We start from the raw sequence: 113981 nt of genomic DNA on the forward strand, positions 1-113981 counted from the left end.
AGATGATCTATGTGAAGCTGACTAGGAATCAGAAGGCGAAGATGACGTTCACGGACCCGATCATGGTGACGGGTCAGTTGCATGTGTCGACGGTCGACAGCCCGTATGGGGATGTGTCGTTTTCGATGGACGGCAACACGGTGAAGCCGTACGAACAGTAGGTTCGGGGTTCGATGACGACTGCGGCTGCGATTCATCTTCGGGATGTTCAGTTCGGGTATAAGCCGGGACATCCAATTCTGCAGATTGACGATTTCAGCGTTCCGGCGGGGCGGCGGGTATTTCTGCATGGGCCTTCGGGAAGCGGCAAGACGACGCTGCTTTCGCTGATCTCGGGTGTGCTGGTGGCGCAGCGGGGAAGCGTGACGGTGCTTGGACAGGACCTGACTAAGCTCTCGGCTCCGGCTCGGGATACGCTGCGAGGGTCGCAGATTGGGTACATCTTCCAAGGGTTCAACCTGATTCCTTACCTCACGGTAGCCGAGAATATCGCGCTGCCGTGTGACCTGCACCCGGCCCGGCGGAAGCGGATTGTGGCGGGATCCGTTGTGGATGAGGTGGCGCGGCTGGCGCGGCGGCTGGATATCCACACGCATCTCGATGCCCCGGTGACCCACCTTTCGACGGGGCAACAGCAGAGGGTGGCGATTGCGCGGGCGATCATCGGGGCTCCGGAGCTTGTGATTGCCGATGAGCCGACGTCTTCGCTCGATACAGATCGGCGGGATGCCTTTCTGGCGTTGCTGACCGAGGTGACGAGCGAGGCGAAGGATCCGACGACGCTGCTCTTTGTTTCGCATGACCGGTCGCTTGCTTCTCACTTTGACGAGATGCTTTCTCTTGAAGGGCTGCGGGCGGGGGTGGCGGGCTGATGGTGCTGCTTCGGCTGGCTTTCAAGTCTCTGCGGGCGCGTTCGCTGACAACGGCGTTGACGGTGTTTTCGATTGCGCTTTCGGTGATGCTTCTGGTCGGGGTCGATCGGCTGCGGGACGCTGCGCAGGCAGGCTTTTCGGGGACGCTTTCGAAGACGGACTTGATCGTCGGGGCGAGGGGTGGGGGGCTGCCGCTTCTGCTCTCGACGGTGTTTCATATCGGCAATGCGTCGAACAACATCTCGTGGGACACGTATCAGCACTTCGCGCATCATCCGGCTGTGGGGTGGACGATTCCGATCTCGATGGGAGATTCTTACAAGGGATACCGGGTCGTTTCGACGGACGAGAATTTTTACAAGCACTACCAGTACCGCGGGTCGAAGAGCCTTGTGATGGCCGAGGGGCGGGTGCCGAATGGGATCTTCGACGTTGCGGTCGGAGCTGAGGTCGCGAGCCGGCTTGGATTGAAGCTTGGCCAGCAGATCGTCCTGGCGCATGGGGTGGAGTCGAAGTCGATCCTGAATCATGATGCGACACCGTTCACCGTGGTCGGGATTCTTGGGCAGACGGCTACTCCTGTGGATCGGGCGCTGTATACGACGCTGCTGGGCGACGAGGCGATGCACATCGGGTGGACGGATGGGACGCCTCCAGCAATCGGGGAGGCGGTTCCGAAGCTCGATCCCTCGAAGCTGAAGGTGGATGAGATTACTTCGTTCCTGCTCGGGGCAAAGTCGCGGATCAGTACGCTTTATCTGCAGCGAGAGATCAATACTTACAAGCCGGAGCCGCTTACTTCGATCATTCCGGCTTATACGCTGCAGGAGCTTTGGAGTTTGCTGGACTACGCGGATACGGCGTTGTCGCTTGTGTCGGGTGCGGTGCTTGTGGTGGGTCTGCTGGCGATGCTGATTGCGCTCTATACGGCGTTGAACGAGCGGCGCCGGGAGATTGCGATCCTGCGGGCGGTTGGGCTGCACGCGCGGCAGATCTTTACCCTGTTCCTGCTGGAGTCAACGCTGATTGCGGCTACGGGGACGGTGCTTGGGATTGGTGCCGTCTACGGGTTGCTGTTTGTGCTGCGGAGCACGATCGAGAATCGCTTCGGGTTGCCGATTGCCCTGGTTGGGCTTTCGACGAGGGTGGAGCTTTATGCGGTGGCCACGCTGGTAGCGGGGGCACTGCTTGGCGCGATTCCGGCTTTCCGGGCTTATCGGAATTCGCTGGTGGATGGGTTGAACGCTCGGTAGGTCCCTCGGCTATGACTCCTGGCGGTTGGGTGGGAGTGCCTTCCCGCCTTAGCCGACGATGAGGCTGTCGGCGAAGGTGGGGCACCCGGATTATGTGGTGGGGATGGGAAGACGAAGAAACGCCCATCAGGTTTGGCCTGATGGGCGTTTTGGGCGAAGGCGAAACGCAGATTCCCTTCGGGAATGACAGCCAGAACGGCAACAGCAACCACGTCAGAGCTAGGCTTTGGGGGCCTGGCTGAAGATCTCGACGAGGCGGTCGGCAATGACCTTGTCCTCACCCTCCTTGAGCTGCCAGACGGCGAAGCCGAAGCTGTTGGGGTCAGGAGCGGGGCGGCCGGGACGCGGGGTGCGCGGACGGCGCTCCTGGGGGGCTCCGCCTGCGGGTTCGCCCGGGTTGCGTCCGCGCAAACCGGCGGCGTTGGCGCCGAAGCTGCCGATGCCGACGGGCTTGGTGTCGGCGAGGGCCTGCATGACATCGTTGCCGGTGAGCTTGAGCTTCGCGGGGTCAATCTGCCAGCTATAGCGCGGGGTCACGTTGCCGAGAGCGTTGGGGTTGAACTCGCGCGGCTTCGCCATGACGCCGAACTTCTTGATCGCGTCGGAGATGAGCTGGGCGCGGGCGTCGTACATGCGGAGGGTGGCGTCATAGTCCTGGTTGACGAAGATCTCGAGCGCCTTGAGCAGGCCGAAGATGGTCTCCTTGCCAACCTTGCAGCAACGGCCGATGCGGTCTTCCTGCGGGCTCATGTTCATGAGCGACCAGCGGATGAGCTCTTCCTTGCCGATGAGGATGCCCGAGGCCTGGGGGCCGCAGATGTCCTTGCCGCCGGAGAAAGTGACCATGTCGAAGCCGACGGCGGGATACTCCCAGAGGCGCGAGACGGGCGGGACGTCGGCGGAAGCATCGTTGAAGGTGTAGATGTTGTGCGCGCGGGCGATCTCGACTGTCTCGGGCCCGCTCACCTTGCCGTTGTCGGACTGGATGTTGGTGAAGTGGATGGCGACCGTCTTGGGGTTGATGGCGGCGATCATCTCTTCGCGGGTGACGACCTCGATGAGCTTCGCGCCGGTCTGGCGGATCTGGTGGTCGAAGTTGTAACGGTGGCTCTTCTGGATGATGACTTCGTTGCGGGGGAAGTCGGCAACATCCGGGATCATCTTCATGCGGGGTTCGAGGTCTTCGGTCATCATGCCGGCGTAGCCGACGACCATGGCCGCTGCCGCGCCGCCGGTGACGAGGCCGGTGTAACCCGCGGGGGACTTGCAGAGGTTCGCGATGAACTTGCCGGCGGCGATCTCGAGCTCGTCGATGAGGACGAAGTGCTCGTTGCCGCGGCGAATGAGCTCCATGACCTCGGGCTTCATGACCGATCCGCCGATGACGGTGACGGTGCCGACGGTGTTGATGAGTGGCTTTACGCCGAGCTCGGCGTAGATGTCACCCGTTGAGCCAAGACCTGAGGTGATGGGGACGATGGGGCTGCCATCGACGCCGTGCTTCATGTTGATTTTGTCGTTGGACTTGTCTTTGGACTTGCCGAAGGCAGCCTTCGGAGCGAAGAGGCTTCCGGCAGCGGCGCCAACGGACGAGAGGAACGATCGACGATTCCAACCGGACGTAAAACTCATGGGTGCTTCCTTTCGGGGGTCGTATTATGCGCCAGCGGGCGGGGTGGGTGGGTTGAGGACAGCGGCGCTGCCGACGATTTCGATGAGCGAATCGCCCGGAATCCATTCAAGCGCCATGCAGGCGCGGGATGGAGCCTTGCCGGGGGAGAAGTAGGTTCCATAGATCTTGTTGAGCGCGTCGTACTGTGCCTTGTGGGCGTCGAAGCGCGCCTTGCCGGTGGGCATGGTGTAGCTGTCGGCGTGGGGGAGGCAGAGAAAGACCTCGAGGTGGATGATGCTGTCCATGCTTGCACCGGCGCGTTCGACGGACTTCTTGAGGGCGTCCATGGTGCGGGTGACGTGCTTCTCGAAGGGGTCGGTGACGAGGACGTGGTCTTCCTTGGGGTAGCCGTCATTGGATCCGGTGCCGGAGAAGTAGTAGATGCCGTTGTGGGTGTGATTTCCGCCGCCGCGACGGGGACGGTCACCGCCAGGTCCCGGGGCAGGAACGGGAGGCGCTGTCGGGGCTGCGGGAGGGGCCTGTTGGGCGAACAGTGGGGAGCCGGTGACGAAAGCCGCCATGGCGGCGATGCTTCCGAAAAAGCGGCGGCGGGTGTTGATCTCCATCGAATTTCTCCTTCACAACTTAACGTGCGATTGCAGATTCACGGGTGTGGATAAGAGACGGACTGCGGACGCCAGAGTTTCCGGTCTCGAGAAACTTTGGAGTCGAACAACGTGGAGGAATACGGCGATGCTGGAGGAAATTTCTTGCGATTCTAACGCCGCTGTAAACCGGTGTCATGGGTCGCAAGACCTAGATCATGCCGGCTTTCCTCAGGCGAGGAGGGTGAGGACCTGCTTCATCGTCATGCGGGAGTCGGAGGTGGTTCCGGCGGGGAGACCGGGGCCGATGGCCACTCCTTCGGCGTGGTCTTCGAACCAGACGAGGAAGCGAAGCTGGTCCGAGCCGGTCAGGCGGCGGAGGCTGAGCCAGGTGTAGTAGGCACCTATATCGGCGTCGACGAGGGAGCCCGTTGGGTCGATGCCGGTGATAGGTGCGCCGGTGAGCATGGCATTCATCGTCTGGGCTTGTTGGCGGGGGGCATAGCGGACGAGTATGGTCTCGGGTTGGGCGCGGCGGATGCACTCGCGGGCGGCCCATTGCACGAAGGTGGTGGCGAAGATCTGGGCTCCGGCACCCTCGGTGAGAAGGCTGAGCTGGAAGTGGCTCAGGGCTGCCTGGCCCGGAGGGGTGGCGAGGCCTATGTCGGATGGCTGGATGCGGGTGAGGAGGCTGCGAAGCTCTTCGGGCCCCATGCTGCCGGTGGCGATCGCCTGCTGGATACGGGTGAGGAGCGTGGTGCGGGGCTGATCGAGCCCGGCGTAGGAGACCTGGGTGAGGTGAGGCGCGGAGTGCGAAGAGCCGCCGTCGATGTACCAGTGCTGGTAGCTCGTGGGGTTCGATGCGGCCCGGCTGCTCGCAGCTTCAAGGAGCGTGGGGAGCGCGCCTTCGGGAACGATGCCGGTGAGGTGAACTCCGGATGGCTTGAGCTTGCGGAAGAGCGGGGTGGCGGGCTTGGTAGCGCCGGAGCCGACGATAACGATTCCGAGGCGTGGCATCGACGGCTGGGCCGGTGGAATCGCGGCGTTAACGGCGGAGGTGTAGGCGTCCGCCATGGTGCGGAAGGCGGGCATGCGCTGTGAGCTCCAGAGCCACGCGGTCAGCTTCTCCATGTAGGCGGAGGGGCTGTTGATCCAGTCGACTTCGGCGAGCGAGGGCTCGAGTGGGAGGGTACTGAAGTCTTCGAGGGCCTTGGTGCGCTGGGCGAGAGTGAGGCTGGTGAGCCAGGTGAACTGGTTGTTGAGCTCGCGGCGCTCGGCGGGGAGCTTCCAGTCGTAGGCGATGAGCTCGCGGAGGAGGATCGGCAGGAGGGGCAGGGGGATCTCGCGCAGAAGTGCGAGTTGGGAGGTCGCGAGGGCACGGGCTTCGGGTGGGTAGCCTGAGAAGGATGCGGCGGTGAGCTGGGCAGGCTGCATGACTAGAGGACCTCGACAAGAGGCTTGCCTGCGGCGTAGGTGGGGGAAAAGCCCATGAGCTTGCCGAGCGTGGGGACGAGGTCGAGCGAGTCGACGGGACGGTCGACGACAAAGTTCTGGCGGACGCCGGGGCCGAGGGCGAGCATCCAGGTGGTGCGGGAGAGGGCGTCGCCGGTGCGGTGATGCTGGAAGCCGTTGCCGGCGGGGTTAGTGTCGGAGTCGCGGCCGAAGTCAGGGAGGATGAAGAGGGTTGTGCGGCCCTTGTACTCGGGAAGGCTCTCGATGGTGTTCCAGATGTCGGCGCAGAGACGGTCGGAGCGACGGATGCCGTCTGTGTAGAGGGAATATGCGCCGGAGTGGGCGATGTCGATGTCGTGGAGGGTGATCCAGATGAGGCTTGGGGACACCTGGGTCATGAGCTGGCGTGCGATGTAGACGGAGAGCTCATCGGGGCTGGCAAGGCTGCGGGCGTGCGCGTTGAAGTCGGCTACGGAGAGCTTGAGGAGGTCGGCGGTGCGCTGGAGGTTGACCTCGTCGGAGGCGATGGGCGGGGCGAAGAGGGGCGTCTCGTAGTTGTCGCGGAGGAGGTGGAGATAGTCCGTGCTTGTGCCGCCGGACATGGAGGCGGCCAGGAGCTGCTTGGGCAGGACGACCTCGGCGCTGAAGTTGGGGCCGTAGGCGCGGTGGCTGCTTCCGCCGATGCGGTTGAAGCCGTTGCTCGGAGCGATGACCCAGGCGTCTTCGACGGGGCGCTTCAGGTCGCGGCGGTAGTACTCGAAGATGGTGGGGTTGCCGGGGGGAGTGGAGGCGAAGTTGTTGAGGGTCTCGTAAGAGCCGGTCGCGAGGGAGGCGGTGGCCACGTAGTGGCCGAGGATACCGTGGTTGATGACCTGCGTGTAGAAGGTGCCCTGCGGGATGAGTTCGCCGAGCATGTGCGGGATGTTCTCCTGGCCCTCGGGCGCGAAGGTCTCCTCATCGCGTGCGCCTCCGCCGAAGGTGACGACGACTACTTTCGGCTTGCGCTGGGCCTGCATAGCGCGCAGGGGAGTAAAGCCGCTGAGCGCACCCATGGCGGAGACTCCTGCGGCGGCGCGCAGGAACTCGCGGCGGTCGAAGGACTGCTTGGCGGCGAACTCGCAGAGGCTCGCGTTCAGCTGGGATTTCAGCCTGGATTGAGGACGAATCGCATCACCTCCTGAAGCCTGGCGTCGAGCGAATCCTTGGCTTGCTGCGAGTAGGTCTTGTGCAGGGCAATCTGGGCCTGCGCATCTTCGGAGCGGCCCATGTGCGCGTAGGCGCGGGAGAGGCGGTAGTGGGGCTCGGGAGCGGTTGGGTTCAAGGCAATGGACTGCTCGAGGTAGGGAGCGCTTTCGGCCCAGTGCAGGCGCATCTGCTCGAGAACGCCCATGCGGAGATAGGCTTCGGCGTACTTGGGGTCGTCGGCGATGGCTGTTTTGAGGAGGGCGGCGGCCTTATCGAGGTTCTGCTCGTGCTCCGGAGCATGCAGGATGGCGACGGCGGCGTAGGTGGTCATGACGGCGTTGCCGGGGTGGCGCTGGGCGAAGTCGGCGACGACGGCGCAGCCCGTGTTCTCTCCGTCGGCGAGAGCAGCGCAACTGCGGCCGAGGAGATCGGCGGCGAGGGCGTTGTTGGGGTCGGCTTGCAGGAGGCTCGAGAACGTAACGATGGCTGAGGGGTAGTCACTCTTGGCATAGTGAGCGATGCCGGAGGCCATGCGGAAATGTTCGTTTGATGGATACTGGGTGGCGCCGTAATCGGCTATCTGGATGGCTTCCTCCCAATTCCAGTGGCGGAGGAGTTCGGCGACGACGGCGTAGAGGGTGGCGTCGGACGGGCTTGCCTTGGCGGCTGCTTCGTAGTGGGCGAGTGCCTTGGTGAACTCGCCGGCATGCTCGTCGGCGTCTCCCGCGAGCGAATGCATTTCGGGAGTGAAGGATGCCTGTGGGAGTGCGTCGAGGATGCTTCCGGCTTCGCGTGCGGAGCCACTGTCGTAGAGGGCGAGCGCCTGGTTGTATTTGAGGTCCGCGTCGTCGGGGCTGATTGCGGCGGCCGCGGCGAAGGCCTGGGCGGCGGCCTTTGGCTGCCTGGCGAGCATGAGCGCCTGTCCAAGGTTCGCCTGGGTGGCTCCGTTCGCGGGATCGAGCTTTGCGGCCGCCTGGAGTTCCTGGACGGCTTCGGGAGCTTTCGACATCTTCAGATAGAGAGCGCCGAGGTTGGCGTGGGCGAGAGATTCTTTGGGGGAGATGGTGGAGGCGCGACGGAGATAGATCAGTGCGTGAGGAAGATCGTTCGTCTCTGTGTAGAGACTGCCAAGAGCTTCATTGGATTCGTAGTTTTTCGGGTACCGTGCGGCCAGATCGCGGAGGGTGGGTTCGGCTTGCTGGACCTTCCCTTGATCGTAGGCTTCGAGCGCGGTGCGCATGGAAGCGCGATCGGCGGATGTCATTGGCTTGGCCGGCTGTGTCTGGGGTCTTGCGAGGGGGGTGTGGCAAAGGAGAATGCCTGCGACAAAAGCTGCGCTTCGAGCGGGGGAAAGCGCGGTCTGGAGGAAAGAAGGCATCGCTTAAAGATGTTAGCGGATGCGCTCGTGGTTGCGAGCGCATCCGCCTGGGTTGGTGGAGTTAGAAGGTGTACTTCAACGCGAACTGGAAGAAGCGCGAGTCAGGCGTGTTGGCTTGGAAGGTGCGCGAACCGCTGATCTGGCCGCCTGTGCTGGAGATGTTCACGGTGCTCGGCGCACCGTAAGCAGGGGTGTTAAGGAAGTTGAAGATATCCGCACGGAACTGGAGCGCCTGCTCCCGGAAGGTGTGGAAGGACTTGAAGAGAGACATATCGACACGCTCATACCCCGGGCTGGAAGTCTGCCCACGGTTGCTGCCCACGTATGCGTAGGCGGCCTGGCCGGTGACCGTGTTGGGGATGTGAGTCTTGCCGTCCGGATAGAAGGCAGCGGTGTAGCCGATGTTGTCAGCCTCCGGGTTCTTGAAGGCGCAGGGGTTATACCAGTTCTGGACTGTCCGCACCTTAGTGGGGCAGGTGATTCCAGAATTGGTAGAGTTCGCGCTTCCGCCGGCAGAGAAGGGATCGCCGATCCTGATGGCATTGTATGAAGCGCCGCCCGGGCTGGTGATTCCGTTCGTACCGATGGTGAGAGGCTGTCCTGTTTGCGCGCGGAAGACGAAGCTGCTCGACCATCCACCGACAACATAATCCAGGATGCCGCCGCTGTTCACGTACTTCTGACCCTTACCGAAAGGAAGCTGGTAGTTGCCATTGAGGGTATAGCGGTGACGGACGTCGAAGCCGGACGGACCGTAATCCGCTCCGAGGCCGAGGATGTTAAGGCTGCGGGTTCCCTGGTCATTCGAGCTGCCGAGGGGGGTATCGGCGTTGTCCAGAGAGTGTGCGTAGGTGTAGGTCGTGAGGAAGCTAAGACCCTTGGTGAGTCTCTTCTCCAGGCTTCCCTGTAGCGAGTTGTAGTTCGAAGCCCCATCGTACGCGGTGAACGAGAACCCATTGAAGTGCGGGAAGGGCTGTAGCGGGTTCAGCTTGTCGCCGTTAGCGTCGGTGTAGCCGCTGAATCCGTTCGGGGTGAGCGCAGTCTGGCCATTCGGGTTCGGGAAGAACTGCAGATGGCGAGCGACCGAACCGACATAGCCGATGGACGCCACCATGCTGCTGCTGATTCCGTACTCGACGGTCAGGTTGTACTGCTGGCTGTAAGGGGTGCGCACATTGCCTTCACCACCGCGCAGCGTGGGCTGGCTGGGCGAAGTAATGGCCTGAGGAAGACCAGACTCCAGAGTGTAACCGTTGGTGGGGCAGGCTCCATTGAGGGTGCAGCTTCCGGTCGCAGCGTACGACGAATCGAACTCAAATGGGAAGTTCTCGCCGAAGTTCGGGTAGTAACCGGTACTCTCGAGACCACCGAAGAAGATGCCATAGCCTCCGTGGATTACAGCCTTCTCCGTCGCCTTATAAGCGAAGCCGACACGTGGAGCGAAGTTCGTCTTCTGCGGATTCACGAGGTAGCGATTGTTGGTGTAGGTGAGCGCGATGTGATCTTCCGCAAGAAGCTGCTGGAACTTAGCCGGAATGGCCACGTTCTGCTTGCTCTTAGGAATGTAATAGATGCCCGTGGCGGTGCCGCCAGAGGTGTATGCGCTGGTGGGAACGAAGGCTGCCTGGTTGTCGTGACGCTCGAGATAGGGTGTCGAGTAGTCATAACGGATACCGTAGTTGAGGGTAAGCTTCTGGCTGGCCTTCCAGTCGTCCTGCACGTAACCAGCGCGATTGAAGCGGACGTCATCCGAGGTGAAGACGTTGGAGATGGCCGCGCTGTTCATGTTGCCTGTGATGAAGTCGGCAACGCCGTAACCTGTGTTCGGAGTTCCCACCTGGCTGGTGTAAACGCCGGTGTAGGTGTAGGTTCCACGTGGCTGGGTCGGCTGAGAGGTCGAGAAGCGAATGCGCTGGATGGTAATTCCAGCCTTGAGGGTGTGGTTGCCCAGGACCTTCGTGACGTTATCGAGGATCTGGTAGACGTTCTCGTACTCGTTCGTCGCATAAAACTGAGGCGAACCAAAATTTGACAGACCGGAGACGCTGAAGAAGGGCAGGCCGGCGTTGTTCTGAGACGTCGGGACACCACCTAACCCGAGGCTGGAGGCGAGCGAGGTGTTGTTGGCGTTGTTATGAAGACCCGCATAGTGGCCATAGTTATAGCCAAAGCGAAATTCATTGGTCAGAGTGGGGGTGAAGATGTGCGTTTCGCTACCGGCGAAGTTTTCGCCCAGCTGAACGAGCTGGCCGGTGTCGCCGAATCCGCCGCCGTCAAGGATGGCTCCGAGAGGAGCAGGGTGGGTGGAGGGCTCGTGGTTATAGCTGTAGCGACCGAACATCTGGTCCTTGCTGCTGATGTTCCAGTCCGCGCGGGTATCCCACTGGAAGGTGTTGTCGCGGGTGGCGGTCTGGCTGACGTAGTTGTTGTAGGTCTGGCCGGGGACGCCGACGTTCGGGGAGGGGAACAGGCTGAGCAGCTTGACGGCGACCGGGTCGAGCGTCACGCCTGCTTGCTGATCGAGCCGGTTATTGGCGACAAGGGTCGTGCCGTTCGCGGTCGTACTTGGAGCGTAGAGCTGGATCGTGTTGCCGTTGACGAGTGATTTGTTCAGGAGCTCGCTGAAGTTGCCGGTCCGCATGAGCGCAGTCGGGACAGACTGGGTGGAGTGCGTTTCGCCGAAGACGATACGGTCTGCTTCGACGTCACCGAAGAAGAACAGTTTGTTCTTGATGATGGGAAGGCCGAGTGTAGCGCCGAACTGGTTCTGGCGGTACTTGGCGATGGGCAGGGTGCCTTGGAAGAACTCGCGCACGTCGAAGGCGTCGTTGCGGATGTACTCCCAGAGGGAGCCATGGATGTTATTGGTTCCGGACTTGATGGAGGCGTTCACGACGGCACCGGCGGAGTGGCCGAACTCGGAGCTGTAGGAACCGGTCTGCACCTTGAACTCGGCGAGGGCATCTGGCGGGGGGCGAACGACGTAGCTTGCGCCGTTGAAGAAGTCGACGACGTTTACGTTGTTATCGACACCGTCCATGATGTAGTTGTTCTGCTCAGCGCGCTGACCGTTGGCGTTGAAGTCTCCGCCCTTCTGGCCACGTGCGCCGTTTGCCGGAGCGACGCCGGCTGTGAGCTGCGCGATGAAGACCCAGTTACGGCCGTTGAGAGGCGTCTCGTTGATGGTCTTGGACTCGATGACCTGACCGGTAGAGCCCTCTTCCGTTTGGAGGAGAGCTGGGCCGGTGGTGACGGTCACTTCAGTCGTCTGTGAGCCCGTCTTCAGTTGAAGATTGACTTCGGCGCGATCCTGAACGTGGAGCTGAATACCTTCGGTACGCGATGGCGAGAAACCTGGCGCGGTGGCTTCCACGCTGTAGGTTCCGATTTTGATCGGCGAGAACACGTAGTTTCCGCTCGAATCGCTCTCGACCTTCAGGGTGAGGCCCGTATCCGGGTTGGTGAGGGTCACCTGCGCGTTGGGGATAACAGCGCCGGTGGAATCCTGAATGACTCCGACGATGGCGCCCTGGTCAGCCTGTGCGGTTGCCCTCGTTGCGGCGCCCGTAAGAACCAGGAAGCACAGGAAAGCCTGTGTCACCATTGCCCATAGCGTCGATCTGCGGTTGTGGCCTGAAAATTTCATGTATTCACTCCGTCCTAATAGTTCTTGCTCATCGTGGTTTGCGGTCGACTTGCGCGGCGTTACAAGACCCTGGCGTCGGTGAGAATCCCTGATTCGGTGCCAAGAAAGCCATGTAATGTAAGCGCTTGCAAAACTAGGCACCGTGAACACGTCTGTCAAGGCAAATCGTCCAAAAGGTGGAGAGATGATGTGACCAGAGCAGGGCCGCGTTCCGAAACCGGCAGGTCAAAGGTTTGACCGGGCAGAAGGTTGGGTAAGCGCTTACCCGGAAGTTGTAGCCCTGAAACGCGCGCCGCCAGCAAAGAAACGGCGCAAATCTCACCCGGGTAACGCCGGGATTGATCTGCGCCGTATTTCGACGACGTGAAGATTCAGTGCGGGTGGGGCCTCAGGCCTTTTCTGGCTGGGACGCGGAGAGCTGTAGCTCGATTGTCTGTTTGCCGAGGATGGGATGCGTCGCGGTCAGGCGGACTGTCCCGGGCTCTTCCTTTGCGCGCAGCCAGATGGCTCCCGTGCCTCCGATCAGGCCGAATGGGTTGTCACCGATGAGGTCGGCTGGGCCCTCGAGGTGGAAGGTGATGGCGTCGGCGGCAAAGGGGCGGACGCGACCGAACTCGTCGTTGACGCGGAGGACGACGCGGGTGGTGTCGGCTCCGTCGGCGGTGAGTTCTTTGTCATCGGGCAGGAGGACGAAGGCGTGGTCGACGCCCTTGCCGGAGTAGCTCCTGGAGATGACCTGCTTGCCGGCGATGAAGCCGTCGATGCGGAGGTCGCCCCAGTCGCGGAGGCCTTCGCCAAGGTCGAAGTTGAAGGGGGCGTACTTGAGGTGAGCGAACTGCTTCCGGTCCGGCCCGCCCTCGGCGACCATGCGGGTACCCTTGTCGCCGATGACGAAGAGCTTGAGGTGGTCGCAGTTCGAGCAGATGATGGCGTTGGTGAAGCCGATGGACTCATCGTTGCGCGACCAGTGGAAGGCGGGCTCGACGACGATCTCTTCAGACGGCTCGCACATGGACTTGTAGAAGCCGGCGGCGGGCTTGGGGGTGCGGAAGATGTCGGTGACGCCGTGATAGCAGATGCGGTCGCCGGAGCCGAAGTTGCCGTGGGTGTTGTAGTCGAAGGCGCACCAGCCGATGCCGCCGGAATACTGGGGGTTGGAGGCGATCTGGTCGTGGATGCGGGCGTGGCGGACGGTGTGTTCCTGCAGGCGTTCCTTGGCGTCGATGGTCTTGGTCGGGAAGGTGTGGCCGACGAACTCGGTGTTCAGGTAGAGCGGATGGTTTGGGGCCTGCAGGGGCCAGCCGAAGTCATTGATGGTGAAGACGTCTTCGAGGAGTTCGGATGTGAAGAAGTTGCGGATTCCGCCAGTTTGACGGCCCTTGTCGAGGGAGTGCGCGACGGCGTTGGTGCGGGTGTAGAAGTCGTGGCTGTCCGGAGCCTCGTTGATGCGGACGCCCCAGAGGATGATGGAGGGGTGGTTCCAGTCGCGGCGAACCATGCGGCGGACGTTGTCGACGGCGACGTCCTGCCAGGCTTTGTCGCCGATGTGTTGCCAGCCGGGGATCTCTTCGAGGACGAGCAGGCCGATCTCGTCGCAGCCATCGAGAAAGTGGCGCGACTGCGGGTAGTGCGAGGTGCGGACGATGTTGCAGCGGAGGTCGTAGCGGAGGATCTTGGCGTCCTGGCGCTGGACGCGGCCGGGCATCGCCTGTCCGACCCAGGGGAAGGTCTGGTGGCGATCGAGGCCGTGGAGCTTGATGATCTTGCCGTTAAGCGAGAAGCCCTTGGGGGTGAACATGGCTTCGCGGAAGCCAATGCGGCGTGTGTCCTCGTCGATGACCTTGCCGTTTTCGAGAAGCTGGACGTGGACGGTGTAGAGGTTCGGGTGTTCGAGGTCCCAGAGGTCGAGGCTGCCGAGTTTTTCGAGGGTGAGCGTGAAGGAGTTCGGTACGGGGGTCACGGGCGGGAGAGCGCCGGCGGCCTGGTCGTCATCGGCTGCGTGGTGCTCGGTTGGGGTGGGCGCGGAGAGCTTGTGGGTTGCGGCGGCGATCGCTTTGCCGTCCGGTGTGCGGCGAAGCTCGACAGAGAGGGAGAGGGCTCCGAGGTTTGTGGCGGGGGCGCGGTCGAGGAAGCATTCGACCTCGACCGTGGGGTTGGGGCCGAGGACGTTCATGGGGCGGGCGTGGATGTTTTCGAGGAAGGTCTGTGGGACGATCCGGAGGGCGACCTCGCGGTAGATGCCGCCGAAGGTGAGGTAGTCGACCTCGTTGCCGAAGGGAGGGATGTCGGCGCGTTCGGTCGAGTCGACGTCGATGGAGAGGATGTTCTTGCCGGAGGGGTCGATATGCTTGGTGAGCTCGAAGGAGAACGGCGTGAAGCCGCCGCGATATTCGCCGAGTTTGGTGCCGTTGAGATACACGGTGGAGGCGGTCATGACGCCTTCGAAGTCGACGAAGACGCGGCGGCCCTGGGCTTCGGCAGGGATGTTCAGCGGGCGGCGGTAGACGGAGATGAAGGTGTACGTCTTCTCGTCGAAGCCGTGCCATGGCAAGCGGACGTTGGTATGGGGCACGACGACCTTGTCGAAGGCGGAGTCGTCGAAGGCGACGGCATGGGCTGCTTCGGAGGTCTTGGGGCTGTAGCGCCATCCGCGATTGATGGGTAGGATGGTGCGGCCGCCCGGCGTGGTGACTGGCGCAACGGCCCTTGCAAGAGCGGCGGGGGTGACGGTGCCTGCGGCGGCGAGTGCGCTGCCGGACTTGAGAAAGGATCTACGATTCATGATGCGGGGATTCATGGTGCTCCTGTGCTTTTGTTGTTGAAGGAAATCGATTACTTCGCTGATGTCTTTTCGAGGACTACGGCGGTGCTGTCGTAGTCGCCGCCGAGGCGCAGTTGCAGGCCGACTCCCATCAACTCACTGCCGGTCATCTGGGCAGGAAGTGTGGGAGCCTTGGCTGGATCGAGCGGCTTGATCTGATACATCGCGGCGGGGTCGAGTCCTTGCGCGTGCAGCGTCTGGAAGGGCTGGCCGTAGTGCTGCGAGTGCAGATAGGCGAAAAGAATTGCCTGGTGGCCGTCCTTCGCGACGTACTCGACAGCGGATTGCTCGCTGCCTTCCGGCGCGATCAGACGGTAGAGTGAACCCTCCTGCACGGTTGGACGAATGGTCTTATAGAACGCGACGAGGCGGGTTGCGAGGGCGGTCTCTTCCGCCGTCCACTTGGTGACGTCGCTGCCGATGCCGAGCGCTCCGCCCATCGCCACGAGGAAGCGGAACTGCAGCGGGATGACGCGTTTGTCGAGATAGTTGGGGACGTCGGTAACCCAGGCCACCATCACGCCGGGGGTGTAGGCCTGCGAGAAGCCGTTCTGGATGTCGAGGCGGTCGAGCGCGTCGGTGTTGTCCGACGGCCATACCTCTTCGGTGAGCTTGAGGATGCCGAGATCGACGCGTCCACCGCCGCCTGAGCAGGACTCAATCTCGAGCTTGGGGTGCTTCTTGCGAAGCTCGGTGAGGACCCAGTAGAGGTTGTCCGTGTAGCGGACATAGATTTCCTTCTGCTCGGCCAGCGGCATGGCGTCCCAGCCGGGCTCGGACCAGTTGCGGTTGTAGTCCCACTTGAGGAAGGCGATGTCATTCTCGGTGACTAGCTTGTCGAGAAAACCAAGGACGTACTGCTTCACATCCTCGCGGGCGAGGTTGAGCATGAGCTGGGTACGGGCCTCGGTGCGCGGACGGCCGGGGAAGTTCATCGCCCAATCGGGATGCTTCCGGTAGAGGTCGCTGTCCGGGTTTACCGCCTCAGGCTCGACCCAGATGCCGAAGTCCATGCCAAGCTGGTGGACGCGATCGATGACGGGCTTGAGGCCGTGCGGGAACTTGGTCTGGTTGACATACCAGTCGCCGAGACCGGCGTGATCGGTGGCACGTTGGCCGAACCAGCCGTCATCGATGACCATGCGCTCGACACCGATGCTTGCGGCTTTTTCAGCGAGCGCAAGCTGGCCGGCCTCGTTCACGTTGAACTCGGTGGCCTCCCAGGAGTTGTAGATGATGGGCCTTAGCTTTGGCCTGGGGAAGCCAGGGAGGATCTGTTCGCGTTGGAACTTGTGCAGGATGCGCGAAGCCTCGCCGTTGCCTTTGCTCGTGTATCCGGTGTAGAAGATCGGGGTCGTGAGGGACTGGCCCTGGGCGAGGGGGTAGGCGAAGTCGAATGGGTTGTAGCCTCCGGTGATCTTCACGCGATGGCTTTCGGTCTGCTCGACGTCGATCTGCCAGCTTCCGCTCCAGCCGAGTTCGCCGAACCAGACGGGGCCATCAGCCTCGGTTGTTTCGCCGGTGCGGCCGATGGCGAACCACGGGTTCGTCTGATGCGACGTGCTGCCGCGGCGGCTCTCGAGGACGGTGTGCCCCTGCTGAACTGGCTCAGTTTGAACCTGCCACTCTGCCCCCCAGCGGCCGTGCAGTGATTTCATCTCATAGTGGCTGCTGGGCGGGAGGTTCAGGGTTGCCGAGGCCGCCTGTTCGACGGTGATCGTGGCCTTGGTGCGGTTCTCGATCTGCGACCAGCGGGCGAGGATTCCTTGCGGGTAGACCTTGTAGAAGAGGTGGACGTAGACCTCGGCGAGACGGTCGCGGAGGGTGATCTCCAACTGCTCGCCGTCTGGCCCGGAGGTCTGTTTCGTATCCAGGTAATCAAGGATGAGGGAGCGGTTGCCGTCGGGGAAGCTGATCTTGAGGGCCGGCTGCGTCGGCAGTCCGCCGCCCCAGCCAGCGTACTCGAGCGGGGTCGTCGCGATGGGAGGATCGAATGACGCGGTTTCTGGAAGCGACTTTGGCGCCGGGAGAGCGGCCTTTGGATCGAGGCGCGGTCCCCAGTAGATCGTCTGGAGAGCATGCTGGTCGTTGACGCCGACTGCATAGGTCATCTCACCGGCGGACATCTGCCAGACGTGAGCCGTGGCGTCGTAACGAATGGCCGACTGGGAGAACGCGGGCAGGGAGAGAAAAGCGGCAGAGAGAAGGGAAAAGCAGACCTGGCGATGCACGTGAGCTCCTTCAGGGACTCGTTTGGGGCAGTCAGGCTGCCCGAGCGGCGCCGTGGGAGTTCCTGTTACCCGATGGGGTTCAATGTACGCGTATACATCCACGTCAATCAACTTGCGCCCCGACGAAAGGCTTCATTCGACAGGCCCTGCCGCGAGCGGCTAAGATCACGACGCGTCGGCAGTCATGTGTCGAGCGAGCTTTCCGCAAAAGGGAGTACGACGTTGAAATTCGCCCGTTTTGGCTGTGCCGCAGCGGTTCTGCTTTCGTTCTGGTCGATCGCGGCCGCCTCACAGGAGATGCCGCGGCTGGAAAAACGCGATGGCCGGTATGCGCTTGTCGTCGACGGTAAACCTTTCCTCGTACTCGGCGCGCAGATCAACAATTCAAGCTCCTGGGCGTCCACGCTGCCCGACGTCTGGCCCGCGCTTCACGATCTGCATGTGAACACGGTTGAAGCCCCCGTGTACTGGGAGTTGATGGAACCCGAGCCGGGCAAGTTCGACTTTTCGAACGTCGATCTGCTGGTCAATCAGGCGCGCGAGAACCAGATGCATCTCGTTGTGTTGTGGTTCGGGACGTGGAAGAACGGACAGAATCACTATGTTCCGGAGTGGATCAAGACCGATCCGAAGAAGTATCCGCGCGAGGAAACGGCTTACGGGAAGCTGCTCGATGTCATGTCACCGCACTCGACGACAACCATGGAAGCGGACAAGCACGCCTTCGCAATGCTGATGCGCCACCTGAATGAGATCGATGGGGACCGGCACACGGTCATCATGATCCAGGTCGAGAATGAGTCCGGTTCGGTCGGATCGGTACGCGACTTTTCGCCAGCGGCCCAGAAGCTTTTCGTTGGGAATGTGCCCGCGTCCTTCGCCGGCGCGCTCCATAAGAAGGACGGCACGTGGTCGCAGGTATTCGGTGCGGATGCGGATGAGAGCTTCGCTGCATATGCGGCTGCTCACTACATCGGCGAGATAGCGGCGGCGGGCAAGGCTGAATATCCTTTGCCGATGTATTGCAATGTCTGGGTCACGTATCCGGTTCATGCGCTCGAGAATCGCGACCGCGCGAGTGCAGGGCAGGAGTATCCGAGCGGCGGACCTCAGCAGCAGAATATCGACATCTGGAAAGCTGCCGCGCCCGCGATCGATGTGCTTGCGCCTGACTTTTACTCAGACGATGTCTCCTTCTTTCGGAGCGTAGTCTCGGCCTACCATCGCCCGGACAACCCGCTCTTCGTCCCCGAAACGGGGAGGACAAAGAACTTCGGCCGGTACTTCTTCTATGCGCTCGGACATGGAGCCATCGGCTTCTCGCCCTTTGGCGTGGACTACACGAGTTGGTCTACAACGAAGCACGAGATGCCCGACTATCTCTCCGAGAACTATGCGCTGGTCGGTCCGATCCAGCAGCAGATCGCGCAATGGAACCTTGATGGCAAGCTTCAGACCGCGATCGAAGAGCCGGGCACGCAGCGGCAGACGCTGAAGTTCGGCGACGTCGATGCCATCATCTCGTTCGGCTATCCGCAGCACGATGGCCAGATGCCTCCGGGAACGACGGACACGCATGGGCGCGTGCTGGTCGCGCAGACCGGACCGCTCGAGTTCGTCGTGACGGGCGTTGATGCCAGTGTGAGCTTTCACTTCGCCAGCGATTACAGCACGGCGCACAATGAGCAGCTCGAGATCCTGACTGCGGAAGAGGGTCGATACGAGAACGGGACCTGGACGAGGACGCGCATCTGGAACGGGGATCAGACCGATCGCGGCCTGAACTTCCATTCGGGAACTCATCAACTGGTTCGGATTCGCTTCCATGCGTTACCCTTGACCGACACCGAGATCAAGAAGTAAGGGTGCCGACAAGGCCCAATCCCAGGAACGACAGGTTGACGATGAAACGTTTTCTTAATGCACTCCCTCTGCTTGCCTCTTTCTCGTTCGTTCCGGCTCCGTTTCTCCATGCCCAGGCAGGGAAGCAAGGTACGGCGGCCCAGGTACCCGGATCCATGAACGACGTACTCTACGGGGCGGCGTACTACCACGAGTACATGCCCTACGAGCGGCTCGATAAAGACATCGCGCTGATGAAGGATGCGGGCATCACGGTGGTTCGCATGGGCGAGTCGACCTGGAGCCTGTGGGAGCCTCAGGATGGTCATTTCGAATATGCATGGATGGATCGCGTCGTCGATGCCATGGGGAAGGCCGGCATCAAGGTCATCATGGGGACGCCGACCTATTCCATCCCGACGTGGATGTATCGGGAGCACCCGGAGGTTCTGGCTCGACCGCTCGGCGGCGCGCAGACGTTCTACGGTATGCGCCAGAACATGGACACGGATAACCCGACGTTCCGCTTCTATGCGCAGCGCGTGATCCGCAACATGGTCGAGCATTACAAGAACAATCCGGCGGTAATTGGCTGGCAGATCGATAATGAGACGGCTTCGTATGGGGCGTCGAACCAGGACGTCTTCACCGGGTTCGTCGATCACCTGAAGCAGAAGTTTGGTACGACGGATGCGCTTAACAAGGCGTGGTTCCTGAACTACTGGGGCGAGGACGTGAACGGCTGGGAGAACATGCCGCCGCGCGACGGAACCATCAGCACCGGGTACAAACTGGAGTGGTCGCGCTGGGAGCAGATGCGCGTGACCGACTACCTCGGCTGGCAGGCGAAGCTTGTGCGCGAGTACCGCCGTCCCGACCAGTTCATTACGCAGGACTATGGCGGCGCGATGCGGCGGAACGTCAACGAGCACGAGGTCAGCAAGGTCGTCGACATCGATGCCGTCAATCCGTATCACGGCTCTCAGGATCACTTCGACGGACAGAATCAGGCGATGCAGGGTGACTATACGCGATCGCTCAAACACTCCAACTATCTCGTGACTGAGACGAATGCGCAGACGACCGACTGGACTTCTTCGTATCAGTATCCACCGTACGACGGGCAGCTTCGGCTCGATGTCTATACCCACATGTCGAGCGGGGCCAACATGGTCGAATACTGGCACTGGGCTTCCATCCACTCGGGCCAGGAGACTTACTGGAAGGGCGTGCTCTCGCACGATCTGGAACCGAACCGGGCCTACGCGGAAGTATCCAAGACTGCTCATGAGTTGAAGAAGATCGGACCCCATCTCGTCAATCTTAAGAAGACGAACGACGTGGCGATCCTCTACAGCGTTGACTCCGCGAACGCGATCGACTTTATGCCTTTCGGGCTTGCTCCTGGCACCCAATGGCAGATGGGTAAGCCAGCGGCGGATTACACGACAGTGCTTCACCAACTGCACACCGCCCTCTACAACGCCAACGTGGGCACCGACTTCGTCTTCCCGGAAGATGCCGACTTTTCGCGCTACAAGTTGATCGTGATTCCGCCGCTCTACATCGCGGATGATGCTCTCCTCACCAAGATCTCCGACTACGTCAAAGGCGGAGGACACGTCCTGATGAGCTTCAAGAGCGGCTTCGCCAACGAGAACTCGGCGGTCCGCTGGGTGCGTGCGCCCGGACCGCTCCGTGAGGCGGCAGGGTTCAGCTACCAGGAGTTTTCGAACCTTGAGAAACCGCTCGCGCTCAAAGACGACCCCTTCAAGGTTGGCGATAACAACAAAGTGATGTACTGGGCGGAGTTCCTGAAGCTCGAGCATGCGAAGGCGCTCGCCACCTATGGCCACCCGTTCTTTGGTCAGTGGCCGGCGATTACGCGGAACCAGTTCGGGTCTGGCTCACTCACCTACGAGGGAACTGTTCTTGATGACAAGCTGCAGGAGAAGGTGGTCCTCGATACCCTTGCGGATGCTCATCTTCTGGATGAGAGCGAACCGCTTCCCGCTCCTGTACGCGAGAAGAGCGGCATCAACGGCATGGGCAAGACTCTGCATTACTTCCTCAACTACTCGAGCGACACCCAGCACATGACGTACAAGAGGAAGACGGGCATGGATCTTCTGACCGGTAGGACCATCGCGGCGAACGCGACGGTCGATCTGGCTCCATGGGATCTGATCATTGTCGAAGAGCAGTAGTGGCAGGTGCGGCTGCGTTTCGCTAAGACACCTGGGGTACCGGCCGACTCAGCTTCGGGCTGCGGAGTTTCTTGACCTGAGGTACTGGTCCTGTCGATTTACGCTCCACGAACGTCGGGCTAATGAAGTGCTGCTCCCCGGCTGTAGGCTTCTGTCCCGCCGCCCCCTGCGTCTTGAGGAGCGAATGAATCGCTGCTTCCGCGATGCTGGTATGTGGGAGCCGGACGGTCGTCAGCGCCGGGGTGGTGTAGGCGCTGAGCTGGATATCGTCAAAGCCGATGATGGAGATATCCTGCGGCACGCGCAGCCCTCGCTCGGCGATGGCTCCGAGCGCGCCAATCGCGGTGAGATCGTTTGAGGTCAGCACAGCTGTCGGCATGGTCTTCGAGTCGAGTATCCGGCACATCGCCTTGTAGCCACCGTCCGGGCGATGATTGCCCTCCTGCACCAGATCCGGGTTCGCCTGCAGGTGGTCGCGGGCGCTGCTGTCGGCAAAAGCCCGGTAACGCGTCCGGGCGGATGTGAGGCTGAGCGGCCCGCTGATGAAGGCGATCCGTTTGTGCCCGAGTTTGACCAGATGGCTCATGGCCATCTCGACGCCCGCCGAGTAATCGATATGGACGCAGCTGATGCCCGGAGCAGGCTCGCCGGTGTCGAGGAAGACGACCGGAATGTGCTTCTTCCGGAAGAACTCGATCAGATGATCGTCCATCTCGGAGGTCATGATGGCCACGCCGTCGACCTTGCGTTCGAGCATGCGGGTGACGCACTTCATGGTTCGTTCCGGATCGTAATTCGTGTTGGCGATCAGGATCTCTTTGCCGCTGCCGACGGCGATGTCCTCGAACGCCTTAACCAGTTCGGGGAAAAACGGATTCGTGATCTCGGAGATGATGAGCCCAAGGAGATTGCTTCGGCCCGAACCGAGCGCACGGGCGTTGGTATTTGGAAAGAAGTTCAGAGCACCAATCGCTAAGTGAACGCGGGCCGCTGTCTCGGGGCTGACCTTCGCGGAACCGTTGATCGTGCGGGAGACGGTTGCGGTGGAGACATTCGCCCGGCTCGCGACGGCTTTGATGTTCATGAAGAACCTTCCATCCCAATCGACTTCGTCCGGAAGCGTCCCTTCGTTCCCTGGAGCCAAACCGGACCTGACATTCTTTGACAACCTGAAAGGCAGAGAGCTGTTTCGAGCAGTCAGTATAGCGACGGGAATTTCTTTCGTCACCGAACTTTTTGCGAAAACAGCTCCAAGGTGTGTGAAGTGCCGAGGAACATCAACCATATCCGAGAAGAAAGCGCGCTCGTCCCGCCGCTTTCGAGGCAAGGTGGCCTGATACCCTCATTCTATGAACTCGCGTGTGGCGGAGACCAAATCCGGGATCGAAATCGAGATATCCGTCGCGGGAGTACTGTTTGACATGGACGGGGTTCTCGTAAGCTCAACGCTCGGCGATGAGCGTTGCTGGACTCGCTGGGCGTCACATCATGGTCTGAGCGATACGTTCGATCTGCGCGGGACGCATGGGCGGCGAGCCGTCGATACCATTCTGGAATATCTCCCGAACCTCACCCCCGAAGAAACTGCGAGGCACCTCGCGCAACTCGAGGCGTCTTCCGCGGAAGAGCAGTCCGGAGTGGTCGCATATCCAGGGGCAAGCGCCTTGCTCGCCTCGATACCGCCGGGCCGTTGGACCATCGTCACCTCAGCGTCCGAGAGGACGATGCGCAGCCGCCTTTCGGCCGTTGGCATTACGCCTCCCGCGCAAACGGTGGGGGCGGACAGGATCAGCAAGGGCAAGCCGCATCCAGAGGGATACCTCATGGGAGCCGCGCTTCTCGGCCAACGGCCTGAGGAATGCCTTGTTATCGAGGATGCGCCCGCTGGGATTCGTGCCGGCAAGACGGCAGGATGCCGCGTTCTCGCCGTAGCTTCGTCCCACAGCCTGGACGAACTGCAGGGCGCGGATTGGATCGTCGCTTCGATCGATCAGATCGGACTTGCGGTGAATACCCACACGGACGCTCTGAAGCTGAGATTTCCGGTGCTGAAGAGCAAGACCGAGAGCGCTTAGAGGCTGCTCCGCACCGTTTCATCGGCATCCATTTCTCTTCCTCTTCAATTCGAAGAGCGGCTCAGGATTTAGTTCCGGTGTCCGGGCAGCAGTCATCTGACTCTGCCGGGATGCAGAGGAGGACGAGTGCCGGTGCGATGCTGCAGAGGGACGACGGTGGGAGCGGGAAACACAAATCCGATCGGAAGCAAAGTAGTCGTGATCCCAAGGGCTATATTGCCTCCGCTCTTCAGGAAGCCTGTTGCACCTGAGCTCTTGAAGTCTGTGCTGCCGTCGAAGTTTTTCTTCGCAAATGGCAGCGCCAGGAAAAACTTCGATGACTCCCCTGGCCGAATTGCAGTCTGAAACTCTATCTCAGGATTCTGCCCATTGAAGCTGCTGTAGGGTTCGGGAAGGCCCGAGTCGATTGAGGACGGGGACGCCTGACCGAGCCCGTCCAGACGATAATCCACCTCGACATACGCGCTCATGGGAGGGTAGAGGACGACCGTGAAGACAGTAGCCACACTATTCGAGTCGTTCGTCAGCCGGTAGTAGAAAGAGTAGAGGCCCGTCTCTGTGGACTGGACCACTCTGCGCTGAAGCTCTCCAAAAAGGGTAAGACCTCCCGAGAGGTCGGGATAGTCGATGCTCAGCGACTCGGCGAAGATCGGCTCATCAAAGGTCTCTGCCAATGGAATGACGTCATCGTACACAACGGTCCCATTCAGCTCAGGATGCTTCGCCGACGTGGTCCCTTGTGGGGTGACACTGTTGCCGGCGACGTCGGGGGTGCCGCTTAAGTTGAGGATTGGCATGATCTAGCCTGCTGTCGATTTCGATGTGTCGATGCGGGCAGAAGACTAACAGATCAAATTGTCTTGTAAAGGGTTTTCCTGCGCCGGGCCTGACCTGGGGCGATGACCATACGGACGAATAAGCCTGGCAAATCGCCACGGTTTCCTTATTCCGCACGGAGAGCGACGACTGGATCGATGTGGGCTTCCCGAAGGAAGCGGTCCCCTGGCGAAGACCGTCTTGAGGCGGGACATTCGTGGCGTAAAGCGCGGGCAGCAGGCCGAAGAGGGCGCGGAGACGCACGACGCCGCGAAGTGGGGTGTTTTCGTCTTTGTGACAATGTAGCGCCACTCGGCCGCGTCCAGATCGATGTCTTTCCATTGGCCTTTCCGCAGCTCTCCAGGCCGCACGAAGAGCAAGGGTGCCAAGCGTAGTGCGCAACGGACCGAGGGGGAGTCGTCGTATCCGCCCATGGCTCCAACCCAATTTGGAGAGTTCCGCACAAATCACTCTCGGGCGACCAATTCGAAACTGTTCTGCGCCCGTTCGGATTTTGCGGACTTGGAGGCTTTCCGATTGGCGCTCGGGTCTGACCCGTTTGCTAGCAGCTTGCGAGCATCGTCCCGCCGACTCCGGGCTTCCTTCAACCCCACAGCCGGATAGACCCCTAACGATAGGCGCTTTTCCTTACCAGGGATCCGGTACTTCAGTCGCCACCACTTGCCCCCAGCAGGGGGCAACTTCCAGGTAAAGGCCGCCGCCGTCGAAAGAGTCTCCGCGTCTTATTGGGGAATTCCGGAGTACCCGGACGTTATGGGACATCACGGAATGAAGAAATGGTGGACGCGGTAGGGATCGAACCTACGACCAGTCGATTAAGAGTCGAATGCTCTACCAACTGAGCTACGCGTCCATTTTGGTGTGGGGGATTTGCGCCGGGCATACGATCGCCACACGCCTTTGCCACTGAAGATAAGTCTACCACAGGGCCATCGAGGGAAACCCCCGCCGGCCCTATGATTAGGTCGGTTTAGCCTACAAAATCGACGTGAGCGCGATGCGGGATGATGCCGCGGTCGTAGCCCATATCAAGTAGCTTGCGGATCGCTTCGCGGCCGTCATCGCCATAGTTCAACGTGCGCTCGTTCACATACATGCCGACAAACCGGTTCGCGGTTGCCGTATCGAGTTCGCGAGCGAACTGCATCGCGTATTCGAGTGCCTGGTCGCGATTGTCGAGTGCGTGCTGGATGCTGTCGCGGAGAGCGTTCGTCGTGATCTCCAGCGCCTCCTTGCCCAGAGAGCGCCGGATGGCATTGCCGCCGAGCGGAAGGGGAAGGCCGGTCTGCTCACGCCACCACACGCCGAGGTCCAGGAGCTTTACAAGGCCGTCGTTAGCGTAGGTGAGCTGGCCCTCGTGGATGATGAGGCCGGCATCGAACTCGCCCGAAACAACCGCTGGGATGATCTTGTCGAACGGGACGACAACCGTCTCGAACTCCGGGTAATAAAGCTTCAGCGCGAGGTAGGCGGTGGTCAGGGTTCCGGGAACGGCGATGCGTGTCTTCTTGACATCTTCGAGGGTGAAGCGCCGCGTGGCGACGATCATCGGGCCGTAGGTCTCGCCGACACTTCCGCCGCAGGACATCAGCGTGTAGTTGTCCTGCAAGTAGGGATACGCGTGGAAGGAAATAGCGGTGACATCGTAGAAGGCCTCGTTGATGGCCTTATGGTTGAGGGTTTCGATGTCGGTGAGCACATGAGTGAACTTGTAGCCGGGAACGCGAATCTTGTTGGTGGCGAGTCCGTAAAACATGAAGGCGTCATCGGAGTCGGGGCTGTGAGCAATGCTGATCTCGTGAACGGAGGTACTTGCGGTAGTCATGGTGAAAAGGGTCCTTCGGAAATCGTGAAGACGAGGGGTAACCTGCGGAGAAAAGGTGCAAGCGCCGTATCGGTCTGTTGTTTATAGGAGCTACGAGCGCCTTGGCAGGCGGACGGCTGAGACGATTCCCGCCGCGGCAGCTACTTTGATCACTTCGCCAGGCAGGAACGGAAGTACCGCTGAGTACATCGTCGCGGTAGGGGTGAGGTGGAGGAAATGCGCGAGCCAGGTGGCTCCCATGACGAAGAAGAAGAGGCTGGCGACCGCGCCGGCGAAGCAGGCCGAGGCGAATCGAACGCGCTGCGATCCGGCTGTCCGAACGAGAGCGCCGGCCGTCGCCGCCGCCAGGGGGTAGGAGAAGAGGTATCCGGCCGTCGGCCCGAGAAGCTGTGCGAGTCCGCCGGGACCCTGGGGGCTGAAGACCGGCATGCCTGCCGCGCCTTCCGCAAGGTAGAGAACCATGGCGGAAAATCCTGCGACCGGTCCGAGGGTCAGGCCAACGAGAAGGACGCCAAAGGTGATCAGCGAAAGAGGGACGGGCGTGAAGAACAGAGGAATGGAGACATGGGCACAGATCGCGAGGAACCCGGTCGCCGCGACGACCAGCGCCGCTTTGCCTGCGAGGGTGTCCTGGAACGCCGCGGTGGGTGCCGCGGTGAGGGTCGTGGGAAGAGTCGACTGCATGAGAGATCCTTTCAAAAGATCGATGCGCGGCGCGGTGCGGCGGCTAGAGGTGCTTCGGGGTCGCATTGCCGGTCGGGCTGCCGAGGGCGGAAGACTCTGCCTGTTCCGGGCGATGGCTCTTGCGTACGTGGCGGGCTATCGAAAAGGCAGCCCAGAGAAGTGCGAGGAAGGAAAAGATCGAGATGGCGAAGAGAATACCCATCGGCAAGAGACAGGATATCAACTGCCGGGAGTTCGTGCACCCGAATCGCTGAGGCGGTCCTTTCTTGAAGCCGGATCAATCCGGGACGTACGACTTTTGGGCCGGTAGAAGCTTGGTTCCTCTCGCGAAGTCAGGCGATTTTTCTTGACGCGTCTACCACGCAACGATGTACTTGGAGCATGAGCAGCACAGACAGTTCGTGGGCCCGCGGACGCTTCGCCCAGTCACTGAAGCACGGGGCGCTCAAGGTCTACACTGGCCGTCGCAAGGTCGCTACGGTGACTGCGGCTGTGCTCGCGATCGGGCTCGGGTACCATGTTGTTTTTGGGCATAACGGACTGATCGTCTACAAGCAGAAGCGCGATGAGGCCATCTCGCTCGAGAATCAACTTCAGGCACTTCGCCGTGAGAACGACGGGCTCAAGGATCACACGGAGCGGCTACAGAGCGATCCGAACGCGATCGAGCACCAGGCGCGGGAAGAACTTCATTACACCCGCCCCGGTGAGGTCATTTTCACCCTTCCGTCTCCGCCGCCCGCGGAGAAGCAGGGGACCGGTTCCGCCTCCAATCAGTAATTACGCGCGCGGCGTTCTCGAAAGCATCCGCCGGGTGACCGGACGCGTCTTCCAAGTATGAGCGTGCTGGACAGGACTCCGCCAACAGCGGATCATCGCATTCACTATGGGGCGGGCGAGCTGCAGTTCGGGGATCTCTGGATTCCGGCCGGGGCGATTCACGGCACATTACCGCTCGTTGTCTTCATCCACGGTGGCTGGTGGCGATCAGAGTTCGATCTGGCATACGGCGGTCACCTTTGCGCCGCGTTGAAGGCGGACGGATTCCCGGTCTGGTCGATCGAATACCGTCGTGTCGGGTACACCGGTGGGGGGTGGCCTACGACGTTTCAGGATGTCGCCGCCGGATTTGACTACATCGCGACTCTCGCGAAGAGCTATCCCATCGACCTCCAAAGGGTTGTTGCTACTGGGCACTCGGCCGGGGGACACCTCGCTTTCTGGCTGGCGGGACGCCACCATGTCCCTCATGACAGCCCTCTTGCGCAGCCGCCGCCGCGCGTGATGCCACGTGCCGTGATCGGGCTGGCCGCTGCGGCGGATCTTCGGCTAACAGCAGATCTTGCGGGATACTTTACCTTTGCCCACGATAAGCAGGAGGTTTACCGGCTCATAGGCGGATCGCCCGATCAGGTGCCGGACAGGTACAAGGCTGGAAATCCGGGTGATCTGCTTCCGTTCAACATCCCGCAGACTCTGATCCAGGGAAGCGAAGACGGGCAGATTCCTCCGACTCTTCCCGGGCGCTGGGCAGAGCAGGCGCGACGGCAGGGGGATCCGGTGACCGTTACGATCGTTCAGGGTGCCGACCATTTTGACGTCGTCGACCCGCTGAGCGAGGCGTGGTCATTCGTGCGGAACGCGGTGAAGATGGCATGTGGCTCGTGAGCGCAGAGTCGCTCTTCTTGACAATCGGGATACACTGAAGGGGCTAGAGTCACTGAGCCCGGCCCCGAGCCGGGCTTTTCCTTGTGCGGGACTTGGCACGAAGTCCCCGCTTATCCTTTTTAGTTTGAAGACTTTAGGACTCTTTGGCGAGGTGGGATACCCAACTCGCCAAAGACACGCCGGAGACGCGCTGATGCACATCGATATTGAAAAGGCGACCGCACGCGAAAAATATAATCTGCTGATTGGCCTCGTCGCCCCCCGCCCGATTGCATGGGTCACCAGTATGGACGAGGATGGCGCCCTGAATGCCGCTCCATTCAGCGCCTATAACTATCTCTGCACCGACCCGCCGATCATCGGCATGGGAGTGATGGAGAAGGGTGAGTTTGTGCCCAAGGACACGGCCCGCAACATCCGGCGGACAGGCGAGTTCGTCGTGAATGTTGTGACCGAGGATCTTCTGCATGAGATGAACATCTGTGCGACGGATTTTCCGCCTGGGGTGAACGAGCTGGAGATGGCGGGCCTGACGACGGCCCCTTCGACGATCGTGAAGGTGCCGCGCATTGCTCAGGCGCACGCCGCCCTCGAGTGCCGCGAGTTCACCACCCTTGCGGTGGGTCGCTCACACATCATCCTCGGCCAGGTCGTGGCGATGTATATCGAGGACCGCTTCGTCAACCCGGACGGCCCCTACGTCCTCGCCGAAGAGCTTCACGCGATCGGCCGGATGAATGGCCTTGGATCATACGTAAAGACGAATGGAGCCTTTGTGCAGGAGCCCAGGATTCCGTATTCGGAGTGGCTGAAGGGCAAGCGGTAGCTAGGAAAGGTACTGCTTGAGCCAGGGATCTTCCGAATGGACCAGTTCCTCTGTGCTTCCCTCAAAGACTATCTTGCCCTCGTTCAGCACGAGGAACTTGGTGCTGTCCTCGATGCCGCCGTTCGGAATAGGCTCCATCTTGTCCGCCTCGACGTTAAAGCGGTGCGTGGCCAAAGTGAAGGCATCTTGTAGCCGGTGCGTGATGAGCAGGGATGTCGTGTGCGAGACGTCCCGCTGTTTGACGACTAGTTCTACGATCGTGGTCGAGGTGATCGGGTCCAGACCGCCGGTCGGCGAGTCGTAGAGAATCAGGTCCGGCTTGGTGATAATCGCGCGGGCGATGGAGACGCGGCGGCGCATTCCTCCCGAAAGCTCCGAGGGGAACTTCGAGATAGCGGTCGGAAGGGCCACGAAGTTGAGCACCTCCTCCACTCTCCTGTGGGACTCATCGCGCGGTACGCGCTCTTCGTTCAAGCGATAGGCGACATTGTCTTCGACGGTCAGCGAATCGAAGAGAGCGGACTCCTGGAAGACCATTCCGATGCGGTTCCGCAGCTTGAAGCGGTCGGTCTCGCGCATCCGGGTGATGTTCTCGCCGAAGACGGTGATGGTCCCAGAATCGGGCTCGAGCAGCCCATCGACGAGCTTGAGGAGGACGGATTTGCCCGTTCCCGCTGGTCCGAGGATGATGAGTTGCTGCCCTCGCTCGACCTGGAAGGAGATATTCTCGAGCACGGGCTTGACGTCGAAGCGAATCGAGACGTTGTCGAAGACGACTACGGGACCGGAAGGAATATTCGCCGTATCAGGCGGAGTCTGGGGGTCGGCCATTCCGCTTACCTCCCGAAGATCCCGATCATGGTTCGGCTGATCAGAAAGTCCACGATGATGATGAAGACCGAGGAGAAGACGACAGCCTGGGTCGTGGCGCGGCCTACGCCTTGGGTGCCTCCCTTGGTGTTCATTCCGAAGTAGCACCCGACGCTCGAAATGATGAAACCGAAGAAGAGCGGTTTGGTGAGGCCCTGGGTTACGTCGGCGTAGACAAGCGCGCGGTAGGAGTTGTGGAAGTAGGAACTGGCGTTCAGGCCAAGCAGGAAGACGCTCACCAGGGCCCCGCCTGCGACGCCGACCGCGTCTGAGAGAATCGTCAGGAAGAAGAGCATGAAGACCGTGGCGACGACCCGCGGGGTGACGAGTTTGCGGACCGGGTCGGTGCCGAGAGCACGCATGGCGTCGATCTGCTCGGTGACCTTCATGGAGCCGAGTTCGGAGGCCATCCCGGAGGCGTTGCGGCCCGAGACCATGAGCCCGGTGAGCACGGGACCGAGTTCCTTGACCATCGAAAGGGCGACGAGGTTGCCGGTCATGCTGACGGCACCGAAGGCCTCAAGCGATGTCGCGGATTGCAGGGCGAGTACGCAGCCGGTAAAAAACCCCGTGAGCACGACGATCGGCAGGGACCCAAAGCCGATCGAATCCATCTGGGTGAAGATGTCGGCCCAGTAGCGGGGCGCGGAGAAGAGGTTCGCGAACGACCGTCCAGCCAGAATGGAATAGTCCTGGATGGCGCCAACTCTCTCTTTGACGAAGACCTCTGGGGACACGAATGGCATCAGTTATGTGGCTCAGACTATCAGATGCAGGCAGTTGGCGACGGACTGCAAAAATCCCGGGCCAGCTTAGAACCGCGTTGTGCAAGGAGAACGCCGGGAGGTGAGAAGATAGAAAGGTGACGGCGGAGATGACAGCGGCGGTTCTGTACGGGAAGGAAGATCTGCGGCTGGAGCAGGTTGCGATTCCGGAAGCTTGCAAGGGCGAGATCATTGTCCAGGTGGGCGCGGCCCTCACCTGCGGGACGGACCTGAAGGTCTATCGGCGGGGTTATCACGCCGCGATGGGCAAACCTCCCATGTTGTTCGGGCATGAAGTGGCAGGGACGGTGGTTGAGGTCGGCGATACGGTTTCGAAGTTCCACGTCGGGGATCGCGTGGTACCGTTGAACTCCGCGCCCTGCGACGTGTGCTTCTTCTGCCGGCACGGACAACAGAACCTCTGCGAAGACCTGCTCTTCAACAATGGAGCCTATGCCGAGTACCTCCGCGTTCCGGCGCGAATCGTCGAGAAGAACACGCTCCTGATCCCAGATTGCATCCCGTTCGAACATGCCGCGCTGACCGAGCCGCTTGCCTGTGCGGTGCGTGGGTTCGAGGAGAGCGGGGCCAAGGCGGGCGACACAATGATCGTGATCGGAGCCGGGCCTCTTGGGCTGATGCTGATGCACGTCGCGGAGCTTGCCGGCGTGTCCGTGATCGCGGTGGTTAAGCGGGCGGACCAGGTGGAGGTGGCGAGGATCTTTGGCGCTCGCGACGTCCTGCGGTTGGATCAGGTGGGAGATATCGTTCTTGCCGCTCGTACGCTTACGCCCTCGGCGCGTGGAGCTGATGTTGTGATCGAGGCCGTCGCGGTGCCCGAGACGTGGGAGTGGGCCGTCGATATGGTCCGCAAAGGCGGTGTCGTGAACTTCTTCGGCGGGCCACCGTCGGGAACCAAGGTCCAGTTGGATACCAATCGGCTTCACTACGGCGACATCACGCTGAAGGCGAGTTTTCACCATACGCCTGCGACTTGCCGGACCGCGTTTGATCTCGTGACGAGCGGGCGGTTCAAGTGTGCGGAGTACATCACCGGGCGGGTTGGCCTCGAGGAGATTTCAAAGGTGTTTCCGCGCATGATGGTACGGAGTGGCAGCGTCCGCGATATCAAGACGGCGGTCTTCCCTGGCGGGAGACTGGTATGAGCGAGACGGTGCAGATGTCTGCGAGGGCGCTGGACCACGGCGCGAGTTGGGTTGACCCGTTGCATGACGGGCCAGAAGCTTATCGCACTCCTGAAGAGCGACCTACGCTTGCCGAGGCGCAGGCGTGGTGCAAGCAACTCGCGGGGTCGCACTACGAGAACTTTCACGTGGCGACGTTCTTTCTCCCGCGCGCGGTGCGGCCACACTTCGAGAGCATCTATGCGTACTGCCGTGTCGCCGACGACCTGGGGGACGAGGTTTCGGATGTCCGTGTGGCTTCGCGGCTTCTGGCTGCCTTTGGAGACATGCTGGATGAGTGCTACGACGCTCCAGAGCGGTCGCGTCATCCCGTCTTCGTTGCCCTACGCGAGACGATTGTGGCGTGCGATCTTCCACGTCAGCTCTTCCTCGATCTCCTGATAGCGTTCCAGATGGATCAGATAAAGACCGAGTACGCGACGATGGGTGAGTTGATTGAATACTCCAGGTACTCAGCGAATCCAGTAGGACGGCTCGTGCTGATGGTCTGCGGGTATCGCGAAGAGCCGCTTGGCCTGCTGTCGGATAAGGTGTGCACAGCATTGCAGCTTGCAAACTTCTGGCAGGATGTCGTGGAAGACGCGGAGCGGGGAAGACGTTATCTGCCTGCCGTTGTTATGGAGCGTTGCGGAGTCGACGAGGGGCAGATCCTGGGGCGCGTGTTTACTCCGGAGTTCCGGCTGATGATGGAGAGCCTTGTCGGAGAGACGCGTGCGATGCTGCGCGAAGGCAGCGTGTTGAATGGCCTCGTTGATCGTGAGTTGGCTGTGTCGCTCAATCTCTTCACCAACGGCGGAGAGGCGATCCTCGATGGTATCGAGGCGCAGGGATACGACGTACTTCGCGGACGCCCGGTCGTGACGAAGGCGAAGAAGGTCTTACTTCTCATGGGGGCGTTGGGTGGGAAGATGCGTGCTTCGCTCGGCGGGGGACGCAGGCGTTGAGCTCTGAGTTGACCGTGGACGAAGCGTACGCGGCATGTCGTGTGATCGCCCGTCGTGAAGCGAAGAACTTCTACTACGCGTTCCGTGTGCTTCCGAAGCATAAGAGCGATGCCATGTGCGCGGTGTATGCGTTCATGCGCAAGGCTGATGACTTGTCCGATGACGAGTCGATGAGCCTCGAAGCGAGGAGAGCGGCCATGGCTGGCTGGCTCGAAGACTGGCGTGCGGCACGAGTGGGTGGGCCCACGAACGATCCGGTGTTTCTGGCTGTGTCCGATGCACAGAAGCGGTTCGCTATCTCCGATGAACTGCTGGAGGATCTTGTCCGGGGAACGTGCATGGATCTCGAGGAGACTCAGGCTGGAACGACGGTTTTGGAGGACGCGAGTCTTGGCGCGTCAGGGCCTAAGAGCTTTCAGGTATACGAAGACTTCGATAAGCTGTATCGCTATTGCTACCTGGTCGCGTCGGTCGTTGGCCTGGTCTGCATCAAGGTCTTCGGGTACAGCGATGCTCGTGCGGAGAAGCTGGCCGAAGAGACCGGAGTCGCGTTCCAACTTACGAATATCCTTCGTGACGTGAAGGAAGATGCGGAACGCGGGCGCGTGTATCTGCCGCTTGAGGACATGCGCCGTGCGCAGGTCGGTCTTGGGAGTATCTTGACCTCGGTGATGGGACGCGGGAAGCCTGCGTGCGTCGGGCCTTTGATGGAGCTCGAGGCGGATCGGGCGCGAGCTTACTATGGCTCGGCTGATCGGCTTCTGCCTATGATCGATCGGGACGGCCGTGCGGCGCTTTGGGTGATGGTGACGATCTACCGGGAGCTGCTTGAGAAGATTACGGCGAATGGGTACTCGGTTACGGAACGAACGCGGGTTTCGACGCTGCGGAAGCTCACGATCCTGGTCCAGGGAACGGCAATGGCAGTTTGGTTCCGGGTGACCGCGTGAGTGGGCGGAAGGTCGTCGTTGTTGGGGCTGGCGTTGCGGGGCTGAGTGCGGCGAGTGTACTGGCGAAGGACGGGGCGGATGTAACGGTGTTGGAACGCCGGCCTTACGTTGGTGGGAGAGCTTACTCGTATGCGCATCCTGCGCTGGAGGAGGTTGTCGATTCGCAGCATGTGCTGCTTGGCTGCTGCACGAACTTGCTGGCGTTCTGCGAGGATGCTGGACTTGCGGGGAAGGTTCGCTGGTACGATCGGCAGACGTTTCTGGAGCCTGGCGGACGAGCGAGCACGATTGCGCTCAGTGGATTGCCTGCGCCGCTGCACTATGCGGGAAGCTTCCTCAAGGCTTCGATGCTGAGTGTTGCGGATAAGCTGGCGATCGCGCGTGGGCTGATGGAGTTCACGCATGGTTATCCGCAGGTGGATGACGAGAGCGTGCTTCAGTGGTATCGCAGGACGAGGCAGACAGACGGTGCGATCAGGCACTTCTGGGAGCCGATTGTGCTGGCTACACTAAACGATTGCGCTGCGAACTGCTCGATGAAGTATGCGGGAAAGGTGTTCTATGAGCTGTTTCTCAAGACATCAGTCGGAGGAAAGCTTGGGATTCCTACGGTTCCGCTGAGCGAGTTCTATGGAGCGGGAACGAGGCTCGTTGAGGCGAATGGCGGGAAGGTCGAGCTCCGGTCGAGCGTGGAGTCTATGACACAGCAGGCGGATGGACGATGGCTGCTGACTTCAGGCGAGACAAGCTTCGTCGCGGATGATGTGATCCTTGCGTTGCCGTTCGAGCAGACGCAGAGGCTTGTGGGGGGAATGGCTTTGCAGGGTGCTGACGACGATGAGAGAGCAGATCTGCTTGGGAAGATAGAACGATTTGTCCACTCGCCGTTTATCTCCATTCTGCTTTGGTATGACCGTGAGATTACGGATCTCGATCATGCGTGGCTGCTCGATACGACGATCCAGTGGTTCTTTCATAAGTCGCGGATTCGCGGCTATGCAAAGGATCGCGGGAGTTATGTGGAGTTGGTGATTGCTGGATCGAAGACTGAGTTGCCAATGACGCGAGCGGAGATTCTGGAGCCTGCGCTGGCGGAGTTGGTGAGGTTCTTTCCTGAGGCTGGTCGAGCGAAGCTAGTGAAGAGTGGGATTTTGAAGGAGGCTCGCGCTACATTCTCGGTGACGACTGGACTCGATCAATACAGGCCGTCGCAGAGAACTGGAATTCCGGGACTTTTTTTGGCTGGAGACTGGACGGCTACAGATTGGCCTTCGACGATGGAGGGGGCGGCCCGGAGTGGGCGTCTTGCTGCGGGTGAGGTGGCGGGGGATAGAACCAAGTATCTTGTGCCTGAGCTTCGGGCCGAGGGGCTGATGAGGCTGTTCTAGCGGCTGAGGAGGAAGACTCCGGCCGCGACGAAGAGGATGGCGATCCAGCGGCGGCGATCGACGTTCTCGCGGAGAAAGAGGCGGGCGGCGATGGCGTTGCCGACGTAGTTCAGAGAGCCGATTCCGGGTGCTGCAAGCGAGAGGTCGACGAGCGAGAGGGTGAAGAGCATGGCGAAGAAGTTCAAGGCCATGCAAACAGCTCCGACGAGGAAGGTCGGGGTTGAGAGGACGGCTCGGATTGCTCCGGGAAGACCGGACTTGGCGCGGATGACGTCTAAGTCTCCGACTTCGCGCATCGCGGCTGCGATGAGGACTTCTCCGGCGATGGCGAGGGCCGCGACGACGGCGATGCAGGACCAGGAGACGAGGCGCGAGGTGTGATGCATCAGAGCGCGACTCCGGAATCGCCGAGGTCGGTTCGGGCTGGACTGTTGGCCACGAACCCTACGGCGGAGGTGAGAAGAAGGATGCCGAACCAACGTGAGAGAGACAAGTGCTCGTGAAGCATGAAGCGGCTGATGAGCGCGATGACGACATTTCCGAATGCGGTTGCGGGCATCACGAAGGTGAGATCGGCCCAGGAAAGGGCGGTCATGTAGGAGGCGAAAAAGCCGATCAAGAGGAAGATTCCTACGACGATGTTCGGGTTTGCGAGGGCCGGGATGAGGGCATTCAGATGATGTACATCCATTGGACCGACCTGGGCCATGCCTCGGGAGAGAAGGGCGTCGCCGAAGGAGGCGGTCAGGACTACGGCCAGAAGTATTCCGTATTGTGATGGGGCGAGTTTGTGTTTCATCGTCTCGGAACTCTGTGGCGTTCTCCCACCTTAGCGACGATGGTGCTGTCGCGAAGGTGGGGGAACCGTTGTCTGCTAATTTCTGTTGGTTGAAAAAGATAAGGTCAGCATCTTTCGATGCTGACCTTATCTTTCGGGTGCCATGAGTTAGGCATTCATGCTGACGGATTCCTGTGCCTTGAGCGCGTTCTCTTCCTTGGCCTTGCGCGAAGCCTTGTTGCGCTGGGCGCGAAGCTTCATGAAGGACTTCGCCTCGACGTACAGGCGGGGCACATCGCGGTTGACGATGGCCTTCCAGACGACGCGGGCAGCGGCCTTGGGACGGAAGTAGTATTCGTCGTAGAAGCGGTGGACCATCTCCATGACGTATTCAGCGGGCACGCCGGGGTACTCGATGTGCGCCATCTGGTGTCCGCCAGTGTCGGCCATGACGTCGTTGGTGATGAAGCCGTTCTTCTCGGCGTAGTCGTAGAACTCGGTTCCGGGGAAGGCGTGCGCGACGGAGACCTGGATGGTCTCGCAGTCGAGCTGCTTGGCGAACTCGATCGTGTTGCGGATCGATTCCTTCGTCTCGCCAGGGAGGCCGAGGATGAAGTCGGCGTGGATGATGAGGCCGAGATCGTGGCAATCCTTGACGAAGTCACGCGCGCGCTCGACGGTGGCACCCTTCTTGATGTTCTTGAGGATCTGAGGGTCGCCCGACTCGAAGCCGACGATGAGGAGGCGGCAGCCTGCTTCCTTCATGGCCTTGAGGGTTTCGCGGTCGGTGGTGACGCGCGAGGTGCAGGACCAGGTGATGTTCAGCGGCTTGAGCTTCGCGCAGAGCTCGACGGTGCGTGCCTTCTGGATGTTGAAGGTGTCGTCGTCGAAGAAGAACTCCTTGACGTGGGGGAAGTTCTGCTTCGCCCATGCCATCTCGGCTGCGACGTCATCGGTAGAGCGCTTGCGCCATGCGTGGCCGGAGAGGGTCTGGGGCCAGAGGCAGAAGGTGCACTGCGCAGGGCAGCCGCGAGTGGAGTAAAGCGAGATGAAGGGGTGCAGGAGGAACGGGACGTTGTACTTGGTGACGTCCATGTTCTGTGCATAGACCTTGGTTGCCCAGGGCATCGCGTCGAGGTCTTCGACCTGCGGACGGTCGGCGTTGTGCTGGATGACGCCGGAGGCGTCTTTGTAGCTGACGCCGAGGATCTCGTTCAGCGGCTTTCCGTTGGCATACTCGACGACGGAGAAGTCGAACTCGCGGCGGCAGACGAAGTCGATGACGGGGCACTCGTTGAGCGCGCGATCCGGGTCAGTGGTCACCGGGGGTCCGACAAAGCAGATCTTCATCGTGGGGTTGCCGCGCTTGATGGCTTCGGCAAGACCGTGGTCGCCGTGCCAGCCGACGGTCGAGGTGAAGAGTACGAGGAACTCGTAGCCCTTCGCGATTTCGATGGTCTCGGCGGCGGAGACGTGGTGTGGCGGCGCGTCGAGGAGCTTCGAGCCTTCAAGCATTCCTGCGGGATAGGCGAGCCAGACGGGATACCAGTACGACTCGATTTCGCGTGTAGCGGGCCAGCGGGAGCTGGCTCCACCATCAAAGTTCTCGAAGGAGGGCGGGTTCAGAAAGAGCGTTTTGAGAGGCATCGTAATACACCGATTTTACCATTTGAATACGGCTTGCGCCGGTAGATACATGGGTTGGATGAACCATCTGAAGCTACGGATTGACGAAGTTGATGCCTGATTTGTTCGTCCAGCCAAGGGGTACACCCCCCTCCCCATAGCCGGGGCGTAAAGCTTTTGTTTTGTGCGTGATGCGGGATGGAGTTGCGCGTAAATATATCAAAAGAAAAGAGTTGCGGCTAAATATTAGCAATGATTGCACTTAGCGGTTCCAGGGAAGGCTCTCCGGTTGGAGCTTCGATTGGTTTTTCTTCTCTACATCCATTGTAGAGGATCGACCATAACTAAAAGGACACCGACTTTTCGCTTTGTTATGAGTGAGTTAGGTCGTTTTGGGGCTTGACAAGATTTTGACCGGTTGATCGCAGGCTTTGTTCGCGGCAGCTATGACATCTGCACCTCTCTGTGAGCGTGTGCGCAAAACGAAGGGCACGCCAACCCGGCGTGCCCACTCTCTTCGACGTTGTCGTCATTGTCCTAGCGGTTGACCATGCTCTGCATCTGGGCTGGGTAGCGGTCTCCCTGCACGTCGATTACGGAGATTGCGTCATGGATGGCCGCGAGATCGGCGGAGCTTAGCTCGACTCGTGCGCCGCCGAGGTTCTCTTCGAGGCGATGGAGCTTGGTCGTTCCGGGGATGGGAACGATCCAGGGCTTCTGGGCGAGAAGCCAGGCGAGGGCTACCTGGGCCTTGGTCGCTCCTTTCTGGTCGGCGATCGTTCCGAGTGCGTCCACCAGGGATTGGTTCGCCTTGCGGGCATCGGCGGAGAAGCGAGGGACGATGTTGCGGAAGTCGGTCTTGTCGAACTCGGTCTTGTCGGAGATTGCGCCGGTGAGGAAGCCCTTGCCGAGAGGGCTGAAGGGGACGAAGCCGATGCCGAGTTCCTCGAGGGTGGGCAGGATCTCCTGCTCGGGTTCGCGCCACCAGAGGGAGTATTCGCTTTGGAGGGCGGTGACGGGCTGGACGGCGTGGGCGCGGCGGATGGTGGCGGCACCTGCTTCGGACATGCCGAAGTGCTTGACCTTGCCTTCCTGGATGAGGTCCTTCATTGTTCCGGCGACATCCACGATGGGGACCTTGGGGTCGACGCGGTGCTGGTAGAAGAGGTCGATGACGTCGATGTTCAGCCGCTTGAGGGAGGCCTCGGCGACAGCCCTGATGTTCGCGGGATCGCTGTTGACGCCCTGGCTGGGAACACCGTTCTGGAAGCCGAACTTGGTCGCGATGACGACCTTGTCGCGAAACGGGGCCAGCGCTTCCCCGACGAGCTCTTCGTTGGTGCCTGGACCGTAGGCCTCGGCGGTATCGAAGAAGGTGACGCCGCCCTCGTAGGCGGCGCGGATGACCTTGATGGCTTCCGTCTTCTCGGTTGCGGGGCCAAAACCGAAGCTCAAGCCCATGCATCCGAATCCAAGTGCCGAGACTTCCAGACCGCTTTTTCCTAGTTCTCGCTTCTGCATCGTTCCTCCTGTTTTGCCTGTGTGCCCGATTTGCCGGGGTGCCGTGAGTGGCATTCACAGTACCAAGTGTGATGCTTTGGGTTCTCCGCTGCCCTGCGAGATGCGCCAAACTACATACCAAATGCGCCAATCGCGGGATCGGCTTATGGCGTGTTTCGCGGGAGGATTGGCGTGTTTGGAAGGATGGGATGAGGAGAATTTGGATAGTCTTGAAATGGGGGAACTGGCATGGTGAAGCATTTTCGTGTTCCGGGACGGCTCGCGATCAGGATGGCGGAGCTTGACGTGCCGGTTTCGGCGGTGCTGCGGCGAGCGGGTCTTCCGCGGGATCTGTTTGAGCAGGTGCGGGTGCTGGTGACGACGGATGAGCTTTTTGCGTTGTGGAGGGCGATTGAAGGGGTGAGCGCGGACCCGCTGATCGGGCTGAAGCTGGGGGTTGAGACGAAGACGGGGCGGTTTCATCCGATGGCGATTGCGGCGCTGTCGACGCCGAACTTCAAGGCGGCGGTGGAGCACATGGCCCGCTACAAGAAGCTGACGGCTCCAGAGGAGATTCTTTCGGGGATCAAGGGCGAGGAGTTCAGCGTCGGCTTTCGCTGGCTGCTTGCGGTGGATGGGGAGCCGCAGGCGCTGACGGATTATTGCTTCTCGTGGATGCTGACGATCGCGCGGCATGGGACGGGAACCGGGTTGAAGCCGGTGCGGGCGGAGTATGTTCATGCTCGCCCCCAGCTAAGAGCGATTGGGCGGACGCTGGGCTGTGAGGTGGTGGATGGCGCGGCGCGGAATGTGATCGTCTTTCGGGCTGCCGATGCGACGGCACCGTTTGTGACCAGGAATGCTGAGCTGCTGGATCTGCTGGCTCCGCAGTTTGAGGAGCAGCTAAAGCAGTACAGGGAGGAAGACAGCTTTCTGGAGCTGGTGCGGTCGGCGGTTCAGGATCGGTTAACGGGGCGGCGGCCGTCGATCGATGTGGTGTCGGATGCGCTGCATTTGAGTCCGCGTACGCTGCAACGGCGGTTGCAGGAGTCGGGGTCGAGTTATCAACGGGTACTGGATGAGGCCCGTCACCAGATGGCGCGGTATTATCTCGGCAACTCGGGGCTGGAGTTGAACGAGACGGCTTACCTGCTAGGGTTCGAGGATCCGAACTCGTTTGGGAGAGCGTTCCGGGTGTGGGAGGGAGTTACTCCGAGTAACTGGCGGGAGACGCACCGGGCGGCGACTCCTTGAGTCTCCTGATCGGATTTGGCACCAAGACTGGCGCGGCCTGGGAATAATTCGCAAGGCTCCAATATCCGCCGGACAACACATGAGTAGCTAAGTGTCTCCTATGGACTGGAATGGAACGAAAACTAAAGGAGCATCATGCGTAACTTTATTGCCTCTGCTGTTGTCGCCGTCAGTGTTCTCGCCGCACCTATGGCGCAGGCACAGGCGCCGGAAAAACTGGTTCAACGCATCAACGCGTCACACGCTATTCTGCATGAGCTGATGGCTACACCGGATAAGGGTATCCCGCTCGACATCGCTGCTTCGGCGCAGTGCGTGATCGTGATTCCGAGCTTCAAGAAGGGTGCCTTTATCTTCGGCGGCGAGTATGGCCAGGGCGTGGCGACCTGCCGGACAGGCCATGGTTGGAGCGCTCCGGTATTTGTGCAGATGGCTGGAGCAAGCTTCGGCTTCCAGATCGGCGGGCAGTCGACGGACCTGGTGCTGATCGGGCGGACGCACCAGAGCGTCGAACACCTTCTGAAGGACAAGGTCAAGCTTGGTGGAGATGCTTCGGTGGCGGGCGGTCCGGTTGGGCGCAGCGCGCAGGCTTCGACGACAGAACTGGCGAATGCCGAGTTCCTGACCTACTCGCGGAACAAGGGATTGTTCGCGGGTATCGATCTGCAGGGCGATGAAGTGAACCAGAACGTGAAGGACACGGGCGCGCTTTATGGACATGATGTTTCGTTCGAGAAGGTGCTGAACGGGGGTGAGCCTACTCCCGCGGTCGCGGCGCACTTTGTGCGGACGGTGAATGAGTTGTTCCGTAAGGGACGGGCTCATAAGGCTAAGTAGTTTTCTGGTGAGTTAGACGTAGTGGATGGTCCCCCGATTGGTCCCCTTGTTTGGGATTGGTCGGGGGGTTTTTTGTGGGGGAAGCGAAACGCAGATTCCCTTCGGGAATGACAACCAAAGGGCAACGGCGCGGCTAGTTGACTCTTTACGCTCCCACCCTAGCCGACGGTACTGCTGTCGGCGAAGATGGGGCACCCGGCGATCGTGGCGACCGTTCGGGAAGGATCATGGACGGCTGGTGGGTCAGGGGTGGGTGCGGATGATGTACCAGGCGGCGTCTGGGTCGTTGGTGACGGGGGGGCGGGAGATGTAGAGGCTCTTGTCGAGGAGCTGCCATTGGCCGGTGGCGAGCTTGTTCATGATCATGGTGTCGAGGTCGCGCTGGGCCCAGGGCCTGTCGTGGTTGTAGAGGTGTTCGGATCCCTTCATGATCTTGAGCTGGCGCTGGTAGACGATGTACTGGGGTGGCGCGGTGTCGAGCTCCTGCATCAGGCGCTCGATGGTGGCGCGCGGGCTGGTGTCGAAGAAGGTCTGGACGTAGTTGTGCCAGGGAGGCGTGTTGCAGAAGTAGTTTGGGTAGGGGTAGGGGATGGAGAGGAGTTCGGGGCCGGGTTGGCCGGGGACGGCTCCGATGTCTTTGCAGACCATCTGGGAGAAGTTCAGGAGGTCCGAGTCGATGTAGAGCGTGCCGTAGGTGGGGTGGGTGTACCAGACGCGGCGCTCGAACATGCGGGTGGTGCGGTAGTTCTGCCAGTAGTAAGGAGTTTTGTACTTGGAACTGATGCCGGAGAAGGCGGCCATCGCCATGACGGTGATGATCGAGTAGCGAACCCAGATGGGGAGGCGGCGGAAGGGCTGAATGGTAGGGATGAGGAGAAGCAGGAGCGAGACGGGGGCGTAGTAGTTGGTGACGGGCTCGGCGGCCGCTCCGGCGGAGTAGGAGGCCCACTCGGCGAGGGGGAGAAGGACGATGGCTTCGCGTGGGTCCCAGGGGGTGTGGCTGGCGCGGGCGATGGCGAAGCGTGCGGCGACCAGCGGGGCGAGGAGATACATGAGGGGAGTCAGGTAGAGGACGAGGAGGACGATGAGTTCGCCATCCTGGATGCCCTGCGGGTCGCGGTAAAAGATGAGGGTTGCGAGGGTTAGCTGGATGAGGGTGATGTAGGGGACGGCGGGCTTCCAGAAGCGCTGGATGAGATAGCCGATGACGAACAGGACGGTGATGTCGAAGGTCATGCGGCGGCGGAGATTGTAGGCAAGCTTGATGGTGTTGACGAACATGGCGAAGGGAGCGGCGAGGATGCTTCCGGTGCCTCCCTTACTGCCTGCGGCGTGGATGAGGCTGTTGCTGAGATAGGCGGAGAAGGTGTCGCCGGTGAGGGAGACGATGAAGAGGAGGGTGAGGGCGGCGGCGATGAAGTAGACGGCGAGAGCGGGAAGTTTTTTGCCCCGGGTGAGGAAGGGAATGATGATGGCGGTCGCGACGAGCAGGGCAGCGCCGTCGGTGAGGCGGGTGGTGACGGCTAGACCGGAGAGGATGCCGAGGGCGGCGGAGTCGATGAGCTGGCGGCGGGGTTCGAGCGCCCTGGCCAGGTAGAGCATGAAGAGGAGGGCGAAGAGGATGATCTCTTCGGCGACGACGTGGTAGTCGTCGAAGCGGTAGGAGTGGCCGTCGATGATGATGACGAAGGTGCCGAGGAGAAAGATGGCCTTCTGCCAGTCGGGCCAGGTGCACTCGCGGAGGATGAGGAGGATGCCGATGGCGAGGGCGAGGCAGTGGAGGATGGAGGGGGTCTCGTAGGCGAAGGACTTGACGCCGAAGAGGGTCATCCAGGCGTTGGTCTCGAGCAGATAGAGGGGCTGGAGGACGATGTGGAGGCCGGAGTAGAGCTTTGCGCCGTGATGGAAGACGGTGGCGTACCAGAACCACATGCCCTCGCCGCCCATCTGGGTGTTGAGGATCATGAGGGCGCCGAGGACGAGGCATGCGGCGATTGCGAGGACCTGAAAGCGGAGGGTGTGGCGGGTTCCGGGATGGGTTGGGATGTCTTTGGTTTGTGGCAAAACCGGGGCCTCTGGCGGAAGTCAGTGTGGGTTGCTTGTGCTGGTCGTCTTGGTTGTCCAGAGTATACGGGACGGTGGGTTCTAACCCGGGGGCCGGCCAACCTCCCAGTGGTGGCCGAAGGGGTCGGCGAGGCGGCCGATGCGCCAGCCGTAGGACTCGTCGCGGACGGGACAGATGGAGGTGGCTCCGGCGGCGATGGCGCGGTTGAAGACGGCGTCGGGATCTTCCGTGGTGATGATCATGCGGGTTGTGCTGCCGTTTAGGGTTTCGGGGCTGTAGTTCTGGTATTCGGGTGATTCTTCCGAGAGCCAGAAGGAGGAGTCGCCGAGGGAGAGGTGGGCGATGACTTCGCCTTTGCTTTCGTCATGGAAGGCGAAGATCTCTTCGGCGGCGAAGGCTAGTTTGTAAAAGGCGAGGGCGGCTTCGCTGTTCCGGACGGAGAGGAATGGGGCGAGATGGATGGGCATGGAGGCTCCCGCTTGACGTTGGGACCGATGATATCGGGGACACGACCTAGTTCGTGCTGATGCTGAGACGATTGTCCTGTTCCGATGGCCAGGTCTCAAGGGCGAGACCTGGGCACCCGCGTTCGTTGTTGCTGCTAAATTCCAAGAAAAAAAGCCCCACGCGAAGCAGGGCTCGCGTGGGGTGCTCGGAGACTTGGGTGGCGGCGTTATTCTGCTGCCAAAGATTGAAGGGCGGAGATCGAGGGCTGGAAGAAGTACTCGCCGCCCTCGGTGGTGACGAAGTGGTTGAGCGTTACTGTGTTGGTGGCGGTGCTGCTTTTGCTGTGGAAGGGGCACTTCATCGCACCGGATGTACTTTGTGACATGACGGGGTCAACGCCATCGCCCTTCTGGGGGAAGTTGGGATCGTTGATCCAGAACTTCTGGACGAACTCGAACTGGTCGCTGATGCTCTTCTGGTAGCAGAGGAAGAGCAGACCGCGATCGACGCCGTCGTCGGTGATTGGGTCGCCGGGGTGCTTCGGGCGCTTGAAAGCGGGGCCGAAGGGGATGCCGCGGCGGAGGAGGCGGTGGGTCTGGGTGAAGCTCTCGTGGAGATCGCTGTTAGGGTCGACGGTGCCGTCGGCCTTGAGGAACTGCTCGTCGCGCGGGTAGGCCTTGCGGATGTGGCCGGAGCGCGGGACGCCGGTGCCGCGGAGATCGTCACCGTACTCGAAGTTGTTGATGAGGTTGGCGTCGAGCATCTCGGGGTGAAGGTTGGAGGGATCGCCGGTGCTGGCGTCGAAGTCTGCGGGGAAGCCGTTATCGGAGCCCTCGTAGGCGGTGTGCTGGATGGGGCATCCGCTGGCGTAGCGTCCGACGATCTTGGCTCCGAAGACCTCGGGCGGCATCGAGAGGGCGGTCGCGTTGGCATTGACGCTCTTGATGAAGCCGGCGACGTCCTGGCGGAGCTTGCGGAAGACGAGATAGGAGCCGTTGCGGGTCCAAGCGGGGCCGCTGGCGCTGATGGGTCCCTGAGCGGGGTTGGGGCCGTCGAACGATGGGTCGGGGCGGGTAGGAACCTGGGTGGGGTAGCCGAGGACGAACTCGCCGGGCCAGAGGAGGTCCTGTCCGGGGACGCCCTGGTGGCCGGAGTTCGGGCCGGGGTTGGTGTCGGCGGAGGCGGTGAAGCCCTTGATGCCGGGCTGGGAGACGCCATCCTTGAAGCCGAAGTGCTCGTGGCCGGTGAGTGGGGCGGGGAGGGTCTCGCCAAGCTGGTCGTAGAGGAGCGAGAGGCCGCTGGTGGGGAGGCCGTCCATGACGTTGAGGGTGGCGGCGGTAAGGTCGGTGGCGTCGTCTGCGGCGAGGTGCAGGACGAGATGGAGTTGCTCAGGCTGCTGGAAGGGTGCCTGCCAGTGGTTGGGGTCGCTGTGGTGGAGGTCGCCGATGACGGACTTGCGAGCGGCCATGCCCTGCTTGAACTCGCCGGGGAAGGAACTGATGCCGGAGGCGTTCAGGGCTTTGAGGCCGGCAAAGGTGAAGGCGATGTTGATCCAGGAGGCCTTGGGCATGTTGACTTCGCCGCGATTGCGACGGCGCGCGGCGCGGAAATCGTTGTTGAAGGCGGCGACGTCCGTAGATTTCGAGATCTGCGGGACAAGGGCGCGGAGCCATGCCTTCGCGGTATCGACGTGATCGATGCGGAGGAAGAGGAAGCGTTGATGATCCTTGTTGAAGCCGGCGAGAATGTTGCCTTGAATCTCGTCAAGATCGATCGCGATGGGATCGATGGGATTCTGAACGGTGGGCATGAAGATGCCTTTCGACTGCAAGATGCGAGCCAAGGGACTTACGCGGAGTGCGCGTGGGCACTCGATCTTTCATTGCAGGGATGGTGATGGGAAGGGCTTGAGCGTTTCAGGGTGATGCAGATTTTTTTGAGGGGAGTGTCTCAGCGGCTACGCGCGAGGACGAGGGCGGTCATGTCCTCGGGCTGCGCGTTCTTGCTGAAGAGCCGCTTGGTCCAGGACAGGGCTTCGAAGGCGCGGGCTTTCTCGAGGACGGTTTGGCAGATAGTTGCGGCCGACGACTCCCCGGAGTCTTTGAGGATTTCAATGACGCGCTCGTCGCCGAACTCGGTGCCGTGGTGCATGGTCTGGGTGACGCCCTTGGTCACGATGAGGAGTTTCGCGCCGGGCTCAAGGGCCTGGATGGAGGGCTCGTAGGTAAGGTGGGTGAAGAGGCCGAGGGGCATGGCGACGTTGGGCAGGAGGCGCGTTCCTTCACTGTCGCGGAGAGCGGCGGTCTGGCCGCCGGCGTTGATGTAGGCGAGCAGGCCCAGGTCGAGGTCGTAGCAGCCGATGAAGGTGGGGGCGAAGTGGATCTGCTTACCGGCTGCGGTGAGGGCGAGGTTGAGGGACTGGACGAGGAGGGCGCTGCCGTCCATCAGGTTGGCGTCGGGTGCGCCGAAGAACTCGGTTGCTTTTGCGTGGAACGCGGCTTGCGTTTCGGCGGCGATGGGGTCGGTTTGCTGGCGGGTTCCGGCGATATCGGTGAGGAGGAAGGCTATGCGTTGGCCGATTCGGATGGCGTCAAAGAAATCACCGCCGCTGCTGTCGGCTTGATGCTGCGCGTGGAGGTCGATGCCTTCTACCGTGGGAAGAGTTACGGGCGCTGGTGTCTTGGTCGAGGCACCAGCACCGGATTCGCCGACATGCATCAGAGGCTCCAAAGTGCGTACGCAAGATGAGCCTTCACCTTACAAGGCGGCTTGTTTGAACGCCAGTGAATTGCGGGCTAAACGGCTAACTCCGCGCGGATGGCCTGGGCGATGGCTTCGGCGTGGTGGCGCATGAGCGGCTCGGATTCGGCTTCGATCATGACGCGGGCGAGGGCTTCGGTGCCGGAGTAGCGGATGACGACGCGGCCGGTGTCGGCGAGGGCCTGCTCGGCTTCGGCGATGGCGGCTACCACGGTCGGGATGAGTTCGAGCGGCTTCTTCTCGCGGACCTTCACGTTGATGATGACCTGGGGGAAGACCTTGAGGTCGGTGAGGAGTGCGGCGAGGGATTTGTTGGCTCGGTGGAGGATGTCGAGGAGAAGGAGGGCGGTGAGGAGGCCGTCGCCGGTGGTGGATTTGCCGGAGAAGATGATGTGTCCGGATTGTTCGCCGCCGAGGGAGGCTCCGGTGGAGAGCATTTGTTCGAGGACGTACTTGTCGCCTACGGGAGCGCGGAGCATGCGGATCTGCGAGCGCTTGAGGGCGGCTTCGAGGCCCATGTTCGACATGGTGGTGGCGACTACGGTCGAGTTCGAGAGGAGGCTGCGGGCCTGGAGGTCGCGGGCGGCGAGGAGGAGGACGGCGTCTCCGTTGACGACGTTGCCGTGCTCGTCGGCGAAGAGGGCTCGGTCGGCGTCGCCGTCGAAGGTGATGCCCATCGAGGCTTTTTGGGCGACGACTTCGGCGGCTACGATGTCGGGATGGAGGGCTCCGCAGTGCTCGTTGATGTTGCGGCCGGTGGGGCTGGCGTGGGTGATGATGACCTCACCGCCGAGGCCGGCGAAGAGCTGGGGGGCTACGGCGCTGGCGGCTCCGTTGGCGCAGTCAACGACGATGCGCTTGTTGTCGAGCGAGAGGCCGGGGACGAGGGATAAGAGGAACTGGACGTACTCGGCGCGGTCGGCTTCATTCACCGGGGGTGGGTTCGAGGGCTCGGGGGTCTGGGGGGCGAGGGCCAGTTGCTTGAAGATCTCTTCTTCGATCTTGAGTTCGGTGGCGTCGGGGAGCTTGTAGCCGTCGGGGCCGAAGAGCTTGATGCCGTTGTCTTCCCAGGGATTGTGGGAGGCGGAGATGACGATGCCTGCCGAAAAGCCGTGGGTGTGGGTGAGGAAGGCGACGGCGGGGGTGGTGATGACGCCGGCGCTCTCGACGGTTGCGCCTCCCAAGGTAAGGCCGCTGGTGAGGGTCGCGGCGATCCAGTCGCTGGACTCGCGGGTGTCCTGGCCCATGAGGATGCGGGGATTGGGGCCTAAGGAGTTGGCGAGGGCGAGGCCGATGGCGTGGACGGTGGCAGGATCGAGCGGGGGCTGGCCGGCGACGGCGCGGATGCCGTCGGTGCCGAAGAGTTTCTTCATCTGGGGAGGATCTCCGTGACGGTCGCGCTGATGCTTCCGGTGGCGAGACGGGCGCGGATCGGTTGGCCGGTTTCTGTATCGTGCGCGTTACGCAGGAGCTTGCCTTCTGGCGAGTATACGAGGGCGTAGCCGCGGTTGAGAACGGCGAGAGGCGAGAGGGCTTGGAGGCGGGCTTCTGCTCTTGTGAGGCGGTTCTGGCGGGTGGTGATGAGCTGCGTCGAGATACGGGTGAGGCGGGCGTTGGCGGCGGCGAGACGTCTCTGGGCTTCGGCGAGGCGGAGGCGGATGTCCTGGCGGTGGAGACGGGATTCGAGGGCGGCGAGGCGCTGGTGTTGCTGGCGGAGGCGGCGGGCGGAGGCGGATTCAAGGCGGAAGCGGAGGTCGTCGATGCGCTGATCGCGGCGGGAGACGGCGTCGCGGAGGCGGTTGAGGACGGACTCGGCGGAGAGGCGGGCGTAGCGTTGGCGCCCGTGCATGAGGGTGTAGCGGATGGCGCGGAGGGCGCGGCGCGAGAGGGCTTCGAGGCGGTCCTCGATGCGGTGCTGGGCGGAGGTGATGATCTCGGCGGCGGCGGATGGGGTGGGGGCGCGGAGGTCGGCGACGAAGTCGGCTATGGTGAAGTCGGTTTCGTGGCCGATGGCGGAGACCACGGGAAGCGTTGAGGCGGCGATGGCGCGGGCGAGGGATTCGTCGTTGAAGCCGGCGAGGTCCTCGGCGGAGCCTCCGCCTCGTGCGATGAGGATGAGGTCGGCGCGTTCGGGATGTTTGTTGAACCAGCGGAGGCCGGCGATGACCGTTGGCGGGCAGTTCGGGCCCTGCATGGTGGCGTTGTAGATGAGGAGGTTGACCTTGCCGTGGCGGCGGCGGGCTACCGTCACGATGTCGCGGATGACGGCTCCGCTGGTGGAGGTGATGACACCGATGCACTTGGGGAATGCGGGCAGGGGGCGCTTGCGGGCGGTGTCGAAGAGGCCATCGGCTTTGAGGCGGTCGCGGAGGCGTTCGAAGGCTGCCTGGAGCAGGCCTGCGCCGCGGAGCTCGAGGGTTTCGGCGATGAGCTGGAGCTGGCCTCGGGACTCGTAGATGCTGATGCGGCCGCGGGCGCGGATCTCGTCGCCGTCTTTGGGGCGGAAGCGGAGGAGTTGGGCCTGGCGGCGGAAGAGGACGACGGGGAGTTGGGCTTCGCCGTCCTTGAGGGTGAAGTAGAGGTGGCCGGAGGGGGCGGGGCGGAGGTTTGAGATTTCGCCGGCTACCCAGACGTCGGTGTGGGCGGACTCGACCTGGCGGCGGACCTCGGAGACGAGGGCTCCTACGGTCCAGACGTGGGGGGCTGCGGGCTTGATGGGCTGGGGTGGGGCTGGGGTGGGTTTTGGGGTGGGTGGCGGTGCGGTCGGTTCGGTGAAGAGGAGGCCGAGGGTGGCCTGGGTGGGGCGGGGGCTGCGCTTTCCCCGGAGGCCGAGGCGGAGGCTGGCTAGAGTCGGCGGGGAGTCTTGGTTCTCAGCCATATAGGGGTGAGTTTATCAGGCAGGCCCGTAGGATGTTCGCATGGACGATGCCTCGGTGGATGTGGATTTGAACCTATGGAAGAAGCGGCTTGGGACGGTTCCGGATTGGGTCTGGGAGCGGGTGGAGCTGCGGACGCTGGTGCTGGCGGATAACGATCTGACGGAGGTGTCGGGGAGGATCGGGGGACTTCGGGAGCTAAGGATGCTCGACCTTGGGCATAACCTGCTGGCGGAGGTGCCGGGGGAGATTGGGGAGGTTTCGGGGCTGCGGGACTTTCTTTATCTGCATGACAACCGGTTTACTGGACTTCCGCAGAGTCTGGCAAACCTCAAGGCGCTGCGGTATTTGAATGTCAGTGAGAATTTGATGGAGAGGTTTCCGGAGGCGGTCTGCGGGATGAGTGGGCTGGTGGAGCTACGGATTGCGGACAACCGGATCGCAGAGATTCCGGGGTCGATTGGTGGATTGGGGCGGCTGCGGGAGCTACATCTGCGGAATAACGCGCTGGAGGCACTTCCGGAGGAGATTGGGGACTTAGCGGAGCTGAGGGTAATTGATCTGCGGGGGAATCCGCTTATTTCTTTGCCGAGGACGATGCTGGAGATGCCTCGGCTGGAGAAGGTGGACTTGCGGTGGGTACGGACGATGGAGTGGCCTGGATGGCTGGAGGAATTGGAGGGGCGTGGGTGCCTGGTGTATCGGTGAGGGGGCTTGAGAAGCTACCGCAGGAACTGATGCACCGCGTGAAGGCTATCGCCGAGACGAATGGGGGACTGAGAACTTTCATCTTCCGAAAGCCCTACCGAATCGCTCCGAAGTGCACGTTCTCGGCACGCGATGGACTGTCCAGGAACTGCAGCGTCGTACTTGGTCCTAGATATGGGGCGTCCGCGGAAGAACGAAGCACCCAAACTACCTGCTTCTCCGGAGTCAACTCGATAGCCTGCAGGCTGCCCGGCTGGACCTTCTGGCTCCACTCATTCACCCAATTGTTGACGACCGTATTTCCATTCGGCAGGCGCCATGCCTGTTGCAGACTGTCGACGTGAATTCCGGGTGTATCGCCCGGCTTCCAACTCCACGCCGCATCGCCTCGCCGCGTAATCTCCCGAACACCAAGGCTGTCCGTGACCAGCACGTTCCCATTCTCCAGCGGGGTCACTCCCCAGATGTGTGTCCCGGGAAAGCTCCAAAGCTCATTTCCGTCGACGTCGTACTCCACCACGCGGTCGAGATCCATGTGCGCCACGAGCAGGGTGCCGTTCGCCGTCAGACGCGCATGCCGAAACTGCCCATGCACGCTATCCGGGTTCTTCGTCTTCAGAACCGATTCCTTCTCCATCACGCCGCTGCGAATATTCACCACTCGCAGCAAAGCCGGGTTTCCATTCTGGATATAGAGCACGCGGTCCAGGCCGATCGGCACAACTGTGTGCACCTCATGCCCGGCTGGAACGTCGTACCGCCAGACCGTCTTCTTCTCCTGGGTTATCTCTTCCACCGCGAACTGGTGCGCGAAGAGGATATTCCCATTCGAGAGCATCGTCGCATCGCTGATCTCTCCACGTCCGGAAGGATCGTCGTAGGACCAAACAACCTGGCCTCCACGCACGAGGAAGATCCTGCGCTCCTTCGATTCGCCGGCATACAAAAAGTCGTGCCGCCCAAGCGTCACGTCGGGAGCCTGGCTAAGAGAAACGCAGGGCAATAGAAACAGCGCAGAGGCGAGGAACGAGAGACGCATAAGCAGTCTCCGGATCATATCCGCTCGCGCGCACCTTTTGGGCAAACGGTCTAAAGTCGGCTCATTCCGCCAAGATTGTCCGCGAAACTCTGGACGTCGTCGTCGGCGAATACGAGTTCACCACCCTATCCCGCAAAACCGGCCGCATGATCCACCAGCTTTTCGTCGGCCGCATGGAGATCGAAGACGGTTACATCAAGCTCCTACGGGAGTCGATCAACCTCGTGGAACTCGCCCTCGGCATCGACCCTAACGGCCTGGCCGACTACAAACTCCACAGCGCTCCAATCGCCTGAGCTCCGTGCCCTACATCCTGCTTCCGAGATGTGGGATCCACAGGATCTACGCGATCGGCGAATTGGCCTTTGCCGCCGCAGGAGGCTTCCGGCGGCTGAGCACGGCCGACCTCCGCGTCCGCCGCTTGTCGCTCGCATGATCTATCTTGTTCCAGAACCCGACGAAGTAGTCGATCGCCGAGATGATCGAGACGATCGTCATCCAGTAGATCGCGGTCACGGCAATAAAGTGAACGGCGACGATAAACCCGCCCCAGTTCCAGTAGTCCCAACGATGAGCGAGGATGGCGGCAACCACCGAGACGATCTGAATGACGGTCTTGAGTTTCCCGATCTCGCTCGCCTCGATCGTGAAGCCTTCGGCGGAAGCGATCGAACGCAGCCCGGAGACCAGGAACTCCCTCCCAATCACCACGACAGCAATCCAGGGGGGAACGATCCTCGGGTTATACGCGACGAGAATGATGTACGCCGCCGTCACCATCAGCTTGTCGGCCAGCGGATCGAGCAGCATCCCCATGGTGGTGATCTGCTTCCGCCTCCGCGCCAAATACCCGTCGAGCCCGTCAGTGATGCTCGCGATGATAAAGATGATGGAAGCCGCGATCTCCTGTTCGCCCCCGAGCAGTCCCCCGGGATGCGTCGGCGGAAACAGAGTCTGGAGCGTATGGAGACCAAGTGGAGACATCACCCAGATCAGCAGCGGCACGCTGGCGATGCGGCTCATCGTGATGGAGTTGGGCAGATTCATCGCGGGGCTCGGCGCGCCGGTCAGTCTCAGGCTTCGGGAAAGAGGGCGGTTACCAGCATTCTGTCACACCGGCGTTATGTTTGTTGGGAATGCTGGTGCGCTCAGGCAGGAACAGCACACGTAACACCAAAAAGGGCAGCCCCGCGGCTGCCCCTCCTGCACGAGCGGTGTTACGACGATCAGGCGTAGATGCCGCGTTGTTTGGTTGTATAGGCGACCCGGTCGATCGCCAGCATGTAAGCGGCGATCCGGTTGTTCACCGCGTGGGACTTCGCATAGGAGAGCACATCCTCGAAGCTGTCCATCATGATCCGCTCGAGCCTCTGGTTCACCTCTGCCTCGGTCCAGAAGTAACCCATCCGGTCCTGGACCCACTCGAAGTAGCTCGTCGTCACGCCCCCGGCATTGGCAAGAATGTCGGGAATCACAAAAACGCCCTTCGCCTCGAGAATGTCATCCGCAACGATCGTCGTAGGCCCATTCGCCCCTTCGCAGAGAATCCTGCAGTTCAGCGAACCGGCATTCTGGCTCGTAATCACATTCTCGGTCGCCGCCGGAATCAGGATCTCGCAATTCCAGGTCAGAAGCTCCGCCTTATCGACTGCATCTCCACCAGCAAACCCGTTGATCGTTCCAGCTTTCTGCCGATGCAACAGGAGCGCGTTGATATCCAAGCCATTCTGGTTGGCAACCGCGCCATCGTATTCCGCAATGCCAAGGATCGTGTAACCCTTGTCGAACAGGATCTTCGCCGCGTTCGAGCCCACATTGCCGAAACCCTGAACGATCACCCTGCAACCCTTCACGGGAAGGTCGAAGTGCTTCAGAGCCTGATCGCAGACCACTGCGATTCCACGTCCCGTAGCCTCGCGCCGTCCACGCGAACCGCCGATATTCACCGGCTTTCCGGTCACAACCGAGGTCACCGTCTGCCGCATGTGCATGGAATAGGTGTCCATAATCCACGCCATGGTCTGCTCGTTCGTCCCCATATCAGGAGCAGGAACGTCTTTCTCCGGTCCGATGAACTCCATCAACTCAGCCGTATAGCGCCGCGTCATCCTCTCCAACTCGCCCTGCGACATCGTCTTCGGGTCGCAGATCACGCCGCCCTTCGCCCCGCCGAACGGAATATTGACGACCGCGCATTTCCACGTCATCCACGAAGCCAGCGCACGAACCTCGTCCAGCGACACATCCGGCGAGTAGCGAATCCCACCCTTCGCCGGACCACGCGCGATCGAGTGCTGCACACGATACCCGGTAAACACCTCGATCGAGCCATCATCCATTGCAACCGGAATGTGGACGATGAGTTCACGCGAAGGGTAACGGAGCACCTTCCAGACGCCGGGATCAAGGCTGAGCTTACGGGCGGCGAGGTCGAAACGAGCGGCCTGCGCCTGCCAGGGATTTGTCTCCTCTTCAAGGGAGATCGTGTGGGTTGGAACAGGTGTATCAAGAATTGCGGTCGACATGGGGTCCTCTTTGACTACTTATCAGTGATTCTCCGGCCATCAGGCTCTCCGCGGTGTGAATTACTCCCGGAATTGACACGGGAGTCACAGGGGAAGCGTGCGCGTCGGACCAGACCGGTCTGTGGTCCAACCTGCGGAGTATAGGCCCCGCGCGTTACAGTGGGCAACCGGGAAGGACGGCTATGATGGAGGGATGTGTGCTGCACGCAGTTCGTCTCAGGCTGTTTCGTTTCCGTCAGCGAAGGAGTTTTCGCGGCTCAGCAAGGTGCATTCGCTCGTTCCGGTCTATCGCACGGTCGTCGCCGACCTCGAAACCCCCGTCTCCGCCTTCCTCCGCATCGCGGCCGAAGAGCCGGAAGCCTTTCTCCTCGAGTCCGTCGAAGGCGGCGAACGCGTCGGACGGTACACCTTCATCGGCGTTCAGCCCTATAAGAAGATGGTCTCGCGCGGCCGCAGCATCACCGTTCAGGAAGGCCGGAAGCGGCGCACTTTCGAGGGAGACATCTTCGACGAGCTCAAGAAGGCTCTCGACGGCCACACTCCAGCGCGCCTGCCGGGTTTGCCGCCGTTTACCGCCGGCGCAGTTGGATTCTTCTCCTACGATGTCGTTCGCCAGATCGAGAAGCTTCCGTCGCTAGCGAAGGACGAATTGGGCGTGCCCGATGCGTGCCTGATGTTCTTCGACCAGGTGCTGGCCTTCGACCACGTGAAGAAGGAGATTCACCTGATGGTTACGGCCGACTTTCAGCGGGAAGCGAGCGAAGGCGCTTACGAGCGCTCGGTCAAGAGGCTGAACCGGCTGGAGAAGCGCCTGGCGCAGGAGCTACCGAAGCGCAAGCGGTCAAAGGAGTTAGGCAAGCTGAAGATCGTTCCCCGAACGACCAGGGCTGCGTTCCTCAAGTCAGTGATTGCAGCGAAGGAGTACATCGCTTCGGGAGATGTCTTCCAATGCGTTCTCTCGCAACGGTTCGATCTCGTGCCGGATGTGGACGCGTTCGAGGTCTATCGGGCGTTGCGGATTGTGAATCCATCTCCTTATATGTACTTCCTGCGCTTTGAGATGGATGGAGCGGAGAAGTCCGAGGCTCACATCGTGGGCAGCTCTCCGGAGCTTCTCGTGCGCGTGCACGGACGTCATGTGGAGTACAGGCCGATAGCCGGGACGCGCAAGCGGTCGGAGAATGAGGCCGAAGACCAGGCTCTCGAGGCGGATCTCCGGGCCGACGAGAAGGAGGTTGCCGAGCACATCATGCTTGTCGATCTCGGACGAAACGATGTTGGACGTGTGAGTGAGTTCGGTTCGGTGCGGGTGAAAGACCTGATGTTTGTGGAGCGATACAGTCACGTGATGCACCTCGTCAGCGCGGTCGAGGGGACGCTGAAGAAGGAGCTTGGGCCAGTCGATGCGTTTCGGGCGTGCTTCCCTGCGGGAACATTGAGTGGTGCTCCGAAGATCCGGGCGATGGAGGTCATTGAGGAACTCGAACCGGCTCGTCGAGGTGTTTACGGCGGAAGCATTCTGTATGCGGACTTCAACGGGAATCTGGACTCGTGTATTGCGATTCGTACCTTGTTCATGAACGGCAAACAGGGACACATTCAGGCTGGTGCTGGAATTGTGGCTGACTCGATTCCGGAGAGCGAGTTCGAGGAGTGCGGGAATAAGGCAAAGGCTGTGGTGAGGGCGATCGAGCGGGCAAGGTCCGGCGGGCGTTAGTCAAGGGAGATGGGATGGTTTTTGTTCTAGATAATTACGATTCGTTTACCTATAACCTCGTGCAATACATGGGCGAGCTTGGGGCGGAGATGGTGATCAAGCGGAACGATGAGATGTCTCCCGCGGAGGTTGAAGCATTGCAGCCGGATCGCATCCTGATTTCACCGGGACCATGCACGCCAGAGGACGCGGGGATTTCGATCGACCTCATTAAGCATTTTGCTGCGCTTGGCGAGAACGGTGGGCCGAAGGTTCCGATTCTTGGCGTTTGCCTTGGTCACCAGGCGATCGGTGCGGCGTTCGGAGGCAAGGTGATTCGGGCTCCGAAGCTGATGCATGGAAAGACGAGCGAGATCGAGCATGATGGGGAGACGATCTTCGCGGGGATTCCTTCGGCAATGACATGCACGCGGTACCATTCGCTGATCGTTTCGGAGGAGGGTTTTCCAGAGGAGCTTGAGATCTCGGCTCGCGTCGTTGCCGGAACGGATGGGGCAGGGCAGACCATTATGGCTCTTCGCCACCGCGATCTTCCGATTGAAGGGGTTCAGTTTCATCCGGAGAGCGTGCTGACCACGCATGGGAAGACGATCATCGAGAACTTCCTGAAGATGAAGGGTTGAGGATGGCCTGCACGCTGAGAGTGGCGAAGTGTCGGTTGGCTCTGGCTGGTGGAGTCTTGCTGGTTGGGGGAAACGCCTGGGCGCAGCAGCCGATCGGAAGTGTCGCCATGCAGGACGCGACTGTTGCGGGATCGCTTGAGGTCACGGGTGGGCGAGCGGTGCTGGTGGGAAGCAGCAGCGTGACGGCCAAGGATCATGCAGCGGAAGTGTCGCTCCAGCGTGGTGGGACAGTGAAGGTTTGCCAGACGAGTGGACTGCACCTTTCTTCGGGGGCTTCGAGCTCGGCTGGTGCGCCGCTGATGTTGGCGCTGGATCGTGGAGCGATCGAGGTCAAGATGGCTTCTGTCGCAAACGATGCGGTGCTGACTCCGGATTTGCGGTTCGCGGTGAAGGCAGGAGGTCCGCTCGATCTCTACCTGCGGGTTACGCGAAATGGCGACACGTGCGTGGAGCATCGGGGAGCTTCGGCTCCTACCCTGGTAATCACCGACTCGTTTGGCGAAGCGACGTATGAACTGCACGCCGGACAGCATGTGCTGTTCGAGCATGGAAGTCTGCGGGAGGTCGTGGATCACGAGACCTCGCCATGCGGATGTCCTGCACCAGAACCTCCGAAGACCATGTCGCTTGCGGAGGCTTCGTTGACGCCTTCGGGCGATGGCAAGGTCTCGCAGACGCAGGCCGCGGTGCAGCACCCGTTTCCGGCGGCGCAGAGTGAGGGATTGGCTCCGGGACCGGAGATTCCTCAGGCTCCTGCGGGAGAGGTGCATGCGCAGGTTGCGGCTTCGCTGACGTACGAGGCTCCGGCGACTGGAACTGCGGCGGCTGAGCCTGCTCCGGTGGCGGCTAAGCCTGTTGCAGCTTCCGCTGAGCCGGAGGAGAAGCATGGATTTGGGCATGCGATCGGGCACTTCTTCCGCCGGTTGTTCGGTGGTGGGTCGAAGGACTAGCTTCCGTTGGGCTGCGTTACAATCGTAGGGTTGTGGAGCGGTTCGGCGACTGGCTCGCGGGCACGCCGCAAACTCAATACAAAAAGAGATTAGAGGTTTTTCTATGTCGATTCCCGCAACGCAGATGCGCCCGGGCATGATTATCAAGTACAAGGATGACCTTCACCTGGTGTTTTCGGTGGAGCATCGCACTCCTGGCAACCTTCGCGCGTTCATCCAGGCAAAGCTGCGCAATGTGCGGACTGGGTCCATGTTCACGGAGCGCTTCCGTTCACCGGATCCGATCGATCGGGTCATCGTGGACGAGGTCAAGATGGAGTTCCTCTATAACGATGGGGACGATTACTACTTCATGGATGAGGCTTACGAGCAGACCATGCTGAAGCATGAGGTTCTGGGCGATGCGGTCGAATACCTGACGCCGAATCTCTCGATCAGCGTGAGCTTCCACGATGGAAAAGCTGTCGGTATCGAGCTTCCGACCGCGGTGATCATGACCGTGATGGAGACGGAGCCTGGAATCAAGTCGGCGACTGCTTCTTCGGTCACCAAGCCGGCCAAGACGGAGACTGGTTTGATCGTGCAGGTTCCTCCGTTCATCAACGAGGGCGAGAAGATCCGTGTCGATACGGCTGAAGGCGCTTACATGAGCCGCGCGTAAGCGATGGTTCGTCATTACATGGTTCGCGGCCGGGTGCAGGGAGTCGGTTTCCGCTGGTTTGTGCAGCGGGAGGCGGCTGAGATCGGCCTTCGCGGATGGGTCCGGAACACGGACTCGGGCGAGGTCGAGGTGCTGGCCGCGGGCCTGGCGGACGAACTGGCGGAGCTTGAGGCTTCGCTGCGGAAGGGTTCGCGCGGGAGCCGCGTGGACCATATCGAGCAACATGACCTTGTCGACGCGGAAGGCGCGAAGCTTGGTCCATTCGAGATTGAAGGAGCCTGGTAGGACACGATGACGATGCCGATTAACTGTGAGCCGCTGAAGGAACTGATTCGGACGGTGCCTGACTTCCCGAAGCCGGGAATCCTGTTCTATGACATCACGACGCTTCTGAAGGACAAGAACGGATTCGCGCAGTTGATCGATGCGTTCGCGCAGTATTACATCGGCAAAGAGGTCGACCTGGTGCTTGGGATCGAGGCTCGCGGGTTCATTTTTGGGCCGGCTTTGGCTTATCGGCTGAATGCCGGGTTTGTTCCGGTGCGGAAGCCGAAGAAGCTGCCGGCGCCGGTTGCTCGGGTGAATTACGACCTCGAGTACGGGACCGACGCGCTGGAGATTCACCTGGATGCGATCAAGCCTGGTCAGCGGGTGATCGTGGTCGACGATCTGCTGGCGACTGGGGGGACGATGCAGGCGACGGTTCAGCTCGTTCGGCAGTTGGGCGGAGAGATCGCGGGGCTTGGATTCGCCATCGAACTCGACTTTCTGAAGGGGCGCTCGAAGCTGCAGGAGTACGATGTGTTTTCTTTACTGCATTATGACGAGTAGCCTCCTTGCCCTGACGCTTCTGCTCCACTAAGCTGAAACCATGTATGAAGACTTCACGATAGCCGATCACTGGACGGGCGAATACCTGCGCTGCATGTGGAAGGCAACCATGGTTGCCATTGCCACCCGGCATGCGGATGCGACCGATATTCGCTTCTCGGTCAACGGAAAGCCAGTCTGGATCGCCATGCCGAATCTGGCGTGGGTGGAGCAGAAGCGGCGGACGGGCTACGTCATCACCGATTACCTGGCGGCGCAGACTGCCGGACGGTATCTGAAGGGCATTATCGAGTCGGGTTACGACAACGGTCGCGAGATGTATACGATGACCGTGGATGAGGTGCTCGAGCACGCGGCGGCGGTGGTGAAGGAAGTTGGGCGGACGGATCATCTGCCTTCGCTTCCGGTGATCAACGAGGATGTGCAGCCTGAGACGCAGCTTGGGCGTTTGCCTGCGGATAATGTGGCGGCTCCGATTTCGGCGACGATGCCTTCGCATCCTTCCTCCAATATTCCTACTGCGAACTGACTCACCGCCATGTGGCGGAATTCCCGGGGAGAACTCCGCACGATGACGACTTCGAACGATTCGACCGACTGGATATCTCGCCGCAAGCTTCTCGTTTCGCTTCCAGCCGTGTTTGCGGGCTTTCGATCGATCGCGGAGGCGCAGAGGCTGCAGAAATTTCACCTGCGGAAGAAGAAGCCGGCCCCGGCGGCTCCGTCGCTGGTCTATTTCGGGACCGATACTTACCGCGGAGTCAGCAAGGGCATTTACTCGGCTCGATTCGACGCGACGACGGGGATGTTGACGGCTCCTGTGCTGGCGGTTCCGACGGTACGTCCTGCATACTTTGCGCTTGGTCCGATTCGCAACGGCAGGAGGCTCCTGTACTCGGTCGCGGAAGGCACCGACGCGGCGACTTCGTGCGTCAACAGCTTCCTGATCGATCCCAAGTCCGGTGCGCTCGAGCCTTTGAATCGCGTGTCGGCGGGTGCGCTCGGGCCTTGCTATATTTCGGTCGACTCGACGGATGAGGCGGTGTTCGTCGCGGACTATGCGGGCGGAGCGATCGCTTCGTTCCGGATTCTTCCGGATGGAAAGCTGAGCGACCCGGTGGAGACGCTCGACTTCGAGAAGGAGATTGCGCGTTTTGGGCCGCATGGTCCGAATAGTTCGCGGCAGTCTTCGCCGCATCCTCATTCGACGCTGCTTTCTCCGGATAACCGGTTCCTGGTTGTCAATGACCTGGGCGACGATGCAATCGACATTTTTCCAATCGATCCAGCGACGGCGCACATCGGGCAGATGGAGCCCCATCGGTTTACGAACAATCATCCTGGATCGGGACCGCGGCACACGGTGTTTCATCCGAACAGGCGGTGGGTTTACAGCATCAACGAACTCGATGCGACGATCGACCGGTTTCTGTGGACGATGACGCACAAGGGCGGCGACTCGCAGGCTCTTCTCGTCGATACGCAGAACTCGACGAAGCTGCTCGCGCCGGGATTTCCGGTGGAGAAGAACACGTCGGCGGAGCTGGAGATATCGCCGAACGGGTTCTTCCTCTACGCGAGCAACCGCGGCGAGGACACGCTGGTGGTGTTCTCGATCGACCAGACGAGCGGGGACCTGAAGCTGGTGCAGCGGATCCCATGCGGCGGCAAGGCTCCGCGCCACTTCACGATCGCTCCGAGCGGGAACTGGCTGATCTGCGGCAACCAGGATTCTGGCTCGGTGACGGTGTTCAAGCTGGATGACGGGACGGGGAAGCTGACGGGTCCGACCCAGACGGTGGCGCTCGATTCGCCGATGTTCACCTTGTTCGTTTAGTCGTAGTATTCTTCCTCGTCTCCCTCCTCGAAATCCTCATCCTCCAAGTCCTCTTCGTCCTTTTCTTCCACGGGCTGGAGGGTCGGGAGTTCGTGGGTTTCGGGTTCGGCGAGGATGAGACCTTCGGGCTCCTCGGTAATGCCGCGGACGACCTCGGCGGCGGGTGGCGGGTTGAGCCGGTTGACGTTCATTCCGGCAAGCTGCAGGCCGTAGAGGAGCGCGGTGGCGCGTTTGGTTTCGAGCTGGCCTACGGCTAAGGCGTTGATGACCATGGAGAGGGCAAGCTGGACGGACTCGCGGTCTTCGATGGGCGCGAGCTCAAGATGCTGGCCTGGGATGAGATAGGCGCGTGTGGCTTCGGTGTGGCGGAAACGCTGGTGGCTGGTGTGGAGGCGCTTGTGGAAGAAGCACCACGAGCTCTCGTTGAGGGAGGCTGCGCGGCAGCGGCGTCCGTTGGTGCGAATGTGGCGGCAGAGTGTGTAGACCATGATGATTTCTCCCTTGGGTCGAACTGGTTGAACGACGTTTCGAGGGGCACCCCCCCCTTCCCATTGCCCGCGTATAAGTCGAATGGCTGCAATGACTTACAGGCAGTGATCGCCTGTAAGTCATTGCAGCCATGCGGGTTACGGCTAAATATTAGTAAACAGGAGGGTTAGCGCGTTTGATAGACGCGGCTTCTCTCTCCTGCCTTGCGGCGGAGTGTGTTATGTCTCCTTGGTTTTCTTCTTTGTTTTAATTGTACGCGCGCCACCATAACTTAAAGGACACCGACTTTTCTCTTTATTTTGAATGACTTAGGCCATTCAGGGGCTTGACAAGATTTTCCCGGTCTGCGTCTTGATCCTGGGAACGGTGCTGACTCCGGCCTCTCCCTAGTTCAGCACCTCTTCCGATAGACTGAAGGTTCCTCTGACGGAACGCCGCATGCCAGCCGAGATCATCCTCCAGCAAACCCCGGACGCCGCCGCGCTTTTCGATAAGCGCGAGCAGCTTGCGGCTGTTCGCACGATGCTCGCGGAGCGCGAGGCAGAGCTTGCACAGATACGGGCGCAGCTCAAGACGTTCGAAGGGCGCTATCTCCGGCAGGTGGGGGTGTTGTATGCCGAGCTTGACGAGCTCGAGGCGCGGATCGCGGAACGAGAAGTGGCTTTGTACGACTCGGAATCGGCGCGGCGACGGGCCGAGGAGACGCGGCAGCGAGCGCAGGAGACGCGCGACGCAGCCTTCGGCGAGGCACGCGAGGCCGAGGAGTTCGACCCTCCGCCGAGTCTGAAGACACTGTTTCGTGATGTCGCCAAGCGGATTCACCCGGACTTCGCGCGGGACGAGGAGGAGTTGAAGCACTTTACGCTCTTGATGGCTCGTGCGAACCAAGCTTACAGCCGGGGCGATACGGAGATGCTGCAGCGTCTGCTGGACGATCACCGGGAGATCCATGCGTCGATCGCCGGAGAGGGCGCGGCGGCGGAGGTTCTGCGGATTGGACGGCAGATACGGCATGCTGAACGGGACATTGCGGCGCTCGACGCGGAGCGCGCAGCGCTGCTTTCCGGTGATATTGCCCAGTTGCATCTTGATGCGGAGACGGCGGCACGAGAGCATCGCGATCTTCTTACCGAGCTTGCCACCAGCCTTCTCGAACAGGTCGCGGATGCGCGGCGGCGGTTCGAGCTTATCGACCGGCAGATCAGCGCGCATGGACGATAGGGGGAAGGGCGGGCTGCAGCATATTCCCTCGGGTGCTTCCCTGGCACTCGGCGGCAATCGCTCGAGCATCATTGCGCGGGGACGTCGCGATGCGGCCAATGCGGCTTCGAACCCGCACTACCGGCAGGCTGTGATGGATTACAACGCAGGTCACTTCGCCGAGGCCGCGGCTGGCTTTCGGATGGCTGCGGAACAGGGGCATGCGGAGGCGCAGTATCTGCTCAGCACGATGTATGACGAGGGTAAGGGGCTGCCGCAGGATGGCGCCGAGGCAGCGAGGTGGGAGCGCAGGGCAGCGGAGCAGGGGCATGCGTATGCGCAAGCTAACCTGAGTTTCCGCTCCTACGCGGCAAACGACTTCGCGGAGGCGTTCGCGTGGTGCCAGCGGGCGGCTCATAGCAACCTTGCATGGGCGCAGTACAACCTCGGCCTGATGTACCGGAAGGGCGAAGGGGTTCCGCAAAGTAATGGCGAGGCGGCGCACTGGTATCGGCTGGCCGCGATGCAGGACTTTGCCGAGGCGCAGCAGAAGCTGGCCGATCTGTACTACATGGGGCTGGGGGTTGCGCGGAGTTATGCGCAGGCGGCGTCGTGGTATCGGAAGGCGGCGGAGGGGGGCAATGCCGAGGCGCAGTTTCAGCTTGGGCATCTTTACGCGACGGGGCAGGGCGTGGAGAACGACTACACGCAATCGCGGCACTGGATTCGGCAGGCGGCGCTGCAGGGGCATGAACAGGCGGTGCGCGAGCTCAAGCGGCGGGAGTATCGGGATCCGTAAAGAAGGATGCCGGATGTGGACGATGGGAGGGTGATGAGCTTGTGTGCCCACGCTCACGAGAGCATCGCATTCGCCGTCAGATATGGAACTGCCTTTATCGTTACCGGAACCTGGAAGGACGCATGATGCGCCTCGTACTTCTGCTTGTGTTGTTGAACCCGTTTTGTGTCGGCCTCGGCACCGCGCAGACGGTGAGAGATTTTCAAGTTGCAACGGTGAAGCCAAGCGCACCGGAGACGGAAAGGTACACGCAGATCCGGGGGAACAAGTTCGCCGCTGGTGGGATTACGGTTCAGGAGCTGCTGCTGTATGCGTACAGCGTGCATCCGAGCCAGATTGTCGGCGGTCCGGATTGGCTTCGGAGCGAGAAGTTCGATGTGCTTGCCGATCCTGAGACGGAGAAGCGCCCGTCGTCGGAGGAGATGAAGGCGATGGTCGGGCGGCTGCTCGGCGACCGGTTTCACCTGGTGCTGCGGCGGGAGAAGCGAGAGCTGCCGGTGTACGCTCTCGTACGCACAAGCAAGGAGATCAAGTTCACCAGGGATGACGGGGAAGCGAAGGGCCTTCCCACGGCGACGGGCGGGTTCGAACCTCCGGGGACGCTGGCGGTGCGCAACGGGACGCTGGCGAATCTTGCTGCTTTTCTGCAACGCTTCGCGACGAGTGATATTACCCGCCCGGTGGTCGACCAGACGGGGATAGCCGGACACTTCGATTTCGATCTGCGCTACACGCCGGTGAGCTCTCAGTTCAAAGCCCAGGGTGCGGACGGGGAGGTGGAGGCGGGTTCGCCGCCCGGGTTGTTCACGGCGATCCAGGAGCAACTCGGCTTGAAGCTTGAGGCGACTCGAGCCGATGTGGATGTCTTGCGGGTCGAATCCATCCTGCAGCCTACGGAAAACTGATTCGAGGTGAGGCCGCCGTGCGGTGGGTCGTGCGCGGGATAAAATCGGGATGTGAAGACTCCGATCCTTGCTGCAAATCTCCTGGTGTTGCCGATGTTGCTTGCTTTAACGGGCTGTGAGAAGCCCACGGTGGATGTCCCTTCGTCTGTGACGACGATTGGGCAGGTGACGCCGGTTGCGGTGCATGTGCGGGATCCGCATGGGGTGAGCAAGTTTACGGCTACGCTGACGCAGAATGGCGCGGAGTACAAGGCGTTTGAACTGGCGGCTCCGTCGAAGGCGGCGGATACCGCGGTCAGCTTCGAGATTGGGGCAAAGACGACTCCGCAGTTGAAAGACGGCTCGGCGAAGCTTGTGCTTGAGGCGACTTCGGGCGGGTTGATGCATGAGAAGACGCGGGTGGAGCGTGACGTGAATGTGGTCACGCAGCCGCCGTCGGTGAGCGCGGACTCGGAGCAGCACTATTTGTATTTGGGCATGGCGGACCTGGCTACGTTGAATGTGACGGGTGCGTCCACGTCGGCGGGTGTGCGGGTTGGGGATCAGACGTTCCGGGCGTGGCCCATGCCGGGTGGGAAGCCGGGGATGTTCTCGCTGTTTGCGTTTGCGTGGAATATGCCGCAGGGGACGACGCCTGTGGTGTTTGCTTCGAATGGGGCGAACGAGGTTTCGACACCACTCACGGTCATCTTCCCGAAGAAGGAGCAGCCGGTTTATACGCAGCACGAGATACAGGTCTCGGACCAGTTTATGCAGAAGGTTCTTGGGGAGCTTGATCCGGGTGGTTCGGGCGATCCCGTGGAGCGGTTCGTGAAGGTGAACACGGAGATGCGCAAGTCGAATAACAGGACGCTGGCCGATCTCCGGCTGAAGACTGCGGATAGCTTCCTTTGGCATCAGCCCTTTATTCGGCAGGCGCACTCGCAGGCGGAGGCGACGTTCGCCGATGTGCGGAGCTATATGTATCACGGCAAGAAGATCGATCAGCAGGTCCATCTTGGGTACGATCTTGCGGTGACGCAGCATGTGGGTGTCGAGGCTTCGAATGACGGCAAGGTGGTGTGGGCGGCTCCGCTTGGGATCTATGGAAACTGCGTTGTGCTCGACCATGGGTATGGCCTGCAGACGATCTATGGACACATGAGCCGGATCGATGTGCATGAGGGCGACATGGTGAAGCGGAGCCAGGTGATGGGGTTGAGCGGCATGACCGGAATGGCGGGGGGCGACCACATTCATTTTGCGATGCAGCTGGATGGGGTGCAGATCGATCCGAAGGAGTGGTGGGATGAGCACTGGATCAAGGACCATGTGCTGAAGCGGGTGGATGTGGCTGGGTTCGAGAAGTAGGGACGGCTGAAGGCGAACGGATATCACGCTACATCCTTCGAGTTATTTGCAAGACGGCGTGAACTCGGCACTATGGTCTCCACAGGGAACGCACGGCAGTTCCGCATTTCAAAATGGCAGAGGGTGAAGGCGGGCATCGTGTGCCTGCTGTTCCTCCATGTCAGCGGGGGCACACGATGCACGTGATCGCACCGAATACATGTGGCGCATGCAAGGGCGGGCATGAACAACCTTTCCCATTCAGCATGGCTTTTCAGCCGATCGTCGATGTAAACGCGGAGGAAGTGTTCGCGTATGAAGCGCTCGTCCGGGGACCGGAAGGCCAGTCGGCTGGATCTGTTCTTGGACAGGTCACGGCGGAGAACCGGTATGCCTTCGACCAGGGCTGCCGTGTGCAGGCGATCACACTCGCGGCAAAGCTTGGGCTGGTGGATACGGGCGCGCGTCTCTCGATCAACTTCATGCCGGGCGCTGTGTATAGCGCGTCCGCCTGCATCCAGTTGACGCTGAAGACGGCACGGCAGGTGAACTTTCCCGCAGAGCGGCTGATCTTCGAATTTGTCGAGTCGGAGGAGGTGGTCGATCCTAGTCACCTGCTCGGCATTATCGAGGAGTACCGGCGGCGCGGCTTCCTGGTTGCGCTGGATGACTTCGGCGCGGGCTTCTCGGGGTTGAATCTGCTGGCCGATCTTCCGACGGATGTGATCAAGCTCGATATGGCTCTTACGCGCAACATCGCGCGGCGGCCCGCGGCGCACGCTATCGTTCGGAGCATGGTGGACCTGGCGAAGACGCTTGGGAGCTACCTTGTCGCTGAAGGTGTGGAGACGTTGGAGGAGTACGAGGCGCTTCGCGATTGCGGGATCCACCTGATGCAGGGTTATCTCTTCGCAAAGCCCGCCTTTGAGGCTCTTCCAGAGTTCACGCTTCCACGGGTGCTCAAAACCGAAACGGCCTATCGCATTCCGTCCACACCACGGGAATTGCCGGGGGTGCTTGCCTGAGGCGGCAGGGTTGCCGATGCTCTTCGCCGGGGGCAATCACGTTGAGCCGTTGTGGTAGTTTTGAGCGTCGGAAGAAGACTCTCGAAGGATGCGCTCAACGTGAACTGTAAAGAGAAACTGATGTCCTGCCGCTGGATGATGCTGGCTCTGCTCGCTATTTTGGCTCCGTCGTACTATCTCGGATCGGCACAGGCCGCGGGAAAGGTGACTCAGGAGACGGCTCCGGTTCCGCTGGTTGCCGCGCCGAAGGGGGATCCGGTGGTTGGGGCGGATGGGTCGGCTGTGTTCTCGCTCGATTTGCCGAATGCGAAGGACGTGAAGCTTACCCTTGAGGGTGGCGCGGCTCCGATGCCGATGGTGAAGGATGACGCGGGGCGTTGGACGGTCACCGTTCCACATCTCGATCCGGAGTACTACTCGTATAACTTCGTCGTGGATGGGGTGAGTTTTACCGACCCGCATAACACGATGGTGAAGACGAGCGCGTTCAGCGTGCAGAGCGTCTTCCTGGTGCCGGGGGGCAAGCCGTGGGAGATCGCGGATGTGCCGCATGGCGAGGTGCATCATCATCTGTATCACTCGGCGATCGTGCAGGCGGATAGCGAATACTACGTCTACACACCGCCCGGGTTCGATGCCGGTTCGAAGAAGACGTATCCGGTGCTTTACCTGCTGCACGGGTATAGCGACGATGCGAGTGCGTGGACATCGATGGCGCGGGCGAACCTGATCCTGGATAACCTGATGGCGGCGGGGAAGGCGAAGCCGATGATCGTGGTGATGCCGCTGGGCTACGGCAACATGGAGATGATCACGCGGGGATGGGCGGCGTGGCGGGATCCGGGGCTGCCGCGGGATAACTTCCAGAAGTTTGGCGAGGCGCTGTTTCGCGAGGTGATGCCTCGGGTGCAGAAGGAGTATCCGCTGTCGTCCAAGCGGGAAGAGCATGCGATTGCGGGGCTCTCGATGGGTGGGGCGGAGAGCCTGCTGGTCGGGCTTGGGCACACGGAGGAGTTCGCGTATGTCGGAGGGTTCAGCGCGGGTGGGATTGGGAGCGGGCCGTTCGACGCGGAGTTTCCGGCGATTACTCCGGCGACCGGTGCGGCGGTCAATGGAAAGCTGAAGCTGCTTTGGATATCGTGCGGGACAGACGATGGACTTTATGGGCCGAACCAGAAGCTGGTGGCGTGGCTGAAGGAACGAAATGTAACGCCGAAGGTAACGTATACGCCGGGCCGGCATGTGTGGATGGTCTGGCGGGATAACCTGAGCAACTTTGTGCCGTTGTTGTTCCAGTAGGTGTGAGGCAACGGCAACAGAAGACGCAGATTCCCTTCGGGAATGACAGCCAGAGAGGCAATGGCAGGGGCAGTGAGCGCTAGACGGCGGCGGCTAGTTCCATGTGGCTGCTGTAGATGGCTTCCGTGGGCGAGGCGGCGGTGCTGCCGCGGCTGTATTGTCTCGGGGAGCAGCCCATGCAGCGTTTGAATGCCTTGCCGAAGGCGCTCTCGGACTCGTAGCCGAGGGAGAGAGCGATCTCGGAGATGGAGTCGGGGGAGCTGGTCAGCTTGTCTCCGGCGAGCATCATGCGCCAGCGGGTGAGGTACTCCATGGGGGTCTTGCCGACGGTCTCCTTGAACCTCAACGCGAAGATGGAGCGTGACATGCCGACGCGTTCGGCGAGCTCCTGCAGGGTCCATTGGCGGCCGGGAGCGTCGTGCATGCAGGTGATGGCGATGCTCATCTGCTTGTCGGCGAGAGCGAAGAGCCAGCCGACGCCGCCTCGTGCGCCCTCGGCAAGATGCAGGCGGAGAGCCTGCACGAGCATCATGTAAGCGAGTTGCTGCGCGATGAGCGTGCCTCCGGGCTGCGGGTTTCGCAGCTCTTCGCTCATGCGATCGAGCGACCAGCGCATGGCGGCTTTGTCGGACTCCTTGCGGATATGCACGATGGGTGGGAGGGTTTGCAGAAGCATGCCGGCCTGGCTGCCTTCGAGGAGGAAGTGTCCCCCGGCGATGTAGCGGTCGCCGGGCGCGTTCCGCCGGACCATGCTGCCGCTTTTCAGTGCCTCGAGGATGACGGTGAAATCGACCGGGGTGAGGGAGAGGTCGGTCGTGAGGCAGAACGGGAGACCGCGCGGCAAGAGGAAGCAGTCTCCCGCGGCGAGGAGCACGGGGCCGGGAACGCCTTCCACCACGAGCCAGCACTGGCCGGCGATCATGGCGTAGCACTTGATGCCCTGATGCCTGGGGAAGCGGATCGCGAGGTCGCTCGTCACTTCGAACGCGCCGGAGTTATAGCTGCGGGGTTTCAAGAGCGAGAGGACGTCTGAGAGTGGGTCCATTCTTGTTGTTCTTCCTGGATTAGCCTTCGGACGATCAGACCAATGGTACGGACTTTCAGTATAGATCGTATTGTTTTGTATCCCATCCAGGTTCGGGACGGATAGAAGGCAGTGCGCGATCCCACATCTCAAAATGCGAGATGCGGGGCACCCGCGATTGGAGTGGGCTGGATGCAGGGGCGCGTGTATGCTTTTCGCATGTTCAGGCGCCTTATTTCAAATGCTGCCTTCCTGCTGGCTGTGAGCTTCCCTGGTTTTGACGCCGTGGCGCAGACTCAGAGGTCGATTGCACCTCCCCCGGTGGCCCCGGTGCGGCCGGTGACGGATACATACTTCGGGCAGCAGGTGGTCGATCCCTACCGGTATCTCGAGGACCAGAAGTCCCCTGAGGTCGTGGCTTTCATGAAGGGGCAGGCGGACTATACGCGGGCTGTGCTGGACAGCATTCCAGGACGCAAGGCGTTCGCGGACGAGATGTCGCGCTACATGAATGCCGAAGAGGCGGCGATCACGGACGTCAAGGTGGCCGGACCGTATCTGTTCTATCGGAAACGCAAGCGCGGGGAGAACCAGGCGAGCCTCTATGTGCGCATGGGCGGCGGAACGGAGCGCATGCTCCTGGATCTGCCGAAGCTTTCGACGGCGACGACTCATGTGTCGCTGGACGACTACTCTCCCGCGGATGATGGCAGGCTTGTGAGCGTCGATCTTTCGCCGGGCGGGTCGGAGGAGAAGACGGCTCATCTGTACGAGACGGCGAGCGGGCGGGAGTTGCCGGAGAAGCTTGAGCGTACGGAGGGTGGCGTGTTTTCCGCGGATGACAAGATCTACTTTTACCTTCAGCTTGAGAAGCTTGGTCCGGACGCACCGCCGACGGACAAGTACCGCAGGGTGATGGTGCATCAGCATGTTCTCGGTACGCCGGTCGAGCAGGATGTAACGGTGATCGGGCGGGGAGTCTCGCCGGACATCGATGTTCCGGAGTACTCGTTCCCGTTTGCCGCGACAGTTCCGGGATCGAGGTTCGCCTTCGCGCTGGTGACGCCCGGAGTCGATCCATACGGCTCGGTCTATGTTGGGCCGCCATCCGCGCTGACGACACACACGGGTTGGCGCAAGGTAGCCGATCATGACGACAAGGTGACGGATGAGGCGCTGCATGGGGACGATCTTTACCTGGTCAGTTTCGATGGGACGCTGAACGGCAAGATCCTTCGCGTGGATGCAGGGCATCCGGATCTGAAGAAGGCCGAGGTTGTGCTGCCAGGGAGCGACCTGGTGCTGAGCGGAGGGTTTATCGGCTCGAACGTGCTGCATGCGGCCCAGGACGGGCTCTATATTGAATGCCTGCAGAACGGGATCGGGCGGGTGTTGCGCCTGCCGTATGGCGCGGGGCCGAAGGCGGTGATGCTTCCTCTGCCGCTGAAGGAGCATGCCGACGCCGTGGCGACGGCGTTGTCGGCTCCGGGAGCGGTGATCGACCTGACGAGCTGGACGGAGCCGGGGGATGGGTTTCGGTACGATCCGAAGACAGCCACGCTGACGGCGATGCACCTGAAGGTTCCGAACGGGATCGATCCGACCGACCTGGTGTCGGAAGAGCTGACGATCAAGGGTCTGGACGGGACGCCTCTGCCGCTTTCGATCGTGTACAAGAAGGGGCTCGTGCGGGACGGAAAAGCTCCTCTGGCGATGATCGGGTACGGGGCCTATGGAGATGCGTTTACGCCGGGCTTCAGCCGACGCAACATGGCGTGGCTTGAACGCGGAGGCGTGCTGGCGATCGCGCATGTGCGGGGCGGGGGGGAGCTTGGCGAGGGTTGGCACCTGGCGGGGAAGAAGCTGACCAAGCCGAATACCTGGCGGGATTTTATTGCGTCGGCGCAGTACCTGATCGATGCGAAGTACACGTCGAAGGAGAGGCTTGGGATCTGGAGCCAGTCGGCGGGTGGGGTTTTGATTGGGCGGTCGATTACGGAGCGGCCGGATCTGTTCGCGGCGGCGGTGGACGGGGTTCCTTGCTCGGATATGCTGCGCGAAGAGACGGGGGCTAACGGGCCGGCCAATATTCCCGAGTTTGGCTCGGTGAAGGAAGAGGATGGGTTCAAGGCGCTGCGGGAGATGGCGGCGTATGAGCATGTCTTGCCGGGCACGAAGTATCCGGCGACGCTGGTGACGGCGGGCGCGAACGATCCGCGGGTGGATCCGTGGGAGGGGGCGAAGATGGCCTCGCGTCTGCAGGCCGCGAATGGCGGGACGAAGCCGATTCTGTTCCGAGTGAACTATGACGCGGGGCACGGGATTACGGACACCGTCGCGCAGCAGGTATCGGACTGGACGGATATCTTTACGTTCTTTCTTTGGAACTTCGGGGATGCTGGGTTTCAGCCTATGGTGGTGGCAGGGGCCGAAGGACACGGGCGATGAAGGAAATCCGAGTGGGCGGGCTATAGATTCTTATCGAATTTTCTCTTGTCTTAGGAGACGGGCGAGGCTATATGTCTCGGTATGCGTCGCGTCCTTCTTCTCGCGTTCTTCGTGACTCTGGCGGTGTCCGCGCGGGCGGAGTTCTACGTGCCGGACCGGGAGTATCGCTGTCCGCCGAGTGACCACGGGTGTAAGAGCCCGCATGGGCTCTCCTCGTTCGAGGAGCATACGACGGCGAAAGGGAACCCGTTCACGATCAACTTTGTCGAATACAACGACGCGGGACAGCCCTGGAACCATGTCGAGCTGACGGACGCGCTGGATCAGGTGAAAAAGGCCACCGGTCCAAAGGGCGACCAGTCCGCCATCGTGATGATCTATATCCACGGATGGGAGAACAACGCGGACGAAGTGCCGGGCGATTGCCAGGATGTATGCCACTTCCGGGACACGCTGCTGACACGGCTTGCGGATGAGCAGGGGGCGGCGGCCAGGCCGCTGAAGGTCGTCGGGATCTATCTCGCGTGGAGAGGACTTACGTTTACGGTCGAACCGTTCAAGCATGTCTTTAGCTATTGGCCGCGGCGAGGGGTGGCCCGGCATGTCGGGCAAACCGGAATGTATCAGGCGCTGACGGAGATTGAAGCCGCCGCCAAGCCGCAACGGGATCAGTATGTTCTTGTCGTCGCGGGGCATTCTTTCGGGGCGAGGGTTCTTGAGAATGCGGCGGAGACCAAGGATTCCAAGCATACGGGTTTCATGCGGGTCTATCGAACCAATGTGCAGCGGTACGCCCAGATGCGGAGATCGCAGAGTATGACCGCCCAGGCGGAGGCATTGACCCTGAACAGCGATCTTCCCGTCGACCTGATCTTCTATGTGAATGCGGCAACGGCTTCGACGGTCTCCCGCGAGACGATCAAGGAGACGCAGAGCACCTGCGCGGCGGAGCCTCAGGCCCCGATCTGCGGAGCGAACCCGTTTTACCTCGCTGTGACGTCTCACGCCGACCTGGCAACGGGAATCATTATGCCGATCGCGAATTTTGTCTTTCCGGCGTTGACGTCGGATCATCTTCGCCTGATCTCGGCGGCGAACACGTGGTCGCTGCACACGCATGCGGACCCTGTGCCGGGTTGCGGACAGGACGCCGCCATCTGTTTCTCAGTCGGCAGTGGCACGGCTGCGGTGATGAAATCGGTGCATGCGATCCCGGGGCGGACCCAGATTCCGGGAGACGACAAGAGACCGTTCTGGATCTTCAATGTGGGCAAGGATGTGATCAAGGATCATTGCGATGTCTGGAACGATTCGGTGACGGATCTGGTGACGCACGTGATCGTAGGCAAGGTGCAGCGGAAGGGGCTGTCGAACTAAGTTGCGGCTTCCGCTCAGCGCGGCTACATTGGGTGCGTAAGTCGGAGGGTGTGATGAAGAAGCTTGCGCCGGTGGAGGCTGCAACTGCGCTGATCGATGGGAGGATCAAGGAGCTTGGCGACTGGCGGGGGGAGATGCTGGCCAGGGTGCGGGGCATCATTCGGGCGGCGGACGCTGAGGTCGTGGAAGAGTGGAAGTGGCGGGGGGTTCCGGTGTGGTCGCACGGCGGGATTATCTGCACGGGCGAGACGTACAAACAGGTGGTGAAGCTGACCTTTGCGAAGGGAGCGGCGTTGGCGGATCCTTCGGGGCTCTTCAATTCGAGTCTTGAGGGGAATGTTCGACGGGCTATCGATATTCGTGAGGGGGAAGCGGTGAGCGAGGGGGCTTTGACGGAGCTTGTTCGGGCTGCGGTGGGGCTGAATCTGAAAGGGAAGAGCAAGGCAAAGGTGGGGCGGGCAAAGGCAACGACAGACGCAGATTCCCTTCGGGAATGACAACCAGAGAGGCAACGGCGGCGAGTGGATTGCTTACCCTCCCACCCTAACCGACGATGAGGCTGTCGGTGAGGGTGGGGCACGCGGATGCTGGTGGTCGCGAGTTACTCGGCGTGGTAGTTGGGGGCTTCGCGGGTGATGACGACGTCGTGGACGTGGGATTCGCGGAGGCCGGCGTTCGAGATGCGGATGAAGCGGGCGTTTTGCTGGAGCTCCTCGATGGTGCCGCAGCCGAGGTAACCCATGCCGGAGCGGAGGCCGCCGACGAGCTGGTAGACCATGGCTTCGAGAGGTCCGCGATGGGGGACGCGGCCTTCGATGCCTTCGGGGACGAACTTGGCGAGGCGGTTCTGACTTGTGGTCTCACGGGCGGTCAGGCTTGGACGCTCGCTCATGGCGATCTCGTTCATGTCGTCCTTGCCCTGGAAGTAGCGCTCGCCCGAGCCCTGGGCCATGGCAGAGAGCGAGCCCATGCCGCGGTATGCCTTGAAGGATCGGCCCTGGTAGAGGATGGTCTCGCCCGGGCTCTCGTCGACTCCGGCAAAGAGGGAGCCCATCATGACGACGCTTGCTCCGGCGGCGATGGCCTTGGTGACGTCTCCGGAGTACTTGATGCCGCCGTCGGCGATGATGGGGATGCCGCGTTCCTGCGAGGCGCGGTAAGCCTCGGAGATGGCGGTGATCTGGGGCATGCCGGCGCCGGTGACCATGCGGGTGGTGCAGATGGATCCGGGGCCGATGCCTACCTTGACGGCGTCGGCGCCTGCGTCCATGAGGGCGATGGCGCCTTCATAGGTGGCGATGTTTCCGGCAAGCAGGTCGATGTGGGGGAAGGCCTTCTTGCACTCGGCGACGGCTTCGAGGACGCGCGAGGAGTGGCCATGGGCGGAGTCGATGGCGAGGGCGTCGACGCGGGCCTCGATGAGGGCGGCGGCGCGTTCGAGGAAGTCACCCGTGGCCCCGATGGCCCCGGCGACGCGGAGGCGGCCCTGGGCGTCCTTGCTGGCGTTGGGGTACTTGAGCTTCTTCTGGATGTCCTTGACGGTGATGAGGCCCTTGAGCTCGTACTGGTCGTTGACGACGAGGAGCTTTTCGACGCGGTGCTCGTGGAGGATGGTCTCGGCTTCTTCGAGGGTGGTGCCGACGGGGACGGTGATGAGGTTCTTCTTGGTCATCACGTCGTCGATGAGGATGGTGGTGTCGTTGACGAAGCGGAGGTCGCGGTTGGTGAGGATGCCGACGAGCTTGCGGTCACGCGTGACGGGGATGCCGGAGATCTTGAAGCGGCGCATGACCTCGAGGGCGGCGGCGATGGGGCGGTCGGGGGAGATCGTGACGGGGTCGACGATCATGCCGGACTCGGAGCGCTTGACCTTGTCGATTTCGCCGGCCTGCTGCTCGATGGTGAGGTTGCGGTGCACGACGCCCATGCCGCCCTGCTGGGCCATGGCGATGGCGAGGCGGGATTCGGTGACGGTGTCCATGGCGGCGGACATGAGGGGGGTGGTGAGGGTGATGTTTTTGGTCAGTTGGGTCTGGGTGCTGACCTGGGTCGGGATGACGTCGGAATAGGCGGGAACGAGGAGGACGTCGTCAAAGGTGAGGGCTTCGGGGATGCTGGCGAGGATCATAGGTGGTCTTTTGGACTTCGATTTCTGCGGGCCGGGCTGTTTTGACTGGGTTTAGGCCGTTTGGATTTGTTCGATTGTAGGGACGCGGCCGGTTTGGGGCAACTTTGTGTATCGGATTTTGATGGAGCCTCGCGCCATTTCGATTCAATTCGTGTCCCGGCGGGAGGTGAGCGGCTAGACTTTGCAGATGGCCCAGATGTCTCGACCTGCACAAGTGAAGATGGCGCATGTCGCTATCCTCCTTCTGCTCTTCGTCGTGACGCGTGGATGGGCCATTGCGGCTGGTTTCCATTACCTGGGCAACGAGTCGGTGTGGCTGGTTCAGCTTCTGGACCTGGAGATCCTGCACCATCATCTTCTGCGCGGACTGCTGCACCTGCATGGGCAGCCGCCGCTGTTCAACATGTTGATCGGCGTTGCGGAGAAGATCGGCGGGACTGGGTTCGGGCGCGTGGTGGCGGGGTTTCAGCTTCTTCTGTCGCTGGGGGCGGGAATCGCGGTGTACTTCGCGCTGATTCTGCTGGATCTGCCTCCGATGGCGAGTTTTGCGGTCAGCCTGTTGCTGCTTCTGAATCCCGCGCTTGTGCTGTGGGAGTTCGACGCGCTCTATACGGTGATCGTCTACGCGCTGCACTGCTTCATCGCGCTGGCGCTGGTGTGCTTTGTACGGTGGCGATCGAACCGGGCGCTGCTTTGGCTGATGGCGCTGGCGATTACGCTGACGCTTCTGCGGTCGTCGTACCAGTGGACGTGGGTGGCGGCGGTGTTCGCGCTGCTCTGGTGGCAGATGCCGGAGAACAGGCGGCAGATTCTGCGGGTGGGATTGGTGGGAGTCTTGCTGGCGATGGCCTGGCCGGCGAAGAACTATGTGATGTTCCGGCACTTTACGTCGACGACATGGGGGCCGTACAGCGTGTCGCGCCACTGGCCGGGCCCACCGTATGACGAGCCAGTGGCGGGATGGGTGCGGCAGGGGCTTTTGCCGACGTTCAACAGGCCGGTGATTCAGCAGGAATCGGCGTGGCTTGATCGTACGTGGCCGACGGCTAAGACGGGGTCACCCGAGTTGGATAGTACGCATAAGTCCGATGGGGCTCCGAACTGGAACGGGCTGAGCCGGTTGGAGATGCTGGATCAGCAGGCGAAGGAGGACAGGTTCCTGCTGCGGCACGACCCGCAGGATTACGTGCGCACGATGATGCTGGGGATGCTGTATTACCTGCGGCCGTCGTCGGACTACTTCACGCTCGGGTATCCGTGGTGGTTCTGGGATCCGAGCGTCGAGCAGTACCAGCGGATCGTACGGGTCGACCAGGCGGTGGACGCGGTGTGCTGCGGGATTGTCACGCTGCGACCCGTCACGCGTGCGGGGAAGGCGCAGGCTGCTTATATTCCGGGAGGCGGACGGATCAGCAGCGTGTGCGCCGGGGTGGTGGTGGCGCACCTGCTTGTGTTTGGGTGCCTGCTCTCGTTCTTCTGGGGCAAGAGGATCTGGGCGGGAAGCCGGGAGCAGAGGATTGTGGCGATGGTACTGACGCTGACGGTGACGTACCTGTTTGTGCTGGTGACGGTGGTTGAGGTGGGGGAGAACATGCGGTTCCGATTCGAGACGCATGCGCTCGTGGTGATGGTGGCCGCGGTATTTCTGTGGCAGGTGTGGGAATGGCGGCGAGGGAGGCGGGTGGGTGGTCCTGTTGAAATTGGGTGAAGGCTGGCGTATCATCACAATTGCAGACGAATTTGTTCCGTCAGATAGCCTCTCGTGAACGCACCGTGGGGGACGGAAGGGAGGAGTGGGCTGATGCCCACTTTTTCTTTGCTCCAAAGTTGGTTTGAGAACCACTGCCGCACGTGATTTTCAGGTTACAGAACGGGCTTTCAGCACTCTATGGCGATTCAGTTGGACGAAATTCGGGCAGTAGCTTCGCGGGTCGCGGCATCCCATCATCTGGACGTGGTGGATGTCGAGTTTACCGGCGGCTCGAAGTTCCGCACGTTGCGGGTGTATCTCGAAAAAGACGCTGAGGAGCGGGCCAAGCTGAAGGCCGCCGCCGAGGCGGATGCTGAGTTGGACCTGCCGAAGGGCGTTCCGGTCGAGATGCTCTCCGGCGTGACGCATGAGGATTGCGTGCAGTTCGCGCAGGACTTCGGGACGGTTCTGGATGTCGAGGACCTGATCCCCGGAGCGGAGTACACGCTCGAGGTCTCCTCCCCGGGCCTTGAACGGAAGCTGGTGAAGGCTGAGGATTATCAGCGCTTTACCGGAAGCCTCGTCAAACTACAGACGTTTTCGCCTGTCGTTACTCATGGAAACGGGGCGAACAGGCAGTGGCAAGGGCGGTTGGTGAAGCTCGAAGGCGGGAACCTGACGCTCGATCTTTCGGCCGTGAAACAGAAGGGTAAGGCGAAGAAGGCGACGGCCGAGGCACAGACGGTCGAGATTGCGCTGCTGAATGTTGAGAAAGCGCATCTGGTCGCCGAGATCTAAGTCCGGCGAAACAACGTTTTAGTTTCAGGGTTAGTTTGGAGCGGCGGGTTTCTGGCTTGTCCGCAGTTTTTGATCATGAAGGATGTGTGACGAATGGCAAGTGTTCTGTATCAGTCGATCGAGATGTTGAGCCGCGACAAGGGGATTGATCCCGCGGTCGTGGTGGGTGCTGTCGAAGATGCGATTGCGCTGGCGACGCGCAAGTACTACAAGACCCAGGAGACGATGCGGGCCGAGATGGACAAGGAGACGGGCGAGATCCGGGCTTATGTCTATAAGACGGTCGTCGAGACTCCGGAAGAGGTCGAGGACGAGATGAACCAGATCTCGCTGGAGCAGGCGCGTGAGCTTGCGCCCGAGGTCGAGGTCGGCGGCGAGCTTCGCTTCTACAAGGACACGACTCCGCTTGGGCGCATCGCCGCCCAGATGGCGAAGCAGGTCATCTTCCAGAAGGTGCGCGAGGCCGAGCGCGATACCGTGTTCAACGAGTACAACCACCGCGCGGGCGAGGTTCTGAACGCGACGGTGAAGCGGCTGGAGCCGATGGATGTGATCTTCGACCTGGGTAAGGCCGAAGCGCGGATGCCGAAGCGGGAGCAGAGCCGGCTGGAGCAGTTTGCCGTGGGCGAGCGGGTTCGCGTTGTGCTGTTGCGCGTGGACCGTGCGGCGAAGGGGCCGCAGGTGATTGTGAGCCGTGCCGCTCCGGCGCTGGTGCAGAGCCTCTTCCAGAGCGAAGTGCCTGAGATTTATGATGGAACGGTTTCGATCCGGGCGATCGCGCGTGAGGCGGGCGAACGGACCAAGATCGCCGTCATGAGCCGGGATAAGGATGTCGATCCGGTTGGCGCGTGCGTCGGCATGAAGGGCATGCGGGTTCAGTCGATCATTCGTGAACTGCGCGGCGAGAAGATCGACATCATCGAGTTCTCGGAAGAGATCACGACGTTTGCCGAGAAGGCGCTGCAGCCGGCGAAGGTAAGCCGGGTGTCGATCACGGATCTGGCCGAGAAGCAGATTGAAGTGATCGTCGACGATACGCAGCTTTCGCTGGCGATCGGGAAGAAGGGCCAGAACGTCCGGCTCGCGGCGAAGCTTCTGCAGTGGAAGATCGACATCAAGAGCGAGGAAGAGAAGCGCCAGGAAGTCGAGCAGCAGATGCAGGCGATGAGCGGCGGTCCGACGACGCCGATCGAGCAGGTATCCGAGCTTGGCGAACAGATCCTTGAGAAGCTGATCGCGGCTGGAATAACGACGGTCGAGGAACTGGCGGATATGACGCCGGAGCAGTTGGAAGAGGTTCCGGGAATCGGTGAGAAGACGGTCGAGAAGATCTCGGTCGCGGTGCGGCACTACTTCGGACACTACGATCCGGATGAGACGCGGCCGGTAACAGCAGAGGACGCCAACGCCGCGGAAGGCGCGGAGACGGAGGAGAAGTCGATGGCAAAGACACCGGAAGAGATCCTGGCGGCGCAGGCCGCGGAAGCGGGCGGAGCGGAAGAGGTTGAGACGCTTTCGGCCGAGGATCTGGCTGCGCTCGAAGAGTCCAGGGCAAATGTAGATGGGTTCAGTGATAACGACGATCGGGAGTCCGCGATTGAGACGGACAACGATACGTTGGATGAGCTTGTGGCCGAGAGCCAGGAGGTCTCCGACGAGGGGATCGATACGGACGGGCACGACCGTGGTTAGCGGCCACGCACAACAGGATTGGAGTCGCAAAACCTGCGATTTCGTTGATAATAACGGTAAGGGTACACATTCTTCCATCGATGGAGCTGATATGACCAGCTAGCGCCGCAGGGGAGATGAAAAGGGACGGATGAGCAAAGTTCGCATCAATGATCTTGCACGAGAACTCGAAGTCAAGAGCAGGCCGATTCTGGATGCGCTGGAAGCAATCGGCGTGTCCGGCAAGACGCACTCCTCCTCGATCGAGGAGGATCAGGCCGAGAAGGTTCGCGCCTATTTCAACGGGACGCTGCGCACGAGCAGCGGCAACCGTTCGCATGTCGAGGCAAAGCCCAAGTTCGACTTATCGCACGTCTCGAAGCCGGGTGACGCGCTGAAGGCGATTCTCGAGCGCAAGCAGGCTGCCGAGGCTGCGCGGAATGCTCCGCCACCGCGTCCCCAGGCTGTGGTCGTGGCACCGGCGAATCCTCCGGTCCGTCCCGTGGTTGCGACGCCTTCTTCGTCCGCCCCGGTCGCGGCCCAGACGCTTTCGACGCGGCCCGTGGTGGCTCAGCCTGTTGTCGCTCGCCCTGCCGCTCCTGTGGTGGTGGCTCCTGGCGCGCGTCCCGCAGGGACGATCCCAAGCGGCGCGGCGACTGCTGGAGCGGCTCCGGTTGTGGCTGCGGCACCGCCGGTTACGGCGGCTCCCGTGGTTGCAGCGCCTCCCGTCGCGTCGAGCGCACCTGCTGCGGCTGCTTCTCAAAGTGCGAGCCAGGCTGGTCCGCGCCGGATCGTTCCTCTGCCGAGCCAGGGTGCGCGTATTGTTGCGCCGCCTCCCGCGATTGCCAGCCGTCCGCCGAGCGGAGTTTCGGTTGGGCGTCCTCCGGTTGTGGTTCCGGGGGTAGGGACTATTGTTGCCAAACCGGCTCCGACGGCTCCCATCGTTCCGGGTGCGCGTCCCGCGGGCACGAAGCCCACGACGACGGCCGCCGAAGCGACGGCTGCTTTTTCGTCGGCGGCGGTGGCCAGTTCGGCTCCCGAGCCAGTCGTGGAAGCTCCGGCACCAGTGGTTGAGCCCACGATCGATGCGGTCAGCACGGAGTCTACTCCGGAAGCCACGGCTACCGCCGCTCCGGCTGCTCCTCCGGTGCGTCGTGTGATCATGCCGCAGACCGGGCCTCGTCCGATCTATGCGGCTCCGGCGGTTGTTCCGGGTGCTCCTCCTCGGAACCGTCCTATCTTCGAACGGCCACGGCCGGGCGGACCGGGTGGCCCTGGCGGACCCTCGGGTCCGGGGGGCATGCGTCCTCCGATGGCTCCGGGCGCTCGCCGTCCCATGCATCCGACGCGCAATGCGCCGACGGGTCCTGGCGGTCCGGGTGGCGTACCGGGACGTCCTGGCTTTACGCCGGGTGCGCGTCCGGGCTTCCCGCCACGGCCGGGCTTTCCGCCGAGGCCGGGTGGCGCTCCGGGTGCTCCTGGAGTTGCTCCGGGACCGGGCGAGGGCATGCGCCCTGCCGCACGTCCTGGGCAGCGTCGCGGAGGCCAGCGCTATGAGAAGGTGAAGGAAGGCCCGATGAAGGGCTTCCAGCCGCCACCGCGTTACGGCGGTATGCCCATGTCGCGCGAGCCGATGCCGATCACCAAGACGATCTCGGTGACGGAAGGTATCTCGGTGAAGGATCTGGCCGAGAAGCTCGATGTGCGCGGCAAGGATCTCATCGCTTCATTGCTGATGCGTGGCGTGTTCGTGACCGTGAACCAGTCGCTCGAAGGCGAGCTGGTGAAGGATGTGGCGCGCCAGTTCGGCGCGGATGCAACCGTGATCTCGGTCGAAGAGCAGCTTGAGAACGAGGCGATCGAAGGCTTCCTCGAAGATACGACCGGCATGGTCGAGATCATCCGGGCTCCGGTGGTCACGATCATGGGCCACGTCGATCACGGTAAGACGAGCCTGCTCGATGCGATCCGGCAGACGGATGTGGCGGCGGGTGAGGCCGGCGGGATCACGCAGCACATCGGTGCTTACAAAGTACGTGTGTCGAAGCCGGAATCTCCGGCGTTCGGGCGCGAGATCGTGTTCCTCGATACCCCGGGTCACGAGGCGTTTACCCGCATGCGTGCACGCGGTGCGAAGGTCACGGATATCGTCGTGATCGTAGTGGCCGCGGACGATGGCGTGATGCCGCAGACCTTGGAAGCCATTGATCACGCGAAGGCGGCGAACGTGCCGATCATCGTGGCCATCAACAAGATCGACAAGCCGGGTGCGGATTCGAGCCGTGTGAAGCAGCAGCTTGCCGAGCGCGGATTGCAGCTCCAGGGATGGGGCGGCGATGTCGAGTTCGTCGAGGTGTCGGCGAAGCAGAAGCTGAATCTCGATCTGCTCGAAGAGATGATCTGCCTGGTGGCGGACGTGGCGGCACCGAAGGCTGTGCCGGAGCGTCCCGCTGTCGGAACGGTTATCGAAGCCAAGCTCGATCGCGGTCGCGGCGCGGTTGCCAGCATCCTCGTGCAGAACGGAACCCTGCGGACGGGTGACAGCTACATCGTCGGCAACACGTTCGGTAAGATTCGCGCCATGTTCGACGATCGCGGACGTCCGATTACGGAAGCCGGGCCGTCGACGCCGGTTGAGATTCTCGGACTTGAAGGCATGCCGGATGCCGGGGACACTTTCCTGGTGATGGCGGATCGCGACAAGGCCAAGGGCATTGCGCAGTACCGCAAGATGAAGGAACGCGAGGCGCAGCTTGCCAAGAGCTCGCGGGTCTCGCTCGAAGGACTGGCGGAACAGATCAAGCAGGCTGGCGTCAAGGACCTCAACATCATCGTCAAGGGCGATGTGCAGGGTTCGGTCGAGGTCATTGCCGAGGATCTGGAGCACATGTCGACCGAGAAGGTTCGGATTCGCGTGCTGCACTCGGGTGTCGGTGCCATTACCGAGTCGGACATCCTGCTCGCTTCGGCTTCGAATGCGGTCGTCATCGGCTTCAACGTTCGTCCGGAGCGGAAGGCGCAGGAACTGGCCGATCGCGAGAACGTCGAGGTTCGTCTGCACTCGATCATCTACGAGCTTCGCGACGAGATGGAGAAGGCGATGTACGGCCTGCTCGATCCGGTCTTCAAGGAGAACTACTCGGGACGCGCGGAAGTGCTCAACGTCTTCAAGATCACCAAGGTCGGTCAGATTGCGGGTTGCCGCGTGACCGATGGCCTGATCAAGCGTTCGGCGCAGGCTCGCTTGCTGCGTGACGGAGTCGAGGTCTGGAAGGGTAAGATCTCGTCGCTCAAGCGCTTCAAGGACGACGTCGGCGAGGTTCGCGAGGGTGTCGAGTGCGGTATCGATCTGGCCGGCCACAAGGATATCCGCGTGGGCGATGTGATCGAGACGTTCACGACGGAGAAGATGGCCGACGAGCTTGGGCAGAACACGCTCGTGGTTCGCAAGGCGGAGAAGGCTGAGAAGGATCGCGAGGCGGCTGCTGCAGCCGCGGCCGCTGCGGCGGCTACCCCGGTGAACGCTTAATCGAAAACGCACTTGCTGCATCCAATAAGGGCCGGGACTTCTGTCTCGGCCCTTAGTTTTTGGTCGGGAGGCAGATGTATGGCGGAGTACACGAAGAGCGCGGAGGCCATTGCTAGGCTGACGCCGGAAGAGTTTCACGTGACGCAGCAGAGCGGGACCGAGGCTCCGTTCGAGAACGCTTTCTGGGATCAGGATGAGCCGGGGCTGTATGTCGATATCGTCTCGGGTGAGCCGCTCTTCACGTCGATCGACAAGTTCGACAGCAGTTGCGGATGGCCGAGCTTTGCGAAGCCGGTTGAGCCTGCGCACGTGGAAGAGCGGTTTGATGGGAGCTTCGGGGCAAGGCGGACGGAGGTTCGTTCGACGCATGGCGACAGCCACCTTGGGCACGTCTTTGATGATGGTCCGAAGGAACTGGGCGGGTTGCGCTACTGCATCAACTCGGCTTCGCTGCGGTTCATTCCGCTCGATGAGATGGAGAGCGAAGGGTACGGCGAGTATCTCAAGCTGTTTGAAAAGGAAAAGGAGTAACGATATGGCTACGGAGAAGGCGGTTCTGGCGGGTGGATGTTTCTGGGGAATGCAGGATCTGATCCGGCGCTATCCCGGCGTGATTTCGACGCGGGTAGGGTACACGGGCGGCACGGTGGAGAACGCGACGTACCGCAGGCACGATGGGCATGCGGAGGCGATCGAGGTGGTCTTCGATCCGGCTAAGCTGAGCTTCCGGACGCTGCTGGAGTTCTTCTTCCAGGTGCATGATCCAAGCACGAAGAACCGGCAGGGAAATGATGTCGGGTCGAGCTATCGGTCGGCCATCTTTTACACGTCGGACGAGCAGAAGAGGGTTGCGGAGGAGACGATTCTCGATGTCGATGCTTCGGGGCTCTGGCCGAACAAGGTTGTGACCGAGGTTGTTCCGGCGGCGGCGTTCTGGGAGGCTGAGCCGGAGCATCAGGATTACCTGGAGCGGATTCCGAATGGGTATACGTGCCACTATGTGCGTAAGAACTGGGTGCTGCCGAAGCGGGCTGTTGCGGCTACGGTGTAAGAGACGGTCTGGACACTCATCTGAGCCAGCCGCTCATTCTCACGTTGCAGATTGACGACACGGCGCAGGCCTTCTATGAGGGCCTGCGCCGTCGTTATTTTCCGCCGGAACGGAATGTGATCCCGGCACACCTTACCCTCTTCCATCAGCTTCCCGACGAAGAACGCACGAGGCAGGTGCTTCGCGAAGTGGCCCAGGCTAATTCAAGCTTTCTGCTCACTAACCCCATGCCGCGTCCTATCGGTCGGGGAGTCGCTGTCTTCTTCCAGTCCGAGGCGGCTAGAATGCTCCACGCGACACTCGCTGCTGGCTTTCAGCAACATCTCATCCCGCAGGATCGACAGCGCTTCCAGCCACACATTGTGGTTCAGAACAAGGTAGATGCTGAGACTGCGCGGCGCACGCTTCCGGAGGTGCAGGCTGTTTCGCTCGTCGAGCCGCATGCCGTCGGTTTTACGCTTTGGCGTTATCTGGGTGGGCCGTGGGAGCGCCTCAGTGATTATCCTTTTGATCCCACGCGTCTACGCTAGGCTCCAGTCGAGTTTGCCGAAAACGCTCTGAGGACGCCTACGGGCACTGATCGACAGATCGCCCCTACGTTTTCGCCCCGCGAGCTCTAAACCGGTCAACGGCGGCACCGAGTAAAGCCCCGAGATAGGCCGGCGACGTCAGTAGAGCAATGAACAGAAACTCGATGGGAAACAAGTTGTGATCGGCAGCGCGGGTAATTGAGTCAACCACGATCAGAACGGCATTCGCGGCGAACAGCGTCAACAGTAAGCAAGTCGGAACCCAGAAACGGCGACGCCTTAGGCCGAGACTTAACAGGAAACCACAGATCAGCGCGGCTACTGCAAATGGCCACCAGTTGAGTGACGACTGGCTACGCTGTGAGTACGGCAGAAAAGGTTGGAAGAAATATAGGAATAAGACCGCTCCAGCAATGACGCTAGCGACATATCGGAAACTCATATCGGAAATTGCTACAGAGTTGATTTTGTACATGCTGGAAAGGTCACTCAGTAAGTACACGTTAAATCAAGCAGCATTTTTGCAGTGATCGCCTACGAGCCAGGAGGCATGAGGGAAAATGTCGCGCAGTTCTATCAGGAACTTACTCAGCGTTGAGTACCGTCTCGAACAGCAGCAGGCAGACGATCGTGAAGATGATGTCGTAGCCGGCGAGCATGCGGATCCAGAGGGTTGGGTTGAAGCCCTCGTCGCCGGTGAGGATGCCGGCGCTGGCGTTGATCATCGCCAGCAGCGCGGGGAGCGAGATCGGGAACAGGATCAGCGGGAGAAGAAGTTCGCGGTTGCGGGTGCGGAGGCCGAGGGCGGCGAAGAAGGTTCCGTTGCACAGCAGAGCCCAGGTGCCGAGCGGCATCACGAGGGCGAAGAGCCAGGTCTGGCCCAGCGGGTGCAGGTTGTAGAAGATGGTGAAGAGCGGGGCGAGAACCGCTTCGATGATGCCGACAAAGAGGAGGTTCGCGAGCACCTTGCCGACGAAGAGCGCGGACGCAGGGGCAGGGGCCATGCGCTGGGCCTCGAGGACGGCGTTGCGCTGCTCGCGGGTCCAGGTCTGGTTGAGCGCGGTGGTGGTGGCGAAGAGGATGGCGACCCAGAGGACGCCGCCGGAGATCTGGCGGGCCATGGTGGGGTTCGCGGTGGGGTCGAAGGCGAGGGAGAAGACGACGACGACGAGGAGCGCGAAGAAGAGCATGCCATTGATGGCGTCGCGGGAGCGCCACTCGATGCGGAGGTCTTTTTGCAGGTGCTGCCAGACGTGCTGCCAGTAGCTGGTCATCGGGTGATCGCCGTCCGGGTGAGATCGGCGAGGGTGGCCTTCGTCGCGGCGAGGTAGTCGGCAGGGGAGAGGAGGATCTGGAGGCCGCGCTGGCCGGCGGAGACGGAGATGATGTCGAAGAGTTCGATGGTCTCGTCGGCGTAGGCGGGGAAGGGCTTCTTCGCTCCCATGACGGTGACGCCGCCGCGGATGTATCCGGTGAGGGGTTCTACTTCTTTCAAGCTGGCCAGTTCGATCTTTTTGGCTCCGGAGGCGTGGGCGAGCTTTTTGGGGTCGAGTTCGGCGTCGCCAGGGACGACGGCAAAGATGTGGTCGCCGGACTGCGTGGTGGTGAGGAGGGTCTTGAAGACCTGCTCGGGTGGCAGGCCGATCTTTTTCGCGACGGAGATGGCGGTGAGGTCGTCGGGATCGACCTCGTAGGTACGGAGTTCGTAGTGAAGGTTCAGGCCATCGAGGAGGCGTGCGGCATTGGTCTTGGCTGGGGCTGCGGCCTTCATGCGTGTGCCCCTACTGCGGATTCGACGCTGATAATCTGCCCGGCGGCCATGGTGAGCGTGATGTCGGCTAGTTCGGTGGCGAGCGCGGCCTGGTGGGTGGTGAGGATGATGGTGCGATGGCCTCCACCGGCGACGGGCCAGGTGCGGAAGTCGGCGAGGAGTTCGACCATCTGGCGGGCGCTGGCGACGTCGAGGTTGGAGAAGGGCTCGTCGAGGAGGAGGATCTGGGGGTCGATCTGGAGGACGCGGGCGAGGGAGGTGCGCTGGCGCATGCCCTGGGAGTACTGGCCGACGGGACGCTTGAGAAAGGGGTCGAGGCCGACTGCGCGGAGGGCCATCTCTGGGTTGCCGACGCAGGCGCAGCCACCGGGTCCGCGGTGGAGTCCGGCGAAGTACTGGAGATTCTCGATGGCGGAGAGCTCGTCGTAGAGCATGGGGGCGTGGCTCATGAAGGCCATGCGCTGACGCTGCTGCTGCGGGGTCGAGCCGAAGACCTGGACGCTGCCACGTGTGGGATTGATGAGACCGGCGATCACGCGGAGAAGAGTGGATTTTCCCGCGCCGTTTTCGCCCAGAAGCATGGTGACGGAGCCCTGATTGAACGCTGTCGAGACGTTGCGAAGGGCGGCGAAGGAGCCGTAGATCTTGGAGCAGTCTTTAAGGGCGACGGCCGGGCCGGTAGTCGTGGAAGATGCGGCGGGCGTGGGGTGGAGGGTCGTCTGCATCGCTGATGGGAGTATAGGGCAGAGAACGGCAGAAGCCCCACACACGAGATGGACTCTTAAGCTAGCGGGGCAAAGAGACGGCAGTGGCGGCGGCAGCAGGAGCCTTCGCGGATGGCTTCGGTCCAGCGGGGGTGGCTCCGGGAGCCGCCGGAGCGTACTTGGAGGCGCACTTTGCCTGAAGCTGTGTGGCGTGGAAGACGCCGTCATGGCCGTACATGCCGACGGCGAGCGCCTGGGCATCGTCCTTGAAGGTGTCCGGCGGTGGTTCCGAACCCTGGTAGCTCACCTGCAGCAGCTTGCCCTGCTCCATAAGCTGGAAGCTGGCGTTCGTGCCGACGCGCTTGATGCTTCCGGGAGCCACGTTTCCGGCCACGCGCAGATGCCGGGTATAGGCCTTGCCGCCCATCGCATTCAGCTCGGAGATCGTGACATAGTAGCTTTTCGTGTCGCGAACGCCGGTGAAGGCGAGATAGCCGACCGTCGCGAGGATCACCGCGACGGCAATGATGATCTTGACGGGGCTCTTGGCAGGCGTTTGCATCTCGCCTAAGTGTAGAGTCCCGGATGGCACAGGGTCAACGAGGTCCGGCGTCCGGTCGTCGGAATCAGACATAAATCGGTTTATGTGAAGATGATAGGAAGATAGTGCGGCGACCTCGGAATCGGAAGCTCCTTGAAAAAAAAGGCGGACATCCGAAGAATATGTCCGCCTTTTGCTTGTTTTACTTAACCCGAAGCTACTTTACCGTCAGACTCAGGTTCACCGTTTGTGTCAGGTTACCGGTCCCGGTAACGGTTATCTGCACGGAAGACGTCCCTGCGGGGGTGGTCGTAGACGTTGTCGTTGGCGGGGTTGCACTCCCGCTGCTGCATGCTGTCATGCACGCGAAGCCGCCGAGAGCGAATACCAGAAACAGCAGTCCGCCCCGTGGAAATTTTCCCTTGCGTTTCATCCCGGCAACGGCCGCGAGGCAGCCGGGGACGCCAAAGATTGCCGCCGGAAGGAACGGATGATTGCCCGGCGATAGCGGTTCGAACTCGCGAAGTCCGGCAGATGTGCCTGTGCCGGATTTGATCGTTAGGACCACATCGGATGGCGAATTCGTTCCCGAGAAGGCGATCGTCGAAGGAGAGAAGCCGCAGGTTGCATTCTGCGGCAAACCCGAGCATGCGAACTGCACGGTTCCCTGATAGCCCGGAGCCGGAGCCAAGGTCAAGGTATCGGTGACCGAGGTGCCTGACGTCAGCGTCAGTGCGGTGGAAGCGGAGGCGAGACTCAGGATCGAGGTGGCTGGTGAGTACGATTCTGTGAAATCGGCATCGCCCTGGTATTGCGCGGTGATCGATGTGCTCGCCGAGGGTGTCGTGGAAAGGGTGTATGTCGCCACGCCGCCCGCAAGTGTGGACGTACCGATCAGCGTTTGGCCCCCGAAGAAGCTTACCTTTCCCGATGGCGTTCCGGCTGTGACTGATGTGACGGTTGCGGTCAGAACCTGATTCTGGTTGGACAGAGCGAATGAGGTTGTGGAGCCGGCCTGAGAAATCGTCAATGTTCCATTCGACGCACTGACGGCATAGTTGGCCGCCGCGGCGCCGCTCACCGCGGGAACGATCGGATACGCTCCGACGATGCTCGTCCCGCTGGCGGTGGTCGTGAAGGTCTCCGTCAGAACATCTCCATTGACTGCTCCCGTCAACGCTCCGGCGAAGGTCGGATTCGCTGCGCCATATACCCTTGCCGCATTGGTCACGGTCGCGTTGAGCGGCGCCTGGGTTACCGAGAGTTTCACTGTTTGTGTCGCTGGTGCGTAGTCGGTCGTGTTTGCAGGTGTAAAGGTGACGGACAGAGTTTGGCTGCCTGCTCCGAGCACGGTTCCGACGGCGGGTGTGTAGACGAAGGTTCCTGCCACTACTGAGGAAGCGTTCAGTTGGGTAGTGCTGAGCGGCGTTCCGTAGGTGATCGCGGCCGGTGTGGCCCAGGTAAGCGACGCGGGGGCGATTCCGTCGAGAGTAATGGCTCCCGAGGTGCTGGTGCTGTAGATCGTATCGCCGCTATAGGTCGCCTGGATGACTTGCGTCTCGCCGCCCGGGATCGCGACGGCCGGCACGGTGACGGTCGTGGTTGCGCCAAGATTCAATAAGACTGTTGCACCGACGCTTCCAGTTGTTGCCACCTCGAGTGGAATCACATCCGGCCTGCCATCCCCGTTGAAGTCGGCGACTGTGAGGTTATTGGACGCCCCAAACTGGGTGGTAGCCGGGAAGTACCCACGCTGCGGCTGAAATGTTCCATCGCCGTTTCCGAGGAGGACGAGAAATAGATCCTCGTGGCCGGCTGCATCCGGCGGATCCCCGCCGAGGAAGCTGCTCACCATCAGGTCGGCTTTGCCGTCTCCGTCAAAGTCGGCGATCTGGACAGAATTCGGAAACGCGTCTGCTGGAAGCGCGTAAGCGACAGGTTGCTGAAAGGTTCCGTTCCCGTTTCCGATCAGGACGTAGACCGTGCTCTGAGATTCTGAGCCGTTGCTCGTAGCGATGCTCGTGACCGTCAAATCGGGTTTTCCATCGCCATTGAAGTCGCCGATGGCCACGGAGCCGGACGCTTGCTGAGTCGTATATTCCAGTGGTGTTTGGAATGTTCCGTCCCCGTTGCCAAGCAAGACAGAGACGCTATCGCCTTGGGAGGTCGACTGGGCGGTGCCGTAGTTCGCTGAAGCCACATCGAGCTTGCCGTCTCCGTTGAAGTCGCCAACGGAGACCGCTTCCGGCGTCAACGGCACAGTGCTCAGCCCGCGGTCGAGCCCGGTTAGAGCAGTGGTCTGCGCCGGTTGGAACGTTCCATCCCCGTTGCCCTGCAGGAGAGCAAGGCCATTCGTGACGGCAACGATCAAGTCGAGATTGCCGTCACCAGTAAAGTCGCCCGCTGCCAGTCCCTTCGGGCCATCGCCGGTCGCAAAGGTCGCAGTCTGCGCCTGGAACGTTCCGTCGCCGTTGCCGAGAAGCACGGACACATTGCCCGCACCAATCATAATCAGGTCGAGCTTTCCGTCGTTATTCAGGTCGGCGACCGCTGCCAGCGTCCCTCCGAGGGAAAAGCTCGCCCCAGCCTGGAATGAACCGTCTCCAGCGCCCAGGAAGATCTGCACCGTGTTGTTTGAACCGTTATCCACCGCGACGTCCGGCTTGCCATCGCCGTTGAAATCGCCGGACTTCGTCACAGAGCCAACCCCAGCCACAGGAAGGGCGGTTGATTCCCCGAAGGCCAGTGCTCGCGTGACCATACCACCGCTGAGCGGGATCGGTGCGAGTTGCACAGCAGCATTGCTGGAGTCGATCAGATTGACCGTACCTGTGGGTCCGGCCAGGCTCAGCGGTCCATATCCCGAGACGCTGGCGGTGAGATCATAGACGCCCGTAACGCTCTCAGGAACTGACGCGAGTGTTGTGACCGAACCGTATTTGCCCGTGACTGCCAGGGAACTCACCGCAGAAACACTCCCGGACGAGGTGGTGGTGCCCGTGAAGATCGCTTTGAGAGAGTGGGAACCGCTGCCGGGCCTGAAAGCAAAGCTCGCCGTGCCTTGGCTTGTGAGTTGCGACTCGGTGAGTGCTGCCAATCCGCTGCAGCCCGCGTTAAGGCTTACATCACAGAAGACAATTGAACCTGAGGTGACTGCGGTGCCGGAAGAGCTGACCGTTGCTGTCAGTGTGACGACCGTGCCCTGAGTCACGGAGGAGGCTGATGCGCCCGAGGAGCTGACGGATAACGTTGTTGACGTCGCTGTCGCGGCAAACATGGGTACGCCCGCGACGATCGACAGGAAAGCAGTGATCGAGCACAGGAGGGAAGTGGTCCAATGTAGCTTGATGGAGAACTCAAGTTGAGCGGCGGGGGGTACTGAAAGGGAAGGGATCACCCGAGAAACATATCGGAAGACATCCACCACCGCAAGTCACATCCATCATTCCGAATCGTGAAATCTCGCCCTATCCAAGGCCGGAATGATCGGGAGAAGCCATTCTGCGGGGATCGATCGCTACGCGTGCACAAGCAGCAACTATCACGCAGCTGCCTTGCGTTCTGACCGGCGTCTGTCACGTTCTGACGCGTATACTCGACCCGTGGGTTTAGGCGGGTAAGTCACCGACAAGCAGGGGGTTGAGACGCATGAGCAGTGGCAATGGCAATGGAAGCAACGGCAACGGGGCGCATGGCGCGAGCAATGGCCAAGCCGGCAACGACTATAAAGTCCCGACGGGCCGGGCGGAGTGGATCGTCAAGCGCAAGGCCGAGGCCGCGCGGACGGGCGATACGAACATGTCTCAGATGCACTTTGCGCGCAAGGGCCTCATCACCGAGGAGATGGCCTACATCGCGCAGAAGGAGAAGATTTCGGCGGAGCTGATCCGGTCGGAGGTGGCGAAGGGGACGATGATCATCCCGGCCAACATCAACCACGTCGAGCTTGAGCCGATGGCGATCGGGGTGGAGTCGCTCTGCAAGATCAACGCGAACATTGGCAATTCGGCCCTGGTGTCGAACGTCGATGAAGAGCTTCGCAAGCTGCACACCGCCGTCCACTATGGCGCCGACACCGTGATGGATCTCTCGACCGGCGGCGACATCCCGATGATCCGCGAGCAGATCCTGCGGCACTCGCCCGTGCCCATCGGGACGGTGCCGCTGTACGAGGCGCTGAGCCGGGTGAAGAAGGTCGAAGACCTGAACATCGATCTCTATCTCGAGGTGATCGAGGAACAGGCGCAGCAGGGGGTCGATTACTTCACGATCCATGCCGGTGTGCTGATCGAGTATGTGCCTCTCGTGGCCAAGCGGATTACCGGCATCGTCAGCCGCGGTGGCGCGATCCTGGCGCAGTGGATGACGTCGAACCACAAGCAGAACTTCCTCTACGAGAACTTCGACCGCATCACGAAGATCATGGCGAAGTACGACGTCAGCTACTCGCTCGGTGACGGGCTCCGTCCGGGCTGCCTTGCGGATGCTTCGGACGCGGCGCAGTTTGCCGAGCTGAAGACGCTTGGCGAGTTGACGCGCCATGCGTGGAAGAGCGATGTGCAGGTGATGATCGAGGGCCCGGGACATATTCCGATGGACCAGATCAAGCTGCAGGTCGACAAGGAAGTCGAACTCTGCGATGGTGCGCCGTTCTACGTTCTTGGGCCGCTCGTTACGGATATCGCTCCGGGCTATGACCACATCACCTCGGCGATCGGCGCGGCGATGATTGGGTGGCACGGCGCTGCGATGCTCTGCTATGTGACGCCGAAGGAGCACCTTGGCCTGCCGAACGAGAAGGACGTGAAGGACGGCATCATTGCGTACAAGATCGCGGCGCACGCGGCCGATGTTGCCCGCCACCGGCCGGGCGCGCGGGACCGCGACGATGCGATCTCGCATGCGCGCTACACCTTCGACTGGGACAAGCAGTTCGCGCTCTCGCTCGATCCGGAGACGGCGCGGAGCATGCACGACGAGACGCTTCCCGACGACTACTACAAGGAAGCAGCCTTCTGCAGCATGTGCGGCCCGAAGTTCTGCAGCATGAACTGGTCGAGCAAGGTCGACAAGTTCAACGAGGCGGAGCATGGGCTGAAGAAGCCGGACTTGACCCAGATCATGACCGAACAGATGGCAATGCGCGGGTAGACGCAGGTCGCCAGCCTGGTGCCGGGGAAGCCGCAAGCCCATTCGGGGTCTGCGGCTTTTCCGTTGCGGTTAGAGGATGGCGGCGATGTGTTCCAAGGGATCGGGAGCCGGGCAAGGGGAATCAAGACGCGTTGCGTCTTTTTCGGATGCTGGACTGATTTCGACGAGACTGAAGTTGAAGGCGATGCCGGCGACTCTCCTAAGAATCAGCTGGGGCGCGCATCGACCGCAGTGTTGCCGATCGTTGGCGAGAGAGCGTAGCTCGATCATGAGACTACTCGTGATCTTCGGATTCAACGAGTACGGCGACGATTGCGGGAGCAACAACCATTGCGAGGAAAACAGACGCGAGAAGGAAATTATGGATGACCATTGGTGGACTCCTTGGTTGGGCACTCAAGTGCCTCTGCATGCATCATCGGACCGGCATCCGGATAACTGAATAGCACTCTCAGCCGAACTTTTTCCCCATAAAGTTGTATGGCTGAAGAGGAGCGCTTCTGGCTATTCTGAAGATCCTAGTCGCGGCGGAGGATCCCGTTTTTGAGCTACTGGGAAGGGGCTGCACGGATGTTATTCCGCGCAGCCCCTTTGCTTTTGCCAGGTGTCCCGGTTTACTTTCCCGCGCCTTCGAGGATGGCGGCCGAGCGGCTGAGCGCAGCGGCGAGCGCCACGATCTGGGCTTTCGCCCGCGCCGCGTCGGGCACGTCGATCGCTTCGGTAACGCCTGGGATCACGACGGCGGCGTATCCGGTGAACTCGCCCGGAGCGTAGATCGTGTGGCGATACCACGGGCGATTGGGCAGGCCATCGGGATCGAGCAGCGCCGTCTCAGCCTCGCGCAGAGCATGGTTGAGAGCCGCCTCGTTGCCCGTGGCCGCGACCTGGCGGGTGTGAACCGCAATGCCTGCCTTCGCGAAGCGTTCGGCTGCTGCCTGAGCGGCAGTGAAATCGAGCTGAAGACCAGCCCTGGTGGCTTGCTGACGCGCATCGTCAAGATAGCCCAGGATCTCGCGGCCATAGAGCGAGTAGTCGTAGGGGAGCACGTCGGCGTTGGCCATGTGCAGGATCTCGAGGCCGAAGACGCGGGCCTGCTGCTGCTCGTAGACGAAGGTGGGGTCGGCGTTGCGGATGAACCAGTTGTAGTTATCGAAGACCGAATGATAGACGCCGTAAGGGCCGTCCGAGCCGATGTCGGTCGAGGGGACGCCGGTGTGCTGGATGAACGGCGTGTAGTCCGAGCCGGAGCCGAGCGTGCCGATCTTCACGTCGAGCGCAGCTTCGGGACGAGAGGCATCCGCTGCCGGGCGGCTGCGGCGTGAAGACGTGGCCTGTTCCCTCTGGTCCTTCACCCACTGCTCATGCACGGACCCGCCCTTGGGGCTTGGAACCTCGTAGGTAACTTCGCTGACGAACTGCTTGAGTGAGGGAACCGCCGCCGCATTGAAGCTTGGGCCGGAGACACCGACGTCCGTGTTGAAGTAGGCGACGGCGTGCCTCAGAGGCTCCTGGTGCTGCTCGACCCACTCGGTCGAGCCGATGAGGCCTTCCTCTTCGGCGTCCCAGGAGCAGACGACGATGCGCCGCTTCGGCTTCCAGCCCTGCTTCAAAAGGTCGCCGAGACCGTGGACTGTCTCGAGCATGGCCGCGGTGCCACTGTTTGGATCGACCGCTCCGTAAACCCACGCGTCGCGATGATTACCGGCGACGACCCAGTCGTCCTTCTGCGCGGGGTCGGAGCCTTCGATCGTGCCGACGACGTCCCAGATCGTGCGCAGCGCGATGTCCTGTTCGAGATGCATATGGACGGTGACGGCCTTGTCACCGCCGAGGTGATAGGCGAAGGGTAGCGCCCCTTGCCAGTCGTGTGGAACGCCCGGACCGGCGAGCGCCCGGAGGATCGGGGCGGCGTCCTTGTAGGAGAGCGGGTTAGCCGGAATGCTTGGCTGGTTGTTCTGGAGCTTGTCGGCTGGAATGCGCTGCGAGTCCGGCAGGTCGACTGTTGAGGCGACGCCCGGAGTCTCAGGATCCCCAGGGTAGATGGGCAGGAACTGCGTCGAGCCGCGCTGCACGGCAGACTCAGGTCGGTATGCGCCCTTGGGATAGGCGTCGCCGCGGAAGTAGCCGTCGTCGGCGGGGTCTGAGTAGATGAGCACGCCCTTCGCCCCGCGCTGCTGGGCGATGTAGACCTTCACCCCGCGAAAGTTGTTGCCGTAGCGGACGAGGACGATCTTGCCCTTGACGCTGATGCCGAGTTCATCGAGCTTCTTGAAGTCAGCGAGCGTGCCGTAGTTGGCGTAGACGACCTCGGCGGTGACGTCGCCCGACGGGGATGATCCGTTGAATGCGGGAAGAATGCGTGGGTCATCCTGGAATGGGTCGCCGCCATCGACGGCGGGGTCTACGTGCTCGGGCGTGGGGCCGCTCATGAGCTTCTGGCCGCTTGCGCCGAAGGCCTCGACGACGATCTTGACCGGCTTGTTCAGCAGAACGCGGTAAGGCACGATGTGCGTCTCGAGCCCGGCGGCCTTGAACTTCTCTTCGACATACTGCGCGGTCTTGTAGTCCTCGGGCGAACTGGCCCAGTGCGGGGCGCTGGTGAGGATCTTGAGGTGCTGCCCGGCGAGCTTGGCATCCGGTATGGCGAGGAAGGCTTTATCCCACTTTGCCTGCGCGGCGAAGTCGTGATAGCCGAAGACGTTTGCCGGAGCTGCGGGGGTTGCCTGGGCGATGGCGGCGGAAAAGGGAAGAAGGGACAGGAAGGCCAGGGATGCGGCTCGGATCACGCGAAGAGTCTCCAGGGGGCGTTCGGTCGTGCAGGAATGTGCGAGGAAGCGGCGGACCGGCTCCCCCCGGAGCGCATCGGCGCGTTACGCGGGCTGGGTGCAGAACTTGCAGCGCGTGGCGGCGAGAGGGATCTCGGAAAGGCACTGCGAGCAGGGCTTGGTGGTGACGGCTGCGGGTCCCTTGAGCCTGGCGAGGAAGTAGTTCGTCGGAAGCACGATGCAGAAGTACACGACGCCCGCGATGAGGAGAAACGAGATGACGGAGTTGAGGAAGTCGCCATACTTGACCACGCCGCCATTGACGGAGAACGTCAGGGCAGAGAAGTCAGGCTTGCCGACGACGGCCGCGAGGAAAGGATTGATGATGTTCGTGACGAGCGAGTTGACGATCGCGGTGAAGGCCGCGCCGATGATGACGGCGACGGCGAGGTCGACGACGTTGCCGCGCAGGATGAAATCACGAAATCCCTTGATCATGGTTGTATCTCCCGGGGTCGAACGGATAAATGCATTTGCGGGGGAAGTTTATCATCTGGCCGAACGGCCGCTGCCTCGGGCAAACGGTTCAGACCGAACGCCGGCAGAGACGATAGACTGGAAGGGCGCACGCAAGAGCCCTGTCCGTAAGAAAACAAAAAGGAACAAAGCATGATCGCCCGTTATACCCGCCCCGAGATGGGCCGCGTCTGGTCCGAAGAGAATAAATACCGCTGCTGGCTGACGGTCGAAGTCGCCGCCTCGCAGGCGCTTGCCCAGGCCGGCATCGTCCCGCAGGAAGCCGCCGATGCCATCCGCGACAAGGGCGACTTCACCGTCGCGCGGATCCAGCAGATCGAGGACGAGGTGAAGCACGACGTCATCGCCTTCACCACAACGGTCGCCGAGTACATCGGGCCCGAATCGCGCTGGCTGCACTACGGCCTCACCTCGACCGACGTCGTCGATACCGCGCAGGCGCTGCAGCTAAAGGAAGCCTCGGGGATCATCCGCGCCGGTATCGTCAAGCTGTCCGATGTGCTCGCCCGCCGGGCACTCGAGTTCAAGCACGCGCCCATCATCGGCCGCACCCACGGCGTCCATGCCGAGCCGACCACCTTCGGCCTCAAGCTGCTGCTCTGGTTCTCGGAGATGCAGCGTAACCTTACGCGCTTCAACGCAGCCGCCGAAGACCTTCGCGTCGGCAAGCTCTCGGGAGCGGTCGGCACCTTCGGACACCTCAAGCCCGAGCACGAAGAAGCCATTTGCGATGCGCTCGGTTTGCGGCCCGTCGACATCGCCACGCAGGTTGTGCAGCGAGATCGGCACGCGGCGTATATCTCGTCTCTCGCCATCCTCTGCTCGACGCTCGACAAGATCGCAACCGAGATCCGCCATCTTCAGAGGACGGAGGTTCGTGAGGCGGAGGAGTTCTTCTCCGAGAAGCAGAAGGGCTCGAGCGCGATGCCGCACAAGCGCAATCCAATCGCCAGCGAGCAGATCTCGGGCCTCGCCCGCGTCGTCCGCGCCAATGCGCAGACGGCCTACGAGAACATCGCCCTCTGGCATGAGCGCGACATCTCCCACTCCTCCGCCGAGCGCGTGATCGTGCCCGATTCGACGATCCTCGCCGACTATCTCCTCGCGAAGACCGCGAACCTGATCGACAGGCTGCTCGTCTACCCGGCGCGCATGATGAAGAACCTCGAATCCACCGGCGGCCTCATCTTCTCCGGTCAGCTTCTGCTCGACCTGGCCGAGTCCGGGATGCTTCGCGAAGACGCCTACCGTCTCGTGCAGGGGCACGCCATGCGGGCATGGAAAGAGGACCTCGTCTTCCGGGATGAAGTGGCCCAGGATCCTGCGATTACTGAACGGCTCAGCCCCGAGAAGCTCGCGCATGCCTTCGACTACCGGCGGCAGTTAGCGAACGTGGATGCCATCTTCGAGCGTGTGCGGAAGAGCGCGGAGAGCGCCTAGAAGCGATTCCTAACTCGAAGGCGCGGTGGCCTGGGGCTCCAGGTCACCCGTCTCTTCATCGCCTGTCCCGCGCTGCAACACGACGAAGTCTCTCTCGATCCGTCTTCTGAAATCCTGATCAAGGCCCTGAAGACCCACCAGATCCACCTTGAAGTGAACCGGCGACTCGTCGAGCGAGTCAAGCACGCGACCTTTGTCAGCCCATGACAGCTCCCCGGCAACTGCCAGGTCTAGATCCGAATACTTCTTGAGGTGGCGTCCCGTCGCGCGCGATCCAAAGGCCCAGACGCATCTCCCCGGAAGATATCTGGCCAATGTCTCGGCCACGATCTGCCACTCCGCCTCGGAGATATCAAGCCGGGTTGCCATGTTCGTTAGCGGCATCACTCGCCACTCCGTGCCACAAGCTGTTCCTAACGGTAACTGGCCTCCTCCAGAAAACGAGGAACCTTGCCCATGATCATCTCGGCTACGGGCTCGCTATAGACATGCGCAAGCTGATTCCGGGCATCGCGAAATTCGCTCCACATCGCCCAGTCCGCCCGAAGCACACCACGCTCGTTCGCCGTTGGCACGATCATGCCTAAGCTCATCTCCTGCACCTCCTGGGCATCGACAGCGTCTTCGACCAGAAACCGCTCCATCATCGTCCGGCAAAGCCCATAGGTAAACTGAAAGGAAAGCAACACCGAATCACGCATCGAAATCATCAACTCATCGTCTCGATGCTCCGTAAACAGCAAAAGAGATCTACGCAGCCGTTCGATCGCCTGGCCAAGCGGCTTGTAGCTCACCTCGTTCACGCACCCATTCTATCCCGCTGCTTTTTATGCAAGACACCCTCATCCAGATCGCCGATGCCGCCCTAGCCTCCTCGTCCGAGCGCAGCGGGCACCACCTCGTCTGCCATCCCGGCTGCTCGCAATGCTGTATCGGCGTCTTCCCTATCGCGCACCAGGACGCTGACCGCCTCCACGCCGGCCTGCTTGCTCTAAGCGATCAGGATAAGGCGAACCGCATCCGCGCCCGCGTCCAGCAATCCCTCGCCCGCCTCGACCCGTGGTTTCCTGGCGACCGCGTCACTGGCGTCCTTGGCGAGAACTACGAAGAAGCCATCCTCTTCGAGGAGTTCGCCAACGACGAGCCCTGCCCCGTGCTCGACCCCGTGACCGGCACATGCGATCTGTACGAGTCGCGCCCCGTCCTCTGCCGAACCTTCGGCCCGCCCATGCGCACCGAGGAGGGCAATCTCGCTACCTGCGAGCTTTGCTACATCGAAGCCAGCACGGAGGAGATCGCCGCCTGCGAGCTTGACCCTGAATTCCCGGAGATCGAAGAGCAGAGTAATGCTGCTTACGATGCCGCGACAGGGAAGCACGGCCAGACACTCATCGCTTACGCGCTTCGCGGTGCCTGAGTTACCAGCCTGAGATGTCCGTCCCGTCAAACTGCCGCACAGACCATCGGCGATAATCAAGACCGTGACGCTGTCCACTCCACCACGTAACCTCACCCTTGCCGTCACCGGCGCAAGCGGCTCCATCTACGCCGCCGAAATGCTGCGTGCGCTCGAACGCGAGGAACGCGTTGCCAAGGTCAATCTCATCGTCAGCGAGAACGCTCTGCGCGTCTTCGCCGAGGAGATGCAGATCAGCGGACGCACCAACGTGGTCGAGAAGATTCTCGGACACGGCTCGGCGAAGATCGAGAACCATCCCGTCGCGGACATCGGGGCGAACGTGGCGAGCGGAAGCTATCCCTCGGACGCGATGATCGTTCTCCCATGCTCGATGGGAACCCTTGCGGGCATTGCCAACGGCATGGCCGCAAACCTCATCCAGCGCGCAGCCGACGTTTCGTTGAAGGAGCAGAGGCCGCTGATCCTTTGCGTCCGTGAGACGCCGCTGAACCGCATCCACCTGCGCAATATGCAGCTTGCGTCCGACGCCGGAGCCACGATCTTCCCGGTGATTCCGACGCTCTACAACCTTCCGCGGAGCACAACGGATATGGCTCGGCAGTTCGTCGAGCGTGTGCTCGCACATGTTGGCCTGCCGCAGCCCGGAGCCTTCCAGTGGAAGGCGGACCGCCCGGCCTCCAGCTAGTGACCCGTCTGGTAGGTCCGCTCCCCGCCATGGGGAGCTGGATCCGCCTTCAGGAACTGCACGGTCGCCTGCAGCACTGGCTCCATGCACTCCGCCGGAGCAAGGTGACCGCAGCCTTGCATAATCGCCAGCGTCGATTGCGGAATCCCTTGATGGATCGCTTCGCCCGTTGACAGCGGAATCAGATCGTCATGGCTGCCCCAGACAATCAAGGCCGGCTGCCGGATCAGGTGCAGGCGGAAGTCCATCAGGTCGCGCCCGTTGATCATGGCGGCCACGCTGCGCTTCACGATCCAGCCATTCCGATCGAGCTTGCGCAGTGCGTCCCGCTGAATGAATGGTGCCATGCTGCGTGGATGAGGCGAGATCGCGGCCATCAGCCGATTCAGACCTGCAATGTCTGTTGGCACGAATAAATCCGGCTGGAAGGTCGCGGCAAAGTAGGTTCCGGCGCTGTCGTACAGCAGCAGCCGCGTGACTCGCTCGGGTTGATCGACGGCGAGCTTCATCGCGACCCAACCGCCCATCGACCACCCGGCGACGTCGGCCTTCTCGAGATGCACCGCGTTCAGGAAGTCGACCATCGTTTTCTCTTCAAGTGCGATGGAGTAATCGACATCCGGTCTGGCGGAGCGGCCATAGCCAAGGAGGTCGGGAACGTAGGTGAAATCCCTGGGCCGCGAGTCGCGGGATCAGGGGTGACCAGTCCTCGCCGCGCGAGCCAAGGCCATGGATCAGGACGAGCGGCCGGTCCGGCGATCCGGCTGGAGGCAGCGCCTCGAAGTAGTGAATCTGGTAGGCTCCAGCTTGCACATAGGCGCCACGAACGTGCTGTCGCCAGAGATGGAAGCGGATCGCCTCATCGGCCACCTCCAGAGGATGCTGGTAGAAGAACAGCCCGGCGCAGATCAGACAGAGCACGAGCACGACCGAGGCAGTCTTCAGAAAGAACTTCATCCGGCGCTCTCCTTCGAGCCTTGGATGCTACAGGCGGAAGGGCTTGCCGTATTCTTCCGTGAAGACGGTGTGGCCCATGTCATAGCGGCCCCCATCATATTTGTCCGCTCCCTTGAGCGTGCCGATTGCGAGCAGCGCCACGACGTGGTAACTGAGGGGAAGACGAAGCGTCTCGTGAACTTTGTCCTGCTCGAAGCCTTCCATGGGAGCCGTATCGTAGCCAAGGACTTCGGCCATCAGGAGCATGTGGGTGAAGGCCAGCATCACCTGCTTGTTGAGCCAGCCCTTCATCTCGTCGCTTGAAAAGCTGGTCAAGAAGCTCTGCACGCTTGACTTTGCCTGGGCGGCATAGCTCTCCGGCATGCCTCCCTCGCGCCCCTGCTGCAGCATGAGATCGAGGTCGCGACGCCAGCCATCCGCGTCGCCGCACGCCACGATAACCGCCGAGGCCTCTTCCACCTTCGCCTGGTTGTAGCTGGCAGCGCGAAGACGCCTCTTATGGTCCGGCGTCTGGACGACGATGAAGCGCCAAGGCTGCACGTTGTATCCGCTTGGGGCGGCAAGCCCGGCCTGGAGGATGGTCTTCAGGTCTTCGGGAGGAAGTGGGGCGCCATCAAAGCTCGGCGTTGCCCGCCGGCCATGGATTGCCTCACTCAGCGTTTTCAGGCTCTTGGACATGGGTGCCTCTCTCGTCTCTCATGTGGGACGCATCATTTGTTCCTGGGTGGATCAGAGGATGGTAACGCTCTACCATCCTGTACACAGAAGCCTGTTCCGCTCATCGCAGCATGAAAGCAGGGGCCGGGGAAAGAGTAGCGCTGAAGCGATACCCTAAGGTATCTCAGACATTGCCTGTTCGGTGGCGAAAGGACCCTGGCCGCCGGTGTCGGCGAAGACCCAGACGCCGTGGAAGGGCTTGCGCAACTCGGGATAAACCGTCAGCAGGGCGGTCATCGCCGCCACATTCCGTTTGCGCGCGGCTGCCGGGTCGGCGATAGCCTCTGCCTTAAGGTGGACGGCGATGTCGACCTTGTCCTTCGCGAGCGAATCGTCGGTATCGAGCGAGGTGAACCGGTACTCCGTGCCGTCCGGTCCCTTGACCACAAGCGGCGTGTCCGGACCGATGCCATCGGAGAGTACCGGCGGAGCGGCTTTGCCCTGCTCGGTGCGCAGCTTTTCCAGGTGGGTGCTTTGCACGAAGCCAGCCGGACGGAGAAGGCTTTGCGCCTGCTGATAGTAGAGCCATGCGCTCCAGGGCTGCTTCTCGGCACTCAGATCGCGCGCGCCCTTCCAGTACCAGAGGCCGTCATGGCCCGCTGCCGTCTGCGCCTGGGGATAGAGCCCCGCGAGCAGCCACTGGCCACCCTCCTGACGAAACAGGATCGAGATCCGCCATGGGACCGGATGCGCGGGGAAGTTCACCATCGCGAAGCCGTATTTCCCCGGGGGGAGTCCCGGGATCACAAAATCAGTCTCCATCGGCGAACGGTTCAACGAGCAGAAGAACTGCGCATCCGGAACGCTGCCGTCCGCCTGCTTCTTGATCGCCGAGGCGTCGAGCAGGTAGATCTGGTCGACGGTTGGCGGGGCATTCTTGATCTTTGGCGCGGTATTGGTCACCACATAGGCGATCCCGCTGAAGTCCTTCACATACTCGGGCACCGTCACGGCCTGCACGCCGTTCGCATCGCCCGCCTCCAGCTTGAGCGAGAGACTCCGAGCCGCACCCGCAAGCTGATCACGGTCCGCCGTGGACATCTGCGACTGCGTCGTACACAACTCCGCGCGCGCCGCCCCGGAAAAGAGTGTCATGGCGATCAACCCTGTTCCTGCCTTCACTCCGAAGCTGCGACAACTCGCCATCCGGTTCCTCATCATTTCGTTCGAGCACCCTGGCCCTTGAAACGTTGGCTCCCGCTTCCCCGAAGAAGAAGCGAACCTGAGACAGTCTAGTCGAAAACTGGACGGATTGAGCGTTCGTCAGAAGTGCCAGACGCGCCGGAACGGGACTACACTAAAGTTCACGACGGCGAACGAACCCTTCTGCGTGCCGCGCGTCCTATTCTTAGCCATGCGCCACTTCTTCCCAACGCGTGCCGTTTTCCTGCTCGCCGGACTCCCGCTCTCCGGGCTGGGGATGGGAGCGGCTTGGGCACAGAATGCATCCTCGCTGCCCGTCAATGCGCCAACTGGGGTGCAGATTCTCTCCACTGGAACCGCGGGCCCCGTCGCTGCCCCCACGACCTCGCACAAAGCCGACGTGGACTACACGGGCGGCCTGCTCCACATCAGCGCCAACAACTCCAGCTTGAACCAGATTCTGCGCGAGGTGAGCCGCCTGACCGGCATGAAGATCACGGGCGGAGTGGCCGAGGACCGCGTCTTCGGCACCTACGGGCCCGCACCCGCGTCGGCGGTCCTGACCTCTCTTCTCGACGGAACTTCGAGCAATGTGCTGATCGTTCAGAACGCAGCCGCCGGACCGGCCGAGTTGATTCTCACGCCCCGCAAGGGGGAGCCTACGCCACCGAATCCAAATGGCGTTCCCGGGGATGACGATCCGGCCCGCGATTTACCGCAACAGGCCAATGATGGGCCGCCACAGCATCCGCCGGGAGGAAGAATGGGACAGCCTCGCCGCTCGCTCGCTCCCAGCGGCCTTGGGCCTCTTCCAACTTCGAATGGCGGGCAGACCGGAACCCCGATCGACGGCGGCGCCGATATTGGACAGACTCCCGGAGCCTTTACCCCTGCCGGGGAAACGCCCCCAGACGTCACAGCCCAGCCGGCCACCGATCCTGCGCCGAGCGCGGCTCCTGAGGATCAGCCGGATGCAACGCGCTCACCGGCCGCTGCGACCCCACAACAGATTTATGAGCAGCTTCAGCGGTTGAGATCACAGCAGACTCCGGTCCCGGAATAGGGCGGTCCGCTCAGGCCGTTCAGCTCGGTTAGCTCTCGAGCGCGCGCCTCGTAGCCAGGCTACGGCGCGTTTCAGCAACCTGCATCGCATGAATACGGAATGCCTTGAACATCAGGATGCAAATCCCGTACGCGACCAGCACCCCTGCGGTCAGCGACGCGAGTACAGCACATGCCAGCAAAATCGTAACGCCCACGGACATCTCCTCGAACCACCCTTACCCCTAGATTGATGCAGACTGTGCCTTCTTCAGTCGCCTGACAACATCTCCATTGTCGCAGGAAGCGTTACTTTCGTGATGACCCTTTCGTTGCAGATAGCCCCACAAGCTGTTGCGGATGTGAATACGTCACTTTTTCGATAACGCCATATCTCGTGGGCAGCGTCTGCGGGGCGGGCGGGGAGCGGCTGTCCGCAGCGAACAAATGCCGTATCCTAGAGACTTGGCGTTCTGTTCGGTTCGAACGCCTTGTGAACCCATGGGCATTACACACATCACCGTCCGCGGCGCGCGACAGCATAACCTCAAGAACGTCAGCGTCAGCATTCCACGCAACACCCTCACGGTCATCACCGGCCTCTCGGGCTCCGGAAAATCCTCGCTTGCCTTCGACACCATTTATGCGGAAGGGCAAAGACGCTATGTCGAAACGCTGAGCGCTTACGCCCGCCAGTTTCTCGACCAGATGGAGCGCCCCGACGTCGACGCCATCGACGGCCTCTCGCCCGCCATCTCGATCGAGCAGAAAACCACAAGCCGTTCCCCTCGCTCCACCGTCGGCACCATCACGGAGATCTACGACTACCTCCGGCTCCTCTACGCCAGCGTCGGCCAGCCGCACTGCCCCAACTGCGGACGCCCGATCTCGCGCCAGTCAGCCGACCAGATCGTCGAGCGCATCGTCCAGCTCGCCCCCGGCGAACGCATCACCGTCTTCGCCCCCATCGTCCGTGGACGCAAGGGAGAGTTCCGCGAGGAGCTTGAAGCGCTCGACCAGCAGGGCTTCCGCGCCCGCATCGACGGCGAGATGGTCGAACTGACCGACGGCATGCGCCTGGAAAAGCGCAAGAACCACACCATCGAAGCCATCGTCGACCGCATCATCCTCAAGCCGCTCCCCGACCAGACGCCCGACAACGCCAACTCCGCCCTTGCCACCCCGGACGGCGAGGCTCCCCGGCCGAAGTATGACACCCGCCGCCTCGAGACCTCCGTTGCCAAGGCCCTGCAGATGGCGAACGGCCTGGTCCTCATCGGCATCCAGAACCCGGCCCGCCTGCTCGACGAGACCCTCTACTCATCCTCGATGGCCTGCCCGGACTGCGGCATCAACGTCCCCAAGCTCGAGCCACGCAGCTTCTCCTTCAACTCCAACTACGGTGCCTGCCCCGAGTGCCACGGCCTCGGCTCCATCTACGACTTCGACCCCGCCAAGACCATCGCCGACTGGTCCCGCCCACTCCTCGACGGAGCCATGGGTCCAGGCTCGGCCTCGCAGTACCTCCTGCGCCTTATCAAGCTTGCCGCCGAAAAGTACAAGATCAACCTCAAGCAGCCCTTCGCCGATCTCACCCAGGCCCAGCAGAACATCCTCCTCTACGGCCCACCAAGGAGCGAGGCCGGACGCACCGGCTTCCACGGCATCTTCGCCTACCTCCGCTCGAACCTTGAAGAGACCAAATCCGAGGGCTACCGCGAGTACATGATGCAATTCATGTCGGCGACCACATGCCCCCGCTGCGAGGGTCGCCGCCTGAGGCCGGAGTCGCTCGCCGTTACCATTCCCATCGCCGACGCATCCCCATCGATCGCCGATTTCACCAATCTCTCGCTCGACCGCGCCCTCGAAGGCGCACGCCAGATGAATTTCATCGGTCGCGACCGCATCATCGCCGACCGGCTCCAGCGCGAGATTATCGAACGCCTGGAATTCCTCGTCGATGTCGGCCTCGGCTATCTGTCGCTCAACCGCTCCGCGGCCACCCTCTCCGGCGGCGAAGGCCAGCGCATCCGCCTCGCCACCCAGATCGGCTCCCGCCTGCGCGGCGTCCTCTACGTCCTCGACGAGCCCTCCATCGGGCTCCACCAGCGCGACAACAAGCGCCTCATCACCGCGCTCGAGAGCCTCCGCGACCTCGGCAACACCGTCCTCGTCGTCGAGCACGACGAAGACACCATGCGCAAGGCCGACTACATCCTCGATATCGGCCCCGGGGCAGGGAAGAACGGCGGCGTCATCATGGCTGACGGCACGCCCGCCGAGATCATGGCGAACCCAAAGTCCGTGACGGGCCAGTACCTCGCCGGCAAGATCGAGATCGTCGCCCGCACCGAGCCGCGCCCCCTTACCGGAGCCTGGCTCACGGTAGAAAACGCCGTCTCGCACAACCTCAAGAACGTCACCGCCCATTTCCCACTGGGCGTCATGACGGTCATCACCGGCGTCTCCGGCTCGGGCAAATCCACCCTCGTCAACGACATCCTCTACCGCTCTCTCGCGAAAGAGCTCTACGGCTCCCGCGAAGAGCCCGGCAAGCACGGCCGCGTCATCGGCATCGACCAGCTCGACAAGGTCATCCAGATCGACCAGTCGCCCATCGGACGAACACCACGTTCGAATCCTGCCACGTACACCGGCGTCTTCACTGCCATCCGCGACCTCTTCGCCATGCTGCCCGAGTCACGCGAGCGCGGCTACAAGCCCGGGCGCTTCTCCTTCAACGTCCAGGGCGGACGCTGCGAGGCCTGCCAGGGCGAGGGCCAGCGGCGCATCGAGATGAACTTCCTGCCGGATGTCTACGTCCTGTGCGAAGTCTGCAACGGCCGCCGATACAACCAGGAAACCCTCTCGGTCAAATTCAACGGCTACTCCATCGCCGACCTCCTCGACCTGCCCATCGAAGACGCCGTCCCCATCCTCAAGGACATCCCCGCCGTCCACATCAAGCTGCAAACGCTGGTCGACGTAGGCCTCGGCTACATCCACCTCGGCCAGTCCGCGACGACGCTTTCCGGCGGCGAAGCCCAGCGCATGAAGCTGGCCCGCGAGCTCTCCAAGCGCCAGACCGGACGCACCCTCTACCTGCTCGACGAGCCCACCACGGGCCTCCACTTCGACGACGTCCGCAAGCTTCTTGAGGTACTTCACCGGCTCACCGATCTCGGCAACACCGTCATGATCATCGAGCACAACCTCGACATCATCCGCAACGCTGACTACATCCTCGACATGGGCCCCGAGGGTGGAGAAGGCGGCGGTACGGTCGTCGCTCACGGCACCCCCGAGCAGATTGCCACGGTTGCCGCCTCGTACACGGGCCAGTTCCTCGCCCAGCACTTCAACAGCCGCCCCGGAGCCGCGCGCGTCGTACCCAGCCTCGCAAACGCTGGAGCCCAGCCCTCAGGAATTCTGGCCGCCGCCGACCGGGATAAGAGCCTCAGGCCGAAGTTCGTCGCGCCCGAAAAGAAGACCGGCCGTCCCACCACGAAAGCCGGCGGGACAGTGATGGAAAAACCAGTGTCAAAGTCGCGAACGGCGACAAAGGTGCCGGCGAAGAAAGCCATCGCGACGCCCGCGAAGAAGGCCGCCAAGGCACCGTCGAAACGCGCCGCGAAGTGACGAGAGGCTTCCTTTACTCGAGTACCTTGAAGGTGTAGATCTTTCCGCCACTCGCCGCATTCGCCGAGGTGATCGCGCCCGGAGGCAGGATGCCGTATTGTCCAGCCTTCGAGTCGGCGGGTATACGAATCTGGTACTTTCGCGGCGCAACCTTGGTCGCGGTAAAGTCGATTTCATCGCGGGTCGCGCCGGTAGAGTCGTGAAAGACGCCGCCCGTCTGCGAGCGAAACTCGCGGCTCTTCCCGTTGCTCGGCCTCAGTCTCAGCAGGACGTACTCGTTCGGAGCCGTGCCTTCCGGGACATAAAGCAGGAAATCCACTGGCTTTGCTACTGCAAGCTTCGCCGAATCGCCATTGATGTGGCCGTTTCGATCGCCCTTGACAATGCCGTCGGTCGCGATCCGTTTCAGGACGCCACCTGACTTGTAATTGACGATTTCGGGTTCCATCTCGACCCACTTGCCGCTTTGCGCCTTGTAATACACGCCTACTTCATCCACTGTGGCGAGAGACGACGCATCCGAAGCCGCGGCGGGCGGTGCAGAGGGAGCGGCGACAGCGGCCGACGAGGTGGCCTTCGTGATCATGGCCGCGATCACTTTGCTCGACACGCCTGCCGTCTTCAGCGCCACCATATCGTCTGGCGTCAAGGGAGTCGCGTTCGGCTGAGCGTTGACCGCCGCGATCACAGCGTCATCGTCAAGCCCCGCCTTCGTCAGTTTGATCACGCCATCGGGGGTCAGTGCGGACTGCGCCAGAGCGGCTACGGAGAGGAAGGCAAGAAAGCACAGGGTGAATCGACGCAAGGGAAGCCTCCAGAAAGCTCTATGAGATGTGTCTGAGACCTGTGTCCGGGAATGACGAATGCTAGCACTGATCCGCGCGCGGCGTATGGCAAAGTTGAAGGTTGTAGAGTGGTTGAGGGATGTACCGCCTTCGCGAGGACCACCATCTTCGCGGCGAGGCAAGAGCCCTAAGGCAAGGCATACAGCAGATGAGTTCACTCCCCCCCCTGGTTCCGGTCGAACAGGGTACCTACGAGCCGCCGTCGCCTGTCCCCGTCGAGGGAGAAGCCCCGCCGCGCATCCCGCACATCGGCCACGCCCTCCTGCTCTTTCTCATCGCGTTCGTGGCTCTCGTTCTCTCGCAGGGGCTGCTCTTGGTCATTAGCGGGGCGTATCACAATCCCGAGGTGATGGCCTCGGTCCTGCGCAACCCAAAGTGCATCCTCGCGGTGCAGGCCTCGCTCTACCTCGCTACGCTCCTCGCCGCCTGGATCATCTTCCCCATGTTGTGGCAGCGCGGATTCGCGGAGGGCATCCAGTGGAATGCGCCCAAAGCGAAGAAGCTCGCGTGGAAAATCATCCCCCTTGGCCTAGTCCTATCGTGGGGGGTTCAGGCCATTACGAGCCTCATCACCATGCCCAAGTCCATGCCGATGGACGACTTCTTCAAGACGCGCGCCGATGTCTGGCTCATCACCGCTTTCGGCACCCTCCTCGCCCCGGTGGTCGAAGAGATCTTCTTCCGCGGCTTCCTCTTCCCGGCCTTCGCTATCGCCTACGACTGGCTCAGCCTCCCGCGCACCCCCGAAGCGGTCCTCCTCTGGCGCTCGACGACGACCCTTTCCACGCCCGCCTTCTTCTTCTCCGGCTTCCTCACGAGCATCTTCTTCGCCTGGCTTCACGCGGCCCAGTTAGCGCATACCTGGGCCGCCGTCGCCGTCCTCCTCTGCGTCTCGTTCCTCTTTACCTTCGTGCGCGTCCGGACGCAGTCGGTAGCCTGCTCCGCGTTGCTGCACGCCAGCTACAATTTTTGCGTCTTCCTGACCGCATTCGTCGTCACCGGCGGGTACCAGCATCTGGACAAGATGACCCGGTAGGCGGGGTTATGCACATACTATGCACATGTGCTATTGTACGCACATGGCTACCGCTCCCAAGAGCCCCGCAAGCAACCGCGCCACCTCCCGCACCGTGGTTCTCCTCCGTGCCAGCGACCGCAAGAAGCTCGAAGCCCTGGCCGCTCAGGAAGAGGTCTCGTCTGGCGAGATCATCCGCCGCTCCCTCGACTCCTACGAGAGCCTCGAAGCCCGCATCCGCAAGGAAGAAGAGGAGAAGATGCTGCTATCCGGACTCAGCATCCTGCAGGACGCCCTGAAAACCGTCAACGACTCAATGAACCACACGAACGCGAAGCTCGATAAGCTGCACCTCGAACTGAAAGCGCTGGACCTGCGTTGAGTCTCGCTGAAAACTTCCTGAGCACCGCGAAGCAGCTTCTGCTTGCGACCGAGAACCTCAAACGCCTCGACGAGCGCGTCAGCCGTCTCTCCGACGACGTCCACGGTCTGAATCACCGGCTCATCCGCGTCGAAGCCCTCATCGAATTCAGCAAGAGCGCCGCTCAGGCCGCGAAGCCGCCAGCAAAGCGTCACCGCCTCGCCCCACCCGATCATCATGATTCCGACTAACGGAGCCGTGCAGTTGTGCGTGCGCCTGTTCGAATCCTCCTCGCACGAGGAGCCGGCCGTCCTCACACTTCTTTTGTCCAGCTGAACGGCTCACTCGACAAAACTTTGGAGAAGGTCGAAGCCGACCACACTGAGATCGCCGAAAACCTCGCCCAGATGAGAAATCGGAACTCGGCAAGCCTCCCCGGAAACTAGCCTCGCTTGACAAATTCCCCGCTCCGCCCCCCCTTGAATTTGACCCGAAGCCGCGAAGTCCAGACCTAACCCCATATCCTTGAAGACTTTGCGACTTTTTGCCGGGGGTGGGGGTACATCCACTAGAATCGGTCCAGCGACATGACCCCGACCGAACAGCATCAAGCCAATCGCAAAGCCCTCCTCGACCTCATCGCGACCCACTCCTTCAAGCTCGGCGACTTCACCCTCGCGAGCGGCCAAAAGTCCGACTACTACATCGACTGCCGCATCACCACGCTGCACGCCGAGGGCGGACGCCTCGCTGGCCTCCTCTTCCTCGATCTCATCCAGAAGCACGCGCCCGAGGCCGAAGCTGTCGGCGGCCTCACCATGGGTGCGGACCCGCTCGTCACGGCGACCAGCACCGCAAGCGCCTGGGCCCTCTCCGAGTATAAGGAGATCGCCGCCATCTTCCCCGAGGACGCCCACGAGGACCCCAACGACCCCGACGCCCTCGGCCTGCCGCCCAACCTCATCCACGGCTTCCTCGTCCGCAAGGCCGAGAAGACCCACGGCACCGGCCGCCGCCTCGAGGGCTTCCTCAAGCCCGACGCCCAGGTCGTCATCGTCGACGACGTCTGCACCACCGGCGGATCCACCATCCTCGCCATCGAAGCCACCCGTGCCGCCGGCATGAAGGTAGCCGCCGTCCTCTGCCTGGTCGACCGCGAGCAGGGGGGACGCCTCCACATCGAGCAGGCCCTCGCCGAAATCCCCACCGACGACGACACCGAAATTCCGTTCATCCCCGTCTTCACCGCGTCGGACGTCCGTGCCGCCCATATCGCTCTCAAGGAATCCCGTTGAAGGGCGGCGGCGGCCAGCAGGGAAGCGCTCTCGCCTTCCTCCGCATCACCATCGGCATCCTGTTCCTCTTCTTCGCCGAGTACAAGCTGGTGAACACGCACTTCATCCGCACCGGCATGGCGGGATATATCCGAGGCTTCCTCGCCGGGGGCTCCTACCCGTTCATCCGCCCGTTCCTGCAACACATCATCCTGCCGTGGGCGACGTTCTGGGGAGCCATCGTAGCTGCTACCGAACTCCTCATCGGCCTGAGCCTGGTCTTCGGCGTGATGGTCCGTTGGGCCAGCCTCGGCGGACTGGCGATGATGCTCCTCTTTCTCTTCGCCTCCGACTATCCCGGCCCCCACCCCGCCCCGTGGCAGTACCTCGGAGCTTCCTTGTCCCACCTGCCTCTGGCTCTCTGCTTTCTGACATTTCTCATCGGAAGAGCCGACGAGCGCTGGGCCATCCCCATAGGGCGTCGCTAACTCGCCCGCTGCAGCCGTTCCCTTCTGCGCTGTGCCAATCCATCCATCCAGCGCTGACTCCCGTAGATTCCGGCCCGCAACGAGTCCACCAGAAACCCTTCCATCACTTTCTCGAAATGGATGGCGGTGCCTGGGCCAAGAATTTCGACGTCAGTAAGCTGCGAGGGATCGACATCGCTGATCCCTTGCAGGTCTTCCTGTGGGATTGCGATCCGCTGTCCGGTCTTCAACTCGAGTAGAAGCATCCTTGTCCGCACATCGAAGGTCGCTGAAAGAGCAACCGCTTCATCGTCATGATCCCGCGCATTCGCAAGGGCAGCATCGATCTGTGCCTCCGTCTCTGCATCGAGAGGAGCCTCAAGCTCCGCGTCAGTCATTGGACGATTCATGCGTTCTCCTCCACAGTTCTCGAAGCGCTTCTTCGTTTGCCCGTGCGCAGCGAAGCACCCGACGCACTTCATTCTTCTTAGGGTCTCGCGGCTCCAAAGCATCCGATCGATCCGCAATCCAGACTCCGCCCTCTTCCCGTAGTTCGAGGATCACCGTCAGGTCTCCATAGTAGGCATGCACATGCGGCGGTGCACGATCTCGCGTGAACACGAAGAAGACGATCCCATCGAACCTGACCGACCCCATGCCGAAATCCTACTCCGTTCCCCATCCGCGATAAACTAACAACGACATGATTCCCACCCTCGAATGGCTCCCTACCGGCGTTAATTTCCTCGATCAGACCAAGCTTCCCCTCGAAGAGACGTACGTCCTCGCAACCGACTACAAGCAGGTCGCCACCGTCATTCGCGACATGATCGTCCGCGGAGCTCCCGCCATCGGCGTCTCCGCTGCCATGGGCGTTGCCATCGGCATCCTCCGCAGCGAGGCGACCACGATCCCCGCGCTGAACGCCGAAGTCGTCATCATCTGTGACACCCTCGCCGCCACCCGCCCCACGGCCGTGAACCTCTTCTGGGGCATCGGCAAGATCCGCGACCTCTACAACAATCTCGCCGCCTCCGGGACCTCGATCCCCGAAATCAAGGAAGCCGTCGTCGCCGAGGCTCGCCTCATGTACGACGAGGACATCGCCGCCTGCAAGCAGATGGGCCAGTTCGGCGCAGACCTCCTTCCCAAGGAGGGCACCGTTCTCACCCACTGCAATGCCGGAGCGCTCGCCACCTGCGGTTATGGCTCGGCCCTCGGAGTCATCCGTGCCGCCATCGAGCGCGGCCACAAGATCGACGTCTTCGCCGACGAGACCCGTCCCTTCCTGCAAGGTGCCCGCCTGACCGCATGGGAGCTCATGAAGGACAACATCCCGACCACCGTTCTCTGCGACAACATGTCCGCTCACCTCATGAGCAAGGGCCGCATCCAGGCCGTCATCGTCGGGGCCGACCGCATTGCGGCTAACGGCGATACCGCCAACAAGATCGGCACCTATGGCGTCTCGATCCTGGCGAAGGAGCACGGCATCCCGTTCTACGTCGCGGCACCCTGGGCCACGATCGACCTCGCCACCGCGACCGGCGAAGGCATTCCTATCGAGCAGCGCGCCGCCTCCGAGGTCACCCACTCGAACGGCAAGCAGATGACCCCGCACGGCGTCGCCATCGAGAATCCTGCCTTCGACGTCACCCCCGCAAAGTACATCACCGCGATCATCACCGAGCGCGGTGTCCTGCGCGCGCCGTTCCACGAGTCCATCCGCCAGATGGCCGAGATGCCTGAGCCCGAACGCATTCTCGCCAAGGCATAACTCACCCCTCACAAACCCGGAGAGCCGGCCAACAATGCCCGGCACACATTTCCGCCCGCTCAAACCGGTCGGCTCTCCTCATACCTCATTCGGCTAGACTCCAGATACGCAGGAGCGCGCCAGTTCGAATTGGCCGGAGATCTCATGAAGCTTAGTCCCGCGTTCCTCCCGTTCCTCCTCGCCGCACCCCTTTTCGCGCAAGCTCCTGCCCAACCTCCCGCCCAAACCCCCGTCCAGACGGCCGCTCCGGTTCCCACCGCCCTGCCTGCGGCCCCATCCTCCTCGGAGAAGCCTGCAACGCCGGCCACCCCGCCTGCCGACGCAGCCAACACCATCCAGGCTCGCTCGAACCTCGTCGTGCTCGACGTCATCGTCACCGACAAGAGTCACAACCCTGTCCACGGCCTGAAGCTCTCCGACTTCCAGGTTCGAGATGGGGGCGTCCCGCAATCACTCAAAAGCGCGGACGAGCATACGCCGCAGACCGCAAAAGCCGCTGAGCCGCTCCCTGTGGTGCCTCCTGGCGTCTTCACCAACTTCGAATCCGCACCGGCGGACGGTCCCCTGAACATCCTTCTGCTCGACCGGCTCAACACCCCCTTGGCGAGCCAGCCCTTTCTGCATGATCAGCTCGTCTCCTTCGTTCGGAACATGAAGCCGGGAACTAGGGTTGCGATCTTCGGACTGAATACGCATCTCCTCTATCTCCAGGGCTTCACTTCGGACCCCAAGGTGCTTCTGGCTGCGCTCGAAAGCAAGAGGGCCACCGCCCGGCAGTCTCCTCTCCTCGGCGAGGCCAACCCCGGAGGCGCCGGATCGCTTTCAGCCTCCATGGAGCAGGCATCCGCGACCGCTCCGAAGATCGCGGGCGGTCCATCCTCCGCCGTTCCTCCGGGAGTCCTGGCGGACGTGCAGCAGTTCGAAGTGCAGGCGCAGAGTTCGCAGACGCAGCTTCGTGTGCGATACACGCTTGAGGCGATGAACGATCTCGCCCGCTATCTCTCCGGTCTATCCGGCCGCAAGAACCTCATCTGGTTCTCCGGCTCCTTCCCCCTCAGCATTCTTCCGGATGGTGACCAGCCGAAACCGTTTGCTGCAGCGGCAGACCTGCAGGATCTCTTCCGCGATACCACCAACCTGCTCGCGCGCAGCCAGGTCGCTGTCTATCCCGTCGACGTCCGGGGAATCCAGACGCCGACCACCGGCGACGTCTCGGAGAGTGGCTCCCGCTACTCCAACTCGCCGACTGCCTTCGCCAAGGACACGGCGAAAGCCGTAGCCAGCATCAGCGATGAGCAGACCACCATGCGCCAGATGGCGTCCGACACCGGCGGTCAGGCCTTCATCAACACCAACGGCCTAGCCGACGCCGTCACCCAGGCCATTGCCTCGGGCTCGAGCTATTACACCCTCGCCTACACGCCCACCAATACGGACTACGACGGCAGCTTCCGCAAGATCCAGGTCTCGCTCGAACGCCAGGGTCTCCAGCTCAGCTATCGCCGTGGGTACTATGCCGATCTGCCCGGCGTGAAATCGCAGCAGGGACGCAAGCAGCTCACGGCTTCGCCCCTGGCGCCCAACACCCAGCTCAGCAGCATCCGCGCCGCGATGAAGCCCGGAACTCCTGTTCCGTCACAGATCCTGATCAAGGCTTTCGTTGGCCCCGCCGGCCCTCCAACCGACGAAACCGTGACTGAAAACAACAACCCTCCCGTGGATACGAAGGGACCGTTCCGCAAATACAGCGTCAACTACGCCGTTGCGCCCCAGGACCTCAAGCTCACCGTCGCCGCACCCGGGGTCTATGCCACCAATCTCGAGTTCGTCGTCTTCGTCTACGACCAGAACCACGCCCTGGTGAACACCATTGGCCAGAGCATCCGCGCACGGCTAACGGCTGAGAACGTCCGCAGCATCTTCAAGTCCGGCCTGCAGTATCAGCAGGTCGTCAGCGTACCCGCACACGGCGAATACTTTCTCCGCATTGCCGTTCGCGACCTCACCGCCGACCGTATCGGAGCCGTCGAAGTCCCGATCGACTCCGTGAAAGATCTTCCCGTCGTCGAGTCTCCTCCACCCGTACGGAAAGCCCCAACCCTGACTGATCTGCCGAAGTAGCCGTGAACAGAAATCTCTCGAGCATCCTCCATCTCCGCGCACGTTCCCTGGTGCGCGGAAATGCGCTCGTGCTCGTTAGCCTCGGCATCGCGTTCCTGCTCTCTGACTTTCCCAACAACCGGCCGAACCCATGGATCATCA

The 113981-nt window shown here is 61.6% G+C and carries 104 protein-coding genes, 1 tRNA gene and 2 pseudogenes (2 of these 107 cut by a window edge); 56 read left to right on the forward strand and 51 right to left on the reverse strand.

The window, feature by feature from the left end; all coding sequences use genetic code 11:
* The 3 genes in view from GRAN_RS11350 to GRAN_RS11360 are tightly spaced (at most 12 nt apart) and all read left to right on the forward strand, a layout consistent with a single transcriptional unit that may run on beyond the window.
* On the forward strand, positions 1–161 hold the 3' end of the coding sequence (locus tag GRAN_RS11350) for a DUF3299 domain-containing protein (RefSeq protein WP_128913176.1). It extends 277 nt beyond the left edge of the window; only the last 161 of its 438 coding nucleotides appear in the window; the start codon falls outside the window, past its left edge; its stop codon occupies positions 159–161.
* A gap of 12 nt (positions 162–173) precedes the next feature.
* Positions 174–872, forward strand: a complete 699-nt coding sequence (locus GRAN_RS11355; protein ID WP_128913177.1) for an ABC transporter ATP-binding protein — start codon at positions 174–176, stop codon at positions 870–872.
* Positions 872–2125 carry an ABC transporter permease gene (locus tag GRAN_RS11360; protein WP_128913178.1) on the forward strand — a complete coding sequence of 418 codons (1254 nt, stop codon included), beginning with the start codon at positions 872–874 and terminating at the stop codon, positions 2123–2125. Before GRAN_RS11355 ends, GRAN_RS11360 begins: the two co-directional genes overlap by 1 nt.
* Before the next feature lie 219 nt (positions 2126–2344).
* Here the strand turns inward: GRAN_RS11360 and GRAN_RS11365 are convergent, their stop codons facing one another.
* From GRAN_RS11365 to GRAN_RS11400, 8 genes are all read right to left on the reverse strand, one after another.
* Positions 2345–3757 carry an aminotransferase class V-fold PLP-dependent enzyme gene (locus GRAN_RS11365; protein WP_128913179.1) on the reverse strand — a complete coding sequence of 471 codons (1413 nt, stop codon included), beginning with the start codon at positions 3755–3757 and terminating at the stop codon, positions 2345–2347.
* 24 nt (positions 3758–3781) lie between these two features.
* A complete protein-coding gene (locus GRAN_RS11370) occupies positions 3782–4363 on the reverse strand; it encodes a RidA family protein (protein ID WP_128913180.1) in 582 nt (193 codons plus the stop codon).
* A 210-nt stretch (positions 4364–4573) separates the two neighbouring features.
* The gene (locus GRAN_RS11375) at positions 4574–5776 is read right to left on the reverse strand and encodes a hypothetical protein (RefSeq protein ID WP_128913181.1); all 1203 of its coding nucleotides are present in this window, start codon (positions 5774–5776) and stop codon (positions 4574–4576) included.
* Between the two features lie 2 nt (positions 5777–5778).
* Entirely contained in the window at positions 5779–6846 is a 1068-nt protein-coding gene (locus tag GRAN_RS11380; RefSeq protein WP_241654512.1) for a hypothetical protein, read from the reverse strand.
* A gap of 92 nt (positions 6847–6938) precedes the next feature.
* Positions 6939–8357: a tetratricopeptide repeat protein gene (locus tag GRAN_RS11385; protein ID WP_128913183.1), complete on the reverse strand. Its 1419-nt coding sequence runs from the start codon at positions 8355–8357 to the stop codon at positions 6939–6941.
* A gap of 61 nt (positions 8358–8418) precedes the next feature.
* Positions 8419–12003: a TonB-dependent receptor gene (locus GRAN_RS11390; protein WP_241654513.1), complete on the reverse strand. Its 3585-nt coding sequence runs from the start codon at positions 12001–12003 to the stop codon at positions 8419–8421.
* 388 nt (positions 12004–12391) lie between these two features.
* On the reverse strand, positions 12392–14800 hold the full coding sequence (locus GRAN_RS11395) for a glycoside hydrolase family 2 TIM barrel-domain containing protein (protein WP_338323432.1): 2409 nt from the start codon (positions 14798–14800) through the stop codon (positions 12392–12394).
* A 35-nt stretch (positions 14801–14835) separates the two neighbouring features.
* Positions 14836–17055: an alpha-galactosidase gene (locus GRAN_RS11400; RefSeq protein ID WP_241654514.1), complete on the reverse strand. Its 2220-nt coding sequence runs from the start codon at positions 17053–17055 to the stop codon at positions 14836–14838.
* Between the two features lie 222 nt (positions 17056–17277).
* Between GRAN_RS11400 and GRAN_RS11405 the strand changes: the two genes are divergently transcribed.
* On the forward strand, positions 17278–18918 hold the full coding sequence (locus tag GRAN_RS11405) for a GH35 family beta-galactosidase (protein ID WP_241654515.1): 1641 nt from the start codon (positions 17278–17280) through the stop codon (positions 18916–18918).
* A 41-nt stretch (positions 18919–18959) separates the two neighbouring features.
* Positions 18960–21104 (forward strand): beta-galactosidase, encoded by a 2145-nt coding sequence (locus GRAN_RS11410; RefSeq protein ID WP_241654516.1) that lies wholly within the window; start codon positions 18960–18962, stop codon positions 21102–21104.
* 22 nt (positions 21105–21126) lie between these two features.
* Here GRAN_RS11410 and GRAN_RS11415 read toward each other — a convergent pair whose 3' ends face one another.
* The gene (locus GRAN_RS11415; RefSeq protein WP_128913185.1) at positions 21127–22188 is read right to left on the reverse strand and encodes a LacI family DNA-binding transcriptional regulator; all 1062 of its coding nucleotides are present in this window, start codon (positions 22186–22188) and stop codon (positions 21127–21129) included.
* Between the two features lie 265 nt (positions 22189–22453).
* On the opposite strand from GRAN_RS11415, the gene GRAN_RS11420 reads away from it, so the two are divergent.
* Positions 22454–23179 carry an HAD-IA family hydrolase gene (locus GRAN_RS11420; RefSeq protein ID WP_128913186.1) on the forward strand — a complete coding sequence of 242 codons (726 nt, stop codon included), beginning with the start codon at positions 22454–22456 and terminating at the stop codon, positions 23177–23179.
* A 92-nt stretch (positions 23180–23271) separates the two neighbouring features.
* On the opposite strand, the gene GRAN_RS11425 is transcribed toward GRAN_RS11420, so the two are convergent.
* The 6 genes and pseudogenes from GRAN_RS11425 to GRAN_RS25490 all read right to left on the reverse strand — a co-directional run bounded on the left by GRAN_RS11425 (position 23272) and on the right by GRAN_RS25490 (position 26733).
* Positions 23272–23976, reverse strand: a complete 705-nt coding sequence (locus tag GRAN_RS11425; RefSeq protein ID WP_128913187.1) for a hypothetical protein — start codon at positions 23974–23976, stop codon at positions 23272–23274.
* A gap of 486 nt (positions 23977–24462) precedes the next feature.
* Positions 24463–24708: pseudogene (locus GRAN_RS27025) on the reverse strand (Arm DNA-binding domain-containing protein); the annotation flags it as partial.
* Positions 24709–24793: 85 nt separating this feature from the next.
* A tRNA-Lys gene (locus GRAN_RS11435) sits at positions 24794–24869 on the reverse strand.
* 117 nt (positions 24870–24986) lie between these two features.
* Positions 24987–25841: a menaquinone biosynthesis family protein gene (locus GRAN_RS11440; protein WP_128913188.1), complete on the reverse strand. Its 855-nt coding sequence runs from the start codon at positions 25839–25841 to the stop codon at positions 24987–24989.
* Between the two features lie 90 nt (positions 25842–25931).
* Positions 25932–26525 (reverse strand): biotin transporter BioY, encoded by a 594-nt coding sequence (locus tag GRAN_RS11445; protein ID WP_128913189.1) that lies wholly within the window; start codon positions 26523–26525, stop codon positions 25932–25934.
* A 43-nt stretch (positions 26526–26568) separates the two neighbouring features.
* The gene (locus tag GRAN_RS25490; RefSeq protein ID WP_161570941.1) at positions 26569–26733 is read right to left on the reverse strand and encodes a hypothetical protein; all 165 of its coding nucleotides are present in this window, start codon (positions 26731–26733) and stop codon (positions 26569–26571) included.
* A gap of 173 nt (positions 26734–26906) precedes the next feature.
* Between GRAN_RS25490 and GRAN_RS11450 the strand changes: the two genes are divergently transcribed.
* From GRAN_RS11450 to GRAN_RS11460, 3 genes are all read left to right on the forward strand, one after another.
* Complete coding sequence (locus GRAN_RS11450; RefSeq protein WP_128913190.1) at positions 26907–27305, forward strand: FtsB family cell division protein; 399 nt, start codon at positions 26907–26909, stop codon at positions 27303–27305.
* Positions 27306–27362: 57 nt separating this feature from the next.
* Positions 27363–28193, forward strand: coding sequence for an alpha/beta hydrolase (locus GRAN_RS11455; RefSeq protein WP_128913191.1), 831 nt, complete (start codon positions 27363–27365; stop codon positions 28191–28193).
* A 193-nt stretch (positions 28194–28386) separates the two neighbouring features.
* Complete coding sequence (locus GRAN_RS11460; RefSeq protein ID WP_128913192.1) at positions 28387–29019, forward strand: flavin reductase family protein; 633 nt, start codon at positions 28387–28389, stop codon at positions 29017–29019.
* Here GRAN_RS11460 and GRAN_RS11465 read toward each other — a convergent pair whose 3' ends face one another.
* Positions 29020–29850, reverse strand: coding sequence for an ABC transporter ATP-binding protein (locus tag GRAN_RS11465; protein ID WP_128913193.1), 831 nt, complete (start codon positions 29848–29850; stop codon positions 29020–29022).
* A 5-nt stretch (positions 29851–29855) separates the two neighbouring features.
* Positions 29856–30635 (reverse strand): MlaE family ABC transporter permease, encoded by a 780-nt coding sequence (locus tag GRAN_RS11470; protein ID WP_128913194.1) that lies wholly within the window; start codon positions 30633–30635, stop codon positions 29856–29858.
* A 128-nt stretch (positions 30636–30763) separates the two neighbouring features.
* On the opposite strand from GRAN_RS11470, the gene GRAN_RS11475 reads away from it, so the two are divergent.
* The 4 genes from GRAN_RS11475 to hpnE are packed head-to-tail and all read left to right on the forward strand — an operon-like array spanning position 30764 to position 35140.
* Complete coding sequence (locus tag GRAN_RS11475) at positions 30764–31819, forward strand: alcohol dehydrogenase catalytic domain-containing protein (RefSeq protein ID WP_128914146.1); 1056 nt, start codon at positions 30764–30766, stop codon at positions 31817–31819.
* Positions 31816–32802: a squalene synthase HpnC gene (hpnC, locus tag GRAN_RS11480; protein ID WP_241654517.1), complete on the forward strand. Its 987-nt coding sequence runs from the start codon at positions 31816–31818 to the stop codon at positions 32800–32802. The genes GRAN_RS11475 and hpnC overlap by 4 nt, the downstream gene beginning before the upstream one ends.
* 8 nt (positions 32803–32810) lie before the next feature.
* The gene (locus GRAN_RS11485; protein ID WP_128913195.1) at positions 32811–33752 is read left to right on the forward strand and encodes a phytoene/squalene synthase family protein; all 942 of its coding nucleotides are present in this window, start codon (positions 32811–32813) and stop codon (positions 33750–33752) included.
* Complete coding sequence (gene hpnE, locus GRAN_RS11490; RefSeq protein WP_241654518.1) at positions 33749–35140, forward strand: hydroxysqualene dehydroxylase HpnE; 1392 nt, start codon at positions 33749–33751, stop codon at positions 35138–35140. Before GRAN_RS11485 ends, hpnE begins: the two co-directional genes overlap by 4 nt.
* Here the strand turns inward: hpnE and GRAN_RS11495 are convergent.
* From GRAN_RS11495 to GRAN_RS11510, 4 genes are all read right to left on the reverse strand, one after another.
* Positions 35137–35526: an EamA family transporter gene (locus tag GRAN_RS11495; RefSeq protein ID WP_128913197.1), complete on the reverse strand. Its 390-nt coding sequence runs from the start codon at positions 35524–35526 to the stop codon at positions 35137–35139. The genes hpnE and GRAN_RS11495 overlap by 4 nt on opposite strands.
* A complete protein-coding gene (locus tag GRAN_RS11500) occupies positions 35526–35939 on the reverse strand; it encodes an EamA family transporter (protein ID WP_128913198.1) in 414 nt (137 codons plus the stop codon). The genes GRAN_RS11495 and GRAN_RS11500 overlap by 1 nt, the downstream gene beginning before the upstream one ends.
* A 147-nt stretch (positions 35940–36086) precedes the next feature.
* A complete protein-coding gene (gene hpnJ / locus GRAN_RS11505) occupies positions 36087–37565 on the reverse strand; it encodes a hopanoid biosynthesis associated radical SAM protein HpnJ (protein ID WP_128913199.1) in 1479 nt (492 codons plus the stop codon).
* Between the two features lie 516 nt (positions 37566–38081).
* Positions 38082–39065: an aldo/keto reductase gene (locus tag GRAN_RS11510; RefSeq protein WP_128913200.1), complete on the reverse strand. Its 984-nt coding sequence runs from the start codon at positions 39063–39065 to the stop codon at positions 38082–38084.
* A gap of 228 nt (positions 39066–39293) precedes the next feature.
* On the opposite strand from GRAN_RS11510, the gene GRAN_RS11515 reads away from it, so the two are divergent.
* Positions 39294–40298: an AraC family transcriptional regulator gene (locus GRAN_RS11515; protein WP_128913201.1), complete on the forward strand. Its 1005-nt coding sequence runs from the start codon at positions 39294–39296 to the stop codon at positions 40296–40298.
* 135 nt (positions 40299–40433) lie between these two features.
* Positions 40434–41135 (forward strand): lipid-binding SYLF domain-containing protein, encoded by a 702-nt coding sequence (locus GRAN_RS11520; protein WP_128913202.1) that lies wholly within the window; start codon positions 40434–40436, stop codon positions 41133–41135.
* Positions 41136–41378: 243 nt separating this feature from the next.
* On the opposite strand, the gene GRAN_RS11525 is transcribed toward GRAN_RS11520, so the two are convergent.
* The 6 genes from GRAN_RS11525 to xseA all read right to left on the reverse strand — a co-directional run bounded on the left by GRAN_RS11525 (position 41379) and on the right by xseA (position 49285).
* Positions 41379–43199 carry a hypothetical protein gene (locus tag GRAN_RS11525; RefSeq protein WP_128913203.1) on the reverse strand — a complete coding sequence of 607 codons (1821 nt, stop codon included), beginning with the start codon at positions 43197–43199 and terminating at the stop codon, positions 41379–41381.
* An 81-nt stretch (positions 43200–43280) separates the two neighbouring features.
* Positions 43281–43667: a VOC family protein gene (locus tag GRAN_RS11530; protein ID WP_128913204.1), complete on the reverse strand. Its 387-nt coding sequence runs from the start codon at positions 43665–43667 to the stop codon at positions 43281–43283.
* A 206-nt stretch (positions 43668–43873) separates the two neighbouring features.
* On the reverse strand, positions 43874–45457 hold the full coding sequence (locus tag GRAN_RS11535; RefSeq protein WP_128913205.1) for a Dyp-type peroxidase: 1584 nt from the start codon (positions 45455–45457) through the stop codon (positions 43874–43876).
* Between the two features lie 140 nt (positions 45458–45597).
* On the reverse strand, positions 45598–46365 hold the full coding sequence (locus GRAN_RS11540) for a PP2C family protein-serine/threonine phosphatase (protein ID WP_128913206.1): 768 nt from the start codon (positions 46363–46365) through the stop codon (positions 45598–45600).
* A 77-nt stretch (positions 46366–46442) separates the two neighbouring features.
* Positions 46443–47780 carry a phosphoglucosamine mutase gene (gene glmM / locus GRAN_RS11545; RefSeq protein WP_128913207.1) on the reverse strand — a complete coding sequence of 446 codons (1338 nt, stop codon included), beginning with the start codon at positions 47778–47780 and terminating at the stop codon, positions 46443–46445.
* Positions 47777–49285, reverse strand: coding sequence for an exodeoxyribonuclease VII large subunit (xseA, locus tag GRAN_RS11550; protein WP_128913208.1), 1509 nt, complete (start codon positions 49283–49285; stop codon positions 47777–47779). Before xseA ends, glmM begins: the two co-directional genes overlap by 4 nt.
* 40 nt (positions 49286–49325) lie before the next feature.
* On the opposite strand from xseA, the gene GRAN_RS11555 reads away from it, so the two are divergent.
* The gene (locus GRAN_RS11555) at positions 49326–49991 is read left to right on the forward strand and encodes a leucine-rich repeat domain-containing protein (RefSeq protein ID WP_206662757.1); all 666 of its coding nucleotides are present in this window, start codon (positions 49326–49328) and stop codon (positions 49989–49991) included.
* Positions 49992–50085: 94 nt separating this feature from the next.
* On the opposite strand, the gene GRAN_RS11560 is transcribed toward GRAN_RS11555, so the two are convergent.
* Positions 50086–51030 (reverse strand): NHL repeat-containing protein, encoded by a 945-nt coding sequence (locus GRAN_RS11560; RefSeq protein ID WP_128913209.1) that lies wholly within the window; start codon positions 51028–51030, stop codon positions 50086–50088.
* 146 nt (positions 51031–51176) lie between these two features.
* Between GRAN_RS11560 and GRAN_RS25495 the strand changes: the two genes are divergently transcribed.
* Positions 51177–51326, forward strand: coding sequence for a hypothetical protein (locus GRAN_RS25495; RefSeq protein ID WP_161570942.1), 150 nt, complete (start codon positions 51177–51179; stop codon positions 51324–51326).
* Positions 51327–51372: 46 nt separating this feature from the next.
* On the opposite strand, the gene pgsA is transcribed toward GRAN_RS25495, so the two are convergent.
* Both pgsA and GRAN_RS11570 read right to left on the reverse strand, forming a co-directional pair.
* Positions 51373–52077 carry a CDP-diacylglycerol--glycerol-3-phosphate 3-phosphatidyltransferase gene (gene pgsA / locus GRAN_RS11565; protein WP_128913210.1) on the reverse strand — a complete coding sequence of 235 codons (705 nt, stop codon included), beginning with the start codon at positions 52075–52077 and terminating at the stop codon, positions 51373–51375.
* Between the two features lie 179 nt (positions 52078–52256).
* Complete coding sequence (locus tag GRAN_RS11570) at positions 52257–53555, reverse strand: Glu/Leu/Phe/Val family dehydrogenase (RefSeq protein ID WP_128913211.1); 1299 nt, start codon at positions 53553–53555, stop codon at positions 52257–52259.
* A 193-nt stretch (positions 53556–53748) separates the two neighbouring features.
* Between GRAN_RS11570 and trpE the strand changes: the two genes are divergently transcribed.
* The 8 genes from trpE to GRAN_RS11610 all read left to right on the forward strand — a co-directional run bounded on the left by trpE (position 53749) and on the right by GRAN_RS11610 (position 60174).
* Complete coding sequence (gene trpE / locus GRAN_RS11575; protein WP_128913212.1) at positions 53749–55272, forward strand: anthranilate synthase component I; 1524 nt, start codon at positions 53749–53751, stop codon at positions 55270–55272.
* Between the two features lie 14 nt (positions 55273–55286).
* Positions 55287–55895, forward strand: a complete 609-nt coding sequence (locus GRAN_RS11580; RefSeq protein WP_128913213.1) for an anthranilate synthase component II — start codon at positions 55287–55289, stop codon at positions 55893–55895.
* A 35-nt stretch (positions 55896–55930) separates the two neighbouring features.
* Positions 55931–56845 (forward strand): nuclease, encoded by a 915-nt coding sequence (locus tag GRAN_RS11585; protein ID WP_128913214.1) that lies wholly within the window; start codon positions 55931–55933, stop codon positions 56843–56845.
* 103 nt (positions 56846–56948) lie between these two features.
* Positions 56949–57506 carry an elongation factor P gene (gene efp / locus GRAN_RS11590; RefSeq protein ID WP_128913215.1) on the forward strand — a complete coding sequence of 186 codons (558 nt, stop codon included), beginning with the start codon at positions 56949–56951 and terminating at the stop codon, positions 57504–57506.
* A gap of 3 nt (positions 57507–57509) precedes the next feature.
* Complete coding sequence (locus tag GRAN_RS11595) at positions 57510–57791, forward strand: acylphosphatase (RefSeq protein WP_128913216.1); 282 nt, start codon at positions 57510–57512, stop codon at positions 57789–57791.
* 6 nt (positions 57792–57797) lie between these two features.
* Positions 57798–58337, forward strand: coding sequence for an adenine phosphoribosyltransferase (locus GRAN_RS11600; protein ID WP_128913217.1), 540 nt, complete (start codon positions 57798–57800; stop codon positions 58335–58337).
* Positions 58338–58377: 40 nt separating this feature from the next.
* Positions 58378–58866, forward strand: a complete 489-nt coding sequence (locus GRAN_RS11605; protein WP_128913218.1) for a hypothetical protein — start codon at positions 58378–58380, stop codon at positions 58864–58866.
* 42 nt (positions 58867–58908) lie between these two features.
* The gene (locus GRAN_RS11610) at positions 58909–60174 is read left to right on the forward strand and encodes a lactonase family protein (RefSeq protein ID WP_161570943.1); all 1266 of its coding nucleotides are present in this window, start codon (positions 58909–58911) and stop codon (positions 60172–60174) included.
* Here the strand turns inward: GRAN_RS11610 and GRAN_RS11615 are convergent.
* Positions 60171–60662, reverse strand: a complete 492-nt coding sequence (locus GRAN_RS11615; protein WP_128913220.1) for a hypothetical protein — start codon at positions 60660–60662, stop codon at positions 60171–60173. The genes GRAN_RS11610 and GRAN_RS11615 overlap by 4 nt on opposite strands.
* 439 nt (positions 60663–61101) lie before the next feature.
* On the opposite strand from GRAN_RS11615, the gene GRAN_RS11620 reads away from it, so the two are divergent.
* The 6 genes from GRAN_RS11620 (at position 61102) to GRAN_RS11645 (ending at position 67220) form a co-directional block, all read left to right on the forward strand.
* Positions 61102–61884, forward strand: coding sequence for a coiled-coil domain-containing protein (locus GRAN_RS11620; protein ID WP_128913221.1), 783 nt, complete (start codon positions 61102–61104; stop codon positions 61882–61884).
* Complete coding sequence (locus GRAN_RS11625; protein WP_128913222.1) at positions 61874–62662, forward strand: tetratricopeptide repeat protein; 789 nt, start codon at positions 61874–61876, stop codon at positions 62660–62662. Before GRAN_RS11620 ends, GRAN_RS11625 begins: the two co-directional genes overlap by 11 nt.
* Before the next feature lie 122 nt (positions 62663–62784).
* Positions 62785–63567, forward strand: coding sequence for a TIGR03435 family protein (locus tag GRAN_RS11630; protein ID WP_128913223.1), 783 nt, complete (start codon positions 62785–62787; stop codon positions 63565–63567).
* A gap of 51 nt (positions 63568–63618) precedes the next feature.
* Positions 63619–64917, forward strand: coding sequence for a M23 family metallopeptidase (locus GRAN_RS11635; RefSeq protein ID WP_128913224.1), 1299 nt, complete (start codon positions 63619–63621; stop codon positions 64915–64917).
* Positions 64918–65162: 245 nt separating this feature from the next.
* Complete coding sequence (locus GRAN_RS11640; protein ID WP_241654519.1) at positions 65163–65921, forward strand: EAL domain-containing protein; 759 nt, start codon at positions 65163–65165, stop codon at positions 65919–65921.
* Positions 65922–66041: 120 nt separating this feature from the next.
* Positions 66042–67220: an alpha/beta hydrolase gene (locus tag GRAN_RS11645; RefSeq protein ID WP_128913226.1), complete on the forward strand. Its 1179-nt coding sequence runs from the start codon at positions 66042–66044 to the stop codon at positions 67218–67220.
* Positions 67221–67299: 79 nt separating this feature from the next.
* On the opposite strand, the gene GRAN_RS11650 is transcribed toward GRAN_RS11645, so the two are convergent.
* Positions 67300–68265: an AraC family transcriptional regulator gene (locus tag GRAN_RS11650; RefSeq protein ID WP_128913227.1), complete on the reverse strand. Its 966-nt coding sequence runs from the start codon at positions 68263–68265 to the stop codon at positions 67300–67302.
* A 171-nt stretch (positions 68266–68436) separates the two neighbouring features.
* On the opposite strand from GRAN_RS11650, the gene GRAN_RS11655 reads away from it, so the two are divergent.
* From GRAN_RS11655 to GRAN_RS11665, 3 genes are all read left to right on the forward strand, one after another.
* A complete protein-coding gene (locus GRAN_RS11655) occupies positions 68437–70692 on the forward strand; it encodes a prolyl oligopeptidase family serine peptidase (protein ID WP_128913228.1) in 2256 nt (751 codons plus the stop codon).
* 81 nt (positions 70693–70773) lie between these two features.
* Complete coding sequence (locus tag GRAN_RS11660; RefSeq protein ID WP_128913229.1) at positions 70774–72069, forward strand: hypothetical protein; 1296 nt, start codon at positions 70774–70776, stop codon at positions 72067–72069.
* A gap of 53 nt (positions 72070–72122) precedes the next feature.
* Positions 72123–72566, forward strand: a complete 444-nt coding sequence (locus GRAN_RS11665) for a DUF1801 domain-containing protein (RefSeq protein WP_128913230.1) — start codon at positions 72123–72125, stop codon at positions 72564–72566.
* A 104-nt stretch (positions 72567–72670) separates the two neighbouring features.
* Here GRAN_RS11665 and guaB read toward each other — a convergent pair whose 3' ends face one another.
* The gene (guaB, locus tag GRAN_RS11670; RefSeq protein WP_128913231.1) at positions 72671–74197 is read right to left on the reverse strand and encodes an IMP dehydrogenase; all 1527 of its coding nucleotides are present in this window, start codon (positions 74195–74197) and stop codon (positions 72671–72673) included.
* A gap of 196 nt (positions 74198–74393) precedes the next feature.
* Between guaB and GRAN_RS11675 the strand changes: the two genes are divergently transcribed.
* The 7 genes from GRAN_RS11675 to GRAN_RS11705 all read left to right on the forward strand — a co-directional run bounded on the left by GRAN_RS11675 (position 74394) and on the right by GRAN_RS11705 (position 83466).
* Positions 74394–75905, forward strand: a complete 1512-nt coding sequence (locus GRAN_RS11675) for a hypothetical protein (RefSeq protein WP_128913232.1) — start codon at positions 74394–74396, stop codon at positions 75903–75905.
* Positions 75906–76085: 180 nt separating this feature from the next.
* Positions 76086–76685, forward strand: coding sequence for a ribosome maturation factor RimP (locus GRAN_RS11680; protein ID WP_128913233.1), 600 nt, complete (start codon positions 76086–76088; stop codon positions 76683–76685).
* 93 nt (positions 76686–76778) lie between these two features.
* Entirely contained in the window at positions 76779–78377 is a 1599-nt protein-coding gene (nusA, locus tag GRAN_RS11685) for a transcription termination factor NusA (protein WP_128913234.1), read from the forward strand.
* Between the two features lie 130 nt (positions 78378–78507).
* Positions 78508–81885: a translation initiation factor IF-2 gene (gene infB / locus GRAN_RS11690; RefSeq protein WP_128913235.1), complete on the forward strand. Its 3378-nt coding sequence runs from the start codon at positions 78508–78510 to the stop codon at positions 81883–81885.
* A 78-nt stretch (positions 81886–81963) separates the two neighbouring features.
* Positions 81964–82416 (forward strand): peptide-methionine (R)-S-oxide reductase MsrB, encoded by a 453-nt coding sequence (gene msrB / locus GRAN_RS11695; protein ID WP_128913236.1) that lies wholly within the window; start codon positions 81964–81966, stop codon positions 82414–82416.
* Positions 82417–82420: 4 nt separating this feature from the next.
* Positions 82421–82936: a peptide-methionine (S)-S-oxide reductase MsrA gene (gene msrA / locus GRAN_RS11700; RefSeq protein ID WP_128913237.1), complete on the forward strand. Its 516-nt coding sequence runs from the start codon at positions 82421–82423 to the stop codon at positions 82934–82936.
* Positions 82937–82980: 44 nt separating this feature from the next.
* Positions 82981–83466, forward strand: coding sequence for a 2'-5' RNA ligase family protein (locus GRAN_RS11705; RefSeq protein ID WP_161570944.1), 486 nt, complete (start codon positions 82981–82983; stop codon positions 83464–83466).
* Positions 83467–83530: 64 nt separating this feature from the next.
* On the opposite strand, the gene GRAN_RS11710 is transcribed toward GRAN_RS11705, so the two are convergent.
* The 6 genes from GRAN_RS11710 to GRAN_RS11735 form a co-directional block, all read right to left on the reverse strand.
* Complete coding sequence (locus GRAN_RS11710; RefSeq protein ID WP_128913239.1) at positions 83531–83941, reverse strand: hypothetical protein; 411 nt, start codon at positions 83939–83941, stop codon at positions 83531–83533.
* Positions 83942–84050: 109 nt separating this feature from the next.
* Positions 84051–84740 carry a heme exporter protein CcmB gene (locus GRAN_RS11715; RefSeq protein WP_128913240.1) on the reverse strand — a complete coding sequence of 230 codons (690 nt, stop codon included), beginning with the start codon at positions 84738–84740 and terminating at the stop codon, positions 84051–84053.
* The gene (ybaK, locus tag GRAN_RS11720) at positions 84737–85237 is read right to left on the reverse strand and encodes a Cys-tRNA(Pro) deacylase (protein ID WP_128913241.1); all 501 of its coding nucleotides are present in this window, start codon (positions 85235–85237) and stop codon (positions 84737–84739) included. Before ybaK ends, GRAN_RS11715 begins: the two co-directional genes overlap by 4 nt.
* Entirely contained in the window at positions 85234–85962 is a 729-nt protein-coding gene (locus GRAN_RS11725; protein ID WP_128913242.1) for an ABC transporter ATP-binding protein, read from the reverse strand. The genes ybaK and GRAN_RS11725 overlap by 4 nt, the downstream gene beginning before the upstream one ends.
* Positions 85963–86023: 61 nt before the next feature.
* Positions 86024–86503 carry a cytochrome c maturation protein CcmE gene (locus GRAN_RS11730; protein WP_128913243.1) on the reverse strand — a complete coding sequence of 160 codons (480 nt, stop codon included), beginning with the start codon at positions 86501–86503 and terminating at the stop codon, positions 86024–86026.
* A gap of 196 nt (positions 86504–86699) precedes the next feature.
* Positions 86700–89447 (reverse strand): FG-GAP-like repeat-containing protein, encoded by a 2748-nt coding sequence (locus GRAN_RS11735; protein WP_241654520.1) that lies wholly within the window; start codon positions 89445–89447, stop codon positions 86700–86702.
* 34 nt (positions 89448–89481) lie between these two features.
* Here GRAN_RS11735 and GRAN_RS26170 point away from each other — a divergent pair, with 34 nt between their 5' ends.
* Positions 89482–89688 (forward strand): hypothetical protein, encoded by a 207-nt coding sequence (locus GRAN_RS26170; protein ID WP_241654521.1) that lies wholly within the window; start codon positions 89482–89484, stop codon positions 89686–89688.
* 442 nt (positions 89689–90130) lie between these two features.
* Entirely contained in the window at positions 90131–91633 is a 1503-nt protein-coding gene (gene thiC, locus GRAN_RS11740) for a phosphomethylpyrimidine synthase ThiC (protein WP_128913245.1), read from the forward strand.
* A gap of 614 nt (positions 91634–92247) precedes the next feature.
* Here the strand turns inward: thiC and GRAN_RS11745 are convergent.
* Positions 92248–94419: a M28 family metallopeptidase gene (locus GRAN_RS11745; protein WP_128913246.1), complete on the reverse strand. Its 2172-nt coding sequence runs from the start codon at positions 94417–94419 to the stop codon at positions 92248–92250.
* Positions 94420–94503: 84 nt separating this feature from the next.
* On the reverse strand, positions 94504–94896 hold the full coding sequence (gene mscL / locus GRAN_RS11750; protein WP_128913247.1) for a large conductance mechanosensitive channel protein MscL: 393 nt from the start codon (positions 94894–94896) through the stop codon (positions 94504–94506).
* A gap of 171 nt (positions 94897–95067) precedes the next feature.
* Between mscL and purB the strand changes: the two genes are divergently transcribed.
* A complete protein-coding gene (gene purB / locus GRAN_RS11755; protein ID WP_128913248.1) occupies positions 95068–96375 on the forward strand; it encodes an adenylosuccinate lyase in 1308 nt (435 codons plus the stop codon).
* Between the two features lie 9 nt (positions 96376–96384).
* On the opposite strand, the gene GRAN_RS11760 is transcribed toward purB, so the two are convergent.
* Complete coding sequence (locus GRAN_RS11760; protein WP_128913249.1) at positions 96385–96759, reverse strand: nucleotidyltransferase family protein; 375 nt, start codon at positions 96757–96759, stop codon at positions 96385–96387.
* A gap of 29 nt (positions 96760–96788) precedes the next feature.
* On the reverse strand, positions 96789–97178 hold the full coding sequence (locus GRAN_RS11765) for a nucleotidyltransferase substrate binding protein (RefSeq protein WP_128913250.1): 390 nt from the start codon (positions 97176–97178) through the stop codon (positions 96789–96791).
* A gap of 26 nt (positions 97179–97204) precedes the next feature.
* On the opposite strand from GRAN_RS11765, the gene GRAN_RS11770 reads away from it, so the two are divergent.
* Both GRAN_RS11770 and GRAN_RS11775 read left to right on the forward strand, forming a co-directional pair.
* Complete coding sequence (locus GRAN_RS11770; protein ID WP_128913251.1) at positions 97205–97792, forward strand: YkgJ family cysteine cluster protein; 588 nt, start codon at positions 97205–97207, stop codon at positions 97790–97792.
* A 64-nt stretch (positions 97793–97856) separates the two neighbouring features.
* Positions 97857–98480 carry a UbiX family flavin prenyltransferase gene (locus GRAN_RS11775; protein ID WP_128913252.1) on the forward strand — a complete coding sequence of 208 codons (624 nt, stop codon included), beginning with the start codon at positions 97857–97859 and terminating at the stop codon, positions 98478–98480.
* Here GRAN_RS11775 and GRAN_RS26175 read toward each other — a convergent pair.
* The 4 genes and pseudogenes from GRAN_RS26175 to GRAN_RS11790 form a co-directional block, all read right to left on the reverse strand.
* Positions 98477–99088 (reverse strand): annotated as a pseudogene (locus GRAN_RS26175) (alpha/beta fold hydrolase); the annotation flags it as partial. The gene GRAN_RS11775 and the pseudogene GRAN_RS26175 sit on opposite strands and share 4 nt — an antisense overlap.
* Complete coding sequence (locus GRAN_RS26180) at positions 99075–99437, reverse strand: alpha/beta fold hydrolase (RefSeq protein WP_241654522.1); 363 nt, start codon at positions 99435–99437, stop codon at positions 99075–99077. The pseudogene GRAN_RS26175 and the gene GRAN_RS26180, both read right to left, overlap by 14 nt.
* Positions 99438–99464: 27 nt before the next feature.
* Positions 99465–100115: a nitroreductase family protein gene (locus GRAN_RS11785; RefSeq protein ID WP_128913253.1), complete on the reverse strand. Its 651-nt coding sequence runs from the start codon at positions 100113–100115 to the stop codon at positions 99465–99467.
* Positions 100116–100268: 153 nt separating this feature from the next.
* Positions 100269–101300 (reverse strand): hypothetical protein, encoded by a 1032-nt coding sequence (locus GRAN_RS11790; RefSeq protein ID WP_128913254.1) that lies wholly within the window; start codon positions 101298–101300, stop codon positions 100269–100271.
* A gap of 106 nt (positions 101301–101406) precedes the next feature.
* Between GRAN_RS11790 and GRAN_RS11795 the strand changes: the two genes are divergently transcribed.
* Positions 101407–102360 carry a hypothetical protein gene (locus GRAN_RS11795; RefSeq protein WP_128913255.1) on the forward strand — a complete coding sequence of 318 codons (954 nt, stop codon included), beginning with the start codon at positions 101407–101409 and terminating at the stop codon, positions 102358–102360.
* A 28-nt stretch (positions 102361–102388) separates the two neighbouring features.
* Here GRAN_RS11795 and GRAN_RS25500 read toward each other — a convergent pair whose 3' ends face one another.
* On the reverse strand, positions 102389–102556 hold the full coding sequence (locus GRAN_RS25500; protein WP_161570945.1) for a hypothetical protein: 168 nt from the start codon (positions 102554–102556) through the stop codon (positions 102389–102391).
* Between the two features lie 283 nt (positions 102557–102839).
* Between GRAN_RS25500 and uvrA the strand changes: the two genes are divergently transcribed.
* A complete protein-coding gene (gene uvrA / locus GRAN_RS11800) occupies positions 102840–105980 on the forward strand; it encodes an excinuclease ABC subunit UvrA (protein ID WP_128913256.1) in 3141 nt (1046 codons plus the stop codon).
* 13 nt (positions 105981–105993) lie between these two features.
* Here the strand turns inward: uvrA and GRAN_RS11805 are convergent, their stop codons facing one another.
* Positions 105994–106785 carry a hypothetical protein gene (locus tag GRAN_RS11805; protein WP_128913257.1) on the reverse strand — a complete coding sequence of 264 codons (792 nt, stop codon included), beginning with the start codon at positions 106783–106785 and terminating at the stop codon, positions 105994–105996.
* Between the two features lie 188 nt (positions 106786–106973).
* On the opposite strand from GRAN_RS11805, the gene GRAN_RS11810 reads away from it, so the two are divergent.
* The 5 genes from GRAN_RS11810 (at position 106974) to GRAN_RS11830 (ending at position 109963) form a co-directional block, all read left to right on the forward strand.
* Positions 106974–107861, forward strand: a complete 888-nt coding sequence (locus GRAN_RS11810; protein WP_161570946.1) for a CPBP family intramembrane glutamic endopeptidase — start codon at positions 106974–106976, stop codon at positions 107859–107861.
* A gap of 43 nt (positions 107862–107904) precedes the next feature.
* On the forward strand, positions 107905–108222 hold the full coding sequence (locus GRAN_RS11815) for a hypothetical protein (RefSeq protein ID WP_128913259.1): 318 nt from the start codon (positions 107905–107907) through the stop codon (positions 108220–108222).
* On the forward strand, positions 108219–108452 hold the full coding sequence (locus tag GRAN_RS11820; RefSeq protein WP_128913260.1) for a hypothetical protein: 234 nt from the start codon (positions 108219–108221) through the stop codon (positions 108450–108452). The genes GRAN_RS11815 and GRAN_RS11820 overlap by 4 nt, the downstream gene beginning before the upstream one ends.
* Before the next feature lie 336 nt (positions 108453–108788).
* Complete coding sequence (locus tag GRAN_RS11825; RefSeq protein ID WP_128913261.1) at positions 108789–109496, forward strand: orotate phosphoribosyltransferase; 708 nt, start codon at positions 108789–108791, stop codon at positions 109494–109496.
* A complete protein-coding gene (locus GRAN_RS11830; RefSeq protein ID WP_128913262.1) occupies positions 109493–109963 on the forward strand; it encodes a DoxX family membrane protein in 471 nt (156 codons plus the stop codon). The genes GRAN_RS11825 and GRAN_RS11830 overlap by 4 nt, the downstream gene beginning before the upstream one ends.
* Here the strand turns inward: GRAN_RS11830 and GRAN_RS11835 are convergent.
* Positions 109960–110352 carry a DUF2442 domain-containing protein gene (locus tag GRAN_RS11835; protein WP_128913263.1) on the reverse strand — a complete coding sequence of 131 codons (393 nt, stop codon included), beginning with the start codon at positions 110350–110352 and terminating at the stop codon, positions 109960–109962. The genes GRAN_RS11830 and GRAN_RS11835 overlap by 4 nt on opposite strands.
* On the reverse strand, positions 110333–110599 hold the full coding sequence (locus GRAN_RS27030) for a DUF4160 domain-containing protein (RefSeq protein ID WP_128913264.1): 267 nt from the start codon (positions 110597–110599) through the stop codon (positions 110333–110335). Before GRAN_RS27030 ends, GRAN_RS11835 begins: the two co-directional genes overlap by 20 nt.
* Positions 110600–110645: 46 nt before the next feature.
* Here GRAN_RS27030 and mtnA point away from each other — a divergent pair, with 46 nt between their 5' ends.
* The 3 genes from mtnA to GRAN_RS11855 form a co-directional block, all read left to right on the forward strand.
* Positions 110646–111719 (forward strand): S-methyl-5-thioribose-1-phosphate isomerase, encoded by a 1074-nt coding sequence (mtnA, locus tag GRAN_RS11845; protein WP_128913265.1) that lies wholly within the window; start codon positions 110646–110648, stop codon positions 111717–111719.
* Positions 111720–111863: 144 nt separating this feature from the next.
* The gene (locus tag GRAN_RS11850) at positions 111864–113840 is read left to right on the forward strand and encodes a VWA domain-containing protein (protein ID WP_128913266.1); all 1977 of its coding nucleotides are present in this window, start codon (positions 111864–111866) and stop codon (positions 113838–113840) included.
* 2 nt (positions 113841–113842) lie between these two features.
* Positions 113843–113981 carry the 5' end (the start) of a permease gene (locus GRAN_RS11855; RefSeq protein ID WP_241654523.1) on the forward strand. It continues 173 nt past the right edge of the window, so 139 of the gene's 312 nt are visible here — the first part of the coding sequence; it begins with the start codon at positions 113843–113845; the stop codon falls past the right edge of the window.

This window comes from Granulicella sibirica, assembly GCF_004115155.1.
Classification (GTDB): Bacteria; Acidobacteriota; Terriglobia; order Terriglobales; family Acidobacteriaceae; genus Edaphobacter; species Edaphobacter sibiricus.

What these genes read in the sequence shown, in the direction of transcription:
- GRAN_RS11365 (WP_128913179.1), bottom strand. Translation starts at nt 3,757, where the DNA reads ATGAGTTTTACGTCCGGTTGGAATCGTCGATCGTTCCTCTCGTCCGTT.
- GRAN_RS11470 (WP_128913194.1), bottom strand. Translation starts at nt 30,635, where the DNA reads ATGCCATTCGTGTCCCCAGAGGTCTTCGTCAAAGAGAGAGTTGGCGCC.
- GRAN_RS11810 (WP_161570946.1), top strand. Translation starts at nt 106,974, where the DNA reads ATGAGTTCACTCCCCCCCCTGGTTCCGGTCGAACAGGGTACCTACGAG.
- GRAN_RS11420 (WP_128913186.1), top strand. Translation starts at nt 22,454, where the DNA reads ATGAACTCGCGTGTGGCGGAGACCAAATCCGGGATCGAAATCGAGATA.
- GRAN_RS11445 (WP_128913189.1), bottom strand. Translation starts at nt 26,525, where the DNA reads ATGCAGTCGACTCTTCCCACGACCCTCACCGCGGCACCCACCGCGGCG.
- GRAN_RS11510 (WP_128913200.1), bottom strand. Translation starts at nt 39,065, where the DNA reads ATGCAGAAGCGAGAACTAGGAAAAAGCGGTCTGGAAGTCTCGGCACTT.
- GRAN_RS11500 (WP_128913198.1), bottom strand. Translation starts at nt 35,939, where the DNA reads ATGAAACACAAACTCGCCCCATCACAATACGGAATACTTCTGGCCGTA.
- GRAN_RS11360 (WP_128913178.1), top strand. Translation starts at nt 872, where the DNA reads ATGGTGCTGCTTCGGCTGGCTTTCAAGTCTCTGCGGGCGCGTTCGCTG.
- GRAN_RS11355 (WP_128913177.1), top strand. Translation starts at nt 174, where the DNA reads ATGACGACTGCGGCTGCGATTCATCTTCGGGATGTTCAGTTCGGGTAT.
- GRAN_RS11495 (WP_128913197.1), bottom strand. Translation starts at nt 35,526, where the DNA reads ATGCATCACACCTCGCGCCTCGTCTCCTGGTCCTGCATCGCCGTCGTC.
- ybaK (WP_128913241.1), bottom strand. Translation starts at nt 85,237, where the DNA reads ATGAAGGCCGCAGCCCCAGCCAAGACCAATGCCGCACGCCTCCTCGAT.
- GRAN_RS11580 (WP_128913213.1), top strand. Translation starts at nt 55,287, where the DNA reads ATGGTTTTTGTTCTAGATAATTACGATTCGTTTACCTATAACCTCGTG.
- GRAN_RS11835 (WP_128913263.1), bottom strand. Translation starts at nt 110,352, where the DNA reads ATGAATCGTCCAATGACTGACGCGGAGCTTGAGGCTCCTCTCGATGCA.
- GRAN_RS11815 (WP_128913259.1), top strand. Translation starts at nt 107,905, where the DNA reads ATGGCTACCGCTCCCAAGAGCCCCGCAAGCAACCGCGCCACCTCCCGC.
- glmM (WP_128913207.1), bottom strand. Translation starts at nt 47,780, where the DNA reads ATGAAGAAACTCTTCGGCACCGACGGCATCCGCGCCGTCGCCGGCCAG.
- hpnJ (WP_128913199.1), bottom strand. Translation starts at nt 37,565, where the DNA reads ATGCCTCTCAAAACGCTCTTTCTGAACCCGCCCTCCTTCGAGAACTTT.
- GRAN_RS11520 (WP_128913202.1), top strand. Translation starts at nt 40,434, where the DNA reads ATGCGTAACTTTATTGCCTCTGCTGTTGTCGCCGTCAGTGTTCTCGCC.
- guaB (WP_128913231.1), bottom strand. Translation starts at nt 74,197, where the DNA reads ATGATCCTCGCCAGCATCCCCGAAGCCCTCACCTTTGACGACGTCCTC.
- GRAN_RS27030 (WP_128913264.1), bottom strand. Translation starts at nt 110,599, where the DNA reads ATGGGGTCGGTCAGGTTCGATGGGATCGTCTTCTTCGTGTTCACGCGA.
- GRAN_RS11605 (WP_128913218.1), top strand. Translation starts at nt 58,378, where the DNA reads ATGTATGAAGACTTCACGATAGCCGATCACTGGACGGGCGAATACCTG.
- GRAN_RS11530 (WP_128913204.1), bottom strand. Translation starts at nt 43,667, where the DNA reads ATGCCCATCCATCTCGCCCCATTCCTCTCCGTCCGGAACAGCGAAGCC.
- GRAN_RS11515 (WP_128913201.1), top strand. Translation starts at nt 39,294, where the DNA reads ATGGTGAAGCATTTTCGTGTTCCGGGACGGCTCGCGATCAGGATGGCG.
- uvrA (WP_128913256.1), top strand. Translation starts at nt 102,840, where the DNA reads ATGGGCATTACACACATCACCGTCCGCGGCGCGCGACAGCATAACCTC.
- thiC (WP_128913245.1), top strand. Translation starts at nt 90,131, where the DNA reads ATGAGCAGTGGCAATGGCAATGGAAGCAACGGCAACGGGGCGCATGGC.
- GRAN_RS11555 (WP_206662757.1), top strand. Translation starts at nt 49,326, where the DNA reads ATGGACGATGCCTCGGTGGATGTGGATTTGAACCTATGGAAGAAGCGG.
- trpE (WP_128913212.1), top strand. Translation starts at nt 53,749, where the DNA reads ATGTGTGCTGCACGCAGTTCGTCTCAGGCTGTTTCGTTTCCGTCAGCG.
- GRAN_RS11640 (WP_241654519.1), top strand. Translation starts at nt 65,163, where the DNA reads ATGGCTTTTCAGCCGATCGTCGATGTAAACGCGGAGGAAGTGTTCGCG.
- GRAN_RS11385 (WP_128913183.1), bottom strand. Translation starts at nt 8,357, where the DNA reads ATGCCTTCTTTCCTCCAGACCGCGCTTTCCCCCGCTCGAAGCGCAGCT.
- GRAN_RS11850 (WP_128913266.1), top strand. Translation starts at nt 111,864, where the DNA reads ATGAAGCTTAGTCCCGCGTTCCTCCCGTTCCTCCTCGCCGCACCCCTT.
- GRAN_RS11425 (WP_128913187.1), bottom strand. Translation starts at nt 23,976, where the DNA reads ATGCCAATCCTCAACTTAAGCGGCACCCCCGACGTCGCCGGCAACAGT.
- GRAN_RS11380 (WP_241654512.1), bottom strand. Translation starts at nt 6,846, where the DNA reads ATGGGTGCGCTCAGCGGCTTTACTCCCCTGCGCGCTATGCAGGCCCAG.
- GRAN_RS11630 (WP_128913223.1), top strand. Translation starts at nt 62,785, where the DNA reads ATGATGCGCCTCGTACTTCTGCTTGTGTTGTTGAACCCGTTTTGTGTC.
- GRAN_RS11620 (WP_128913221.1), top strand. Translation starts at nt 61,102, where the DNA reads ATGCCAGCCGAGATCATCCTCCAGCAAACCCCGGACGCCGCCGCGCTT.
- GRAN_RS11760 (WP_128913249.1), bottom strand. Translation starts at nt 96,759, where the DNA reads ATGCCGCTAACGAACATGGCAACCCGGCTTGATATCTCCGAGGCGGAG.
- nusA (WP_128913234.1), top strand. Translation starts at nt 76,779, where the DNA reads ATGGCAAGTGTTCTGTATCAGTCGATCGAGATGTTGAGCCGCGACAAG.
- GRAN_RS11415 (WP_128913185.1), bottom strand. Translation starts at nt 22,188, where the DNA reads ATGAACATCAAAGCCGTCGCGAGCCGGGCGAATGTCTCCACCGCAACC.
- GRAN_RS11675 (WP_128913232.1), top strand. Translation starts at nt 74,394, where the DNA reads ATGTCTCGACCTGCACAAGTGAAGATGGCGCATGTCGCTATCCTCCTT.
- mtnA (WP_128913265.1), top strand. Translation starts at nt 110,646, where the DNA reads ATGATTCCCACCCTCGAATGGCTCCCTACCGGCGTTAATTTCCTCGAT.
- GRAN_RS11560 (WP_128913209.1), bottom strand. Translation starts at nt 51,030, where the DNA reads ATGCGTCTCTCGTTCCTCGCCTCTGCGCTGTTTCTATTGCCCTGCGTT.
- GRAN_RS11570 (WP_128913211.1), bottom strand. Translation starts at nt 53,555, where the DNA reads ATGTCGACCGCAATTCTTGATACACCTGTTCCAACCCACACGATCTCC.
- GRAN_RS26180 (WP_241654522.1), bottom strand. Translation starts at nt 99,437, where the DNA reads ATGAAGTTCTTTCTGAAGACTGCCTCGGTCGTGCTCGTGCTCTGTCTG.
- GRAN_RS11665 (WP_128913230.1), top strand. Translation starts at nt 72,123, where the DNA reads ATGAAGAAGCTTGCGCCGGTGGAGGCTGCAACTGCGCTGATCGATGGG.
- GRAN_RS11825 (WP_128913261.1), top strand. Translation starts at nt 108,789, where the DNA reads ATGACCCCGACCGAACAGCATCAAGCCAATCGCAAAGCCCTCCTCGAC.
- GRAN_RS11715 (WP_128913240.1), bottom strand. Translation starts at nt 84,740, where the DNA reads ATGACCAGCTACTGGCAGCACGTCTGGCAGCACCTGCAAAAAGACCTC.
- GRAN_RS11785 (WP_128913253.1), bottom strand. Translation starts at nt 100,115, where the DNA reads ATGTCCAAGAGCCTGAAAACGCTGAGTGAGGCAATCCATGGCCGGCGG.
- mscL (WP_128913247.1), bottom strand. Translation starts at nt 94,896, where the DNA reads ATGATCAAGGGATTTCGTGATTTCATCCTGCGCGGCAACGTCGTCGAC.
- GRAN_RS11595 (WP_128913216.1), top strand. Translation starts at nt 57,510, where the DNA reads ATGGTTCGTCATTACATGGTTCGCGGCCGGGTGCAGGGAGTCGGTTTC.
- GRAN_RS11375 (WP_128913181.1), bottom strand. Translation starts at nt 5,776, where the DNA reads ATGCAGCCTGCCCAGCTCACCGCCGCATCCTTCTCAGGCTACCCACCC.
- GRAN_RS11540 (WP_128913206.1), bottom strand. Translation starts at nt 46,365, where the DNA reads ATGCATGTCGGCGAATCCGGTGCTGGTGCCTCGACCAAGACACCAGCG.
- GRAN_RS11615 (WP_128913220.1), bottom strand. Translation starts at nt 60,662, where the DNA reads ATGGTCTACACACTCTGCCGCCACATTCGCACCAACGGACGCCGCTGC.
- GRAN_RS11725 (WP_128913242.1), bottom strand. Translation starts at nt 85,962, where the DNA reads ATGCAGACGACCCTCCACCCCACGCCCGCCGCATCTTCCACGACTACC.
- GRAN_RS11600 (WP_128913217.1), top strand. Translation starts at nt 57,798, where the DNA reads ATGACGATGCCGATTAACTGTGAGCCGCTGAAGGAACTGATTCGGACG.
- GRAN_RS11465 (WP_128913193.1), bottom strand. Translation starts at nt 29,850, where the DNA reads ATGGCCGACCCCCAGACTCCGCCTGATACGGCGAATATTCCTTCCGGT.
- GRAN_RS11680 (WP_128913233.1), top strand. Translation starts at nt 76,086, where the DNA reads ATGGCGATTCAGTTGGACGAAATTCGGGCAGTAGCTTCGCGGGTCGCG.
- GRAN_RS11460 (WP_128913192.1), top strand. Translation starts at nt 28,387, where the DNA reads ATGCACATCGATATTGAAAAGGCGACCGCACGCGAAAAATATAATCTG.
- GRAN_RS11440 (WP_128913188.1), bottom strand. Translation starts at nt 25,841, where the DNA reads ATGACTACCGCAAGTACCTCCGTTCACGAGATCAGCATTGCTCACAGC.
- GRAN_RS11790 (WP_128913254.1), bottom strand. Translation starts at nt 101,300, where the DNA reads ATGGCGAGTTGTCGCAGCTTCGGAGTGAAGGCAGGAACAGGGTTGATC.
- GRAN_RS11655 (WP_128913228.1), top strand. Translation starts at nt 68,437, where the DNA reads ATGCAGGGGCGCGTGTATGCTTTTCGCATGTTCAGGCGCCTTATTTCA.
- GRAN_RS11660 (WP_128913229.1), top strand. Translation starts at nt 70,774, where the DNA reads ATGCGTCGCGTCCTTCTTCTCGCGTTCTTCGTGACTCTGGCGGTGTCC.
- GRAN_RS11730 (WP_128913243.1), bottom strand. Translation starts at nt 86,503, where the DNA reads ATGCAAACGCCTGCCAAGAGCCCCGTCAAGATCATCATTGCCGTCGCG.
- GRAN_RS25495 (WP_161570942.1), top strand. Translation starts at nt 51,177, where the DNA reads ATGATCCACCAGCTTTTCGTCGGCCGCATGGAGATCGAAGACGGTTAC.
- GRAN_RS11370 (WP_128913180.1), bottom strand. Translation starts at nt 4,363, where the DNA reads ATGGAGATCAACACCCGCCGCCGCTTTTTCGGAAGCATCGCCGCCATG.
- GRAN_RS11625 (WP_128913222.1), top strand. Translation starts at nt 61,874, where the DNA reads ATGGACGATAGGGGGAAGGGCGGGCTGCAGCATATTCCCTCGGGTGCT.
- xseA (WP_128913208.1), bottom strand. Translation starts at nt 49,285, where the DNA reads ATGGCTGAGAACCAAGACTCCCCGCCGACTCTAGCCAGCCTCCGCCTC.
- GRAN_RS11455 (WP_128913191.1), top strand. Translation starts at nt 27,363, where the DNA reads ATGAGCGTGCTGGACAGGACTCCGCCAACAGCGGATCATCGCATTCAC.
- efp (WP_128913215.1), top strand. Translation starts at nt 56,949, where the DNA reads ATGTCGATTCCCGCAACGCAGATGCGCCCGGGCATGATTATCAAGTAC.
- GRAN_RS11610 (WP_161570943.1), top strand. Translation starts at nt 58,909, where the DNA reads ATGACGACTTCGAACGATTCGACCGACTGGATATCTCGCCGCAAGCTT.
- infB (WP_128913235.1), top strand. Translation starts at nt 78,508, where the DNA reads ATGAGCAAAGTTCGCATCAATGATCTTGCACGAGAACTCGAAGTCAAG.
- purB (WP_128913248.1), top strand. Translation starts at nt 95,068, where the DNA reads ATGATCGCCCGTTATACCCGCCCCGAGATGGGCCGCGTCTGGTCCGAA.
- GRAN_RS11410 (WP_241654516.1), top strand. Translation starts at nt 18,960, where the DNA reads ATGAAACGTTTTCTTAATGCACTCCCTCTGCTTGCCTCTTTCTCGTTC.
- GRAN_RS11475 (WP_128914146.1), top strand. Translation starts at nt 30,764, where the DNA reads ATGACAGCGGCGGTTCTGTACGGGAAGGAAGATCTGCGGCTGGAGCAG.
- GRAN_RS11645 (WP_128913226.1), top strand. Translation starts at nt 66,042, where the DNA reads ATGTCCTGCCGCTGGATGATGCTGGCTCTGCTCGCTATTTTGGCTCCG.
- GRAN_RS11390 (WP_241654513.1), bottom strand. Translation starts at nt 12,003, where the DNA reads ATGAAATTTTCAGGCCACAACCGCAGATCGACGCTATGGGCAATGGTG.
- pgsA (WP_128913210.1), bottom strand. Translation starts at nt 52,077, where the DNA reads ATGAATCTGCCCAACTCCATCACGATGAGCCGCATCGCCAGCGTGCCG.
- GRAN_RS11395 (WP_338323432.1), bottom strand. Translation starts at nt 14,800, where the DNA reads ATGAATCCCCGCATCATGAATCGTAGATCCTTTCTCAAGTCCGGCAGC.
- GRAN_RS11450 (WP_128913190.1), top strand. Translation starts at nt 26,907, where the DNA reads ATGAGCAGCACAGACAGTTCGTGGGCCCGCGGACGCTTCGCCCAGTCA.
- GRAN_RS11770 (WP_128913251.1), top strand. Translation starts at nt 97,205, where the DNA reads ATGCAAGACACCCTCATCCAGATCGCCGATGCCGCCCTAGCCTCCTCG.
- GRAN_RS11710 (WP_128913239.1), bottom strand. Translation starts at nt 83,941, where the DNA reads ATGTACAAAATCAACTCTGTAGCAATTTCCGATATGAGTTTCCGATAT.
- msrB (WP_128913236.1), top strand. Translation starts at nt 81,964, where the DNA reads ATGGCGGAGTACACGAAGAGCGCGGAGGCCATTGCTAGGCTGACGCCG.
- hpnC (WP_241654517.1), top strand. Translation starts at nt 31,816, where the DNA reads ATGAGCGAGACGGTGCAGATGTCTGCGAGGGCGCTGGACCACGGCGCG.
- GRAN_RS11535 (WP_128913205.1), bottom strand. Translation starts at nt 45,457, where the DNA reads ATGCCCACCGTTCAGAATCCCATCGATCCCATCGCGATCGATCTTGAC.
- msrA (WP_128913237.1), top strand. Translation starts at nt 82,421, where the DNA reads ATGGCTACGGAGAAGGCGGTTCTGGCGGGTGGATGTTTCTGGGGAATG.
- GRAN_RS11650 (WP_128913227.1), bottom strand. Translation starts at nt 68,265, where the DNA reads ATGGACCCACTCTCAGACGTCCTCTCGCTCTTGAAACCCCGCAGCTAT.